This is a genomic window from Aquabacterium sp. CECT 9606, from assembly GCF_918741295.1.
In the GTDB taxonomy this organism is placed as follows: Bacteria; Pseudomonadota; Gammaproteobacteria; order Burkholderiales; family Burkholderiaceae_C; genus Aquabacterium.
In genome coordinates this window covers 284,349-397,405 of record NZ_CAKKNB010000004.1, presented here as the reverse complement: position 1 = coordinate 397,405, position 113,057 = coordinate 284,349, and the positions used below count along the sequence as shown (strand labels likewise).

Annotated in this window: 105 protein-coding genes and 1 tRNA gene (2 of these 106 cut by a window edge); 36 read left to right on the top strand and 70 right to left on the bottom strand. The window is 63.0% G+C overall.

Going from position 1 to position 113,057, the window contains the following annotated elements; genetic code table 11:
- The 3 genes in view from lolA to LQ232_RS19095 are tightly spaced (at most 50 nt apart) and all read right to left on the bottom strand, a layout consistent with a single transcriptional unit that may run on beyond the window.
- On the bottom strand, nt 1–151 hold the 5' end (the start) of the coding sequence (lolA, locus tag LQ232_RS19105; RefSeq protein ID WP_230181979.1) for an outer membrane lipoprotein chaperone LolA. Its footprint begins 500 nt before the window's first position; 151 of the gene's 651 nt are visible here — the first part of the coding sequence; the start codon lies at nt 149–151; its stop codon lies beyond the left edge, outside the window.
- A gap of 25 nt (nt 152–176) precedes the next feature.
- Nucleotides 177–2,657, bottom strand: a complete 2,481-nt coding sequence (locus LQ232_RS19100) for a DNA translocase FtsK (RefSeq protein WP_230181978.1) — start codon at nt 2,655–2,657, stop codon at nt 177–179.
- Between the two features lie 50 nt (nt 2,658–2,707).
- On the bottom strand, nt 2,708–3,379 hold the full coding sequence (locus tag LQ232_RS19095; RefSeq protein WP_230181977.1) for a Crp/Fnr family transcriptional regulator: 672 nt from the start codon (nt 3,377–3,379) through the stop codon (nt 2,708–2,710).
- Between the two features lie 188 nt (nt 3,380–3,567).
- Between LQ232_RS19095 and trxB the strand changes: the two genes are divergently transcribed.
- The 3 genes from trxB to rpmG all read left to right on the top strand — a co-directional run bounded on the left by trxB (nt 3,568) and on the right by rpmG (nt 5,177).
- The gene (trxB, locus tag LQ232_RS19090) at nt 3,568–4,524 is read left to right on the top strand and encodes a thioredoxin-disulfide reductase (RefSeq protein WP_230181976.1); all 957 of its coding nucleotides are present in this window, start codon (nt 3,568–3,570) and stop codon (nt 4,522–4,524) included.
- Between the two features lie 233 nt (nt 4,525–4,757).
- The gene (gene rpmB / locus LQ232_RS19085; RefSeq protein WP_230181975.1) at nt 4,758–4,991 is read left to right on the top strand and encodes a 50S ribosomal protein L28; all 234 of its coding nucleotides are present in this window, start codon (nt 4,758–4,760) and stop codon (nt 4,989–4,991) included.
- Between the two features lie 15 nt (nt 4,992–5,006).
- On the top strand, nt 5,007–5,177 hold the full coding sequence (gene rpmG / locus LQ232_RS19080; RefSeq protein WP_230181974.1) for a 50S ribosomal protein L33: 171 nt from the start codon (nt 5,007–5,009) through the stop codon (nt 5,175–5,177).
- Nucleotides 5,178–5,353: 176 nt separating this feature from the next.
- Here rpmG and LQ232_RS19075 read toward each other — a convergent pair whose 3' ends face one another.
- The 7 genes from LQ232_RS19075 to LQ232_RS19045 form a co-directional block, all read right to left on the bottom strand.
- Entirely contained in the window at nt 5,354–6,580 is a 1,227-nt protein-coding gene (locus tag LQ232_RS19075) for a fatty acid desaturase (protein ID WP_230181973.1), read from the bottom strand.
- A 209-nt stretch (nt 6,581–6,789) separates the two neighbouring features.
- On the bottom strand, nt 6,790–7,533 hold the full coding sequence (locus tag LQ232_RS19070; RefSeq protein ID WP_230181972.1) for a 1-acyl-sn-glycerol-3-phosphate acyltransferase: 744 nt from the start codon (nt 7,531–7,533) through the stop codon (nt 6,790–6,792).
- A gap of 43 nt (nt 7,534–7,576) precedes the next feature.
- Complete coding sequence (locus tag LQ232_RS19065; protein ID WP_230181971.1) at nt 7,577–8,905, bottom strand: dihydroorotase; 1,329 nt, start codon at nt 8,903–8,905, stop codon at nt 7,577–7,579.
- 7 nt (nt 8,906–8,912) lie between these two features.
- Nucleotides 8,913–9,884: an aspartate carbamoyltransferase catalytic subunit gene (locus LQ232_RS19060; RefSeq protein ID WP_230181970.1), complete on the bottom strand. Its 972-nt coding sequence runs from the start codon at nt 9,882–9,884 to the stop codon at nt 8,913–8,915.
- Nucleotides 9,881–10,396, bottom strand: a complete 516-nt coding sequence (gene pyrR / locus LQ232_RS19055) for a bifunctional pyr operon transcriptional regulator/uracil phosphoribosyltransferase PyrR (RefSeq protein ID WP_230181969.1) — start codon at nt 10,394–10,396, stop codon at nt 9,881–9,883. The genes LQ232_RS19060 and pyrR overlap by 4 nt, the downstream gene beginning before the upstream one ends.
- Nucleotides 10,397–10,807, bottom strand: a complete 411-nt coding sequence (ruvX, locus tag LQ232_RS19050) for a Holliday junction resolvase RuvX (RefSeq protein WP_230181968.1) — start codon at nt 10,805–10,807, stop codon at nt 10,397–10,399.
- Nucleotides 10,804–11,388, bottom strand: coding sequence for a YqgE/AlgH family protein (locus LQ232_RS19045; RefSeq protein ID WP_230181967.1), 585 nt, complete (start codon nt 11,386–11,388; stop codon nt 10,804–10,806). The genes ruvX and LQ232_RS19045 overlap by 4 nt, the downstream gene beginning before the upstream one ends.
- A gap of 20 nt (nt 11,389–11,408) precedes the next feature.
- On the opposite strand from LQ232_RS19045, the gene LQ232_RS19040 reads away from it, so the two are divergent.
- The gene (locus LQ232_RS19040) at nt 11,409–12,896 is read left to right on the top strand and encodes a deoxyribodipyrimidine photo-lyase (protein WP_230181966.1); all 1,488 of its coding nucleotides are present in this window, start codon (nt 11,409–11,411) and stop codon (nt 12,894–12,896) included.
- Nucleotides 12,897–12,917: 21 nt separating this feature from the next.
- On the opposite strand, the gene LQ232_RS19035 is transcribed toward LQ232_RS19040, so the two are convergent.
- The 7 genes from LQ232_RS19035 to LQ232_RS19005 all read right to left on the bottom strand — a co-directional run bounded on the left by LQ232_RS19035 (nt 12,918) and on the right by LQ232_RS19005 (nt 24,268).
- The gene (locus tag LQ232_RS19035; protein ID WP_230181965.1) at nt 12,918–13,994 is read right to left on the bottom strand and encodes a GGDEF domain-containing protein; all 1,077 of its coding nucleotides are present in this window, start codon (nt 13,992–13,994) and stop codon (nt 12,918–12,920) included.
- 4 nt (nt 13,995–13,998) lie between these two features.
- Nucleotides 13,999–20,280, bottom strand: a complete 6,282-nt coding sequence (locus LQ232_RS19030) for an Hpt domain-containing protein (protein ID WP_230181964.1) — start codon at nt 20,278–20,280, stop codon at nt 13,999–14,001.
- Nucleotides 20,281–20,322: 42 nt separating this feature from the next.
- Complete coding sequence (locus tag LQ232_RS19025) at nt 20,323–22,656, bottom strand: methyl-accepting chemotaxis protein (protein WP_230181963.1); 2,334 nt, start codon at nt 22,654–22,656, stop codon at nt 20,323–20,325.
- Between the two features lie 18 nt (nt 22,657–22,674).
- The gene (locus tag LQ232_RS19020; protein ID WP_230181962.1) at nt 22,675–23,214 is read right to left on the bottom strand and encodes a chemotaxis protein CheW; all 540 of its coding nucleotides are present in this window, start codon (nt 23,212–23,214) and stop codon (nt 22,675–22,677) included.
- Nucleotides 23,215–23,217: 3 nt separating this feature from the next.
- Nucleotides 23,218–23,583 carry a PleD family two-component system response regulator gene (locus LQ232_RS19015; protein WP_300545117.1) on the bottom strand — a complete coding sequence of 122 codons (366 nt, stop codon included), beginning with the start codon at nt 23,581–23,583 and terminating at the stop codon, nt 23,218–23,220.
- 73 nt (nt 23,584–23,656) lie between these two features.
- Entirely contained in the window at nt 23,657–24,070 is a 414-nt protein-coding gene (locus LQ232_RS19010; RefSeq protein ID WP_300545118.1) for a PleD family two-component system response regulator, read from the bottom strand.
- Between the two features lie 45 nt (nt 24,071–24,115).
- Nucleotides 24,116–24,268 (bottom strand): rubredoxin, encoded by a 153-nt coding sequence (locus LQ232_RS19005; protein ID WP_230182384.1) that lies wholly within the window; start codon nt 24,266–24,268, stop codon nt 24,116–24,118.
- 187 nt (nt 24,269–24,455) lie between these two features.
- Here LQ232_RS19005 and LQ232_RS19000 point away from each other — a divergent pair, with 187 nt between their 5' ends.
- From LQ232_RS19000 to LQ232_RS18965, 8 genes are read left to right on the top strand one after another with little or no spacing between them, the layout of a single operon-like run.
- Entirely contained in the window at nt 24,456–25,409 is a 954-nt protein-coding gene (locus LQ232_RS19000) for a hydroxymethylpyrimidine/phosphomethylpyrimidine kinase (protein ID WP_371820317.1), read from the top strand.
- Nucleotides 25,399–26,685, top strand: a complete 1,287-nt coding sequence (gene hemL, locus LQ232_RS18995) for a glutamate-1-semialdehyde 2,1-aminomutase (RefSeq protein ID WP_230181961.1) — start codon at nt 25,399–25,401, stop codon at nt 26,683–26,685. The genes LQ232_RS19000 and hemL overlap by 11 nt, the downstream gene beginning before the upstream one ends.
- A 2-nt stretch (nt 26,686–26,687) precedes the next feature.
- Entirely contained in the window at nt 26,688–28,070 is a 1,383-nt protein-coding gene (mpl, locus tag LQ232_RS18990) for a UDP-N-acetylmuramate:L-alanyl-gamma-D-glutamyl-meso-diaminopimelate ligase (protein ID WP_230181960.1), read from the top strand.
- Nucleotides 28,067–29,407 carry an NAD(P)/FAD-dependent oxidoreductase gene (locus LQ232_RS18985; RefSeq protein ID WP_230181959.1) on the top strand — a complete coding sequence of 447 codons (1,341 nt, stop codon included), beginning with the start codon at nt 28,067–28,069 and terminating at the stop codon, nt 29,405–29,407. Before mpl ends, LQ232_RS18985 begins: the two co-directional genes overlap by 4 nt.
- A gap of 23 nt (nt 29,408–29,430) precedes the next feature.
- Nucleotides 29,431–30,489, top strand: a complete 1,059-nt coding sequence (locus LQ232_RS18980) for a hypothetical protein (RefSeq protein WP_230181958.1) — start codon at nt 29,431–29,433, stop codon at nt 30,487–30,489.
- Nucleotides 30,486–31,376: a MipA/OmpV family protein gene (locus LQ232_RS18975; RefSeq protein ID WP_230181957.1), complete on the top strand. Its 891-nt coding sequence runs from the start codon at nt 30,486–30,488 to the stop codon at nt 31,374–31,376. Before LQ232_RS18980 ends, LQ232_RS18975 begins: the two co-directional genes overlap by 4 nt.
- A gap of 11 nt (nt 31,377–31,387) precedes the next feature.
- On the top strand, nt 31,388–32,176 hold the full coding sequence (locus LQ232_RS18970) for a 1-acyl-sn-glycerol-3-phosphate acyltransferase (protein ID WP_230181956.1): 789 nt from the start codon (nt 31,388–31,390) through the stop codon (nt 32,174–32,176).
- Nucleotides 32,169–32,966, top strand: coding sequence for a glycosyltransferase family 2 protein (locus LQ232_RS18965; RefSeq protein ID WP_230181955.1), 798 nt, complete (start codon nt 32,169–32,171; stop codon nt 32,964–32,966). Before LQ232_RS18970 ends, LQ232_RS18965 begins: the two co-directional genes overlap by 8 nt.
- A gap of 13 nt (nt 32,967–32,979) precedes the next feature.
- On the opposite strand, the gene LQ232_RS18960 is transcribed toward LQ232_RS18965, so the two are convergent.
- The 20 genes from LQ232_RS18960 to ugpQ all read right to left on the bottom strand — a co-directional run bounded on the left by LQ232_RS18960 (nt 32,980) and on the right by ugpQ (nt 51,820).
- Nucleotides 32,980–33,558 (bottom strand): outer membrane protein assembly factor BamE, encoded by a 579-nt coding sequence (locus LQ232_RS18960; RefSeq protein WP_230181954.1) that lies wholly within the window; start codon nt 33,556–33,558, stop codon nt 32,980–32,982.
- A gap of 58 nt (nt 33,559–33,616) precedes the next feature.
- Entirely contained in the window at nt 33,617–34,951 is a 1,335-nt protein-coding gene (locus tag LQ232_RS18955; RefSeq protein WP_230181953.1) for a cation:proton antiporter, read from the bottom strand.
- On the bottom strand, nt 34,948–35,682 hold the full coding sequence (fabG, locus tag LQ232_RS18950; RefSeq protein WP_230181952.1) for a 3-oxoacyl-ACP reductase FabG: 735 nt from the start codon (nt 35,680–35,682) through the stop codon (nt 34,948–34,950). The genes LQ232_RS18955 and fabG overlap by 4 nt, the downstream gene beginning before the upstream one ends.
- Nucleotides 35,679–36,158: a hotdog family protein gene (locus LQ232_RS18945; RefSeq protein WP_230181951.1), complete on the bottom strand. Its 480-nt coding sequence runs from the start codon at nt 36,156–36,158 to the stop codon at nt 35,679–35,681. Before LQ232_RS18945 ends, fabG begins: the two co-directional genes overlap by 4 nt.
- Nucleotides 36,149–36,961 (bottom strand): beta-ketoacyl synthase chain length factor, encoded by an 813-nt coding sequence (locus LQ232_RS18940; RefSeq protein ID WP_230181950.1) that lies wholly within the window; start codon nt 36,959–36,961, stop codon nt 36,149–36,151. The genes LQ232_RS18945 and LQ232_RS18940 overlap by 10 nt, the downstream gene beginning before the upstream one ends.
- A gap of 2 nt (nt 36,962–36,963) precedes the next feature.
- Entirely contained in the window at nt 36,964–38,151 is a 1,188-nt protein-coding gene (locus LQ232_RS18935) for a beta-ketoacyl-[acyl-carrier-protein] synthase family protein (RefSeq protein ID WP_230181949.1), read from the bottom strand.
- A 35-nt stretch (nt 38,152–38,186) separates the two neighbouring features.
- Complete coding sequence (locus tag LQ232_RS18930) at nt 38,187–38,969, bottom strand: bifunctional 2-polyprenyl-6-hydroxyphenol methylase/3-demethylubiquinol 3-O-methyltransferase UbiG (RefSeq protein ID WP_230181948.1); 783 nt, start codon at nt 38,967–38,969, stop codon at nt 38,187–38,189.
- The gene (locus LQ232_RS18925; RefSeq protein WP_230181947.1) at nt 38,966–39,772 is read right to left on the bottom strand and encodes a polysaccharide deacetylase family protein; all 807 of its coding nucleotides are present in this window, start codon (nt 39,770–39,772) and stop codon (nt 38,966–38,968) included. The genes LQ232_RS18930 and LQ232_RS18925 overlap by 4 nt, the downstream gene beginning before the upstream one ends.
- Nucleotides 39,772–41,412 carry an NAD(P)/FAD-dependent oxidoreductase gene (locus LQ232_RS18920; protein WP_230181946.1) on the bottom strand — a complete coding sequence of 547 codons (1,641 nt, stop codon included), beginning with the start codon at nt 41,410–41,412 and terminating at the stop codon, nt 39,772–39,774. The genes LQ232_RS18925 and LQ232_RS18920 overlap by 1 nt, the downstream gene beginning before the upstream one ends.
- Before the next feature lie 49 nt (nt 41,413–41,461).
- Nucleotides 41,462–42,259, bottom strand: coding sequence for a beta-ketoacyl synthase chain length factor (locus tag LQ232_RS18915; RefSeq protein ID WP_230181945.1), 798 nt, complete (start codon nt 42,257–42,259; stop codon nt 41,462–41,464).
- Nucleotides 42,259–43,512, bottom strand: coding sequence for a beta-ketoacyl-ACP synthase (locus tag LQ232_RS18910; RefSeq protein ID WP_230181944.1), 1,254 nt, complete (start codon nt 43,510–43,512; stop codon nt 42,259–42,261). Before LQ232_RS18910 ends, LQ232_RS18915 begins: the two co-directional genes overlap by 1 nt.
- 4 nt (nt 43,513–43,516) lie before the next feature.
- A complete protein-coding gene (locus LQ232_RS18905; RefSeq protein ID WP_230181943.1) occupies nt 43,517–44,206 on the bottom strand; it encodes an alpha/beta hydrolase-fold protein in 690 nt (229 codons plus the stop codon).
- A 14-nt stretch (nt 44,207–44,220) separates the two neighbouring features.
- Nucleotides 44,221–46,599, bottom strand: a complete 2,379-nt coding sequence (locus tag LQ232_RS18900) for an MMPL family transporter (protein WP_230181942.1) — start codon at nt 46,597–46,599, stop codon at nt 44,221–44,223.
- Between the two features lie 2 nt (nt 46,600–46,601).
- Nucleotides 46,602–47,210 (bottom strand): LolA-related protein, encoded by a 609-nt coding sequence (locus LQ232_RS18895; RefSeq protein ID WP_230181941.1) that lies wholly within the window; start codon nt 47,208–47,210, stop codon nt 46,602–46,604.
- A complete protein-coding gene (locus tag LQ232_RS18890) occupies nt 47,200–48,090 on the bottom strand; it encodes an acyl-CoA synthetase (protein ID WP_230181940.1) in 891 nt (296 codons plus the stop codon). Before LQ232_RS18890 ends, LQ232_RS18895 begins: the two co-directional genes overlap by 11 nt.
- A 1-nt stretch (nt 48,091) precedes the next feature.
- Nucleotides 48,092–48,448, bottom strand: a complete 357-nt coding sequence (locus LQ232_RS18885) for a hypothetical protein (protein ID WP_230181939.1) — start codon at nt 48,446–48,448, stop codon at nt 48,092–48,094.
- Nucleotides 48,445–49,893 carry an AMP-binding protein gene (locus tag LQ232_RS18880; RefSeq protein ID WP_230181938.1) on the bottom strand — a complete coding sequence of 483 codons (1,449 nt, stop codon included), beginning with the start codon at nt 49,891–49,893 and terminating at the stop codon, nt 48,445–48,447. Before LQ232_RS18880 ends, LQ232_RS18885 begins: the two co-directional genes overlap by 4 nt.
- Entirely contained in the window at nt 49,880–50,572 is a 693-nt protein-coding gene (locus LQ232_RS18875; RefSeq protein WP_230181937.1) for a hypothetical protein, read from the bottom strand. The genes LQ232_RS18880 and LQ232_RS18875 overlap by 14 nt, the downstream gene beginning before the upstream one ends.
- Before the next feature lie 54 nt (nt 50,573–50,626).
- Nucleotides 50,627–50,959 (bottom strand): phosphopantetheine-binding protein, encoded by a 333-nt coding sequence (locus tag LQ232_RS18870; RefSeq protein WP_230181936.1) that lies wholly within the window; start codon nt 50,957–50,959, stop codon nt 50,627–50,629.
- 81 nt (nt 50,960–51,040) lie between these two features.
- Entirely contained in the window at nt 51,041–51,820 is a 780-nt protein-coding gene (gene ugpQ / locus LQ232_RS18865; RefSeq protein ID WP_230181935.1) for a glycerophosphodiester phosphodiesterase, read from the bottom strand.
- 152 nt (nt 51,821–51,972) lie between these two features.
- Here ugpQ and LQ232_RS18860 point away from each other — a divergent pair, with 152 nt between their 5' ends.
- A complete protein-coding gene (locus LQ232_RS18860; protein WP_230181934.1) occupies nt 51,973–55,962 on the top strand; it encodes a DUF3683 domain-containing protein in 3,990 nt (1,329 codons plus the stop codon).
- Nucleotide 55,963: 1 nt separating this feature from the next.
- Complete coding sequence (locus LQ232_RS18855) at nt 55,964–56,407, top strand: HIT family protein (RefSeq protein WP_230181933.1); 444 nt, start codon at nt 55,964–55,966, stop codon at nt 56,405–56,407.
- An 86-nt stretch (nt 56,408–56,493) separates the two neighbouring features.
- On the opposite strand, the gene LQ232_RS18850 is transcribed toward LQ232_RS18855, so the two are convergent.
- The 5 genes from LQ232_RS18850 to LQ232_RS18830 form a co-directional block, all read right to left on the bottom strand.
- Entirely contained in the window at nt 56,494–58,026 is a 1,533-nt protein-coding gene (locus tag LQ232_RS18850; protein WP_305878740.1) for a methyl-accepting chemotaxis protein, read from the bottom strand.
- Between the two features lie 45 nt (nt 58,027–58,071).
- Nucleotides 58,072–58,533, bottom strand: coding sequence for a cache domain-containing protein (locus LQ232_RS18845; RefSeq protein ID WP_230181932.1), 462 nt, complete (start codon nt 58,531–58,533; stop codon nt 58,072–58,074).
- A gap of 38 nt (nt 58,534–58,571) precedes the next feature.
- Nucleotides 58,572–59,051 carry a chemotaxis protein CheW gene (locus LQ232_RS18840; protein ID WP_230181931.1) on the bottom strand — a complete coding sequence of 160 codons (480 nt, stop codon included), beginning with the start codon at nt 59,049–59,051 and terminating at the stop codon, nt 58,572–58,574.
- A gap of 42 nt (nt 59,052–59,093) precedes the next feature.
- A complete protein-coding gene (locus tag LQ232_RS18835) occupies nt 59,094–61,208 on the bottom strand; it encodes a chemotaxis protein CheW (protein WP_230181930.1) in 2,115 nt (704 codons plus the stop codon).
- Between the two features lie 61 nt (nt 61,209–61,269).
- Nucleotides 61,270–61,632, bottom strand: coding sequence for a response regulator (locus LQ232_RS18830; RefSeq protein ID WP_230181929.1), 363 nt, complete (start codon nt 61,630–61,632; stop codon nt 61,270–61,272).
- A 196-nt stretch (nt 61,633–61,828) separates the two neighbouring features.
- Here LQ232_RS18830 and LQ232_RS23700 point away from each other — a divergent pair, with 196 nt between their 5' ends.
- The 5 genes from LQ232_RS23700 to LQ232_RS18810 all read left to right on the top strand — a co-directional run bounded on the left by LQ232_RS23700 (nt 61,829) and on the right by LQ232_RS18810 (nt 65,102).
- Nucleotides 61,829–61,882, top strand: a complete 54-nt coding sequence (locus LQ232_RS23700; RefSeq protein WP_366526639.1) for a hypothetical protein — start codon at nt 61,829–61,831, stop codon at nt 61,880–61,882.
- Entirely contained in the window at nt 61,879–62,187 is a 309-nt protein-coding gene (locus LQ232_RS23695) for a hypothetical protein (protein WP_371820315.1), read from the top strand. The genes LQ232_RS23700 and LQ232_RS23695 overlap by 4 nt, the downstream gene beginning before the upstream one ends.
- Nucleotides 62,188–62,512: 325 nt before the next feature.
- Nucleotides 62,513–63,610, top strand: a complete 1,098-nt coding sequence (locus LQ232_RS18820; RefSeq protein WP_230181927.1) for a response regulator — start codon at nt 62,513–62,515, stop codon at nt 63,608–63,610.
- Nucleotides 63,607–64,236, top strand: coding sequence for a response regulator transcription factor (locus LQ232_RS18815; RefSeq protein ID WP_230181926.1), 630 nt, complete (start codon nt 63,607–63,609; stop codon nt 64,234–64,236). Before LQ232_RS18820 ends, LQ232_RS18815 begins: the two co-directional genes overlap by 4 nt.
- Before the next feature lie 125 nt (nt 64,237–64,361).
- On the top strand, nt 64,362–65,102 hold the full coding sequence (locus tag LQ232_RS18810) for a hypothetical protein (RefSeq protein ID WP_230181925.1): 741 nt from the start codon (nt 64,362–64,364) through the stop codon (nt 65,100–65,102).
- Here the strand turns inward: LQ232_RS18810 and LQ232_RS18805 are convergent.
- Nucleotides 65,035–67,476 (bottom strand): UvrD-helicase domain-containing protein, encoded by a 2,442-nt coding sequence (locus tag LQ232_RS18805; RefSeq protein WP_230181924.1) that lies wholly within the window; start codon nt 67,474–67,476, stop codon nt 65,035–65,037. The genes LQ232_RS18810 and LQ232_RS18805 overlap by 68 nt on opposite strands.
- A 123-nt stretch (nt 67,477–67,599) precedes the next feature.
- On the opposite strand from LQ232_RS18805, the gene LQ232_RS18800 reads away from it, so the two are divergent.
- Nucleotides 67,600–67,986: a hypothetical protein gene (locus tag LQ232_RS18800; RefSeq protein ID WP_230181923.1), complete on the top strand. Its 387-nt coding sequence runs from the start codon at nt 67,600–67,602 to the stop codon at nt 67,984–67,986.
- Here the strand turns inward: LQ232_RS18800 and LQ232_RS23690 are convergent.
- Genes LQ232_RS23690 through LQ232_RS18785 form a run of 4 tightly spaced genes read right to left on the bottom strand, consistent with a single transcriptional unit; the run spans nt 67,953 to nt 69,476 of the window.
- Nucleotides 67,953–68,258, bottom strand: a complete 306-nt coding sequence (locus LQ232_RS23690) for a YqjK family protein (RefSeq protein ID WP_371820313.1) — start codon at nt 68,256–68,258, stop codon at nt 67,953–67,955. The genes LQ232_RS18800 and LQ232_RS23690 overlap by 34 nt on opposite strands.
- A complete protein-coding gene (locus LQ232_RS18795; protein ID WP_230181922.1) occupies nt 68,255–68,674 on the bottom strand; it encodes a phage holin family protein in 420 nt (139 codons plus the stop codon). Before LQ232_RS18795 ends, LQ232_RS23690 begins: the two co-directional genes overlap by 4 nt.
- Nucleotides 68,675–68,695: 21 nt before the next feature.
- Entirely contained in the window at nt 68,696–68,998 is a 303-nt protein-coding gene (locus tag LQ232_RS18790; protein ID WP_230182382.1) for a YqjD family protein, read from the bottom strand.
- Between the two features lie 31 nt (nt 68,999–69,029).
- A complete protein-coding gene (locus LQ232_RS18785; protein ID WP_230181921.1) occupies nt 69,030–69,476 on the bottom strand; it encodes a universal stress protein in 447 nt (148 codons plus the stop codon).
- 221 nt (nt 69,477–69,697) lie between these two features.
- On the opposite strand from LQ232_RS18785, the gene LQ232_RS18780 reads away from it, so the two are divergent.
- Nucleotides 69,698–72,571, top strand: coding sequence for a valine--tRNA ligase (locus LQ232_RS18780; RefSeq protein WP_230181920.1), 2,874 nt, complete (start codon nt 69,698–69,700; stop codon nt 72,569–72,571).
- Between the two features lie 82 nt (nt 72,572–72,653).
- Nucleotides 72,654–73,523 (top strand): UTP--glucose-1-phosphate uridylyltransferase GalU, encoded by an 870-nt coding sequence (galU, locus tag LQ232_RS18775; RefSeq protein WP_230181919.1) that lies wholly within the window; start codon nt 72,654–72,656, stop codon nt 73,521–73,523.
- 3 nt (nt 73,524–73,526) lie between these two features.
- On the opposite strand, the gene LQ232_RS18770 is transcribed toward galU, so the two are convergent.
- From LQ232_RS18770 to LQ232_RS18745, 6 genes are read right to left on the bottom strand one after another with little or no spacing between them, the layout of a single operon-like run.
- Nucleotides 73,527–74,072, bottom strand: a complete 546-nt coding sequence (locus LQ232_RS18770) for a shikimate kinase (protein WP_230181918.1) — start codon at nt 74,070–74,072, stop codon at nt 73,527–73,529.
- Between the two features lie 11 nt (nt 74,073–74,083).
- Nucleotides 74,084–76,234 (bottom strand): type IV pilus secretin PilQ, encoded by a 2,151-nt coding sequence (gene pilQ, locus LQ232_RS18765; RefSeq protein WP_371820312.1) that lies wholly within the window; start codon nt 76,232–76,234, stop codon nt 74,084–74,086.
- Nucleotides 76,235–76,257: 23 nt separating this feature from the next.
- A complete protein-coding gene (locus LQ232_RS18760; protein ID WP_230181916.1) occupies nt 76,258–76,794 on the bottom strand; it encodes a pilus assembly protein PilP in 537 nt (178 codons plus the stop codon).
- Nucleotides 76,791–77,486, bottom strand: a complete 696-nt coding sequence (locus LQ232_RS18755) for a type 4a pilus biogenesis protein PilO (RefSeq protein WP_230181915.1) — start codon at nt 77,484–77,486, stop codon at nt 76,791–76,793. Before LQ232_RS18755 ends, LQ232_RS18760 begins: the two co-directional genes overlap by 4 nt.
- A gap of 12 nt (nt 77,487–77,498) precedes the next feature.
- Nucleotides 77,499–78,131, bottom strand: coding sequence for a PilN domain-containing protein (locus tag LQ232_RS18750; RefSeq protein ID WP_230181914.1), 633 nt, complete (start codon nt 78,129–78,131; stop codon nt 77,499–77,501).
- Nucleotides 78,128–79,165: a pilus assembly protein PilM gene (locus tag LQ232_RS18745; protein ID WP_371820311.1), complete on the bottom strand. Its 1,038-nt coding sequence runs from the start codon at nt 79,163–79,165 to the stop codon at nt 78,128–78,130. The genes LQ232_RS18750 and LQ232_RS18745 overlap by 4 nt, the downstream gene beginning before the upstream one ends.
- A 289-nt stretch (nt 79,166–79,454) precedes the next feature.
- Between LQ232_RS18745 and LQ232_RS18740 the strand changes: the two genes are divergently transcribed.
- A complete protein-coding gene (locus LQ232_RS18740; protein WP_230181912.1) occupies nt 79,455–81,833 on the top strand; it encodes a penicillin-binding protein 1A in 2,379 nt (792 codons plus the stop codon).
- An 8-nt stretch (nt 81,834–81,841) separates the two neighbouring features.
- Here the strand turns inward: LQ232_RS18740 and cyaY are convergent, their stop codons facing one another.
- Nucleotides 81,842–82,195 (bottom strand): iron donor protein CyaY, encoded by a 354-nt coding sequence (cyaY, locus tag LQ232_RS18735; protein WP_230181911.1) that lies wholly within the window; start codon nt 82,193–82,195, stop codon nt 81,842–81,844.
- 23 nt (nt 82,196–82,218) lie between these two features.
- Here cyaY and LQ232_RS18730 point away from each other — a divergent pair, with 23 nt between their 5' ends.
- The gene (locus tag LQ232_RS18730) at nt 82,219–82,404 is read left to right on the top strand and encodes a lipoprotein (RefSeq protein WP_230181910.1); all 186 of its coding nucleotides are present in this window, start codon (nt 82,219–82,221) and stop codon (nt 82,402–82,404) included.
- Nucleotides 82,401–83,669: a diaminopimelate decarboxylase gene (gene lysA, locus LQ232_RS18725; protein WP_230181909.1), complete on the top strand. Its 1,269-nt coding sequence runs from the start codon at nt 82,401–82,403 to the stop codon at nt 83,667–83,669. The genes LQ232_RS18730 and lysA overlap by 4 nt, the downstream gene beginning before the upstream one ends.
- Nucleotides 83,670–83,734: 65 nt before the next feature.
- Here the strand turns inward: lysA and LQ232_RS18720 are convergent, their stop codons facing one another.
- The 3 genes from LQ232_RS18720 to LQ232_RS18710 form a co-directional block, all read right to left on the bottom strand.
- Nucleotides 83,735–84,988, bottom strand: a complete 1,254-nt coding sequence (locus LQ232_RS18720; RefSeq protein ID WP_230181908.1) for a porin — start codon at nt 84,986–84,988, stop codon at nt 83,735–83,737.
- Nucleotides 84,989–85,167: 179 nt separating this feature from the next.
- Nucleotides 85,168–86,355, bottom strand: a complete 1,188-nt coding sequence (locus LQ232_RS18715) for a porin (RefSeq protein ID WP_230181907.1) — start codon at nt 86,353–86,355, stop codon at nt 85,168–85,170.
- A gap of 170 nt (nt 86,356–86,525) precedes the next feature.
- A complete protein-coding gene (locus tag LQ232_RS18710; RefSeq protein ID WP_230181906.1) occupies nt 86,526–87,611 on the bottom strand; it encodes a porin in 1,086 nt (361 codons plus the stop codon).
- 181 nt (nt 87,612–87,792) lie between these two features.
- Between LQ232_RS18710 and ruvB the strand changes: the two genes are divergently transcribed.
- Nucleotides 87,793–88,878: a Holliday junction branch migration DNA helicase RuvB gene (gene ruvB, locus LQ232_RS18705; protein WP_230181905.1), complete on the top strand. Its 1,086-nt coding sequence runs from the start codon at nt 87,793–87,795 to the stop codon at nt 88,876–88,878.
- Nucleotides 88,879–88,886: 8 nt separating this feature from the next.
- On the opposite strand, the gene LQ232_RS18700 is transcribed toward ruvB, so the two are convergent.
- The 8 genes from LQ232_RS18700 to LQ232_RS18665 all read right to left on the bottom strand — a co-directional run bounded on the left by LQ232_RS18700 (nt 88,887) and on the right by LQ232_RS18665 (nt 95,821).
- Nucleotides 88,887–89,126, bottom strand: a complete 240-nt coding sequence (locus LQ232_RS18700) for a sulfurtransferase TusA family protein (protein WP_230181904.1) — start codon at nt 89,124–89,126, stop codon at nt 88,887–88,889.
- 41 nt (nt 89,127–89,167) lie between these two features.
- The gene (cysM, locus tag LQ232_RS18695) at nt 89,168–90,070 is read right to left on the bottom strand and encodes a cysteine synthase CysM (protein ID WP_230181903.1); all 903 of its coding nucleotides are present in this window, start codon (nt 90,068–90,070) and stop codon (nt 89,168–89,170) included.
- An 89-nt stretch (nt 90,071–90,159) separates the two neighbouring features.
- Nucleotides 90,160–91,176: a tetratricopeptide repeat protein gene (locus LQ232_RS18690; protein ID WP_230181902.1), complete on the bottom strand. Its 1,017-nt coding sequence runs from the start codon at nt 91,174–91,176 to the stop codon at nt 90,160–90,162.
- Between the two features lie 86 nt (nt 91,177–91,262).
- Nucleotides 91,263–91,347, bottom strand: a tRNA-Leu gene (locus LQ232_RS18685).
- 21 nt (nt 91,348–91,368) lie between these two features.
- Complete coding sequence (locus LQ232_RS18680) at nt 91,369–92,640, bottom strand: amidohydrolase family protein (protein ID WP_230181901.1); 1,272 nt, start codon at nt 92,638–92,640, stop codon at nt 91,369–91,371.
- On the bottom strand, nt 92,640–93,281 hold the full coding sequence (gene upp / locus LQ232_RS18675) for a uracil phosphoribosyltransferase (RefSeq protein WP_230181900.1): 642 nt from the start codon (nt 93,279–93,281) through the stop codon (nt 92,640–92,642). The genes LQ232_RS18680 and upp overlap by 1 nt, the downstream gene beginning before the upstream one ends.
- 9 nt (nt 93,282–93,290) lie before the next feature.
- The gene (locus LQ232_RS18670) at nt 93,291–94,568 is read right to left on the bottom strand and encodes a DUF1688 family protein (protein ID WP_230181899.1); all 1,278 of its coding nucleotides are present in this window, start codon (nt 94,566–94,568) and stop codon (nt 93,291–93,293) included.
- A gap of 5 nt (nt 94,569–94,573) precedes the next feature.
- On the bottom strand, nt 94,574–95,821 hold the full coding sequence (locus LQ232_RS18665) for a GTP cyclohydrolase II (RefSeq protein WP_230181898.1): 1,248 nt from the start codon (nt 95,819–95,821) through the stop codon (nt 94,574–94,576).
- A 200-nt stretch (nt 95,822–96,021) separates the two neighbouring features.
- On the opposite strand from LQ232_RS18665, the gene LQ232_RS18660 reads away from it, so the two are divergent.
- Complete coding sequence (locus tag LQ232_RS18660; protein WP_230181897.1) at nt 96,022–96,651, top strand: rhomboid family intramembrane serine protease; 630 nt, start codon at nt 96,022–96,024, stop codon at nt 96,649–96,651.
- On the opposite strand, the gene LQ232_RS18655 is transcribed toward LQ232_RS18660, so the two are convergent.
- From LQ232_RS18655 to LQ232_RS18635, 5 genes are all read right to left on the bottom strand, one after another.
- A complete protein-coding gene (locus LQ232_RS18655; protein WP_256450105.1) occupies nt 96,645–97,610 on the bottom strand; it encodes a DMT family transporter in 966 nt (321 codons plus the stop codon). The two genes, LQ232_RS18660 and LQ232_RS18655, sit on opposite strands and share 7 nt — an antisense overlap.
- An 83-nt stretch (nt 97,611–97,693) precedes the next feature.
- Nucleotides 97,694–98,209, bottom strand: a complete 516-nt coding sequence (lspA, locus tag LQ232_RS18650; protein WP_230181896.1) for a signal peptidase II — start codon at nt 98,207–98,209, stop codon at nt 97,694–97,696.
- A 2-nt stretch (nt 98,210–98,211) separates the two neighbouring features.
- A complete protein-coding gene (ileS, locus tag LQ232_RS18645) occupies nt 98,212–101,076 on the bottom strand; it encodes an isoleucine--tRNA ligase (RefSeq protein ID WP_230181895.1) in 2,865 nt (954 codons plus the stop codon).
- A gap of 127 nt (nt 101,077–101,203) precedes the next feature.
- The gene (locus LQ232_RS18640) at nt 101,204–102,190 is read right to left on the bottom strand and encodes a bifunctional riboflavin kinase/FAD synthetase (RefSeq protein ID WP_230181894.1); all 987 of its coding nucleotides are present in this window, start codon (nt 102,188–102,190) and stop codon (nt 101,204–101,206) included.
- Nucleotides 102,191–102,213: 23 nt separating this feature from the next.
- Complete coding sequence (locus LQ232_RS18635; protein ID WP_230181893.1) at nt 102,214–102,942, bottom strand: pseudouridine synthase; 729 nt, start codon at nt 102,940–102,942, stop codon at nt 102,214–102,216.
- 298 nt (nt 102,943–103,240) lie between these two features.
- Here LQ232_RS18635 and LQ232_RS18630 point away from each other — a divergent pair, with 298 nt between their 5' ends.
- From LQ232_RS18630 to LQ232_RS18590, 9 genes are all read left to right on the top strand, one after another.
- Nucleotides 103,241–104,140 (top strand): glutamate/aspartate ABC transporter substrate-binding protein, encoded by a 900-nt coding sequence (locus LQ232_RS18630; RefSeq protein ID WP_256450104.1) that lies wholly within the window; start codon nt 103,241–103,243, stop codon nt 104,138–104,140.
- Between the two features lie 108 nt (nt 104,141–104,248).
- Complete coding sequence (locus tag LQ232_RS18625; RefSeq protein WP_230181892.1) at nt 104,249–105,331, top strand: type II asparaginase; 1,083 nt, start codon at nt 104,249–104,251, stop codon at nt 105,329–105,331.
- Nucleotide 105,332: 1 nt separating this feature from the next.
- Nucleotides 105,333–106,373 carry a porin gene (locus LQ232_RS18620; protein ID WP_230181891.1) on the top strand — a complete coding sequence of 347 codons (1,041 nt, stop codon included), beginning with the start codon at nt 105,333–105,335 and terminating at the stop codon, nt 106,371–106,373.
- A gap of 40 nt (nt 106,374–106,413) precedes the next feature.
- Nucleotides 106,414–107,151: an amino acid ABC transporter permease gene (locus LQ232_RS18615; RefSeq protein WP_230181890.1), complete on the top strand. Its 738-nt coding sequence runs from the start codon at nt 106,414–106,416 to the stop codon at nt 107,149–107,151.
- A gap of 11 nt (nt 107,152–107,162) precedes the next feature.
- Nucleotides 107,163–107,846: a glutamate/aspartate ABC transporter permease GltK gene (gene gltK, locus LQ232_RS18610; RefSeq protein ID WP_230181889.1), complete on the top strand. Its 684-nt coding sequence runs from the start codon at nt 107,163–107,165 to the stop codon at nt 107,844–107,846.
- Nucleotides 107,847–107,887: 41 nt separating this feature from the next.
- Nucleotides 107,888–108,616: an amino acid ABC transporter ATP-binding protein gene (locus tag LQ232_RS18605; protein WP_230181888.1), complete on the top strand. Its 729-nt coding sequence runs from the start codon at nt 107,888–107,890 to the stop codon at nt 108,614–108,616.
- A gap of 14 nt (nt 108,617–108,630) precedes the next feature.
- Nucleotides 108,631–109,923, top strand: coding sequence for a Glu/Leu/Phe/Val dehydrogenase (locus tag LQ232_RS18600; RefSeq protein WP_230181887.1), 1,293 nt, complete (start codon nt 108,631–108,633; stop codon nt 109,921–109,923).
- Between the two features lie 4 nt (nt 109,924–109,927).
- On the top strand, nt 109,928–111,847 hold the full coding sequence (locus LQ232_RS18595; protein ID WP_230181886.1) for an ATP-binding protein: 1,920 nt from the start codon (nt 109,928–109,930) through the stop codon (nt 111,845–111,847).
- A protein-coding gene (locus tag LQ232_RS18590; protein WP_230181885.1) for a sigma-54 dependent transcriptional regulator crosses the window boundary here: on the top strand, nt 111,844–113,057 show its 5' portion. It continues 112 nt past the right edge of the window; 1,214 of the gene's 1,326 nt are visible here — the first part of the coding sequence; it begins with the start codon at nt 111,844–111,846; the stop codon falls past the right edge of the window. The genes LQ232_RS18595 and LQ232_RS18590 overlap by 4 nt, the downstream gene beginning before the upstream one ends.

Sequence of the window (113,057 nt, the reverse complement as noted above, 5' to 3'; positions counted from 1 at the left end):
TCACCAGCTGGGTGAAGTTGCCACGGCCGGTGTTCACGTCCTTGACGAAAGCGCGCAAGGTGCTCACGCCATCGGCATGGGCCGTGTTCGCCAAAGAGGCGCTCAATGCCAAGGCCAGCGCGCCGGGCTTCCAAGTGAATCGGTTGTTCATGCAGGTGTGATCGCTTTCATCGCCATCAGGCGTCCCAGGGCGCAGCAGTCGCGCCACCGTCGCCCGTGCGGTTGGGCACCAGCAACTCGCGGTTGCCGTTGGTGGCCATGTTCGATACGAGTCCAGATTTCTCCATTTGTTCCAGCAACCGTGCTGCGCGGTTGTAGCCGATGCGCAGGTGACGCTGCACGAGCGAGATCGAGGCCTTGCGGTGTTGCAGCACGATGGCCACGGCCTGGTCGTACATGGGGTCGGATTCGGAATCGCCACTGCCCCCGGGCACGCCATCGCTGCCAGCATCGCCGTCCAGCACGCCGCCTTCGAGGATGCCTTCGATGTAGTTGGGCTCGCCTTGTGATTTCAAATATTCGACCACGCGGTGGACTTCGTCATCACTGACAAAGGCGCCGTGCACACGCATCGGCAAGCCGCTGCCCGAAGGCAGATACAGCATGTCGCCCTGCCCCAGCAAGGCTTCGGCGCCCATTTGGTCAAGGATGGTGCGGCTGTCAATCTTGCTGCTGACCTGGAAAGAGATCCGCGTGGGAATGTTGGCCTTGATCAGCCCCGTGATCACGTCGACACTGGGGCGCTGGGTGGCCAAAATCAAGTGCACACCCGAAGCCCGCGCCTTTTGCGCCAACCGTGCGATCAGCTCTTCGATCTTCTTGCCCACCACCATCATCAGGTCGGCCAACTCGTCGATGATGATGACGATGAAGGGCATGCGCTCTTGAGGCTCGGGCGATTCCGGCGTCAGGCTGAAAGGGTTGGGCAGGAACTCGCCCCTCGCCGTGGCTTCATCGATCTTCTTGTTGTAGCCGGCCAGGTTGCGCACGCCCATCTTGCTCATGAGCTTGTAGCGGCGCTCCATCTCGCCCACAGCCCAGTTCAGCGCGTTGGACGCCTGCTTCATGTCGGTCACGACCGGACACAGCAGGTGCGGGATGCCTTCGTAGACGCTCATTTCCAGCATCTTCGGATCGATCAGGATCAGGCGCACATCGCGCGCCTCGGCCTTGTAGAGCAGGCTCAGGATGGTGGCGTTGATGCCCACCGATTTGCCCGAGCCGGTCGTGCCAGCCACCAGGCAGTGCGGCATCTTGGTCAGGTCGGCCACTACTGGCGCGCCGATGATGTCCTTGCCCAGGCCGATGGTCAGCATGGACTGCGCATCGTTGTAAACCTGCGAGCCGAGGATCTCCGTCAGGCGGATCATCTGGCGCTTGGCGTTGGGCAACTCCAGCGCCATCAGGTTCTTGCCCGGAATGGTTTCGACCACGCGGATCGACACCAGCGACAACGAGCGCGCCAGGTCCTTGGCCAGGTTCACGATCTGCGAGCCCTTCACACCCGTGGCTGGTTCGATCTCGTAGCGCGTGATGACCGGACCGGGAGAAGCCGCGACCACGCGCACTTCCACGCCGAAGTCCTTGAGCTTCTTCTCGATCATCCGTGACGTCATCTCCAAGGTCTCGGGTGTCACGGTTTCCATGCGGCCCTGGGCGGCATCCAGCAGCGCGATCTGCGGCAGCTTGGTGTCGGCCATGTCAGAGAACAAAGGCTTTTGCTGCTCTTTGATGATGCGGTCGGACTTGGGAACCTCGACCATCGGCTTTTCGATCACCAAGGGGATGGGCTCGAACGGCTGCTCGTGGCGGATCTCTTCGGCCACACGTTCGCGTTCGATGGTGGCTTTCTCGCCGATGCGCAAGTCGACCGCTTCTTCGCGCTTGGCTTCTCGGCGCTCGCGGACGCGGTCGAACAAACCGCCAATGCGCTCGGCAATGTCCAGCCACGAAAAATGCAGGGCCAGCGACAAGCCGGCGATCAGCAGGGCGATCCAGACCACGCCCGAGCCGTTGAAGCCCAGCCACTTGTGGCTGAACTGGCCCAAGGTCATGCCCAGGATGCCGCCCGCGTGCTCCCCGGCCAACATGGCTTCATGCCGGTACAGGCGCGACCATTCGAGCGAGCAACTGGCCGACATCAACAGGACCACCCCCAGCCAGAACAGCCAGCGCGGGCGAGTGACCACGTCGGCCGATGTCGCCAATGGCATGGCCCCAGAAGGAAGGAGTGAAACCGCCGTGTCACGCCGCAGCCAGCGGGCAAGACCACTGAGCCAGACCCGCGCGCCCACGATCAACCCCCACCAAGCCGATTGCCCGAAGAGGAACAGTGCGACGTCAGAGGCATAGGCCCCCAGGTGACCACCCCAATTGGCGGCATCCTGGTTCAGCCCAGAGGTGGTGAAGGCCGCGTCCAGCCGGCTGTGGCTGGCCAGGGACAACAAGGCCAGCACCAGCAGCACGCCGCCGACCAGCAAGCCCGCCTGGAAGCGGAAGGTGTTTTCAACCGGAGGGCCAGGTGGCTCGGGCGCCACCACGACGGGACTGCGGTGCAGTCGCCCAGTCACGCGCGGGGACGCGGAGGCGTCCGGGCGGCGGTCGGATTTGGCGTCCGCAGACGCCTCATTGCGGAGTGAACCCAACGGAAAAGTCATGCCCGCATTGTGCGGGCATTTTCAAAGCGATGCCGCTTGGCGGCAGAGCATCAGGCCGTGGCGACCAGGCGTTCTTTCAGCACCACGCTGCCGGTGTCCTGGGTTTCGATCAGGCCACGTTCCTCCAGATCCTTCATGACGCGGCTGACCATTTCGCGCGAAGCGCCCACGTGTTTGGCCAGATCCTGGCGCGACACCTTGCCGCGAATGACCTTGGCGCCATCGTCCTCGTCGGCCATGTCCAGCAGGGCCCGGGCCACACGGCCATAGACATCCAGCAGGGCCAAGGATTCGATCTGGCGGTCGGCATTGCGCAGACGCTGCACCAGACCACGCAAAATTGCGTAGGACAGGCTGGAGTTTTCAGGCAAGCAACGGGCAAAATCCGTGCGTCCCAGCACCAGCACATCGGTCTGCACTTCCGCGCGGACGGTAGCCGAATGGGGTTCGTTGTCGATCAGGCTCATCTCACCGAGGTAGTCGCCGGCTTCGAGCACCGCCAGGATGACTTCACGGCCACGCTCGTCCGAGGCCACCACGCGGGCCCGGCCCGTCAGGAGGATGAACAATGAATTGGTCTTGCGACCGCGCTCGACGATGAGCTCGCCACGGCGATAACGGCGTTTGACCACGCCCTCGGCGATGGCCTCGGCCTGTGCTGCGGTGAGCATCGAGAACAGCGGTACGCGCCGGATCAGGTCGAGATTGGACAGCATGGCCATGGAAAGCTCCTCATTGGATGAATTCGAGGTGAAACATTCACCTTGTCTGGTGTGCGACAAATCACCAGTCCCTACAATTTTCGGCAGGTCACCAGGAATTTGTAGGCACTTTATCGATTGCGAACCCTAATACAAGCCCGAATATGAGCCTGGAAACCCGCACAGTTTGAACACAACAAGGAAACACGATGTCCACCGCCCAACATAGCAACGTCCTGATCCTGGGATCGGGCCCCGCTGGCTACAGCGCCGCCATTTACGCCGCGCGCGCCAACCTCCACCCCACCCTGGTCACGGGCATGGCCCAGGGCGGACAACTGATGACCACCACCGAGGTGGACAACTGGCCGGCCGACGTTCATGGCGTTCAAGGCCCCGAACTGATGCAGCGCTTTCAGGAACACGCTGAACGCTTTCACACCAAGATGCTCTACGACCACATCAACGAGGTCGACCTGTCCAAGCGCCCCTTCACGCTCAAAGGTGACTCCGGCACCTACACCACCAACGCCTTGATCATCGCCACAGGCGCCTCGGCCCAGTACCTGGGGCTGCCCTCTGAAGAAGCCTTCATGGGGCGCGGCGTGAGCGGCTGTGCCACTTGCGATGGGTTTTTCTACCGCGATGCCGTGGTCTGCGTGGTGGGCGGCGGCAACACCGCTGTCGAAGAAGCGCTTTACCTGTCGAACATTGCCAGCAAGGTACACCTGATCCACCGCCGCGACAAGTTTCGCGCCGAGGCCATCCTGATCGACAAGGTCTACGAGAAGGTGGCGGCCGGCAAGATCGAACTGCATTTGTTCAAGACCCTGGACGAAGTGCTGGGCGATCAAAGTGGCGTGACCGGTGTGCGCTTGAAGAGCACGCTGGACGAAAGCACCAATGAACTGGAGCTGAAAGGCTGCTTCATCGCCATCGGCCACAAGCCCAACACCGACATCTTCAAAGGCCAGTTGGAGATGAAGGATGGATACATCCTGACCAAAGGTGGCAGCAATGGCATGGCCACGATGACCAGCATCCCAGGCGTGTTCGCGGCTGGCGATGTGCAGGACCACATCTACCGCCAGGCCATCACCAGCGCTGGAACCGGGTGCATGGCGGCCCTGGATGCCCAGCGTTTCCTGGAGCAGGAAAGCGCTTGATGCTTGCGGAAGTTGGCAGAGCTTGAGTTTTTGGTTATAATCTCAGTCTTTGCAAAATTCGTCCCGGTGTTCGGTGCTTGACTCCATGATTTTTCATGCGTTGGGCGCCGTCACCGGAAGGGTGATGACCCAAGGGTTCAAGTTTTAAAAAACAAGAGTCCTTGTTCTGATCACTGCTTCGTCACACAAAGCGCAGCGGCAACAAGCGCAATCACAGCGAACGGAGAAGCGTCATGGCACGCGTCTGTCAAGTCACGGGTAAGGGCCCGATGGTGGGAAACAATGTTTCTCACGCGAACAACAAAACCAAGCGTCGTTTTCTGCCTAACCTGCAGTACCGTCGTTTCTGGGTCGAGAGCGAAAACCGTTGGGTGCGTCTGCGCATCAGCACATCGGCTTTGCGCTTGATCGACAAAGTGGGCATTGACCAGGTCCTGACGGATCTGCGTGCCCGTGGCCAACTGTGATCCGGGAGCTGAATCATGGCATCTAAAGGCGGACGCGAAAAGATCAAGCTGGAATCCACTGCGGGTACCGGCCACTTTTACACCACGACCAAGAACAAGAAGACCACGCCCAACAAGCTGGAATTCATGAAGTTCGACCCCAAGGCTCGCAAGCATGTGGCCTACAAGGAAATCAAGCTGAAGTAATTCGGACTGGTTTTTCTTGTCGCAAGAACCCGCTCGGCGCAAGCTCAGCGGGTTTTTTCATGACCAAGTCTCTCATTCATTCATCATGGGACATCATGGGCATGAAAAAGCCCCGCACTGCGGGGCTTGGACTTGCTGGCAGCGGCGGAGACGCTACGCCGTATAGATGCGCTATATCAAGCGTGTGCAGCGCGCAGCTTGCGAGAGAAATCTTCCAGGGCCGCCACACCGCTGGCTTCAGCTCGCTGGCACCAGCCTTGAAGATCCACCACCAACTGCTCGGCAGACACATTGGTTCGCGTCCACAGGGCCCGCAACTCTTCACGCATCACGATCAGCTTGTCCAGCTTGGGGTGGGCTTCGCGGGCTTGTGAGATCTCATTGCGCAAGCCCTGCGGCACCTTGTCGTCATCGCGGTGCAACCAATGGCGCACGCGCTGCAGCTTGTGGGCCGCCGCTTCTTGGCGGCTGGCTTTCAGCCGCGCCAGTTCAGCCGAACAAGCGGCACTGACTTCGCGCGCATACCCGGCCATCAGCTCATAACGGTGGGCCACGATGGCCTCCAGCGTCTTGGCATCGGCCACCGGGCGGATGTCACCCAAAGTCAGGCGAGGGGCGGTTTTGCGCACCTTGGCCAAACCCATCACCTCAAGGGCACGGATGTAACCCCAGCCAATGTCGAATTCGTAAGGCTTGACCGACAGCTTGGCCGACGTTGGGTAGGTGTGGTGGTTGTTGTGCAGCTCTTCACCACCAATGATGATGCCCCAGGGCGAAATGTTGGTGGACGCGTCGGGCGCTTCGAAATTGCGGTAGCCCCACCAGTGACCAAGGCCGTTGATGATGCCGGCCGCCGTGACCGGTATCCAGAGCATTTGCACAGCCCAGACGGTGATACCGATGGCGCCGAACAGGAAGAGGTCAAGCAGCAACATGAGGATCACACCCCAGTTGGCCTTGCCGGTGTAGACCACCCGCTCCAACCAGTCGTTGGGGGTGTTGTGGCCGTATTTCTTCAGGGTTTCTTGATTTTCTGCTTCGGCGGCATACAACTCACGGCCACGCAACAGCACGGTTTTGATGCCATGGGCAACCGGGCTGTGGGGGTCTTCTTCGGTTTCACACTTGGCGTGATGCTTGCGGTGAATGGCAACCCACTCTTTGGTGACAATGCTGGTGGTCAGCCACAACCAGAAACGGAAAAAGTGCGACGGGATTGGATGCAAATCCAACGCGCGGTGCGCCTGCGCACGATGCAGGAAGATGGTGACAGAAGCGATGGTGATGTGCGTCAAAGCCAGCGTTGCCAGCAGCACTTGCCACCAGCTTGCGTCCAAGACACCTTGCACCGACCATTGCACGAGTGTGTCGTGGACAGCACCCATGGACAGAAAATCAAACATTCAAAACCTTTCGAGCGGAACCAGCCATTGTAGGTGGCTCACTGTAAATGGTGCGCCCTCGTGTCAAAACAATAGGGGTTGCCGCAATCACGAAGCAGGGTGACAACCCTTTGTGCAAACGCGTGCCTTGCGGCTTTTTCCACACCATCTTGAGTTTGCCTGTGCTGCCCAAGTTCAACCGCCAGAAAAAAGGCGGCAGAACACCTATTTCAGTAGAGGCAATCGGCGATCCGGGTGCTGAGCAGTTCAGCCAGGGCGCGGCGGTCTGCGTGGTCGACGGCCTGCAACGGCAAGACGTTGACGTGCACGGTCAGCCCTTGAGCGGTGATCACGCCCCAGAGAGACTGCCAGAGCGTGGTGTCGCCGACGAAAGCCGCGGCTGGGCTGATGTCATGGGTGGCATCGCTGTAACGCAGGGCCACCGGCTGAACGGGTTCCTTGGCGTCGATCGCGGCCTGCAGCATGTTGGCGTGGAAGTGCATCAAGGCCCGCCCGTCGCCTGTGGTGCCTTCGGGGAAAACGGCGACCGTGTAACCGTCGCGCAGCGCGTCGGACATCAGCCCCAGCACCCGCATCGCGTCGCGGCGGCGCTCGCGTTGGAGGTACAAGGTGCCGGCCGCAGTCACCATGTAGCCCACCACAGGCCAAACCGCCACTTCGGCCTTGGACACAAAGCGCGACGGAACGACCGAATTGATGGCCACGATGTCCAGCCACGAAACATGGTTGGACACCACCAGCTTGGCGCCGGGGCGGGCATGCCCCTCCACGACCAGCGTGACGCCCAAGACCTTGAGCAATTGCTGGGACCAGCGGCGCACCACTTCATCACGCTCTCCGGGGGGCCGGTCAACGTAGGCGATGCGGGCGAGCCACAAGCCGCGCACGATGTGCACGACGATGCCCAGCAGCCGCCAGGGGCCAAGCACCCAGGTGGACCACGCGCGGCTCATGGGCGATGCCATGACGAGGACTTTGTCGGACGGCACGCTTTGGTCAGGCGGTGACTTCGTGGGCGACTTGGCCGGCCACCAAGGTCAGGCGGACGCGCCCCGGCAGATCGGTGCCCGACACCTCGAAAGCGAAAGGCGTGTGCTTGCCTTGGCTGGTCAAGGCCGCGGGGTTGGCCTGCCAGCGCACGCTGGGGTCAAAAATGCAGACATCCGCCACGCCGCCTTGCACAAGACGGCCTGCGCTGGACGACAACGAACCCAAAGCATCGCCCAAGACCTTGACGGGCCCCGCCGTGACAACCGACAGCGCTTGGCGCAGGCGCGCAGGGTTGGCAGGCTGGTCTTGATCAGCACCGGCCCATTTCAGGGCCAGGCTCAACAACAGCTCCAGGCCGGTCGCGCCGGGCTCGGCTTCGCCAAAGGGCAAGGTCTTTTCGTCCTCGCTGACGGGTGTGTGGTCGGACACCAGGGCATCCAGCGTGCCGTCGGCCAAGCCGGCCTGCAGGGCATCGCGGTCACGGCCCTGGCGAAGCGGCGGGTTCACGCGCATGGCGGGGTTGAAGTAGCCGATGTCGATGTCCGTCAGTAGCAGGGAGTTGATGCTGACGTCGGCGGTGATCGGCAGGCCCTGCGCTTTGGCTTGGCGGACCAGGTCGACGCCGGCGGCGCTGGAAATGCGACACAGGTGCACACGCGCGCCAGTGGCCCGCACCAGTTCGATGATGGTGTGCAGAGCGATGGTTTCGGCGCTGACCGGCACGCCAGACAAACCCAGGCGCGTGGCCACCGGACCGCTGGCGGCCACGCCCTTGCCCAGCCAGGCATCTTGCGGACGCAGCCAGACGGTGTAGCCGAAGGTGCCGGCGTATTGCAGGGCGCGTTGCAACACCTGGGTGTCACGGATGGGCACTTCGGCCTGGGAGAAACCGATGCAGCCCGCTTCGTGAAGCTCGGCCATTTCCGTCAGCGTCTCGCCTTTCAGTCCACGCGTCAGCGCCCCCAGCGGGAAGAGGCGGCAGCGGCTGAGCTTGCGCGCGCGGAACTTGAGCATCTCGACCAAGCCGGGCTCATCCAGCGTGGGGTCGGTGTCGGGCAGACAGACCACGCTGGTAACCCCTCCGGCGGCCGCGGCAGCGAGTTCGGATTCGAGCATGCCTTCGTGCTCGTGGCCGGGTTCGCGCAGGCGCGCGGCGAGGTCGACCAGGCCAGGGGCCACGATCAAGCCCGTGGCGTCGATCGTGCGGTCGGGCGTGAAGTCAGCCTTGGCGTCGCCGATGGCGGTGATGCGACCACCGGTGATGGCCAGGTCGCCGATTTGATCCAGGCCGGAAGCGGGGTCGACCAGGCGGCCGTTCTTGATGAGGATTTTCATGTCGGGTTCAAGCCTCGTTGCCGGCGATGATGGACATCACGGCCATGCGCACGGCGATGCCGAAGGTGACCTGGGGCAGGATGACGCTTTGCTTGCCATCGGCCACGGCGGAGTCAATCTCGACGCCTCGGTTGATGGGGCCGGGGTGCATGACGATGGCGTCGGGCTTGGCATGGGCCAGTTTTTCTTCGGTCAGGCCGAATTCTTTGAAGAACTCGCCCGCGCTGGGCAGCATGCCGCCCGACATGCGCTCGTTCTGCAGGCGCAGCATGATGATGACGTCGGCGCCCCTGATGCCTTCAACCATGTCGTGGCAGACGCGCACGCCCATCTCGCGCAGGTCGCCGGGTACCAGGGTGCGGGGGCCGACCACGCGCACTTCGGGCACGCCCAGCGTGGTCAGCGCGTGGATGTTGGAGCGAGCCACGCGCGAGTGCACGATGTCGCCCACGATGGCCACAGTCAGGTTGCTGAAGTCTTTCTTGTAGTGCCGGATGGTGAACATGTCCAGCAAGGCCTGCGTGGGGTGCGCATGGCGGCCATCCCCAGCGTTGACCACGTGCACGTGCGGGGCCACGTGCTGGGCGATCAGGTAGGGCGCGCCGGATTCGGCATGGCGCACCACGAACATGTCGGCGTGCATCGCGCTGAGGTTGGCGATGGTGTCGAGCAGGCTTTCGCCTTTGGAGGCCGAAGAGCGCGCGATGTCCAGGTTGATCACGTCGGCAGACAGGCGCTTGGCCGCGATCTCGAAGGTGGTGCGCGTACGCGTGCTGTTCTCGAAGAACAGGTTGAACACGCTCTTGCCGCGCAGCAGGGGCACCTTCTTGACCTCCCGGTCATTGACGCTCAAAAACGTCTCGGCGGTGTCCAGGATCTTGTGGATCACCGCCTTGGGCAAGCCTTCGGTGGACAGCAGGTGGATCAGCTCGCCGTGGCCATTGAGCTGGGGATTGCGCTGGAACTTGGCGGTCGTCATTCGACCCTCTCGAAATGGAACTGGAAACGGCCGTCGTCGGCGCGGGCCAGCGACACGCGCTGGTCGGCCGGCAGGGTGATGCGGGCGGCCGACAGGGCCGGCTCCACAGGGAGTTCGCGCCCGCCGCGGTCGACCAGCACCGCCAGGGTGACGCTGGCCGGGCGGCCAAAATCGAACAGCTCATTGATGACGGCGCGGATGGTGCGGCCGGTGTAGAGCACGTCGTCGATCAGCAGGATGTGCCGGCCTTCGACAGAAAACGGCAAGTGGGTGGCGTCGGTGGTGGCGGCCATGCCGCGCGAGCCAAAGTCGTCCCGGTGCAAGGCCGACGAGATGACGCCGTGGGCTTCGGTGCGGCCCAGGTCCTGGCTGAGGCGCTCGGCCAGCCAGGCGCCGCCCGACCAGATGCCGACCAGGGCGGTGTCCGCCGTGACGATGCGCCGCACGCCAGACAGCAAGTTGGCATAAAGCGCCTCGGCATTCAGGTGCAGGGTGTTTTGCTGATCGCTCACTCAGGCCCCTTTGAAAGGTTCGGGATGTTCGTTGAAAAACTGCTGCAACAGGATGGCGGCGGAGGTGGCGTCCAGGTCACGGGCGCCGCCGGCGATGGCCTCGGTGGTGGAGTAACGTTCGTCCACCTCATGTACCGGGAGCTTGAAACGGCCTTGCAATTGGCGGGCAAAGCGGCGCGCGCGCAGGGTGTTCTCGTGCTCGGCACCATCGGGGTGGAATGGCACGCCCACCACCAGGGCATTCGGGCGCCACTCGTCGATCAGGCTGCCAATTTGCGCAAAGCGGGCGTCGCCGTCGGCGGCGATGGTGCGCAAAGGCTGGGCCTGGCGCAGCAAGGTGTTGCCGCTGGCCACGCCCACCCGCTTGAGGCCGTAGTCGAAGGCCAGGTAGCTTTGAACGGCCAGGCTCATCCGTGCCCGGCCTCGGACGTCAACATGCTTCGGTCGATGCCCAGCAGGGACAAGGCCCGGTCGTAACGCTCTTCCACCGGGGTGTCGAATATCACAGCCGGCTCGGCATTCACATTCAGCCAGCCGTTGCGGCTCAGCTCGTCTTCCAGCTGCCCGGCGCCCCAGCCGGCATAACCCAGGGTGATGAACACCCGGCTGGGTCCGGCGCCGTTGGACAGGGCTTCCAGCACATCGCGCGACGTGGTCATTTCCAGGCCACCGGGGATTTTCAGGGTCGAGCTGTAATGCCCCCCTTCGTCGCCCAGGCTGTCGTGCAAAACGAAGCCGCGCTCGGTCTGCACCGGGCCGCCGAAGTAGACTGGCCGGGACGCCAGATCCTCCCGCTCCAGGTTGAGGTCCACTTTTTCGAAGAGATTTCTCAGATTGATGTCGATCGGACGGTTGATGACAAGGCCCAAAGCCCCGTTTTCAGTGTGTTCACACAGGTACACAACCGCGCCCGCAAAGTTGCCGTCGGTGATACCGGGCATGGCAATGAGGAACTGGTTGCTCAGATCGATGGAGGTTGCGCCTTCAGACATGCCATGATTTTAGACCCCACATGACAACCCCGTTCGATTCCGCCCTTGTCTGGTTTCGCCGCGATCTGCGCAGCACCGACCACGCCGCCCTGCACTACGCCCTGAAACAGGCCCGGCGCGTGTGGTGCGTTTTTGTGTTCGACACCGACATCCTGGACCCCCTGCCCCGTGCGGATCGCCGCGTGGTGTTCATCCGCGACAGCCTGTTGGAGCTGGACGAGGCCCTGCGCCAGCTCGCCGCCGCCCGCGAAGTGCCCAACGCGCAGGGTGCCGGGCTGATCGTGGTGCACGGCAGCGCACTCACCGAAATCCCTCGACTGGCCCAGCAACTGGGTGTTCAGGCCGTGTTCGCCAACCACGATGACGAGCCCCATGCGCTGGTGCGCGACGCCCAGGTGCGCGGCAAGCTGAGCGATGTGGGTGCAGCCCTGTTCACATCCAAAGACCACGTGATCTTCGAGCGCAACGAGATCCTGACCGGCAACGACACGCCCTACGGCGTCTTCACGCCCTACAAGAACAACTGGCTGAAGAAGGTCGACGAGTTCTACGTCAAGGCCTACCCCGTGGCGCCCCATGCGCAACACCTGGCAGCCATCCCCGCCGACGTCGGGATGAAAGCGCCGGATGGATCGCGGATCCCCGGTTTGGGCGAGCTGGGCTTTGAGCCCACGGACGCGCTCAAGGTGCCCGCGGGCATGAGCGGGGCCCAGGCTTTGCTGGATGATTTTCTGGAGCGGATGGACCACTACCGCGACACCCGCGATTTCCCGGGCGTGAAAGGCCCAAGCTACCTGTCCACCCACCTGCGGTTTGGCACGGTGTCGATCCGCTTGCTGGCCAAACTGGCCTGGGATCGGGCCAAGGCCGGGTCCACCGGCGCGCAAACCTGGCTCTCGGAGCTGATCTGGCGCGATTTCTACCACCAGGTCATGCACCACCACCCCCACGTGATCGGCCACAGCTTCAAACGCGAATACGACAAGATCAAGTGGATGAGCGGCGCCAAGGCCGAGGCACGTTTCGCGGCCTGGTGTGGTGGGCGCACCGGTTACCCGCTGGTGGATGCCGCCATGCGCCAGATCAACCAGACCGGCTACATGCACAACCGCCTGCGCATGGTCGTGGCCAGCTTCTTGATCAAGGACCTGGGCATTGACTGGCGCTGGGGCGAGCGTTACTTTGCCGAGAAGCTGCTGGATTTCGACCTGGCCGCCAACAATGGGGGCTGGCAATGGGCGGCCTCCAGCGGCTGCGATGCCCAGCCCTACTTCCGCATCTTCAACCCCATCAGCCAGAGCCAGAAGTTCGATGCCGCCGGCAAGTTCATCCGCCGCTACGTGCCCGAACTGGCCCACCTGAGTGACAAGGCCATCCATGCCCCTTGGCTGCTGGGCGATCTGGGGGATGCGGTTGACTATCCCGCGCCCATCGTGCAGCACGAGGCTGCGCGGGCCGAAACCCTGGAGCGCTACGCGGTGGTCAAGACCGGCGAAAAGCCGCGCTGAGGCAAGCGGCCGTTCAAGCAGTCAGAACAACTCGATGTTGCCGACCCTGTCGCCTTCGGTGGTGATGACGCCCTGGTTGACCAGATTCTCGAAACACAGGGTTTGATTGCGCCCCTGGTGCTTGGCCTGGTAGACGGCCTGGTCGGCGCGCGAAAAGGCCGCAGTAGGCGTGTCATGCGGATGAACGCCCGTGAAACCCAGGCTGACGGTGACCTGCCCCACTTGTGGAAAGGCATACGCCTGCATGTTTTGGCGAAAACGCTCGAAGACGCGCAAAGCGTGCTTTTCAGTGCCGCCTCGCAGTAGCACCACGAACTCCTCGCCGCCAAAGCGGAACAGGCGGTCGTAGTGGCGGAAGGTCTGGCGCATGATGCGCGCCACCAGCACCAGCACCTCGTCACCGATCAAATGGCCAAAACGGTCGTTGACCAGCTTGAAGTGGTCAATGTCGATGACCCCGAGCCAGAAGGTGTTCATCTGCGAGCCACGGCGCTCGGCCTCGCTCTCGGCCTCCTCGGTGCTCAGCTGAACCGGCATCGAGGCTTTCAGGAAAGTGGCGTCGAAAGTCTGGCGGTTGAGCAAGCCGGTGAGCGAGTCACGTTGGCTGGATTCCAGCAGGTTCTGGAAGTTGCCAAACACGCGCAACAGGGTCTGCATGGAGCGCAGATCGCGCAAGGGCAAGGGCTGGGCCGAACGCACTTCCAGCACGCCCGATTGGCCCAGCTCCGCATGCAAGGTCAACACCGTCAGCCAGGTGGCAGCCTCGTCGGAGGCACCGTCTTCTGTCTCATTCAGGGCGCGCTGCACCAACGTGCGAGAAACCAGGGCTTCTTCACGGGAAGGAAAATCCTCCAGGAAAGGCATGGTGTCCGGGTCCAGCCAGGGCGGATCGCTGACAGTCAATTTGCCGCGCCGCGCCAGCCCCGAACACAACCAATGCTGGTCAGCACCCTCTTGGCCGAGAACGCGGTAAACACCAACGCTGCATGCCCCCAACAACTCCAGAACGCCTTGCGCCAGCGACACATCCAGCAACTCACGATCGCGCTGGGCGGTCAGGTGAGCGAGTTGGTCGATGGCACTCGTGTCGGTGTCCACCAAATCACGCGCCGTCACTCACACCCGCCGCTTCCCGCTGCAAGGCGTATCGGGCCACCAAGGCCAGCAGTTCTTCTTCGCCGTATGGCTTGCCCAGGTAATGATTAGCCCCCAACTGCGTGGCGTAGTCGCGGTGCTTTTGGGCAATGCGCGATGAAATCATCACCACGGGCAGCTGCTTCCAGCGCTCGTTGCCACGGATGTTGCGCACCAGGTCGAACCCGTCCATTCGCGGCATTTCGATGTCGGACAGCACCACCACTGGGACTTCTTCGGCCAGTCGCTCCAGGGCGTCCATGCCGTCCTTGGCCAGCACGACGCGGTAGCCTTCGCGCGCCAGCAAGCGCTGCGTGACACGCCGCACGGTCAAAGAATCATCAACCACCAAAACCAGCGGCGGCAAGGCTTCAATGGCCAGGGCGGCGGCCTGCTCGGCTTCCGTGTCCTGGCCACTGGCCACCGCGTGCAAAGCGGCCTTGGTGTAGGCCTGCGCAGCATCGCCATACACCGTGGCCAAGGCCACCGGGTTGTAAATCAAGGAAACCGCGCCCGAAGCCAGCAAAGTCATGCCCGCCAAGCCCGGCAGACGCGACAGCTGCGGCCCCAGGTTCTTGACCACCACTTCATGGTTGCCCAGCACTTCGTCCACGTGCAGGGCGATGCGTTGCTGCGCCGAGCGCACCACGATCACAGGCAGCGAACGGCCTTCGGTCGAGCCACGCGGGCTGTTCTGCAGCAAGGCGCCCAGCCAGTAGAAAGGCAAGACCAGGTCGGCGAACTGGTAGGTGCCGAACTCATAGGCCTGCTCGACCTCGGCCGGTTTGGCACGGCGCACCATTTCAATCAAGTGGGTCGGCACGGCCACGGTGACCTCACCACAGCGCAGCATCACCACTTTGGTGACCGCGGTGGTCAGGGGCAGCACCAGCTTGAAACTGGTGCCTTGACCGGCCGCCGTGGAGGTCTCGATGCGCCCGCCCATGGCGTTCACTTCAGCGCGCACCACGTCCATGCCGATGCCGCGGCCGGCCAGTTCAGTGACCGTGTCGGCCGTTGAGAAACCGGGCGTGAAAATCATCTGGGCCAGCTCGCCCGGCGGCACGTCCGCGTCAGGCTGGATCAGGCCCATGGCCACGGCCTTTTGGCGGATGCGGTCCAGGTTCAAGCCGGCGCCATCGTCGCGGAATTCCAGCGTGACTTCATTGCCTTCCTGGCGCAGGGACACGATCACCAGCCCGGCAGGATCCTTGCCTGCGGCCTGGCGCACGGCCGGGACTTCGATGCCGTGGGTGATGCAATTGCGCAGCAAGTGCTCGAAAGCACCGGTCATGCGTTCCAGCACCCCGCGGTCGACTTCAGTGGCGCCGCCCACGATGTCCAGCTTGACCTGCTTGCCGGTTTCCTTGGCCGCCTGGCGCACCACGCGGTACAGGCGGTCTGACAGGCCTTCGAACTCGACCATGCGTGTGCGCAGCAGGTCGTCCTGCAGGTCACGCGTCAAGCGCGCCTGGGCGGCCAACTGGTCTTCGGCGACTTCCAGTGTGCGGTTCAGCGAGCGCTGCACGGTGGCCACGTCGTTCACCGACTCGGCCATCATGCGGGTCAGTTCCTGGAAGCGGGTGTAGCGGTCAAACTCAAGCGGATCAAACGTCTGGCTGGCGGCACGGGCGGCTTCCAGGCGGGTGTTGAGCTGTGTGTCGGCTTGCAGCTCGATGTCGCGCAGTTGCTGGCGCAAACGGCCCAAGTTGTCCGTGAGGTCGGTGAGCGAGCCACGGATCTGGCCCACTTGCGAAGCGATCCGGGTGCGGGCAATGCTGACCTCGCCGGCATGGTTGACCAGGCGGTCCAAAAGCTGAGGGCGCACGCGCACCACGGCCTGCACCGCGGCCTGAGCTGCATCGCGTTTTGGCGCGGCGGTCAAGCGGCGGCCGTTGTTGGCCAAAGAGGTCCAGTCGATCACGGCTGGCGCCGAGGCGCTTTCAGGTTGCTCGGAAGCCGAAGGCGACTCAGGCGCAGGCACATTGGTGGGGACGGCGTGGGTCACCACGGCGGTGGGCATGGACTCGACCACGCGCGAGACCGATTCAACCGGTTCGGCGGGTGGCAGTGGCTTGCTCACCTCGGCGTCGTAGTTCTGGGCATCGCGTTGGGACAAGGCCTCGAACTCTTCCACCAACGCATCGACGCGGGCTTCCAGCGGCTCGACCTCATCACGCGTGATCGTCTCCGAGCCAATCAGGTGCTCGATGGTGGTTTCAAGGCGGTGGGCCAACTCGCCCAGGCGCATGGCACCCGCCAAACGCGCGCCGCCCTTGAAGGTGTGCAAGGTGCGCATGCAGGCGGCCGGTGCGGCCGGGTGGGAGGGCTGCTCCAGCCACTGGCGCATTTGGCTGGCCAGTTGGGGCAGCAACTCCTGCGCTTCTTCTTCAAAAATGGGAAAGAGGTCGGGATCGACAGCGTCGTGGGCTTCCAGGTCGTCACGGTCGTCCAGGCCCGTGATGCTGTCGGCCTTGCGCATCACTGGCGCTGCGGCGGCAGGCACCTCGGGCAGCGAGTCCAGCGATTTGATCTCGGCCTGGCCCAGGGGGCTGGGCTGGGTCGGGACCACTTCGTCGTGGGACGATTGGTCAAACGACGAATCAGGCACCGCCGACTCATCGACCGAATGCACCAGGCGCAGGTGCCCGTGGCTGCGGTTTTCGTCCGAGGCGGGCTGGCCGCCTTCATCATCGCCTGCGTCGAGTTCGCCCAGCAGACTCCGTGCTTCCAGGCGGCGCGAGGCGGTGTGGTCGTACACCTCCAGGCGGCGCATCAACTCGTCGTTCGGGGTCTTGAGGAAACCAGCCGCGAATTGGTGCAGCAGGTGCCGGATGTCGTCGGCCGCTTCGTTGAACAAGGCGGCCACTTCGGGCTCGCCACGGCCCAGGGCGTGCGCGCGCATCAGGCTGTGCTCCAGCAAACGCGCCAGCTGCGACAGCTCGGTGTAACCCACAGTGGCCGAATTGCCTGCCAGCGAATGTGCCAGAGCGATCGCGTCTTCAGACACCGGGTGGTGCAGCTCCAGCGCCCATTCGCTGAGCGAGGTGCACAGGCGGCGCGACTGCTCGTCAGCCTCGTTCAGGTAGATGTTGAACAGCGGGATGCTGATGCGCAGCGGGCCGATGACCTTGACCTGCTCGTCGGATTCGGAGGGAAGCTCGTCGGCGGGGGCCGGCTCTTCGAACACGACAGGCTCACCTTCCAGCAGCATGGGCTCATCCACCGTGACCGCGGCCGTCTCTTCGACAAACACGCCGGGCTCGGACTCGAGGTACAGCGGTTGTGAGTTTTCAAAGACCTCGGGCACCTGAACCTGCAAGGCCTCGTCGGACACGATGTCCAGGACGATGGCCGGCTCTGGCTCCAAAGCCAGCTCACCTTCTTCCTGCGGCAATTCGGGCTCGGCCAGGTCGGGCGCTTGCTCGGCGGCCAAGAACGCCGCCTCTTCTTCGGGTGGCAACTCCAAGGTCAGCAAATCGCCATCGATGCTGGGCAGCAACGACTCAGTGAATGCCGATGGCTGGGTGACGGGCTCTTCTTCAGGAGTGTCTGACGACGCCTCCTGCTCGCCCCCCAGGTCGACCAGGGGCAAAGTCAGGTCGGACAGGTCGTCTTCAGCCGGGGCCGATGACTCTTCAGCGGCGAACGACTGGACATCCGTGGCGGCAAAGGTGGAGCCCCCACCGATGGGCACGCGGCGCCCTTCCAGGCGCAAGGTGTCGGCAGCACGAACCAGGTCGGCGCTGTGCCAACCTTGCGCATTGCGCGCCTCGATGGCCTTGGTCCAACCGGCCATGTACTCCAGCGCTTCCGCGGTGAAGCCCAGCAAATCAGGGCTGGCAGGCGCTTGCGAGGCCATCCAGGTGTTGAACAGTTGCTCGCAGGCCCAGCCGGCTTCACCATAGTCATTCAGACCAACCATGCGCGAGCTGCCCTTGAGGGTGTGGAAACCACGGCGCACACTGGTCAGCAAGGTGACATCGTCCGGGTGGCTGACCAAGCCCTCCGTGGCCTCCAAGGCGCTGGCAATGACTTCGTTGGCTTCTTCCAGGAAGATGCCGCGCATCTCGTCGTCTTCTTCCAGGCCGGTGGGCTCGGCGGGCACCACGGGTGTCGGCATCAGGGGCGCATGGCCGCTGTCGGTGAAGGTTTCACCCACGGGCAAATCCAGGCCCACGGGCTCGGACACGGACTGGGCAAAATCGGCCATGACCTGGGCCACTTGCTCGCGCGCCAGCGTCTGCGCATCTTCATCATCAGAAGCCTGCGCCGTGGCCAAAGCGGCCTGGGCGGAAGCCACCGTGTCGGCCAAGGCGGGCTGGTCTTGCACCATGGGGGTGTCGGCCAGCTTTTGCAGCTCGTCGGAGACATCGCTCAGGGACACTTCATCGCGCGTGACGGACTCGACCACCGCCTCGGCCGCGGTCTGCACCTCGTCGCGTTCAGCCTTCTGCGCCGCGGCTTCGACCGGGTCGGGCAAGGCCACCGGGATCGGGGCCGAACGCTCGCGGCCCATCAAAGGCGACAGCACGCCAGTCTCGGGGTCGTACTTGAACAGCGCTTTGACCAAGTTGGGCTGCACATTCAGCATGTCGATCAGGAAGCCCAACGCACCCAGGTTCGTGGCCAGGCGGTCGAACACGCCCGCGTCGCCGGCTTCCTGGACGTTGGTGTCCGGCTGCAGCAAGTGGTCGACGTCTTCGCGCATGCGAACGGTGGCGTGACCCGCCATGTCCAGGCCCAAAACGGCCAGCACACCCCGCATGGCCTGCAATTGCGTAGGCACATTGACCAGCGACGCGGGCTGGGTGGGGTCACGGAAGAACAGATCGATGTTCTTTTCGGCCTCGCTCAGGTTGCTGCGCAACTCTTGCACCACGCTGCCGATGGTCTGGCGGTCGGAGACGCGGCGGTACAGGTCTTCCATCCACGATTCGAGCGGCTGGGCCGGCTGTCCTTGGCGGACCGCGTCAATGCGGCTGGCCAGGCGGTGGATGCGGTCTTTCTGCTCGGGGTGGTCGAACTCGCCGTCTTCCAGCGAGGCCTCCTGGTAGAGCAGGCTGGTGGCCACTTCCATGGCCAGACTGGGCTCAGGCGCCTGGCCCGACTGCACGGTCTGGTTCACAGCCTGCGACAGCGAATCGGCCAGCACTTCCCCATCGGGGTACAAGCGCTTGAGCGACTCGCTCACCAAGGCAAATTGTTCGTTGAGACCGCCCAGGCGCAGCAACTCGCCGGCGGCGACGGCCGACCAGCCGTCCTTGGCGCCGGCCACGCGCTTGACGGCCTGCGCCACCCAGGCGGGGTCATAGCGCCCCAGGCTGGATTCCAGCAAGTTGACCGGCGCGTGCTGGTCCAGGCCAAAAGTGCGGCGCACGTTCGAGAGCACCGAATCGGGTTTGGCATTGGCGCCAGAGGCCTGGGCACAGAAAAACAGCAGCTCTTGCGCCAAACGGTCGGAGGGCGTTTCCTTGCCCTGGACCAGCACGCGCAATTGCTTGAGGAGCGAGGACAGCACCCGCTTGGCGTGGACGGTCAGCGGCACGTGGTCACCCGCCAGGGCTTCCAGGAAACCGCTGGCCAGCATCCAGGTGGCCGATTCGCGGTGCGCGTGGCGCTGCGACGAACCACTGGCCAGCGACGCGCACAAATCGGCCAGGGCGACGGCATCGCGTGGCTGATTGCGGCGCAGCAAGGCGAGCAAGCCGGATTCAAAATCATCCACCGTGGCCTCGTCGGCCGCGCGTGGCGTGGCCGACTCTGGCGGCGCCAAAGGTGCTTCCAGCGCGACCTTGGGCCAATCCTGGCTCCACAGATCGGTGGGCCGTGGCAAGGTGGTGCCGGCCAGGGACATCAAGGCTTCGTATTGCGGGAACAGTGCCAATGCCGGCACGTTCTTGCCGTTCAGCCGGCGCCCGATGTAGTCCATCAAGGCGAAGGAGCCGCGCTCCACCGCCAGCACAGCAGCCTCCGTCAGCGACGCAGGCCGGTTGATGAACTTCTGGACAACGGCTTCACTGGCCCGCAGCAAGGTGGCCCCGGCGGGCAAGCCCGCCAATTCCAGCGCACCCACGCCCTGGTGGATTTGCTGGCGAGCCTGTCGCAGCACGGCGGGGTCGCGCGCGTCCATGTCGGACTCGGACGACGTGGCGTCCTTGAGACCACGGTGCAGCGCCTTGTGCGCGGCATCCAGCGACTTGCGGAGTTCTTCCTGAACCCACGCCAGGGCGCTGAGATCGTCTGACATCGGGGCTGCTTGCATGCTGTCCATGGGGTCGACTCTCGAGTCTTAAACGATCTTGAACCGGGACACCGACTGCTGGAGTTCGTCGGCGGTCTTGGACAGCTCGCGCACGAGCTGGGTCGTTGATCGGGTACCTTCACCGGTCTGCTCGGTCACCGCAAAAATGTGCTGGATGTTCGAGACGACCACGTTCGCAGATTCTGCTTCACGCAAGGCTTGTGAGGAAATCTGCTCAATCAGTTCGGCCAGTCGGCGTGACACGCGGTCAATGTCGCCCAGGGCGGATCCGGCAGCGTCGGACAGACGGGCCCCTTCCACCACGCCCTGTGTGGAGCGTTCCATGGCGGCCACGGCATCCTGGGTGTCGGTCTGAATGGTTCGCACCAGCGCGGCAATCTGCTTGGTCGCGTCGCCCGAGCGTTCGGCCAGACGTTGCACTTCTTCGGCCACCACGGAGAAGCCTCGTCCGGCCTCACCGGCAGACGCGGCCTGGATGGCGGCGTTAAGCGCCAGCACGTTGGTCTGTTCGGTGATGTCCGAGATCAGTTCGGTGATTTCGCCAATCTCTTGTGACGATTCGCCCAGCCGCTTGATGCGTTTGGAGGTGTCCTGGATCTGGTCGCGGATGGTGTTCATACCGCCGATGGCGTTCTGCACCGCGGTCAGGCCGGTGTCGGCGGCGGCCAGCGATTGGCGTGCCACTTCAGCAGACTGCTGGGCCTGGGCGGACACTTCGTTAATCCGGCCCGCCATCTGCAGCACCGATTCACCAGTTTCGCGGATCTCGCGCAGTTGTTCGTCAGAGGCCGCCAACAGCTCGGTCGACGTGGCTTCCACCTGCTGCGTGGTGTCGGTCGCACGTTGGACCGTGCTCTGCACCTGGGCCACCAGGCTGCGCAGTTCTTCCACCGTGAAGTTCACCGAGTCGGCGATGGCGCCGGTGATGTCTTCAGTCACCGTGGCTTGTTGTGTCAAGTCACCTTCAGCGACCATCTGCAGTTCGTTCATCAAACGCAAAATGGCGGCCTGGTTGGCGTCGTTGACGCGCTTGGCTTCGCGCTCCTGGCGTTCGGCCTCCTGGCGCTGGCCTTCGGCCAATTGACGGCGTTGGGTCTGGTCGGTCAGGAACACGCGCAGCAAGCCAAAACCGGCGGCCACGGTGAGGGCCAGGAAGATCACGATCAACACAATGTTGACCAGGCCGATGCCGGCACCACCGGACAAGCGTGTTTGCACTTGCTCCAGGCCTTTGCGCAGAGGCTCGCTGTCGTCAATGATGGCCACTTGCGCATCGCGTGCGGCCACCAGGCCTTGCAGCGTGCCCAGGATGAAGGTCGATTGCGTGCGTGTCTGTTCGAACAGCTTTTGCAAGGCTTCGAGCGGCTCGCGCGTTTCGGCATCCTTGACGCCGTTCAGGCCCAGGTCCTTGTTACCGTTCAACAGGCCGTCGACGATTTCCTTGAAGGCGTTCAGATCCTTGCCCAGCAAGAACACGGCTTCGGTCGACACGCCTTCCACCGTCAGGAACTCGTTGGCTGATTTGCCGATACGCTGCGTCAGCATGACCATCTGGTTCATGGCGGTCAGCTCGGCAGGCGTGGCGCCACCTTTTTCGATCTTGGCGGTGGCGATGCCCTCGGCCAGGTCCAGCAGTTCAGAGGACTGGCCGTTCACTTCGCGCAAGGCCTGACTCACCTGGGTCAGCGTCTGCTTCTGCGCCAACACGAACTTGGCGTTCTTTTCGGCACGGTCCACCAAGGGCAGCAAAGGCAGCAAGGGCTCTTTGGCCGTGGCAGGCACTTCGGTCAAGCCGAGGGAACTGTCGCCCTGCGCCAGACCGCGCACATTGCTGGCCAGCACCTTGGCGGAATCGGCCACTTCCTGGAAGGCCTGCGCGCGGCCGATCAAGGCCTGCGACACCGACTTGGCCAAGCGTTGCGACTGCATCAGCGCCTGACCGGTGGCACCGGCTTGCGCCGCGCGGCGATCTGCAGAATTGACCGACAGGAAGGCACTGAGCATCAGGCCCAGGCCCCCGAGGATGAAGGCACCGAACAGCACACGCTGCTGGCGCTCGAGCGACCAGTTGCCAATCACGGGCAAGCCCGTGCGCGACTCCGCATTGGCCGCTTCCGCCGCATCGGCCTTGACGCGGGCATCGTGGTAGTCGGGCGGGAACTCGGAAGGCGCCGCCTCGGAAATGATCGAGTCGGACGACGTTCCAGCGCCAGGCTGGAGCGTGGACGATACCGCGTTGTGGGTGTCAACGGCGTTGGCACCTGACGAGGTCACTGGCGCTTCGGATGCCAGGGCCTCCGGCTGGACTTCGTCTTCGTCCTGCGACTTGCCCAGGTCCTTGATTCGACTCAGGAAACTCATGCCTTGTACTCCAAACGGTCAAGCGTCGATCTTGAGGAAAGCCTCGTCTGCGGTCAGCGCAGCAAGGTCGAGTTCGTACCAGGCCCGACCCTTGTCATCGACCACTTGCTGGCCAATGAAATGGGGGGTGTCTGGTGAAGGGGTGGCGCCGGCAACCATGTCTGCCGGGTTTCTCAAACCCAGCAGCCTGTCCACGACCAAGGCCGCGTTGAGCTGCAAAGAACTGTTCATCGCCACGAGCCGACCAGCCTCCCGGGCCCCCTGCTCTTGCGACCAACGCGCCACGGGCCGGGACAGGCCCAGGAAGACTGGCAAATCAACCACGCCATGCAACTGCCCGCGCAGGTTGGCCACGCCCAGGAACCAGGGCTGGCTGTGCGGCACGGACTGCAAGGCAGACAGGGGGAATATCTCGCCCGCTTGATCCAGGGGCAGCAAAAAACCATGCCCAGCGATTTCCACCGCCAACCAGTTTCGGGTTGGCGCTTGCTCACGCGCTGCCTGCAACCGCGTGGCCAGGCGTTTTTGCAGGTCCCGCAGGGCTTCTTTATTCGCCATGAATCAACCAAACGCCTTGATCTTGGCCAGCAATTCTTCAGGATCCACCGGCTTGACGACATAGTCGCGCGCGCCTTGGCGCATGCCCCAGACGCGGTCGGTTTCCTGGTTCTTGCTGGTGCAGATGATCACCGGGACGTCGGCAAAGGCCGGGTCGCGGGTGATGGCACGCGTGAGCTGGAAGCCGTTCTGGCCTGGCATGACCACGTCCATCAGGATCAGGTCAGGTTTTTCTTCTTGAAGGCGGCGCAAGGCTTCTTCACCGTTTTCGGCGGTGCGCACCTTGAAACCTTTTTTGGTCAACAGGTCTGACAGCACATGCAGTTCTGTCTTGGAATCATCAACCAGCAGGATTTTTTGAATGGACATGATCGATCAACCTCTTGGCGAACTCTGTGGGCAGCGCATGCGCGCCCTAGACGCAGAACCAGAAATGGTTCAATCAAGCACTGTACTGTGCCACCGCTTGGAGCAACTGATCCTTGGTGAAAGGCTTGGTCAAATAATCCTGAGACCCCACCATTCGTCCACGGGCTTTGTCAAAAAGACCGTCTTTGGACGACAACATGATCACCGGCGTGGCCGCGAAACGCGGATTGCGTTTGATGATGGCGCAGGTTTGATACCCATCCAGACGCGGCATGAGGATGTCGCAAAAGATGATGCTGGGTTCATGGTCATTGACCTTGGCCAGGGCGTCAAAACCGTCCTCGGCCAACAACACTTCATAACCACCCTGCTTCAGGAAAATCTCGGCGCTGCGCCGAATGGTGTTGCTGTCGTCAATCACCAGGATTTTCTTGGGGGCGGTGATTTCAGGGACATCGCTTAATACGGGCAAGCCAGTTTCAGTCACGGACCCATTCCTTTAATCAAGGGTGATGACGGCCAATGCCGCCCATCAAATCTGAACCATTTCGAAATCTTCCTTGCGGGCGCCGCATTCGGGGCACACCCAATTCATGGGAATGTCCTCCCAACGCGTACCGGGTGCAATGCCTTCTTCGGGCAGGCCGACCGCTTCGTCATAAATCCAGCCACAAATCAAACACATCCAGGTGCGGGAAGAGTTCACGTCTGTTCAAACCAGCTTGAATACAATGGGCTGATTGTAGCCATCCCACTCTTGTGAAAAACAAGGGTTTGTGGGCACCACAAGACGCTTGGCGCCGTGTGAGGCTCACAGGGACGACTCCCGCCCACTGGTCCGAACACGGGCCTGAACACGCTAGACGCACTGAATGAACACTCCCACCGACGGCCCCCAGGTTGATCCCACCACCGAAGCCGAAGACTCCGGAACACCGGCGTGCGTGATGAGCTTCAATGCCAGCGACCCCAGCGGCGCCAGTGGCATTGCGGCCGACATCGCCACGATGGCGTCCATGGGCGCGCACACCTTGCCAGTGATCACCAGCTTACTGATTCGAGACACGGCCGAGGTGTTTGAAATTCACGAAATCGACGCCGATGCGATCTCGGAACAGGCGCGCACCATTCTGGAAGACGCCACCATCTCGGCCTGGAAGGTGGGCTTCCTGGGCAGCGCCGAAGGCGTGAGCGTGGTCGCCGAAATCCTGTCCGACTACACCGACATTCCGCTGGTGTCTTATTTACCCAACGTCTCATGGATGGAAGAAGACGCCCAGATGTCCTATCTGGAGGCTTTTCGCGAGCTGATCCTCCCTGCTTCGCTGGTGTTGGTGGGAAACCACAAGACCCTGACGGACTTCCTGCTGCCCGAGTGGGAATCCGAGCGTCCACCTTCCGCGCGCGAACTGGCCGTGGCGGCCAGCGAAAGCGGTTGCGGCTATGTGCTGGTGACCGGCATCCAGTTGCCCGACCAGTTCATCGACAATGTGCTGGCCTCGTCGCAGGGGGCGATCGCGGGCGAACGCTTTGAGCGCTTCGAGGCCAGCTTCGTGGGCGCGGGCGACACGCTGTCGGCCGCCCTGGCCGCCATCCTGGCCACCGAAACCTCGGTCGACATGGCTGTGTCAGAGGCCTTGAGCTTCCTGGATCAGGCGCTGGACTCGGGTTTCCGCCCCGGCATGGGTGGCGTCATCCCCGACCGCTTCTTCTGGGCCCTGCCGCCGGGCGAAGCTGGTGAGGAGGCCGAAGGCGAAGCAGCCGCCGCTGGCGAATCTGGCCTGACCGACAACGACATTTCCCCGTCCTCACGCAATGTCCACTAATGCAGCTTTGTTCGAGCGTGCTCAGCGCTCCATCCCCGGCGGTGTGAACTCGCCCGTGCGGGCTTTCAAGGCCGTGGGCGGCACTCCCCGTTTCATCGCCAAGGCACAAGGCGCCTACATGTGGGATGCGGAAGGCCGACGCTACATCGACTACATCGGCTCCTGGGGCCCGATGATCCTGGGCCATGGCCACCCCGAGGTGCTCGAAGCGGTGCAGAAGGCGGCGCTCGATGGCTTCTCTTTTGGCGCCCCCACCGAGCGCGAGGTTGAGCTGGCCGAGGAGATCTTGAAACTGGTGCCCAGTGTCGAGCAGGTGCGCCTGGTCAGCTCGGGCACCGAGGCGGCCATGAGCGCGATCCGCCTGGCACGTGGATTCACGGGCCGCAGCAAGCTGATCAAGTTCGAGGGCTGCTACCACGGCCATGCCGATGCCCTGCTGGTCAAGGCAGGCTCCGGTTTGGCCACGTTTGGCCACCCCACCAGCGCCGGCGTGCCGCCTGAAGTGGTGCAACACACCCTGGTCCTGGAATACAACAACGTCGAGCAAATCGAACAGGCCTTTGCCGAAGTGGGCAGCGACATCGCCTGCGTGATGATCGAGCCCATCGCCGGCAACATGAACTTCGTGCGGGCTTCCGTGCCTTTCATGAAGCGCTTGCGCGAGCTGTGCACGCAGCATGGCGCCCTGCTGGTGTTCGATGAAGTGATGTCAGGCTTTCGCGTGGCCTTGGGTGGAGCGCAAAGCCTGTATGCCGAGCAGATCAGCGGCTTCACGCCTGACCTGAGCGTGTTTGGCAAAGTCATTGGGGGAGGAATGCCGCTGGCGGCCTTCGCGGGGCCGGCCAAGGTCATGGCGCAACTGGCGCCTCTCGGCCCGGTCTACCAGGCCGGCACCTTGTCGGGCAACCCGGTGGCCACGGCTTGCGGCTTGGCCACCTTGAAAGTCATCCAGCGTCCGGGCTTTTTCGAATCGCTGGCTCAGCGCACGCAAAGCCTGGTGCAAGGCCTGGTGGGCGCCGCCCAGCGAGCGGGCGTGCCTTTGGTGGGCGACAGCCAGGGCGGGATGTTCGGCTTCTTCTTTGCCGATGCCCTGCCGCAGCACTACCAGGCGGTCATGGCCCACGGGTCAGACAAGTTCAACCGCTTCTTTCATGCCATGCTCGACCGTGGCGTTTACCTTGCGCCAGCCATGTACGAAGCTGGGTTCGTGAGCGACGCACACACCGAGCAAGACATCGCCGACACAGTGGCCGCCGCCGCACAAGCATTGGGTTGAGCATGCACATTCACATTCTTGGCATTTGCGGCACCTTCATGGGTGGCGTGGCCGCGTTGGCCCGCGAGGCCGGTCACCGCGTGACGGGTTGCGACGCGGGGGTCTACCCGCCAATGAGCGACCAGTTGCGCGCCTTGGGCATTGAGCTGATCGAGGGCTACACCCCAGATCAGCTTGAACTCAAGCCCGACCTCTTCGTCATTGGCAACGTGGTCTCGCGTGGCAACCCGCTGATGGAAGCCATCCTGAACGCCGGGCTGCCCTACACCAGCGGCCCACAGTGGTTGAGCGAAAACGTGTTGCGCGGACGGCATGTGCTGGCCGTGGCCGGCACGCATGGCAAGACCACCACCACGTCCATGCTGACGTGGATCCTGGAGCATGCCGGCTTGCAGCCTGGCTTCCTGGTCGGTGGCGTGCCGCAGAATTTTGGCGTGTCCGCCCGCCTGGGTGATCTGGACGAAGCCCGGCGCCCTGCCTCGGGTCACCCTTTCGTGATCGAGGCTGACGAATACGACACCGCGTTTTTCGACAAGCGCAGCAAGTTCGTCCACTACCAGGCGCGCACTGCCGTGCTGAACAACCTGGAGTTCGACCACGCCGACATCTTTGCCGACCTGGCCGCCATCGAGACCCAGTTCCACCACTTGGTGCGCACCGTGCCCGGCCAAGGCCGCCTGGTGGTCAATGCCCGTGAAGACAGCTTGCAGCACGTGCTGGACCGCGGCTGCTGGAGCGATGTGGTTCGTTTTGGCGTGCGGGGCGATGTGCCGGGTTTCCGCGCCCGCGGCGAGCCCCACGCATTTGACGTGCTCAAGGCCGCTGTGCTGGTGGGCCGCGTCGAATGGAGCCTGATGGGCGAGCACAACCAGATGAACGCACTGGCCGCCATTGCCGCTGCCGAGCACGTGGGTGTATCACCATTGGTGGCTTGCGAGGCCCTGAGCCAGTTCGCCAACGTCAAGCGCCGCCTGGAGTTGCTCGGCGAGGTGAAGGGCATCACCGTCTACGACGACTTCGCCCACCACCCCACCGCCATCCGCACAACCGTGGACGGCTTGCGCCGGCGCATCAGCCCCGACCAGCGCATCATCGCGGTGTTCGAGCCACGCTCCAACACCATGAAGCTGGGCACCATGAAGGCGCTGTTGCCCTGGTCGCTCGAAGAAGCCGACCTGTCCTTCTGCCACAGTGGCGGGCTGGGTTGGGATGCGGCTGAAGCGCTGGCGCCCATGGGTGACCGCGCTGTCGTGGTCGACAACATCGACACGCTGGTGGCTAAACTGGTCAAGGTGGTCAAGCCTGGCGACCAGATCTTGTGCATGAGCAATGGCGGCTTTGGCGGGATCCACGGCAAGCTGCTCAAGGCCTTGGCAGACGCATGACTGCTGAGAAGGAAACATTGCCCGTGACTGCCACCCCACCTACCTTGTCTTGCGACGTGCTGATCATTGGCGGTGGCCCTGCGGGGTCCACCGCCGCGGCCCTGCTGGCCCAGCGCGGCATGAACGTCGTGCTGCTCGAGAAAGCGCAGCACCCGCGCTTTCACATCGGTGAATCCCTGCTGCCGGCCAATGTGCCACTGCTGGACCAATTGGGCGTGCGCGAAGAAGTCGAAGCCATGGCGATGCCCAAATACGGCATCGAGTTTGTTTCGCCTTGGCACCAGGACCGCACCTTCCTGGAGTTTCGCGAAGCCTGGAACAAGTCCATGGACAAGGCCTACCAGGTGCGCCGGTCCGACTTCGACCACATCCTGATCAAGAATGCCGCGCGCAAAGGCGCCCAAGTGATCGAAAACTGCCGTGTCAAGTCGGTGGATTTTCTACCCGACGAAACCGGTGCCGTTGTGCACGCCCAGCACGCCGACGGACAGGCCGCGACATGGCAAGCCCGCATGGTGATTGATGCCTCGGGCCGCGACACCTTCCTGGCCAACAAGCTGGACACCAAGGTCAAGAACAAGAAGCACAACAGTGCCGCCCTGTTCGGCCACTTCACCAACGCCCAGCGCCTGGAAGGCAAGTTGGAAGGCAACATCAGCCTGTTCTGGTTCGAGCATGGCTGGTTCTGGTTCATCCCGCTGGCCGATGGCACCACCAGCATTGGCGCAGTGTGCTGGCCCACCTACCTCAAGACACGCAAGAACAGCGTGCAAGAGTTTTTCATGGACACCATTGCGCTGTGCCCGCCGCTGCAAGCGCGGCTCAAGGATGCACAGTTGGTGTCCGAGGTCGAGGCCACGGGCAATTACTCCTACAGCTGCAAGCAGGCGCGTGGCCCCAACCATCTGCTGCTGGGCGATGCCTTCGCCTTCATCGATCCGGTGTTTTCCTCCGGCGTGTTTCTGGCCATGAACAGCGCCTTCTACGCGACCGAGGTGGTGCATGCGGCACTGCGCGCGCCGCATCAACTGGCGGCCGCGACCAAGCAGTTTGACCGCGTGATGCAAAAGGGTCCGCGCGAGTTCTCCTGGTTCATCTACCGCGTGACCAACCCCACCATGCGCGACCTGTTCATGGGGCCGCGCAACATGTTCCGCGTCAAAGAAGCGGTCATGTCCATGTTTGCCGGAGACATCTTTGGCAAGACGCCCATCTGGCCCTCGCTGTATGTTTTCAAAGGCATCTACTACATCGGTTCGCTGCTCACGCTGAGGCGCACGCTGGAAGCAGCGCGGCGCCGCAAGATCAACATCAGTGACACGGCCCAGGTCCGTTGACGCGCGACGAGGTTAATGCAGGCATGAGTCAGCTGCAGCTTGATTACATCCCGGTTGAAGACCTGGCCTCGTGGACCGAGGCTTTGGAGGGCCGCGGTGGCCACCGCCAGGTCCTGGGCATGGCGCTGTTTGGCCGCCCCGACACAGCGGAACAGGCCGAGTTTCAGCAGGTGTCGAAGCGGGACTGGCCTCGTCTGGCCTTGCCGGTGCTGGGCCATGCCACATCGGCGTGGGCCGAGGTATGGTCGGTGCCCAAAAATGCCGCGCCCATCGAGCATGGCGAGCTTGATGGCGTGGGCTATGTTCGGTGCCAGGACCTGGTCTTTGCATGGGTGAACACGCCATTGCCTGGCACGGACGTCGCCTTGGCGCCTTTGACCCGTGCGACCTACGATGCCTTGTTCAAAACACTGAACCAACTGGGCTGCGCTCACCCTTGGCGGTTCTGGAACTACCTGCCCGACATCCTGGGCACGCTCCAGGGCGAAGAGCGTTACCGCATTTTCAATGTGGGGCGCCACGAGTCGTTCTTGCGGCATTCGAGCATGATCGATCCTCACCCGCCAGCCGCTTGCGCGCTTGGGCAGCCCGCTGGATTCGAAGGGCCTTTGACGGTTTACGCCCTGGCTTCCACGGCGCCAGCGCATCCGATCGAGAACCCTCGCCAGATCAGCGCCTACCGGTATCCGCCACAGTATGGGGTGCGCAGCCCGACCTTCTCGCGGGCGACCGTGGCCCAGATTGACACCGAAGCCACGGTGTTCATCTCGGGCACGGCCAGCATCGTGGGACACGAGACCGTGCACCTGAATGACGTGAGCGCACAGACCGAAGAGACGCTGAACAACATCGAGGCCTTGCTGCAGCAGTTCAAAGTTGAACGCCCTGGCTTGACCTGGACAGCGGCCGACCTGAAGTTCAAGGTGTATGTGCGCCATGCCGAAGACCTGCCGCTGGTTCGCGCGGTGGTCGAGCGGCGTTTGGGCACACAGGCGTCCTGCTGCTACCTGCATGCGGTGGTCTGTCGCCCTGACCTCTTGGTCGAGATTGAAGCGTCTGCCACCCGGAGCCAAGCAGCATGACCATTTCCCCTTTGGCCCGCTGGATGGTGGCCCCCCTGATCGCCGGACTGCTCGGCTTGGCGCATGCCCAGCCCGAAGGCCCTCTGCTGATTGAGCCCTCGCCCCCAGAGCAAGGCAAGCTGAAACCCCTCTGGGAGCTGGGCTTGGGCGTGGCCGGTGCCAGCCTGCCCGACTACCGTGGCTCGGACGAAAGCCGTGCCTACGTGCTGCCCCTGCCCTACGTCGTCTACCGCGGTGAGGTGCTCAAAGCCAACCGTGACGGCGCAAGCGCAGAGCTGTTCCATGGCCGCCGCGTCAAGCTCGGGCTGAATGCCAACGCCAGCATCCCGGTGTCGAGCAAACGGAATCGGGCGCGCGAAGGCATGCCCAATCTGGCCGGATCGGTGGAGATCGGGCCGGCGCTGGACGTGCGCCTCTTTGAGTCGGCCAGCGGCTTGGTCCGGGTGAACTTCAGGCTGCCCGTGAGCGCCGGAGTCACGATTGGCCAGGGCAGTCCATCGTCAACCGGCTGGCAAACGGCGCCCCATGTGAACGTCGACATGGCCAATGTGGGCGGCTGGTCAGGCTGGAACCTGGGGGCCTTGGTTGGGCCGATCTACGCCAGCCAGCGGCGCAACGCCTACTTCTATGATGTGGCGCCCCAGTATGTGCGGGCCGACCGCCCGGCCTATGAAAGCCGCGCCGGCTATGCAGGCAGTCAGTTCACCGCCGCCTTGAGCAAACGATTTGACAGCTTCTGGGTAGGCGCTTTTGTTCGCCACGACAACCTGCACGGCGCCGTGTTTGAAGACAGCCCCCTGGTCAAGAAAAAGAGCTATCTGGCGGCGGGCGTGGGGGTGTCCTGGATCTTGGGGCAGTCGTCCACGCTGGTGGCGGTGGACGACTGACGGTCGGAGCCATGAAGACGCTGCGTGCCCTGGCCCAATACCCGCTGTTCTACGCGGGGTTGCTGCTGCTCGGCCTGATGTGCCTGGGCTGGTGCTTCCTGGCCTGGACGGTCAGGCCGTTCATGTCGCCCGACAAAGCGCGTGTACTGGGCCGGTCAGGCATCAGTGGCGGCTTTCGCCTGTACTTTGCCTTCACCAGTTGGCTGGGCCTGACCCGCTTTGAACTGGACGAACTCGATGCGCTCAATGGCCAGCCATCGCTGATCCTGGCGGCCAATCACCCCACTTTCCTGGACGCGGTTTTCCTGATCTCGCGGCTGAAGAACGCCGGCTGCATCATGAAATCCGACGTGGTGGACAACCCATTTCTAGGGGCGGGCGCACGGCTGGCCGGATTCATCCGCAACGACAGCCCGCGCAACATGGTCAGGCAGTCCATTGGCGATCTGCGCCAAGGCAGCCACTTGCTGGTGTTTCCCGAAGGCACGCGCACCATCGACCGACCTGTCAACGATTTCAAGTCGGGTTTTGCGCTGATAGCCAAGGGTGCCCAAGTGACCGTGCAGACCGTGTTCATCGAAAACAGTTCGCCCTTCCTGACCAAAGGCTGGCCCATCCACCACAAGCCGCCCAGCTTCCCCATGGTCTACCGCGTGCGGCTCGGGCAGCGCTTCATGGTCGGAGACGACGCCAAGCTGTTCACCCGCGACTTGCAACGTTATTTTGAACAAGAGCTCGCCAAAGCCGAATTGGCGCTCAACGTCCCCCCCCACCATTCCGAGCTTCAAGTCCATGACTGAGTCGAGTCAGACCTCCGTGCCGCCATCGCGCACGCACCTTGTGCTGATTCCCAGCTACAACGCGGGCCAGCAGGTCTACGACACCGTCAAAGCCGCGCGGCGGCAATGGAATCCCGTCTGGGTCGTCGTGGATGGCAGCACCGATGGCACCGACCGAGGCCTTCAAGCCATGGCCAGCCAGGATGAAGGCCTGAAGGTGTTCGTGCTGCCCGCAAACCAGGGCAAGGGGGCCGCGGTGCTGCGCGGTTTGCGCGAAGCCCAGGCGGCTGGATTCACGCATGCGCTGACCATGGATTCAGACGGCCAGCACCCCGCTGCGCTGATCCCTGATTTCATGCGCGCCTCGATGCAGCGCCTTGACACGATGGTGCTTGGGCGCCCAGTGTTCGACAGCAGCGCGCCCTTGTTGCGCGTGCGCGGACGGCGGGTGTCCAACTGGTGGACCAACCTGGAGACCCTGGGGGCCGGCATCGCCGACTCGCTGTATGGCTTTCGGGTGTACCCCGTGGCTGACCTCGTCAAGGCCATGGCCCGCCAGCCGTGGATGCGCCGTTTCGATTTCGACACCGAGGCCGTGGTGCGGTTGGCGTGGAGTGGGGTCAAGCCGGTGAACCTGGACGCGCCGGTGAAATACCTGCGGCCCGACGAAGGCGGCGTGTCGCACTTTCGCTATGGCCGCGACAACGTGCTGCTGACCTGGATGCACCTGCGCCTCATGCTGGAGTTTGCGCTGAGACTGCCCGTGCTGGTGGTGCGCCGGTTGATGCGCAAGCCACCATTTCAGCGTTGACGACGCCTCTGGCTTAGTCCATCTCGACGAGGTTGCTGGTTTGCTGGTCAGTGACGATCTGCTTGACCAGGTCCTGGTCATCGAACAGCACCTGGAACTCGGCGAAACTGGACAGCCAAAAGCGCCAGGTTTTGGCATCCAATTTTGGGTTCTCACTGCTGACCGGGTAACCCACTGACATCAGCACCTGCTCCCGCGTCATGCCAGGCATGAGCTTGGAACGCTCAATCGCGCGGCGGATGCGCGGCGGGTAGTCCTTGAGCTTGGCCGTGGGATCGCTGGCCACCACGTAGCGCTTGGCAAAGGTGGTCAGGTCCAGATCGCGGCTGTAGTCGTTGCCAATGCGCTGCTTATCGCCACGGATCTCCACGTTCACACGGTGCCGCCCGTAACCCGTCACCTTGACTGGCGTGCCAGCCGGGATGATGGTCTTGCCATCTTCAGCGTAGTTGATGTCGCTGATCCAGGAGCCATCGGTGCGCATGTTGCAGCACAGATAGCCTTGTGCCGGCTCTGGCAGCGCTTGTGCCAATGCAGGGCCGGACAACACCGCGCCCAAGGTGGCGCACAAGGCAAGACGAACAGCAATCATGGCGAGCTCCCTCAATCGATGAAATGACCCGCCGAATTCTACCGACGGGCCACGCTGGTCAAGCCGCGAACCTGGAGTCCTGCCCCTGCGCCTTTTTCTTGGCCGGCCACAAACCCACCGCGGGCAACCAGGCGTTCAAGCCCGGTGCGGTGATGACGGTGCTGACGATGGCCATCAAGACCAGCATGGTGAACATCTGCTGCGAAATCACGCCCAAATCAAAGCCCACGTTCAGCACGATCAGCTCCATCAAGGCCCGTGTGTTCATCATGATGCCGATGACTTTGCCTTCGGCATGGTTCAAGCCGGCCCAGCGTGCGGCCAGGTAGCAGCCGCCAAACTTGCCACCGGTGGCCAGGGCGATCAACAGGGCGGTCCAACCCCAGGCAGCGGCCGTGTCCAGGCCGCCGATGTTGGTGCGCAAGCCGGTGTAGGTGAAGAAGATGGGCAGGAAGAACACCAGCACGAAGGCGCCCACCCTTTGTTTCCAGGCCGTCACCAACTCGGTCTCGTCATGCAGGATCACGCCCGCCATGAAGCCGCCAAAAATGGCAAAGATGCCCAACTGGTAAGTGGCGATCGCGGCCAGGAACATCACTGCCAGCAACAGGCCCATGAGCATGGGCGGCAAGGCGTCGTTCCCCTCTTTGAGTTGGCGGACCAAGCGCTTGAGCAAGGGTCGCGCCACAAACCAGCTCAGCACGAAGAACGCGATCACCATGAGCACTTTCACACCAAAGGCCACGGGCTCGAAATGCGACACCGTGATGGTGGTGATCAAGGCCAGCAGCAACCAGCCCACCACGTCGTTGATGGCGGCCGACGAAATGGCGATGACCCCCAACGACGAGCGCGTGATGTTGAACTCCATCATGATGCGGCCCAGGATGGGCAACGCGGTGATGGAGAACGCCGTGGCCACGAACAGGGCCGAGGCCAGTGGGTCTGCCTGCGGCGACAAGATCGGCGCGGCCAGGTAGCCAAAGCCCAAGCCCAGCCCGAACGGCGCCACCAGGCCGGCCAGCGCGACCCCCCACACCGCCTTGCGATTGCGCTTCTCGGTCAGGTGAGAAAAATCGAACTCCATGCCGATCTGGAACATCAACAGGATCAGGCCGATCTGCGACAGGATGTTCAAAGGCGCTGCAGGCACCGAGCGGAAAACGTAGTGGAAGACATCGGGCATCAGCAGGCCAAACAGCGACGGGCCCAACAGGATGCCCACCACGATTTCGCCCACCGCCGGCGATTGGTTCATGCGCTTGGCCACCACGCCGCCCAGGCGCGCCGCGATCACGATGACGATCAATTGCAGCAAGACGAAATACAGCATCATTTCGGTTTGATGCACGCCACTGGCCGCAACACCCGTGGCAGCTTGTGTTGAACTCATGATGGCATTCCCCCATTGATTGAGATGACTTGTCCGCTGATGTAGGCGGCGGCGTCCGAGGCCAGGAAGGCCACCAGATCAGCCACTTCGCGCGGCTGACCCGCGCGCTTCATGGGCACCATTTGCGCGATGGCTGCGGCATCGAAAGCGCCCTCGGCCATGCTGCCCTGGATGATGCCCGGGGCCACCACGTTGACCGTGATGCCCCGACTGGCCAGCTCCAGTGACAAGGACTTTGACGCCCCATGCAGCGCGGCCTTGGCCGCAGCATAGTTGACCTGCCCGCGGTTGCCCACCACCGCGGCGATGGACGACACGCTGATGATGCGCCCCCAGCGGGTGCGAATCATGGGCATGCTCAAAGGCTGCGTGACGTTGAAGAAGCCGTGCAGCGAGACATCGATCACCCGGTGCCACTGCTCAGGGCGCATGCCCGGAAAAACCGCATCGTCGTGGATGCCAGCATTGTTGACCAGCACCTGGATGGGCCCCTCGCTCAGCAAGGCTTCCAGGCTGGTCGAACAAGCCTGGGCATCGCTCACATCAAAGGCGACCGCACTGGCCTGGCCCCCGGCTGTCACGATCTCGTCCACGACCTCCTGGGCCCGTTCCAGGCGCGAGTTGGCGTGAACGATGACATGGTATTGGGCGGCCAGGCGTTTGCAGATGGCCGAGCCGATGTCTCCGCTCCCCCCGGTGACCAGGGCGCGTTTGAGGACTGGGTTGTTCATGCCATGGGCTCCGTGGGCAAAAGCGCGCTGGCATCCATCACCACCGCGGCCCGACCTTCAATCAAGAGGCGATCCGCATCGCGGACCGAGAATTCGTACATCACCAGGTTGTCATCGCCCGACATGCGCCGCGCCTCGATGCACAAATCAGAAGCGCAGTCGTCAAGCCGGGCCACGTGGGCGGTGACACCACGCACGCTGGCCAGGAAGCCGGCTTGGGGGCGCCGCCCGGCTTGTTCGCCCTCGGTGCCCATGCGCAGGCCACCGTGCGTGGCCATGGCCTGGGCCGCGTATTCAATGCCGCACAGCACGCCCAGGCGGCCACCGGACCGCAGCGGGTTGGCCGGATCACGGTGGCTGCTCGCCACGCACACAATGTGATCGGGACTCCAGTCGGTCACCCCGTCCAGCAGGCACATCGTGCCCGCATGCGGAATGCGCGCGGCGATCTCGTCACGTGTCGCTGTTAAACGCATGGAGACAACTCCACCGCCAACTGCCGCTGGTTCAAGTAATCCAGCACGACGCGCGATGCCAAAGGCGTGCTGGCCAGCGCCTGCAGCAGGGGCAGAGCGCGCCCTGCAGGTATGGCCCGGCGCAGCGTTTCAAGATCGGGCCAGGGCAAGGTGTGGGGGGCCTCGTCGCACAAAGCGACATCGATGCTGGCCAGCGAGTGCGCACTGGCTTGCGGCGACAACACCAGGGCAATGCCCAAGGTGTGTGTGACCGGCCGGGCTTGCAGCAAGGGTGAGGGGTAAGGCGCGTCGTAAGACACCAGCAACACCCCTTGACGCGCCACCTTCACCTGGGTCACGGCTTCCAGCAAGCCCGCACCAAAGCTGGCGTCATAGGCGCACAAGGTGGTTGATGGCGCCACCGCCCGCGACACGATGCCCCAGTAGCCCGAAGGCGCGTTGTGAACGGAATTGGTGAAGCGCGTGGGCGAGATCAAACGGTCGTCCGCCAAGGCCTCGCACAGCGCGTGGCAGTTGTCGCCATCGCCACTGGACGAGGCGAACACGGTGGCCAGGGCTTCGGCATCGGCGTGAGCAGCGGCCACGGCTTCCATGCCCACCTGCAGCGCCAGCTTGACCAAGGTGCCCACGCGGCGGCGTTCAGCAGCCGGCAAGCCCGCCGGCGCCATCAGGTTGGTGGCTTGGGGCAGGTAAGGCCGCGAACCGGCCATGACCTCCCGGCCTTCAACCCAGTTGGGCAGGCCCGGCCCGAGCAGGCCGATGCCATCGATGAAAACGCGGCTGGAATTGGCTGTGGTTGCCATGTTCAAGCCCCCCGCCCGAAGACCACGCTGGCGTTGGCACCGCCAAAGCCAAAGGAATTGCTCAGCACATGCTGAACAGGCCCATGGCGCACTTGCGTGAGGTAATCAATCTGGATGGCCGGATCGAGCTGTTCCACATTCAAACCCGCTGGCTTGAAACCATCCCGGATGGCCAGCAGGCTGATCACCGCTTCAATGCCCCCCGCCGCGCCCAGCGTGTGGCCGGTGGACGCCTTGGTGGAGCTGCAAGGAACGCGATCGCCAAACACCGCGAAAACCGCTTTCCCTTCGGCCGCGTCGTTGCTGGGCGTGCCCGTGCCATGCAGGTTGACGTAGTCGATCTGATCAGAGGTCAGGCCCGCGGCTTTGAGTGCTCCTTCCATGGCCAACTGTGCGCTGCGCCCTTGCGGATGGGGAGAGGACATGTGGTACGCATCGCTTGATTCGCCCACGCCCAGCAGCTGCAATGCACCGGGCTGGCCTTCGCCGCGCTCGACCAGGGCCAGCCCGACGGCCTCGCCGATGGAAATGCCGTCGCGCTGCGCATCGTAGGGCCGGCAGGGCTGGCTGGAGGTGAGCTCCAGGGAGCGAAAGCCGTAAAGGGTGGTCAGGCACAGGGAGTCGACACCGCCCACGATGGCCGCGTCGATCAGGCCCGCCTGGATCATCCGGGCCGCATTGCCAAAGGCCTTGGCACTGGACGCGCACGCCGCCGACAGGGCCACCGAGGGGCCGCGCAAATCAAAGTAGCGGCACACAAAATCAGCGACAGAATAAGCGTTGTGGGTCTCGGCATAGTGGAAGCTGGCCGGCAAGGCACCGGTGGCCGCATCACGCTCGCGGTAGGCCAGCTCGGTCTGCAAAATGCCCGCGGTGCTGGTGCCCATGAACACGCCAACGCGGTCAGCACCATGGCGCTCGATGGCCTCGCGCACGGCGCGCTCGAATCCATCTTGCTGCAGGCCCAGTTGCGCCAGGCGGTTGTTGCGGCAGTCAAAACGAAGCAGATTCTCTGGCAAGCGCACTTGGTCCACACCGCCCACCTCGCCGATCCAGGTGTCGATGTCCACGGTCTCGAAGTCGCACGGCTTCAAGCCGCTGCGCCCGGCCTGCAAGGCGTGGGTGGTCTCTGCCAAGCCCAGGCCAAGGCAGCTGGTCATCGTGAAATGGGGAATCGCGAGAGGGGTCACGGGAAAGGATCCAGAAAGCGAAATCGCGGGCGACTTTAACCGAGTCGGGCCACGAGCAGGATGTTGGCGAAAGGCGTGCCTTCGCTCATCGGCAGGGTCTGAACCTGGAAACCCAGCTTGCGCAAAGCGGCTTGCCAATCACTCAGGGAACGGCAATACAGCCGGGGCAGGCGGTGGCCCCGTACAAAGGTCACCACGTGGTCCACCCAGTTGCTGATCTTGAAGGGCAAGCCCGCAGAGGCGTCGCCAATGCGCAGCAGCAGCACGCCCTTGGGGGCCAGCGCATCACGCACGCGGGTGAGCACGGCGTCTTGGGCGTCGATGTCGATGTAATGGAGCACATCGAGGATCACCACCACGTCGCAGGGCTCGAAGGGGACATCGCAGATGTCGCCCAGCGTGAACCGAGCTGGCAGGCGCAAAGGGCCCAGGGCGGCATTGGCGCGGGCCACATCACGCGGCATGAGCTCGACACCATGGAAGCTTTGCATTCTGGGCGCGGCGGGCCAATGGGCGGGCCAGCCGGCTGATCGATGGCCATGCTGTCCTTGGCTTTCCTCGTACTGCGCGCGTGCCGCTGCCAGCCAGGATGCCAGCAAGCCCTGCCCGCAACCGAGGTCAAGCACGCGGGCCTGGTCAGGAATCAAACCGTGCCGCAGCAAGCCTTGGAAGGCCGGGTCGCCGCCCAATTTGCCACGGGCAAAGCGCCAGGCAAATTGGCCGGCCGGCCGGTAAGGCGCGCATGCACGGTCCAGCAATGTAGACAACATGGTGGGTGTGGCCAGGGCGTCGGACGACGGGGTCAGTTGGGCACTCATGAAAAGGCGGCATCCAGGGTCACGGGGCGCACATTTTGCACCCGGCACGCGTCCAGCAACCGGGGCAGCACCTCCACCACGACCGGTGTGCCACGGGCTGTGCGCGCGGCGTGGCCGTCGTGCAGCAACAGCAAGTCGCCCGGGGCCAAGCCGTTCGTCAATCGGGACGTGACCTGGTCGGCATCTTGGCGGGCGGTGTCGAAGCCTCGGCGCGTCCAACTGGCCAGGCGCAGGTTCAGCTTGTGCAGCACTGGGTCGAGGAAGACATTGCGAAGCCCGGCGGGTGCTCGGAAAAATGCCGGTGCGCGCCCAACGGTGTCGGCAATGGCATCTTGCCCACGGCGGACTTCCTGCTCGATGCGGCGCAAGCCCGACACCGAAAATGTGTGTCGATGGGTGTGGCTGTGGTTCTCGATGCGGTGCCCGCGCCGAACGATTTCACGCGCCAAGGCGGGGTGCTGCACAACCCGGGTGCCAATGCAAAAAAAGGTGGCTTTGACCTGGTAGGCGTCCAACAGGTCCAGCACCTGAGGCGTGACCTGCGGGTCGGGGCCATCGTCGAAGGTCAGGGTGATTTCTCGGCGGGCGATGGCCGCTGGCGGCAAGTGCAGGATGTTGGGCCCGAGCATCCGGCTCGTGGGCCACAGCCCCAGGGCGGTGACGACCATGTGGTTGGCGGCCACGCTGGCCAGCGCCTGGGGCCACATGCCGGGCAAGGCCACCGCCGTGGCGCCGGCCGCCGCGTGCAGTCCCACCGAGGCTTTGAGGATCAATGGCATGCGCCAGGGAGCCATGTTGGACATCAGGCCGCCATCTTGAAGAGCAACTCCCGGGTCTCGGCCGGCAACAGGCCGTCGGGGAGCTGGGTTCGCAAAGAGGGCACATCGCGCAAGGCCTGCCCCAGGATCTCACCAGCCAGTTGCTCCAGTTTTGCCACGTTGTCGCGAGCGCGCTGGCGGAAGCCCGCGTCGTCAAGCTTGTCCCGCAAGCCGGCATTGAGCTCTGCGAACCAAGGCAAGCTGGCCTGGTCCAGCATGCAAGCAGGGTTGTCATCGCGCAGGCTGGCACCGGTGGCCGCATGGGCGTCCGTGCCCTGCCCCCATTGCCGCAACAAGGTTTGAATGGCGACGTTCAGGGTGCGCGCCCTCATCAAAGGTTCGTGCAGCTCCAGGATGGCGGCCCGGTCGGTCAGGCGGTCCTGGAAGAACAACAGGCACAGCACACCCCAGTAGTAGGTGTAGTCCCACAGCACCTTGATGGGCATGACGCGGGGGCTGCCGAACAAGGGGTACTGTCCCTCGTAGAGCGTCAGGGTGCTTTGGTAGAAAGACTGCAAGACCTCGCCATAAAACAGCGAGGGCATGCGCAGTGATTCACCAGCGCGATCGTGCTGGATCAGTTTGGTGATGTAGGTGTTGGAGATGGCGATGAAGTCCGAACCTGGCGAGTAAAAGGGATCCAGGAACATGCCGGCATCGCCGGTGATGGCCCAACGCTGGGGCGAAAACACTTGCTTGCACCCATGCGAGAAATCGCGGAAGTAGGCGAAGTCCATCAAGGTGTCGCGCTGGCTTTCCAGCACCTCGTGCACGCAGGGCTGGTGCTGGGCGATCCAGGCCATGGCCTTGTCGAAGGTGTCCATGCCTTCCAGCGGGTGCATGTCGGCATCGGCCACGATGCCCACCGAATGCGCCCCCGACGACAAGGGGATGAGCCACAACCAGTAGCCCGCGCCACACAGGTGGTTGGTGGACATCCAACGCGCGGCCGGATCGCAGCGCTGGCGCCATTGCGGGTCATCGGCCCAATTGTCTATATCAAGTCGGGTGTTCAGGCGGAACCAAACGGCATTGGCGTGGTGGCCATTGCCTTGAGCCAGGCCCAATTTGCGTTTGAGCAAGCTGGCGCGGCCGCTGGCGTCCACGATCCATTTGGCGCGGATGGTCTGCCTTTGTGGAGCGCCGCCTTGGGCATCCTGCGCTTCAAACTCCACATGGTGCCCTTGCGACTCGTCCAGGTCGATCCTTTTGACCGCGGCACCCGCCGCCAATTGCACACCCTGGCGCGTGACCTCCTCGGCCAGGTGGTTTTCGAAAATGCCCCGGTCGATCTGCCAGCTCGGCGTCGACAGATAGCGGCTGGCGCCCAGTTCGGTCACGCTGGACAGGTCGCGCTCGCCTTCGCTGAAGAAGAACCGGAAACCGAACTTGCGCAGGTGGGCACTGTCCAGGTGGTCCTTCAAACCCAGGGTTTCTGAAAAATAGTGGGCGCCGATCTCGACACTGGACTCGCCCACTTTGTGCGCCGCCAGGGGCGCTGGCCCGACACGGCGCTCAAGCACCTTGATGTCGAGCTCGGGCATGGCCTGCTTGAGCTGCAAGGCCAGGGTCAGCCCAGACAGCCCGCCACCCAGGATCAACACATCGTGTGAGGAGTCGGACATGTTCTAGTCTCAGCAGAATGGCACCAGGATGGGCGCTGTTGGGCGCATGTTAACGCGGGCCTGATGCTTTTCTGTTCAAGCCAATCACCAGGGCTTGGGCTGGTGATAGCCAAAGGCAACAATCCGCGGGCGCGTGCGGGTGCACCTCGATGGCGGACAAGGACTTGAGCAGCGGCAGGCCAACGGCCATGGGGCTGCGCCGGCCCGCCAACACGGCCGCGCCATCGGCCGTGGCATCAAGCATGGGCGCAGTTTGCAAGCTCAAGGTCATCAAGGTCGAAGGCGCCTCACTGGCCGCCACCAAGGCCTGCGGCGCCAGCACCAGCGCCAGGCCCACCAGCGCGGTGCTGCCGGTGATGGGCACCAAGGGCGCGGGCGCGGGCATGTCATAGGCCACCAGCAACACCGGAGCTTGCTCACACACGGCCTGGGTTGCGGCTTCGAGCAGGCCCTGCGCAAAGCTGTGCCGCCCGGCCGAGATGGCGGTGGACGCCTGCATGTTGCCCACGCCGATCGTCCAGTAACCGGAAGCGGCGTTGTGCACCGAGTGGTGAAACTTGGTGGGGGACAAGTGCTCCGGCGACTCGGCCAAGGTGCGGCACAGGTAGTCGGTGATCTCCAGATCGCCGTGCGCGGAAGCAAAGACCGATCGCAAACACTGGGGAGGGACACCAGCCTGGTGGCAAGCTTGCTCGGCCACCGACAGGGCCAAGGACACCGTGGCCGGAGCGCGGCGCCGCTCGGCAGGCGGCAGCAGGGTCGTTTGAGGCTTGCCGTCGGGCACGAGCACGTCCGGCCCCTCGGCCCAATGGCCCATGCCCAGCACAGCCACGGTCAGGGCCGACATCAGCTTGGCTCCTGCCCGGCTCGGGCAAACAACAAGGCGCAGTTGTTGCCGCCAAAACCGAATGAATTGCTCATGGCCACGCTGAGCTGTGCGTCGGCCGCCTCACGCTGCAACATGCGTTGGAAACGCTCACCAGCCAAGGGATCAGGCCGGCTGCAATTGAGCGTGCCTGGAATCCACTGCCCTTGCAAGGCCAGCAAGGTGATCACGGCCTCAAGGATGCCGGCGGCACCCAAGGCGTGGCCCGTCCACCCCTTGGTGGAGCCGACCCGCGTTGTGCCTGGGAAAACCTCGGCCACCACCGCGGCTTCGACCTCGTCGTTCCTGGGGGTGGCCGTGCCATGCAGGTTGATGTAATCCACCTGGCCGGCGGTGATCCGAGCGCGGGCCAAGGCTTGCAGCATCGCCTGGCGCGCGCCCAGCCCTTGAGGATGGGGCGCGGACATGTGATGCGCGTCCGAGGACTCGCCGTGACCAATCAAGTGCAACTCTGAAGCGGCCCGATCCAGGTGAGCGTGGCCGGGTGAAGTTCGCTCCAGCAAGGCAAAGCCACCTGCTTCCGCCAGATTGATGCCATCCCGGTCGGCATCAAAGGGGCGGCACAGTTGGGGCGACACCAGGCCCAGCGATTTGAAACCGAACAGCACACTCTGGCACAGGCTGTCGACGCCCCCCACGATGGCCGCATCCACCATCCCACACCGGAGGAGGCGCTCAGCTTGCGCGAACACCTTGGCACTGGATGAGCACGCCGTGGCCACGGTCATGCAGGGCCCTTGAGCACCCAGCGCATGGGCCACAAAAGCGCCCAGGGAATGCGGAGAGTGGACTTCGGGGTGGGACAGGTCTGCTGGAAACTGGCCGTCATTGGAAAGCCGGGTGTAGGCTTCCTCGCTGGCACCAATGCTGGAAGTGCTGGTGCCCATCAGCACGGCCACGCGAGCCGGTCCATGCCGCGAGATGGCCGTCTGGGCCGCAGCCAGGAACCCATCCTGGTTCAAGGCCATCCAAGCCAGCCGGTTGTTGCGGCATTCCCAGTGGGCCCAGCCAGGCGGCAAGGCTTGCGCCTCCAGTCCGCTGACGCGCCCAATGAAGGTGGGCAAAGGCAGACCGGTGAAGTTGTTCGGGCGCAGAGCACTGTCAGCGCGGCGCAAGGCGGCACCCAAGGCGGCGCGCCCTGGCCCGGCCGCGCAGGTGGCCGTGAACGCCGACACCCGCACCGGGTTCATCGCTTGAACGGGCGAAAAATCCATGACATCAACGCAAGAGGGAGGGCAACGGCAGCTTGTCCAGCATCTGCCGCCAAAGGGCAATCCAGGCAGGCCATTCATGCCCACCCTCCACCGTGAAGACCCGATCAGGCGGCAGCGCCTCGGCCACAACGCGGTGGCCCATGGCGAACCGGTCACTCAGGCCATAGCCCCAGAACAGCGGGGGCAAAGACTGGGCCGATGCGGGATCGGCCTGCGCCTTGAGCCAAAGCCACAAGCGACGATCGACATCGTCTTCCGGCAAGTTCTGGCCTGGGGCTGGCCACGGGACCAAACCGCCAGCACGCACCACGTCAACGCTGATGTTGCGGGGCCCAAGGTAAGGCGCCAGGGCAACCACGCCACTGATGCCCTCGGGGTGAGTGGCCGCGCACATGAGCGATCCCATGCCACCAATGGAAATGCCTGCCAGCCAGATCTGCTCATAGCCCTGCGCTCGCGCTGGCTCGATCACGTCCTGTTGCAACCGCTCAAGGATGGTCTGCTGGGTGTAGTAGCCGACATGGGCATTGACCAGTTGCACATCCACAGCCAGATGCCGCTCCCGCACCGCCGCCACGAACCCTTCGCGGACAAAATCTTCCGGGGTGTCGTAGGCACCGGGCAGCATCACCAACAGCACCTTGGCACATTGAGTGCCCGCACTTGGGTGCGCCAGGTCCAGCAATGACTCCATGGGGGCACCTGGATTCATGGCTGAGGCCGGTGCAGCACCGCCGCCAGCACCAGGGCCAGGATCGCCCCAGGGCCCACGGTGGCACCAATGGCATGCAACACCGGCACCTGCGACCACGCCAACATGCCAAAGCCCGCCACGGTGGTCAGGTTGGCGAACACCATGGACGACAGAATGGCCGCACTGGGCACGGCCGCATGGGCACGCTGGTCAAAAAACAAGGCGTAGTTTGAACCGATGGCCACGATCAACAAGAGGCCAACCAGGTGGAACAAGGTCAAGGGTGGCCCCGTGGCCACCAAGCCCGCCGTCACGATCAACACGGTCAGCAGCAAAGGCGCCACCACGCGCAGCAAGCGCACGGGTGAACGCAGCACGGCACCCAACAAGATCAGGATGGCCAGCCCACCGAGCAGGGACAGGTGAATGACCTCGCTCAGGTAATCTGAATAAAGCTTCTCGGACTCGGCTTTGAGGTCGATGAAATACACCTGCCCACCCTTCACCGACGCTGTCAGCAGTTGGCGGATGCGCGCCGCATCCAGCGCAGGCGCGTCCTTGGCTTGATCGGTGGGCAAGCGCAGGCCGACCAGCGCGGTCCATTGGCCCGATTGCCGCATCAGCAACGAATCAACCCCCAAGGCCAAGGAGCTGCCAGTCAAATCGGCACGCGTGAGCAACGGCAAGCGCTTGGCCTCGGCCGCATCGGTGAAGAAAGCTTCAAACTTGCCTGCCTTGAGGGGCAAGCCCTGAGCGGCCTGGGTGAACCGGCTCCGCAAGGTGTCGGCATCGGGCAAGGCGGCCTGGCGCTGGCTTTGCATGGCTTGGCTGGGCAGGTAGCGGGCCGCGCTGTCCACGCCCAGCAGCATGCCGCTGTCCACCAAGGGTGCCAACGCCTGCGTGGCTTGCTCGGCCCCTTGAAGCGCGGCTTCCATGCTGGCAGCCCGGATCACGCCCAGATAACGCACATCAGGGGCGCCCAGGTCGGCGCGAAGCTTCATGTCCAGGGTTTGCGCTTCGGCGGTGATCGGGCTGAGGGAGGACAACTCCCGGCTCCACAGGCGATCGCGGTGCATGAACAGCACCACCACGGCGCCCGCGAACAGAACCATGGCCAACCAGCGCAGGCGCGGGGCATGGGCCGCGATCCAGGTGAGCCGCGCGTCCAGGCCGGGCGTTGGTGTGATGCTGAACCCTCGGGGAATCAGGTGGGGCAAGACCCAGCGCGTCACCATCGCCGCTGACAAGATGCCCACGATGGAGAACAGCCCCAATTGCGCCAGGCCAGGGAAGCCGGAAGCCAGCATGGACGCAAAGCCCATGACCGAGGTCAGCACGCCCAGGCTGACGGTGGGCCAGAAATTGGAGGCTCGCCCCTCACCTTGCTGGCTGCCCCCGCCCTGCACAAACAGGTAGATCGCGTAGTCGACCGCCTCACCGATCAAAGTGATGCCAAAGCCCAGGGTGATGCCATGCACCACGCCAAATCCCCACGAGACCGCGGCGATGCCTGCCAGGGCACCCGTGGCCATGGGCAGCAAGCCCAGCACCAGTGCCCGCGGTGATCGGTAGATGCTCAAGAGCAAGGTGACGATGATGCCGGCACCGATCATGGACAGGCGGGTGGCCTCCGACTCGATGGTGTGGCGCGACTGGGTGGCGAAAACCCCGGGGCCCGACACGACCATACGAGCTTGTGCCAGGCCCGCCTGCTGCCTGGCCTGTTCAAACTGTTGATGGATGGCATCGATGGCGCGCTGCTGCGCGTCGAGGTCGGAGCCGTCCGCCTGGGTTTGCGCCACCAGCACCGCACGCCGGTGATCGGCCGACATCCAGACGCCATCGACCATGGTGCGCTCGCCACCGGTGTCCATGTCCTCGACCAGGTGCACCAACTCGGCGGTGGGGTCCCGCGTCAACAAGGGCTGCAACATCAAGCCCGCCGACGAGCCCAACAGTTCCAGGCTGTCTTGCAGTGCAGCGCGCAATCCTTCGGGCTGAAAGCGCGCTGGCGTCACGTCCGGGCTGAGCAGGTAGCGGTAGCGGAAGAGCACGCTCTGGTCACGCTGCGACGACACCAGCTCACCATTGTTCACCGAGGCAAACGCCGGCAGTTGCCGCAGGCGCTGGGCCAAAGCCTTGGACAAGCGCGCCAACTCGATCGCCGGCAGCGAGCCTGTGCCCTCGGCTTGCAGCCCCACCAGGATGAGGCGAGAGGCGGGCCCCTCCTTCAACTGGTCGATCAGCACCGACTGCTCTGGCGTGGGGTGGCTGGGCAGGAAGGCCGACAGGTCGGCGGTGTAGCGTGCCCTGACCACGGCGACCAGGCAAACCGCCAAAATGACCAACCATAGCAAGATGGCCGGCAGGCCCTTGTCACGACGCTCGCTCATCGTCAGCGCGGCGAGGAGCTCGTGGAGACAGGCGTGATCGTCATGACGGAGCGGTCCCCATTGCCCTGAAGGATTTCAATGGTGTCCACGCGCTCGCGCTCGCCACTGAGCTTGACTTGGCTGACCATCGCCGCGGCCTTGGCTTGCAGAGGACGCAGCAACAGGTGCCAGCGGTCACGCTTGCCTTCCAGCGCGACCTGGTAGTTTTGGTCCAGGGCGTTGCGGTCACCGGCCAGCGTGGCACGGATGCTTTCGACGAAGGCGCCGACTTCGGGGTAGGACTGCAGGGGAATGCTGCGCTTGCGCCCCTTGCGCTCCAGCAGCAGCACGTCCTTGTCCAGCACCAGCGACTCCAGGCTGGGTTTGAGCGTGCGTTTTTCAAGGCGGTCAGGGGCCTCGTACACCAACTCACCCGAGGACTCCAGAGGCGCCTCCACGGCGCTGAGGTACTTTTGCTCCACGAAGGTTGCCCGGCTGGACTTGTTCTGTGCGAGCAGTTGCATCAGCGCATCGATGCCCCAGTCTTGCGCCTGCGCTGTGCCACCCAACAACACACCGAAGGCCACCAACACGGTGGCCAGGGCCCGCCGACGCAGGTGGTCAATGTTCACCAAGTTCGTCCCAGAAATCATAAAAATTGAACCAGTTGTAGGGGGCCAGGCGGCAGTAATGGTCCAAGCGACTGACATACAGATCGATGACCTGATCAACCGAGGGCGCACCCGGTTGGGAGAAATCGGCCAAGTGCTCAAAATGTATCTCATAGCGGTTGCTGCCCAGGTAGAGGCCGACGATCAGCACCACCGGACGCTTGAGCATCGCGGCCAGCCTGAATGGCCCCACTGGAAAGCCTGCGGGCGTGCCCAACAAATCGACCTGCCGACCAGGCTCGCCACTCAGGGTGCGGTCGCACAACATGCCCACCATCTCACCGCGCTCCAGGCAATGCTTGACGCGCAGCATGGAATCAACGTTGCCCAAAGGGATGATGTTGTGCTTGATGGCCGGGTTGATGGCCGAGAGCACCTGGTTGAGTTTGACCGCGTTGTCTTCGTACATGACCATCGAGACGGCGAGATCGCCGACATCCTGGCTGCTGGCGCGCACCGCCTCGAAGCTGCCCAGGTGGGCCCCCACCATGATGGCACCCCGCCCCTGCGCCAGAATGTCGTGGACCGCCACCTGGCCGACCAAGGTGGTGTCGAACAAGTCAAAGCGATTGTTGAGCAGGTAGAACCGGTCCAGGATGGTGGACGCGAAACAGAACACATGGCGAAAGCCGTCGATCCAGCCAGGCTCTCGGCCCAGCACACGGCGCAGATAGGCGATCGAGGCCCGGCGCGCCTTGGGCACCGCCAGCACGAAATACCAGCTGATGGGGTACAGCAGCAGGCGCGCCACGGGCCGCCCCAGGCGCTGCGCCACCCACACGATGACACGCAAAGCCAGCATGTTGCTGCGCTCGGCATGTTGCATCCACGCGGCGGCCATGTCAGCTCCGCGCCTCATCCGCACTGGCCGGCCCTTGCACCGACACCGTGGCGGTGGCCGCCAGGCGAGGCCCCGCCATGGGGTCGGCAGTGCTGGCCCAGACCTCCAGCGCATAACGACCGGGCACCAACCGCTTGAAGGCCAGGCCGACCGACACCCCTGGGGTCACCGGAAGCAGGAACTTGGCCACGCCGACATTCAGCGAGACAACCTCCAGGCCCTCGGCCGTGGCCAGGCATTGCAAGGCCTCGTCCAGCAACACCACGCCGGGCACGATGGGGTGCCCCGGGAAATGCCCCGCGAAGGCCGGGTGATCCGGGGCGATGGACAAGGGCAACAACGCAAGGTGGCTGGTCATGGAGATGAGGAAGGTGGCTGAGCACCGGATTCAAGGCGTCGGGCCAATTCGAGGATGGCCGCGTGGGGCAACTTGCCGGTGGCATTGCGCGGCAGCTGGTCGACAAAATACAGGGGACGCGGCATGAAAGCGGGGTCGATGCGCTGGCGCAAGGCCGTTGTCAATTGAGCGGCGCTGAGCATCGGCGCCACCACCACGGCGGCCAGGCGCTTGACGCCATCCTGGGGGCCATCGCCAGCACGCGCATCGGTCTCGGGCCAGATGAAAGCACCGTCCACCACGCCCGCGATGGCATTGAGCTGCAGGTTCAGGTAACCCAGCGAGGTTCGCTTACCCGCCACGTTCACCATGTCGGCCGAGCGGCCATGCAGGATGAAACGCGCCGCCACGCCATCGCGGGAGATCAAGGGCTCGCACATCTCGAGCACGTCGTTCAAGGCCATGGGCTCTTCCAGGTGCCCGCCATGGACCCAGACCTGTCCATCTTCTTGCTGCGACATCTGCAAGCCCTCGAACGCCAGCCACTGCACCGCTTGGGCGCTGCGGCGCGTGGCCAACTGCCCGGTCTCGGTGCTGCCATACACCTCGAGCAAAGGGCCACCGCAACGTTGCTCGGCCTCCTTGGCCAATTGGGACGACAGGGGCGCGGTGGCGGACACGATCAAGTCTGCATGAGGCACCTGCTCAGACTCGGCCAACCAGGTGCGCAGGTGGAACGGCGTGGTGACCAACACCTTGGGCGAAGGCAGGGCGGCCAAGGTGGCAGAGACATCGGCGGGATAAAAAGGACGCTCAGCCACCATGGCGGCGCCGCTTTGCCAGGCCACCAGCACCGTCGACTCCAGGCCATACATGTGCTGCGGCGGCACCGTGCCCACGAGGCTGTGGCCCGACTGGGCCGACAAGCCCAGACGCCGGGCCTCCGCGCGTACATTGCGCACCAAGGAACCCCAGCGCTTGACATGCTCTGTGGGACGGCCCGTGGACCCCGAGGTGAATACGCAGGCAATGACTTGCTGCGCCTGGATCTGGGGGACGGCCAAGGGCTCTTGCCCGGCAGGGCCCCAATCACTGGCGCGCTGCGGATAAACGGACTGAGGCAAATCCAAGGTCGCCGAGACCTGCTCGCTCAGACCATAGACCTGCGGGTAGGCCTCCCGCATTTGCCGCACCATCTCAGGGTTGTGCGACGGCGGCAACAAGCTGACTTGCCCACGGGTGATGGCGGCGGCCAGCCCCACGGCAAAGTGGTAGCGGTCGGTACAGGCATTCAGCACGTGGGACCGGTTGGGCAGGCTGGAGGCCACCCGCGCCACGTCGTCCAGAAACTCGCCCACCGAGATGGCCCGGCCTTGCCGGTATGAAAAGACCGAGTCCATCGACGCATGAACCAGCAGAGGAAACAGCGGCGGCACGGTGCCGTCCGGCAGATCAGCGTGGTTCATGGGGCGTTTGAACGGTCTTGGCCTCAGGCCAGCCCTGGCGAAACATCTGCAAACTGCCCAGGATGGAGCTGTGCCGGATGTTGCGCAGCTTGTAGCGGCGGACCGCGTATTCCCCGGCGAACATCAGGCCCACCAGGGGGCTGTTGACCAGGTTGGAGAAGGTGGACCAGGTTTCAATCGAGGCCAGCCCATACAAACCTGCCGACACCGAAGCCATGGCGGCAAAAAACAGCGCCCAGGCCGCGGTGGCGCCACGGGTGAAGGTCAACACCTCAGGCGGCATGTCGCCTCGGCGCATGACGCGGGCAAACCGGGTTATCAGTGGTTCGCGCCCACCCAGCAGGGTGTGGCCAAACATCCAGCACAGCGCCAGGTTCGTGCAGATGTGCTGAATGGCGTACAGCAGGTTCAAATCGCCCTGCCAATTGGGCAGCCCCCAGGCCAGCAAGCCCAGCCATGGCGCCACCACGCCCGCGGCCACCGCAGAGCCCCAGCGGGTGGCCACGGCTGAAAACAGCATGGCGAGAACCGGCACGAAGTAAAGCCAGGGCGCCCAAGGTGAGCGGTGCACAGTGGCAAAGTGGCAGGCAATCAGGTAGGCCGCCAAAAGCGCCAAAGCACCCGCGGCGCCAGACAAGGCCAGCCAAACAGAGGGCACGCCAGGCAAGGTGGACTTCATGGCCGTGAGCGTTTGAACTGCAAAAATCAGAACCGGTTGAAGGGCCGGGCTTGATTATTTGGTACGGTGCGCGCCGACGTGCTGGGCCAGGCTGCGCAGCGAACTGAAGATCTGCACATTGCGCTCATCGTCGGAACGCAGCTGAAAGCCGTATTTTTTGGACACCACCAGCGCAATTTCCAGGATGTCGATGGAATCCAGGCCAAGGCCGTCGCCATAGATGGGGCCCTGAGGGTCGACCTCGGCCGCCGTCAGGTCGAGGTTCAGCGACTGGATGATCAACTCGGTCAGCTCCAACTCCAGCACTGGATCAACGGGGGCTGCCCCCAAGGTCGACGGGGTGGAAACTGCGCCTTCGGTGGCCGGGTTTTGCGCTGAAATCTGCATGGACGTGTCTGGAATCAAGGAAAAGGCGCCGCCCCGGCCGCGTGGGACGGGTGCTCCCTGGATGATAAGCCAGATCAGGTTTCAGCAGGTGCCCCCGCTTGGGTGGTCTGGCGCCAACTTGTCCACGGCATCGGTGATCAATCCATCCAGCCCATCGGCCCACAAGGCTTGGGCGCGCGCAGCGTCATTGACGGTGTACGTCAGCATTTTCAGGCCTGCCGCGTGGGCCTGGGCCATGTTCTCGCTGTTCAGATGGGGGTGGTGCAACACGACTGCCACACAGCCCAGCTCGAGGGCCTCGCTCAGCCAGGTTGGCCGGAGTTCTTCCAGCAACAGCGCCTTGGGAAGGCCCAAGTTCGCTTGCTGGGCCGCGCGCAGCGCCTCGACGCTGAAGGAACTCAGCAAGGGCGGCACCGCCTGGCCAGCCCACCAGCGGGCCGCTTCGCGCGCCACCACCGCCCCGGTCAATGCCTCTTGCCCAGGTGAAGGCTTGATTTCAAGATTGACCATCAGGTCGTTGGCTTGAAGCCACCGGGCCAGGGCTTCCAGCCTGAGCAAGGGCTCGCCGGCGTAAGGCGGGCTGTGCCAGCTGCCGGCGTCCAGCCTGGACAATTCGTCCCAGCGCAGCCGGCCCGCGGCGCCCAAACCGGACGTGGTCCGGTTCAAATCCGAGTCGTGCAGCAAAAAGGGCTCGCCATCCGCGCTGAGCTTGACATCGCACTCGAACATGCGAAACCCGTGCTTGGCGCCCAGGCGAAACGCCGCCAGGGTGTTCTCAGGGGCCAATTTGCCAGCGCCCCGGTGAGCGATCCAGCGTGGGTAAGGCCAGGGCGTCAAAAGCGCTTTGGGGGTCGGATTCATAACACCACAGCATACCGGCCCCGCGAGCCCACCCGGTCCGGGAGATCACCTGCTGCGGTAACATCCCCCCTCAGGCGCGAAAACCGTCCGCACCCTGCTTTTCGCACTCCTTGCCGCCGTTTTTTCACCCCGGCCGCGCCTGGCGCCTCGACATGAACGCACCGCTCCCGCTGACCCAAATACCCGACAATGCAGCCGAGGCCCACGCCGACGGCGCGCCGCGCTTGCGCGAAATCCCCTACAACTACACCTCGTTTTCCGACCGCGAAATCGTGCAGCGCCTGCTCGGCCTGCGCGCCTGGGAACTGCTGAGCCAGTTGCGCACCGAGCGCCAGACCGGCCGCTCCGCCCGCATGCTGTATGAAGTGCTGGGCGACATCTGGGTCGTGCAGCGCAACCCCTACCTGCAAGATGATTTGCTGGACAACCCCAAGCGCCGCGCACAGCTGATCGATGCCCTGCACCACCGCCTGAGCGAGATCGACAAGCGCCGCACGCCGTCCAGCAACCCGGCTGATGCCAACCGCGACACCCTGGTGGGCGAGTTGCTGGTGGCCGCCCGCGCCTGTATCGACCGCTTCGCGCTCAACTTCAAGCACGTGTACGACCTGCGCCAGCGCGCCCGCAAGACGCTGGGCAAGGTCACCGCTGGCGACAACATCAAGTTCGATGGTCTGAGCCGCGTCTCGCACGTGACCGACGCCACCGACTGGCGCGTCGAGTACCCCTTCGTCGTGCTCACGCCCGACACCGAAGAAGAAATGGCCGCCCTGGTCAAGGGCTGCGTCGAGCTGGAACTCACCATCATCCCGCGCGGAGGTGGCACGGGCTATACCGGCGGCGCCGTGCCCTTGACGTGGCGCAGCGCGGTCATCAACACCGAAAAGCTGGAGCAGATGACCGAGGTCGAGATGGTCAGCCTGCCAGGCGTCGACCACCCGGTGGCCACCGTCTGGACTGGCGCGGGCGTGGTCACGCAACGCGTGGCCGATGCGGCCGAGCGCTCAGGCTTTGTGTTCGCGGTGGACCCCACCTCGGCCGAAGCTTCGTGCGTGGGCGGCAACATCGCCATGAACGCCGGTGGCAAGAAAGCTGTGCTGTGGGGCACCGCCCTGGACAACCTGGCCAGCTGGCGCATGGTCACGCCCGACGCCCAATGGCTGGAAGTCGTGCGCCTTAACCACAACCTGGGCAAGATCCACGACGCGCCCATGGCCAGCTTCGAGCTGAAGTATTTCCAGGCCGATGGCAAGACGCCGATCCGCACCGAGCGCCTGGACATCCCCGGCCGCACTTTCCGCAAGGAAGGCCTGGGGAAGGACGTCACCGACAAGTTCCTGGCCGGCTTGCCCGGCATCCAGAAGGAAGGCTGCGACGGCCTGATCACCAGCGCGCGCTGGGTCGTGCACCGCATGCCCGATCACGTGCGCACCGTGTGCCTGGAGTTCTTCGGCAACCCCAAGGACGCCGTGCCCTCGATCGTCGAGATCAAGGACTTCATGTTCAAGGAGATGGCCCAGCCCGGCGGCGCCATCCTGGCTGGCCTGGAACACCTGGACGACCGTTACCTGCGCGCTGTGGGCTATGCCACCAAGAGCAAGCGCGGCGTGCTGCCCAAGATGGTCCTGATCGGCGACATCGTGGGCGACGACGAGAACCGCGTGGCCTTGGCCACCAGCGAGGTCATCCGCTTTGCCAATGGCCGCAGCGGCGAAGGCTTCGTGGCCGTGAGCGCCGACGCCCGCAAGAAGTTTTGGGCCGACCGCAAGCGCACCGCCGCCATCGCCAAGCACACCAACGCCTTCAAGGTCAACGAAGACGTCGTGATCCCGCTGCCACGCATGGGCGAGTACACCCTGGGCATCGAGCGCATCAACATCGAGTTGAGCCTGCGCAACAAGCTGCAATTGCTGGATCGCCTCAAAGCCTTCATGTCCAACGGCCACCTGCCCTTGGGCAAGGTCGAGGACACGAGCGAGCTGCCCAGCCCCGAGCAATTGGAAGAGCGCGTGCAACGCGCCCTGGTTCTGCTGGACGAGACCAAGGCCAAGTGGCAGTTCCTGCACGAGCGCATCGACGCGCCCTTGGCGCAAGTGGGCGATGAACTGGCCGCGCTAGGGTATGAGCAGCACCGCAACGGCACTTACGCCCCGCAAGACGGCGACACGGTGTTCAACCTGCTGCAGACCTGGTCGATCCGCGTGAGCTGGAAGCGCGAGTTGCGCGACGAGTTCGCCAAGATCTTCAGCGGTTCGGCCATGGAACCCATCCTGGCCGAGGCCAAGCGCATCCACAAGGAAGTGCTGCGCGGTCGCGTGTGGGCGGCCCTGCACATGCATGCCGGCGATGGCAATGTGCACACCAACCTGCCGGTCAACAGCGACAACTACGAGATGTTGCAGACGGCGCACGAAGCCGTGGCCCGCATCATGAAGCTGGCGCGTTCGCTGGACGGCGTGATCTCGGGCGAACATGGCATCGGCATCACCAAACTCGAATTTTTGAGCGATGCCGAGATGGCCGACTTCACGGCCTACAAGGCCAGGGTCGACCCCGAAGGCCGCTTCAACAAGGGCAAGCTGCTGCGCGGCGCGGCCCTGAAGGGCCTGGGCGACGACGTTCACAACGCCGACCTGAGCGAGGCCTACACACCCAGCTTTGGCCTGATGGGGCACGAGTCCCTGATCATGCAGCAGTCGGACATCGGCGAGATCGCCACGTCTGTGAAAGACTGCCTGCGCTGCGGCAAGTGCAAGCCAGTGTGCGCCACCCACGTGCCACGCGCCAACCTGCTCTACAGCCCGCGCAACAAGATCCTGGCCACTTCGCTGCTGGTCGAGGCCTTTTTGTACGAAGAGCAGACGCGCCGTGGCGTGTCCATCAAGCACTGGGAAGAGTTCGAAGACGTGGCCGACCACTGCACGGTCTGCCACAAGTGCCTGTCGCCCTGCCCCGTCAACATCGACTTCGGCGACGTGTCGATGAACATGCGCAACCTGCTGCGCAAGATGGGCAAGAAGAGCTTCAGGCCCGGCAATGCCGCGGCCATGTTCATGCTCAACGCCACCAACCCCGAGACCATCAAGCTGGCCCGCTCGGCCATGGTGGGCGTGGGCATGAAGGCGCAGCGCGTGGCCCACGACGTGATGAAGGTGGTGGCCCGCAAGCAGACCAGCGCACCGCCGGCGTCGGTCGGTTCTGCGCCGATCAAAGAGCAGATCATCCACTTCATCAACAAGAAGTTGCCGGGCGGCCTGCCCAAGAAGACCGCGCGCGCGCTGCTCGACATCGAGGACAAGGACTACGTCCCCATCATCCGCAACCCCAAGCAGGCGGCGGACACGGAGGCGGTCTTCTACTTCCCGGGCTGTGGCTCCGAGCGCTTGTTCTCGCAAGTCGGTCTGGCCACGCAAGCCATGCTGTGGCATGCCGGCGTGCAGACCGTGCTGCCACCGGGTTACCTGTGCTGCGGCTACCCGCAACGCGGATCCGGCCAGTTCGACAAGGCCGAGAAGATGATCACCGACAACCGGGTGCTGTTCCACCGCGTGGCCAACACGCTGAACTACCTGGACATCAAGACGGTGGTCGTGAGTTGCGGCACCTGCTACGACCAGCTGCAGGGCTACCAGTTCGACAAGATCTTCCCCGGCTGCCGCATCATCGACATCCACGAGTACCTGCTGGAAAAGGGCATCACCCTGGCCGGCAAGGACGCCTACCTGTACCACGACCCCTGCCACAGCCCCATGAAGCTGCAAGAGCCCATGAAGACGGTGAAGGCGCTGGTGGGCAACAACGTGCTCGAATCCAAACGCTGCTGCGGCGAATCAGGCACCCTGGGCGTGACACGGCCCGACATCTCCACGCAGATCCGCTTCCGCAAGGAAGAAGAGATCCTCAAGGGTGAAGCGCAGTTGCGCGCTGAGGGCAAGGTTGGCGCCAAGGAAAACGTCAAGATCCTGACCTCCTGCCCGAGCTGCCTGCAAGGCCTGAGCCGCTACGAAGATGACCTGCAGAACGGCCTGCTCGAGGCCGACTACATCGTGGTCGAAATGGCGCGCCAGATCCTGGGCGAGAACTGGATGCCCGACTACGTCAAGCGCGCCAACGATGGTGGCATCGAGCGCGTGCTGGTCTGACATGGGGCAACTGGACACCACCCGTCAGGCCAGTTGCGAATTGTGCGTGACCGACGGGGGCCGCCTCGTCGTGCGCACGCCCAAGCTGCGCGTGATCCGTGTTCTGGATGCCGACTATCCCGGCTTTTACCGCGTGATCTGGAACGACCACGCGGCCGAGTTCACCGACCTGCCGACGGCGGACCGCGTCTACCTGATGGAAGCATTGGCCAAAGTGGAATCGTTGGTGCGCGAGCACCTGCACCCCACCAAGGTGAATCTGGCCAGCCTGGGCAATGTGGTGCCGCACCTGCATTGGCACGTCATCGCGCGCTACGCGGATGACAAGCACTTTCCCCAGCCCATCTGGGGTGCGGCGCAACGTGACGTGCCGGATGAGCGCTGGGGCAGTGTCAAAGCCGAATTGCCACTGCTCGACACCGCCATCCAGGCCGCCCTGAGCTGAGGCCCGCATCACTTGCGGATGTGGTCCAGCGCCGTGGGCAAGGGATGGTTCAACAAGGCCACGGTGAGGGCCTGACGGCAGCTCGCTCAGTTTGGCACCAGGCGAAACTGGCTGACCACTTCGGTCAGCGTGTGCGACTGGGACTTCAGGCTTTCCGCCGCCGCGGCCGATTGCTCGACCAAGGCCGCGTTCTGCTGGGTCATCTGGTCGAGCTGCGTCACGGCGGTGCTGACCTGCATGATGCCTTGCGACTCCTGTTCGGCCGCCAGTGTGATCTCGCCAATGATTTGCGTGACCCGCTGCACGCCTTCCACGATGTCGTGCATGGACTTGCCCGCTTCGTTCACCAGGCGCGCACCGGTTTCAACGCGTTCTGACGACGCACTGATCAGCGTTTTGATCTCGCGCGCCGCACTGGCGCTGCGTTGCGCCAATGAGCGCACTTCGCTGGCCACGACCGCGAAGCCACGGCCCTGCTCGCCAGCCCGCGCGGCTTCCACCGCCGCGTTCAAGGCCAGGATGTTGGTCTGGAAGGCAATGCCATCGATCACGCTGATGATCTCGTTGATCTTGCGCGAGGCGGTGTCAATCTCGGCCATGTTGGACACGACCTGCGACATCACCTCACCACCACGGCGTGCGGAATCCGCGGCCGCGTTGGCCAATGAATCCGCCGACCGGGCCGATTCCGCCGTGTGGCGCACGGTGCCCGTCAACTGCGCCATCGAAGAGGCGGTCTCTTGCAAACTCGACGCGGTGTTCTCGGTGCGTTGGCTCAGATCCTGGTTGCCCGCCGCGATTTCACTGGACGCCGTGCCAATCGAATTGGCGGCCAGGCGCACGGTGTTGATGGAACTAGACAGCTGAGTCACCATGCGGCCCAAGGCCTTGAGCAACTGGCCGATCTCGTCGTCGTTGCGGCTTTCCAGCACCAGGTCGAAGCGCCCTTCGGCCACTTCATCGGCGGCTTTCACCGCCATTTGCAGGTCATGGACCACGCGGCCCTGGCTGGTCCAGGCCACCAGCAAGGAGCACAGGCCCGCCAGCCCGGCGATGGCCGCGATGGCGATTTGCGTGGCGCGCGACTTGGACTCCAGGGCTTCGACTTCACCTTCGGCGTGCTTTTGAACCTGCGAGACCAAGGCTGACATCTGCTCAGCCGATTTCTTGAAATAACCATCGGCCGTCTGCAAAGCGGCCACGCCGGTGTTGGGGTCCATGGTGGACAGGTCGATGGCGTTGTCCGCGGCCCTGACATAGTCGTTGAGTGACTGCTCGAATGACTTGGTCGCCTCGGCGCTCAGGTCTCCCACTTTGAAGCTGGTGGCGACCGCCTTCTGGATGCCCGCCACCGCCATCGGCAAGGCTTGCCTGCGCTGCTTGACCTCGTCCTCGCTGAGCGAGGCGATCAATGCGATGGTGCGGTAGAGCGAAACATGGATGTCGGACAGCTTGCCCGCCACACCCACGATGGCCAATTGCTGCTGAAGGCTGTTGTCGTGGGTGCGCTGACCATTTTCACGGTCGTTGGCCAGCACCCAGACAAAGCCGAGCAAGGCCAGGAAAAGGACGACGCTCGCCAGGATGGGCGACGCCATGAGTTTGGTACGCAGTTTCATGTGCAAATTCCTGCGCCCAACTCAGACGCCGAGATGGGGAAACACTTATTTGTAGATACCGCCGCAAACCACGGTGTCTTCGAGCTTCTCGCAATACATGCTCTTGGGCTCGATCTTCTTGGTTTCGGGGTTGGTGAACTTGTAGTCCTGCCAGAACGTGGCGTTGGTCTTGGCCATGTCCACACGTTCTTTCACGAAGGCCTTGCCGTCGATGTCTTTCAACTCGATCAGGTTCTTGCCGATCATCTTGGCATTGGAGCCATGGGCCTTCACCGTGCCATCCAGGGAATAGACCGTGAGGTACAGGTCCTGATGGTGGAACTCGGCGTTGGCCTTGTCGCTGATGTCGGCATAGGCCTTGTCCTTGCCAGCCGACTTGACGTGGGCCACGCCCTTCTTGACCATGGCCACGGCTTCATCCTTGGTGGCGCCACCTTCGGCCGCGTGGACGCTGAACGCCCCCGCCGAGAGAGCCAGAGACAACATCACAGCAAGTTTCGTGTTCATGTCGATTTCCAATCAGCGTTTGGTTAAAAGAGAAGGCCTTAGTCAGCCAGGCCCATGTCCGGGCTCATCAACAGGCCTTCGATGTCCAGCAGGATCACCATGCGCTCGCCCACCTGGGCCAGCCCACGGATGAAGCCGGCGTCGATGGCCGAATGCATTTCAGGCGCGGGCCGCACGGACTCGGCCGGGATCTCCATCACGTCGCTCACCGAATCCACCACCGTGCCGATGGTGCGGTGACCGATGTGCAGCACGATGGACACCGTGAAGGCGTTGTACTCCGCCGAGGCGCAGCCAAAGCGCAAACGCAGGTCAACGATAGGGACAATCGTGCCGCGCAGGTTGACAACACCCTTGAGGAAGTGCGATGCATTGGCAATGCGCGTGGGGTTTTCATAGCCGCGGATTTCCTGCACCTTCAAGATGTCGATGCCGTACTCTTCATCGCCCAGTCGAAAGGTCAGGTACTCGCGTGCCAAAGTGTTGGTCTGCAGGTCCAGTTTTTCCATCATGCCCATGGCTTGTTCTCCAAGGTGTCTAGTGCTTGCGGGTTGTTCAGGTCAATGGCGCGAACGACGCACCAAGCTGCCAACGTCCAGAATCAACGCCACGCGGCCATCACCCATGATGGTGGCCCCCGAGACATCATTGACTTTGCGGTAGTTGCTTTCCAGGTTCTTGACGACCACCTGCTGTTGGCCCAGCAGTTCGTCCACCAGCAGCGCTACGCGCCCGCCGTCGGCTTCCACCACCACCATGATCCCGCTGGTGTGCTCCCAATCGAAGCGCGGCACGCCAAAGACCTTTTCCAGCTCGATCACCGGCATGTACTCTTCGCGCACTTCCACGACGCGGCCCGAGCCACCGATGGTCTTGACCATCTCTTCATTGACCTGGAAGCTCTCGACCACCGAGGACAGCGGCAGGATGTAGACCTCTTCGCCCACGCCCACACTCATGCCGTCCATGATGGCCAGGGTCAGCGGCAGGCGCACCGAGACGCGCATGCCATAGCCTTCGGCCGAATCGATCTCGACCGTGCCGCCCAGCGAGGTGATGTTGCGTTTGACCACGTCCATGCCCACGCCGCGTCCCGACACGTCGGTGACCTCGTCGGCAGTCGAAAAGCCCGGCGCAAAGATAAGGTTCCAGCAGTCGGTGTCCGACATCGTGTCCGGTGCATCGATGCCTTTCTCGCGCGCCTTGCTGATCAGTTTTTCTCGGTTCAGGCCGCGTCCGTCATCGCGCACTTCAATGACGATCGAGCCGCCTTGGTGCGAGGCCGCCAGGGTGATGGTGCCCACCTCGGGCTTGCCCTTGGCCAAGCGGTCGGCGGGCATTTCCACGCCGTGGTCGCAAGAATTGCGCACCAAGTGGGTCAGCGGGTCGGTGATCTTCTCGACCAGGCCCTTGTCCAGTTCGGTGGATTCACCTTGCATGACCAGCTCGACCTTCTTGCCCAGCTTGTTGGCCAGGTCGCGCAGCATGCGCGGAAAGCGGCTGAACACCGTCGACATCGGAATCATCCGGATCGACATCACGGCTTCTTGCAGATCGCGGGTGTTGCGGTCCAGGTCGGTCAGGCCGCTCATCAGTTGCTGGTACAGCACCGGGTCCAGACCACGGCTGTTTTGCGCCAGCATGGCTTGTGTGATCACCAGTTCGCCCACCAGGTTGATGAGCTGGTCGACCTTCTCGACCGACACGCGGATGGTGGACGACTCCAGGCCACCGGCGGCAGGCTTGTCCGCCTTGACCGCAGGCTTGGCCGCCGCAGAGGATGCGGACGAGCCTTCTGCAGAAGCCGAAGAGGCCGTTACAGCCCCGGCTGTGGGTGCGCCAGGGGCGTTGTCAAAAAATCCGTAGCCGGGCTCTTCATGAGCGGCAGCGGAGCCTGCCTCGAACAGGCCCTTGTCAGGATCGACCTCCACACCACCTTCGGTCCAGGGCATGAAGACCACTTCTTCACGCGACACGTGGAAGGTGAACAGGTCCAGCAAGTCGGATTCGGCCGAGGCTGTTTCCAGCTTGAAGCGGCGGGTGTTGGGCTGTTCAGGCAAGCTGGGCAGATCCTCGATCGTGCCCAGGCCTTCGATTTCCTTGAACAGGTCACGCAGTTCGTCGGCCTGAGACAGGTTGCTCAAAGGTCCGACACGCAGTTCGACCAGACGCTTGCCCTTGGCAGGCGTGGCGGCCACAGGCGCTGCAACTTGAACGGCCGGCGCCACTGGCGCGGCGGCGATCGCCACAGGGGCTTCGCCCGCCACCAGGGCACGCACATTGAACAGCAATTCGGTGGTGTCGATCGCATCGCCGCCATTGCCTTGATGTCGCGCCAGCTGGGCCTTGAGCGCATCGCCCGAAGCCAGCAGCACATCGACCATGCTCGCATTGGGGGCCAACTCGTGGCGGCGCAGCTTGTCCAGCAGCGTCTCCATCTGGTGGGTCAACTCGGCCACATCGCTGAAACCAAAGGTGGCCGCGCCACCTTTGATCGAGTGCGCGCAGCGGAAGATGGCGTTCAACTCTTCGTCATCTGCCTGGGTGATGTCCAGACCGAGCAGGAGCTGCTCCATGTTGTCCAGATTCTCACCGGCTTCTTCAAAGAAGACTTGGTAAAACTGGCTAAGGTCAATCCCTGCGGATTGGCTGTTGTCGGTGTTCATCTCTGCCATGTCCGGCTCCTGAATATCTTGTGTGTGATCACTGCGTCAATCAATGCCTGGCCGACTCGCGTCAGCGAATCACCTTCTTGATGACTTCCAGCAGCTTGTTGGGGTCGAAGGGTTTAACCAGCCAGCCCGTGGCGCCCGCCGAGCGGCCCGCCATCTTCATCTGGTCGCTGGATTCGGTGGTCAGGATCAGGATCGGCGTGGCCTTGAACTGCGGGTTCTCGCGCAGCTTCTTGGTCAGGCTGATGCCGTCCATGCGGGGCATGTTCTGGTCGGTGAGCACGAGGTCAAAACTGCGGCCCCCCGCTTTTTCCCAGGCGTCCTGGCCGTCAACGGCTTCGATGACGTTGTAGCCGGCGCTTTTCAGCGTGAAAGAAACCATCTGCCGCATTGAGGCTGAATCGTCGACGGCAAGGATTGAATGCATGTCGCTCTCCGGGGGCTTAAAAAAACAAAACAGGTCAGGGCCAAAAACAGCCAATCAACGACGATCGGTATTTCGGCAGATGAGACAAAATCTTTAAAACAACTCCACAGACCCAGCGTCCATTTCGTCCTGGGTCACGGGATTGGGCTGGAGGGGTCCTTCGTCCACCACCGCCTCGCCATCGGGGTCATCGCCCATGGCATCCCTGGCAATCTGGTCGGCGCAACTGCGAAGACGCCGGTTGGTGTGAACGATCAATTGGGTGGCCATGTCCTGGAATTGCAGCGCCGTCACCGTTCGGTACAGCGTCTGCAGGGTTTCCTGCAAGGCGGGGGGCAACTCCTTGCCGCCCTGGTCGATCACCGCGCCCAGCTGGTTGGCCGCCCCGTGAAAACCTTCGATCAGCGCGCCACAGGCGTCGTCCAGCAAACGCTGAAGCCGCTCCAGGTCATTGGCCGCCGTCATCAGGTGGTCTTGCAAAGCCGCCGCCGCCAGCAGGGACATCTCCGTGGGTGGCGCGCTCGCTTCGCTCTCTTCATTGGTCAGCATCCGTGACTCCACTGAACCTGGTTTCGGGGCCCCAACTGCGGGGCTCTCATATCGGTGCGCATGTCACACCGAGGTCATTCCCTATATCGGCAGGAAATGCGCGGGACTTGCGCGATTGTTAGAATTTTTCACGCATTCGCCCCCCGAGTAGTCACAATGACGCGGGAAAACTTGGCGCAAATCGAAGGATCGAAGGCCTCCTGTGTCCGACCATTTCACGCCCCCCTCCGTACCGCGGCCGCCTTCGGCACCCGCCCACGCGACTAACGACTCGCCCGTTCGCCTCAGGGTCCTCCACCTGGAAGACAGCGAACCCGACCATGACCTGGTGATGATTCACCTGCGCCGCGGCGGCATCCTGGCCGAGGTCTTGCGAGTCGAAAGCGAGACCGGCCTGGCCGAAGCCCTTGAACAGGAATGGGACCTGATCCTGTCCGACTACAACCTGCCCGGCTACTCTGGCCTGGCCGCCCTGGACAAGGTGCGTTCGCTGGGCAAGCTGGTGCCCTTCATATTGGTCTCTGGGGAAATCGGCGAAGACATCGCCGTGCAGGCCATGCGCAACGGCGCCAACGACTACCTGCTCAAAAGCAACCTGGCGCGCCTGGCCCCGGCCGCGCTGCTGGCCATCGAGGCCAACCGCACCCGCATCGCGAAACAGTACGCCGACCTGGCCCTGACCCGCTCACGCCAGCAAATCCGCGAACTCGCCCAGCATTTGCAGACCACCATCGAGCAAGAGCGCGCGGCCATCGCCCGCGAGATCCACGATGACGTGGGCGGGGCGCTCACCGCCGTCAAGTTCGATCTGGCCTGGATCGCGCGACACGCCACCACGCCCGACATCGCCGAGCACGCCCAGCAGGCCATGGAAGCCGTCACCATGGCCCACGAGGCCACGCAGCGCATCATGCACAACCTGCGGCCCGCCATCCTGGAGCAAGGGCTGGTGGCCGCCCTGCAATGGATGAGCGACCGTTTCGCCAAACGCACAGGCATCGCCACCGAGTTCCGCACCAGCCACGAACAGATGGTGCTGTCGGCCGGCGTGCCGCTGGTGGCCTACCGCTTTGCGCAAGAGTCGCTCACCAATGTGTCCAAGCACGCCCTAGCCACGCGTGTCAGTGTCGACCTGGCGCAAGCTGGTGGCGTGCTGTCGCTCGAAGTGAGCGACAACGGCCGGGGCCTCAGCCCGGATGACCTCGCCAAGGCCAAGTCCTTCGGCATCCGAGGCCTGCACGAGCGCGCCGAAACCGTCGGCGGCTGGGTTGACATCAGCAGTGGCGCCAATGGCACAACCTTGATTCTGTCGGTGCCCCTGTCTGGCCCCGAAAACGGTTTCCTGGATGCAATTGCGCCAGAATTGAGCATCGATACCGTCGGTACCGAAGGCGACCCTGACGACCCCACCGCATGGGGTACCCAATGATCAAAGTGATTCTGTGTGACGACCACGCCTTGATCCGTCGCGGCATCCGCGACACGCTGGCCGACGCCGATGACATCGACGTCGTCGGCGAGGCTGGTGACTATGGCGAGTTGCGCGGCTTGCTGCGCGAAAAATCCTGCGATGTCCTGGTGCTGGACATCAACCTGCCCGGCCGCAGCGGCCTCGACGTGCTGCACGTGCTGAAGGAAGAAGGCACCACCTTGAAGGTGCTGGTGGTATCCATGTACCCTGAAGACCAATATGCCATGCGCGCCTTGAAGGCCGGCGCTGCGGGCTACCTCAACAAAGGCAGCGATGCCGCCCAGATCGTGGCCGCCGTGCGGACGGTGTCACAAGGCAAAAAATACGTGACGCCCGAGATGGCGCAGATGCTGGTCGACAACCTGACCACGCCCGCGCCGGAAGACGCGCACCAGAAGCTGTCCGACCGCGAGTTGCAGACGCTGGTGATGATCGCCTCGGGCAAGAAGCTGTCGGACATCGCAGAGCAGTTGCTGCTCAGCCCGAAAACCGTCAGCGTCTATCGCGCCCGCGTGCTTGAAAAACTTGGCCTGGCCAATAACTCCGAGCTGACGGTCTACGCTATTCGCAATGGCCTGGTTTGATTTGGCGCAATATTTTGCTTAAATTATCGATGCAATTCACCCCCAAATTTAGGGGTTGATTCAAAACCGCACCCGCCATAAATTGATTTCTCTGGTATCGCTATTTTCAACGCCCGGAGAACATCATGAGTTCATATCATGCCTTGAAATCGGCCGCCTCCATTTTTCTATGGGCAGTCACGTTTCCAACTCTCGCGGCCCCCTTGCAGTTTGTCTACCATGGCTTCATGTTTCCCATTTCAGATGGATTCTTCGGAGTCAACGTTGATCCGACTGATCCCCCACAGAAAACCATCAGCGAAGAACTCTCGGACGGCACAAAACACACCCGCTTCCAAGTGTCTGCCAACTTGGCGGAAATCAATTACGGAAACAGCAGGTATGAAATTGCATTTTCAGAATATTTATACCGGGGATTCGTGGACACTTATCTCACGACGACCAATTCCAGTTACCTGACGTTCGATTGGGACACCACGCAGTCTTGCCATGGCATCTGCACGGATAAAGATGTTCGCTTCAAACTCGAAAACAGCGGACCTGAACTATTCACAGACATTTTCCCAGATGATTTCTTATTCAAATACACCAGTGGCGCTGGCTCCATCAAAACGACTCAGTATTATTTATATGATCCATCTAACGTGCTCGGAAGTTCCACGACCAACTTCACGATCGTGGTCCCCGAACCCCAAACAGCCCTGCTGAGCCTCAGCGGCGTTCTGGTCATTGGACTGCTGGCCTTCATGACCAAGCAGAAGCAGTCGATTGGCCAAGGCATGCACAAACCACGCAATCTCATTCAATTGGCGTCAGCTTGGCCACGCTCAGCATCAACCACTTGGTGCCATGGCGGCCAAAGTTGACCTGAACGCGGGCATCGGCGCCGTTGCCTTCCAAGGTCAGCACCACACCTTCGCCAAACTTGTTATGGAACACGCTTTGGCCTGACCTCAAACCGCCGGCCGTCTTGGCCTGGGCCATGGCCGAGGGCAAAGGCGCGGTCAGGTCCTTGAAGTTGTCTTCCTTCTTGGCGCCGTAATAGCTGCCGCCTGAGCGGTAAGGCTGCGCGCCTGCGCCCACCATCGACCCCATGCCCTTGCCGCTGCTCCAGGCCTCCTGGTATTGCTTGGCATAGCCCGAACCAAAGCCCTGGTTGCGAGGCGTCAACCACTTCAAGGCTTCTTCCGGCAGCTCGTCCAGGAAGCGGCTCTTGATGTTGTATCGGGTCTGGCCGTGCAGCATGCGGGTCTGGCTGAAGCTGATGTGCAAACGCCTGCGCGCCCGCGTGATGGCCACGTACATCAGGCGGCGCTCTTCTTCCAGGCCATCGGTGTCGGTCATCGAGTTCTCGTGCGGGAACAAGCCCTCCTCCAGGCCCGTGATGAACACGCTGTCAAACTCCAGGCCCTTGGCCGCGTGAATGCTCATCAATTGCACCGCATCCTGCCCTGCTTGCGCCTGATTGTCGCCCGCCTCCAAAGCCGCGTGCGTCAGGAAGGCGACCAAGGGCGAAATGATCTCACCGGTCTCGGCGTCGGGCAGAGTCTCTGCCAAGGCCACGGCGCGGGGCAGGCCTTCGGCGATGGTGCCGGGCAACTCGTCCACCGGCAGGCCCACAGCGTCTTTGCCAAAGCCTTCCAGCGTCACGAAGGCTTCAGCGGCATTCACCAGTTCTGCCAGATTCTCCAGCCGCTCCTGGCCTTCCTTTTCAAGACGGTAAAAATCTGCCAGACCACTGGCCTCCACCACGTGTTCGATGATCTCGCGCAAGGTCAGGCCCTGGGTCGCGGCGCGCATGGCATCGATCAAGGCATTGAACGCCTGCAAATTGCCCCCCGCCTTGCCCGGCACCGCCGTCACGCTTTGCCACAGGCTGCGGGCGCTGCCACGGGCGGCATCCTGCAATTGCTCCAACGTGCGCGCGCCAATGCCCCGCGCCGGGAAGTTGACTACACGCAGGTAGCTGGTGTCGTCGTTCGGGTTCTCCAACAAGCGCAGGTAAGCCAGTGCGTGCTTGACTTCGGCACGTTCAAAAAAGCGCAGGCCGCCATACACCTTGTAAGGCACGCTGGCGTTGAACAGCGCCGACTCGATCACCCGCGATTGCGCATTACTGCGGTACAGCACGGCCAGCTCTTTCAAGGCATGGCCTTCGCGCACCATCAGGCGGGCTTCGTCCACCAGCCATTGGGCTTCCGCGTAATCACTGCTGGCCTCGTAGACGCGGATGGGCTCACCCAGTCCTGCATCGGTCCGCAGGTTCTTGCCCAGGCGACGCGAGTTGGTCGAAATCAACTTGTTGGCCGCATCCAGGATGTGCCCAAAGCTGCGGTAGTTTTGCTCCAGCTTGATGACCCGAGGCACGCGGAACTCGCGCTCGAAGTCCGCCATGTTGCCGACTTGAGCGCCACGGAAAGCGTAGATGCTTTGGTCGTCATCGCCTACGGCGAACACGCTGTTGCCGGTCTCCTCGGGGCGCCCTGCGAACATCTTCAACCAAGCGTATTGCAGTCGGTTGGTGTCCTGGAACTCGTCCACCAGAATGTGCTTGAAGCGGCGCTGGTAGTGGTCGCGCAACTCGGCATGGTCGCGCATCAGCTCATACGTGCGCAGCATCAGCTCGGCAAAGTCAACCACGCCCTCGCGCTGGCATTGGTCTTCATAGGCCTGGTAGACCTCCAACTGCATGCGCCCCACTTCATCGCGCGGCGTGATGTCCTTGGGGCGCTTGCCATCGTCCTTGGCATTGGCAATGAAATAACTCGTCTGCTTGGGAATGCATTTTTCTTCATCGAACTTCAACCCCTTGATGATGCGTTTGACGGCCGACAACTGGTCTTGCGTGTCCAGGATCTGGAAGGACTGAGGCAATCCCGCCAACTTGTGGTGCGCCCGCAGAAAGCGATTGCACAGACCGTGGAAAGTACCAATCCACAAACCACGCGTGTTGATCGGCAGCATGGCCGACAAACGCGTCAACATCTCCTTGGCCGCCTTGTTGGTGAACGTGACCGCCATGACGCCAGCAGGAGAGACCTGGCCGGTCTGCATCAGCCAGGCGATGCGCGTGGTTAGCACGCGGGTTTTTCCCGACCCGGCCCCGGCCAGGATGAGCAGCGGCCCAGGCGGTGCGGTCACCGCCGCCAGTTGTTCGGCGTTGAGACCCACCAACAAGGGGGAATTGCCCTGCGGGCCGGTTTGGGGAAAGAATCCTGGGTCAGACGAATTTGAAATCATCTAAAAATTGTAGGCGGCATCCGCCAACGCTCAGGGAAATAACATGTCGGCCACCTTCTCGCCTGAGGCATCACTGCTTTCGGGCTCGTCTGCATTCATGGCCCAAGCCTGGGTTGACCACCCATGAACACGCCCAACACCGACCCAACCCGACTGACCGTGGACTACCACGACGGCCGCAGCGACCAGGCACAAGCCGTGAGCATCTGGGTATCCCAAGGCATGCTTGAGCTGGCGGGCCACGGCATCCTGCGGCAGATTCCCATCCACCAGGTGCAATGGCCAGACCTGTCAGAGCCAGGGGTTTGCATCGTCAAATTACCAGGCGGGGGCACCCTGCGCACCATGGACCACCTCGCCTGGGCGGCGTGGCAGCAACAACAGAACCTGATCCCAGCCAAAGCCCTCAAAACCCGCCAAAGCTGGCGCTGGAGCCTGACCGCAACACTGTTGCTGCTGGCCATCTGCGCCGCCAGCTATGTGTTTGCCTTGCCTGCCAACAAGGGCTGAAGCTGGCGCCAGGTGCGCCAAAGCCACCAGACGCGGCTCCCCCAAGTCAGCAATCTTTTAGGGCGACGCCGGAACAACCATGCTGCCACCCCCACCACCAGGACGGGGTGTGCCGCTAACCAACGCCCCCCTCGGTAGACACGATCCACCACCCCCAAGACAGGCGCCAGGGTCGTTGCGGATTGACGAGCCAAGCTGTGGCGCAGCACCGCACTTCGTTGCTGCAAAAGCTGCTTCTTGAGCACAAGCTCCTGCGAACGCCGGGCGGTCATGGTGCGTCAGCCTCCTGTTGCTTGGGGTGCCCAAGTGACATCAAGGCTCGACGATCCTGGTCCAGCTCGGCCAAAGTGGCGCTGAGCAACCCAGTGGCAACCTGCCAATGGGTATTCGCACGCCACACCGCCGCCAGGCAGGTCGCGACAAAAAAAACTGCCATCAAGCCCAGCGCCAACAAGCGGTGCTCATCCCAAAACAACACGGTGATGAAAGCCGCCACAAACAACATGCCCATGCCGCCCAGCAAAAGGGCCACAGCCCCCCACGCCAGCACCTTGAGCAAACGCAGCTTTTCTTCTTCCAACTCGGTGACCAGCAACTCAAGCCGAGTTTGAAAAATGGCCAACAATGTGACCAGCAGACCTTGCAAGGACGCCAGCAAACCGCCCCGTGTTGTGGTCGATTCAGACATCAGGCCCGCCCCCACACCATGTCAACGCCGACCAATCAGCATGCCCAGCAGCAAACCCACGCCTGCCGCCACACCCACCGATTTCCAGGGGTTCTCGTGGACATAGCCGTCCGTGGCTTTGGCGGCCGCCTTGGCCTTGTCGATGACGGCACCTTGTGCGTCCAGCAACCCATCTTTGGCCCGAGCCAAAGTGGCCTGAGCCTTGGCGCGCAACTCCACCACGCTGGCGCTGGCATCGTGCGCTGTGGCAGCCAGCAAGGCTTCGGCGTCAACCAGCACCGCTTTCAGATCGGCCATCAATTTGTCTTTTTGGGCAGCACTCAGTTCAGACATCGCTTTCTCCTGGGGTTGGTGATCAATGGATGATCAGCAAGGGCAACTTGCTGTGAGACAAAACACTCTTGGTCAGTGACCCGTGGATGAGCGCGTCGAAACCATGTCGACCATGGGACGCCATCACGATCAGATCGCACTTCTGGCGCTCGGCCATGTCCACAATGGCCTGCTGAATGCCTTCGGTCACCATGAACTGGCCATCGAAATGCACACCCGCTTCAACGGCGCGGTCGGCGAAACGCTTCAGCACCTTGCGGGCGTGGGCCTCGCAACTGACCTGGTGATCCTGGATGGTGGCCGCGGTGTAGGCGATGGCCACCTGCTCCATCACCATGGGCGGCAAGGGCGGCTCCACGGTGAAGCCTGTGATGGACGCCCCTAGCAACTTGGCCAAGCCCACGCTGGTTTCGATCGCCTTGTCGGACAACTCACTGTCATCGACCGGTACCAATAAGTGCTCGTACATTTGAACCCCTTCAGAGTCTCAGCCACACAGCCGTTGAATCCATCGTAGGACCATTGCGCGCGCCTTACAAGCCAATGAGCCGCCGGGACGGGCTGTAACCTTGATCCAGCGCAGGATTTACCAGCAATTGGCTTGCCCGCTGAAAAAGCCGATCGCCCGCCTAAAATCGGGGCAACGCCGAGACGCGGGGCATTTCCGCCCCACCGCACCCGATTGCCACCATGACCGAACTTGCCAAATCCTTCGACCCCGCTCCGATTGAAGCCCACTGGGGCCCGCTGTGGGAGCAACGCGGCCTGTACACGCCCACCCTGGACCCGAGCAAGCCCTCGTTCTCGATCCAGCTGCCGCCCCCCAACGTGACCGGCACGCTGCACATGGGGCACGCCTTCAACCAGACCATCATGGACTCGTTGACGCGCTACCACCGCATGCTGGGCCACAACACCCTGTGGGTGCCCGGCACCGACCACGCCGGCATCGCCACCCAGATCGTGGTGGAGCGCCAGCTGCAAGAGCAAAAGCTGACGCGCCACCTGTTGGGCCGCAAGAACTTCGTCGCCCGCATCTGGGAGTGGAAGGAAGAAAGCGGCACCACCATCACACGCCAGATGCGCCGCATGGGCGCCAGCGTCAGCTGGGAGCACGAATACTTCACCATGGACGAAAAACTGTCCAAGGTGGTCACGCAAACCTTCGTCACCCTGCACGAGCAAGGCCTGATCTACCGCGGCAAGCGCCTGGTCAACTGGGACCCGGTGCTCAAGTCCGCGGTGTCCGACCTGGAAGTCGAAAGCGAGGAAGAAGATGGCTCGATGTGGCACATCCGCTACCCCGTGGATGGCAGCGACGAAACCCTGGTGGTGGCCACCACACGCCCCGAGACCATGCTGGGCGACACCGCGGTCATGGTCCACCCCGAGGACGAGCGCTACACCGCGTTGATCGGCAAGAACGTCAAGCTGCCACTGACAGGCCGCCTGGTGCCCATCATCGCCGATGAGTACGTCGACAAGGAATTCGGCACCGGCGTGGTCAAGGTCACGCCCGCGCACGACAACAACGACTACGCGGTCGGCCAGCGTCATGGCCTGCCCATGATCACCATCTTCACACTGGACGCGAAGGTGAACGACGAAGCCCCCGCCGCCTACCGCGGCATGGACCGCTTCGTGGCCCGCAAGGAGATCGTCGCCGACCTGGAAGCCCAAGGCCTGCTGGTTGAGGTCAAGAAGCACAAGCTGATGGTGCCGCGCTGCACGCGCACCGGCCAGGTCATCGAGCCCATGCTGACCAACCAATGGTTCGTCGCCATGAACAAGGCCGACCCCTCGGTCGATGGCCAGCCGGGCCAGAGCATCGCGCAGAAGGCCATCGATGTGGTCCAGAGCGGCGAGGTCAAGTTCGTGCCCGAGCAATGGGTCAACACCTACAACCAGTGGATGAACAATATCCAGGACTGGTGCATCAGCCGCCAGTTGTGGTGGGGCCACCAGATTCCCGCCTGGTATGGCCACGATGGCGAGATCTTCGTCGCCCACAACGAGGCCGAGGCCAAGGCCAAGGCCGCCGCAGCGGGCTACACCGGCAGCCTGCAGCGCGACGAAGACGTGCTCGACACCTGGTACTCGGCCGCGCTCATCCCCTTCTCGACCTTGGGCTGGCCCGAGAAGACCATCGAGCAGGACCTCTTCCTGCCCTCCAGCGTGCTGGTCACCGGCTACGACATCATCTTCTTCTGGGTCGCCCGGATGATCATGATGACCAAGCATTTCACCGGCAAGGTGCCCTTCAAGCACGTCTACATCCACGGCTTGGTGCGCGACGCGCAGGGCCAGAAGATGTCCAAATCCGAAGGCAATGTGCTGGACCCGGTCGACCTGATCGACGGCATCGAACTCGCCCCGCTGCTGGACAAGCGCACCACCGGCCTGCGCAGGCCTGAAACCGCGCCCAAGGTCCGCAAGAACACCGAAAAGGAGTTCCCCGACGGCATCCCCGGCTACGGCGCCGACGCCTTGCGTTTCACCTTTGCCGCGCTGGCCAGCCTGGGCCGCAGCATCAACTTTGACAGCAAGCGGTGTGAGGGTTACCGCAATTTTTGCAACAAACTCTGGAATGCCACCAAGTTCGTGCTGATGAATTGCGAAGGCCAGGACTGCGGGCTCCAGACCCACGAACCAGGCGCCTGCGCATCAGGTGGCTACCTGGAGTTCAGCCCGGCCGACCGCTGGATCGTCAGCGAACTGCAGCGCCTGGAAGCCACTGTCGAACAAGCCTTCGCCGATTTCCGCCTGGACAACGTCGCCACCGCGCTCTACCAGTTCGTCTGGGACGAATACTGCGACTGGTACATCGAGATCGCCAAGGCACAACTGAACGCCGCCAAGGACTTGGGCAACGACCAGCAACAACGCGGGAAAGCCGAGGCTGCCCAGAGGGCTACGCGCCGCACCTTGATCCGCGTGCTGGAAACCATCCTGCGCCTGATGCACCCCATCACGCCCTTCATCACCGAAGAGTTGTGGCAAACCGTGGCACCCGTGGCGGGCCGCAAGACGGCCGGCTCCGATGAATCCATCGTGCGGGCCCCCTACCCCACGCCGGACCTGAGCCGCATCGACCCCGAGTCCGACGCCTGGGTGGCCAAGCTCAAGGCCCTGGTGGGCGCATGCCGCAATCTGCGCAGCGAAATGAGCTTGTCGCCGGCCGAACGCGTGCCCCTGCTGACCGTGGGCGACACCGCGTTCGTCACGCAGGCCGCCCCCGTGATCAAGGCCCTGGCCAAACTCAGCGAGGTCAAGGTGCTGGATGAAGCGGCCTTCACGCAGGCCACCAGCATGGCCCCGGTGGCCGTTCAAGGCGAAACCCGCCTCGCACTCCATGTCGAGATCGATGTGGAAGCCGAGCGCAAGCGGCTGGACAAGGAAATCCAGCGCCTGGCGGGCGAAATCGCCAAGGTTCACGGCAAATTGGGCAACGAAAGCTTCGTGGCCCGCGCGCCCGCCGCCGTGGTGGACCAGGAAAAACAACGCCTGGCTGACTTCACCGCCACGCTGGCCAGGGTGCGCGAGCAATTCCAGCGGCTAGGGTGATCCCTGGGATGAGGGAACTATCCGTGTGCGAAGGGCTCAATGGCTGACACCATTGAGCGCTGCCGCACCGAGGAATCTGAAAATGCAAATCACCAAGGCCATCTTCCCAGTCGCCGGCCTGGGCACCCGATTCCTGCCGGCCACCAAGGCGCAGCCCAAAGAGATGCTGCCCGTCGTCGACAAACCGCTGATCCAATACGCGGTAGAGGAAGCTTACGACGCCGGTATCCGAGAGATGATTTTCGTGACTGGCCGCCACAAGCGGCCCATCGAAGATCACTTCGACACCGCGTTTGAACTGGAATACGAGCTGGAGCAAGCAGGCAAGCGGGAACTGCTGAACGTCGTGCAATCCATCAAGCCGGCGGACATGGAATGTGTGTTCGTGCGCCAGCCCAAAAGTCTGGGGCTGGGGCACGCCGTGTTGTGCGGTGAGCGGCTGGTCCGGGGCGAGCCCTTTGCGGTCCTGCTGGCCGACGACCTGATGGTGGGCGACACGCCCGTGCTGCGCCAGATGGTTGAGCAGTTCGAACAATGGGGTGCGTCCATCCTGGCCGTGCAGGAGGTCCCCCAGGAGCAGACCAAACGGTACGGCATCGTGGCCGGCACCCAGGTCAACTCTCACTTGATGGACGTGTCGCGCATCGTCGAAAAACCAAGTCCGGAGCAAGCACCTTCACGCCTGGGCGTGGCCGGCCGCTATATCCTGACGCCCGGGATCTTTGAGCAAATTCGCTCTCAGCCTCGGGGCGTGGGCAATGAAATCCAGCTGACTGACGGCATTGCAGGTTTATTGCGCCAGGAAAAGGTCTTTGCATTTCAGTACCAGGGCAAACGCTACGACTGTGGCAGCAAGGAAGGCTTTCTGGAGGCCAACATTGAGCTGGGCCTGCAGCACCCTCAGGTCGGCCCCTGGCTCAAGCAATACCTGAAGCAAATGCAACTGGGCTGATGATCAGGCCTCTGGCGGACTCTGCTCTGCCAAGCCCAATTGCGACACGATCATGTTGACCAAAGCTCCGACCGAGGGGCGGCCGGTGTCGATGCAGTGATGGGCAGTTTCCTCGTAAAGAGGATGGCGCTGCTCATAAAGCTCTCGCAATTTGGCCATCGGGTCCTTGACCTGCAAAAGAGGTCTCTGCGTGTCATGCCTCAAGCGCCGAAATAACTCCTCAGGCGTTGAACGCAGGTAAATCACCGTCGCCCGCTCCCTGAGGTGTCGGCGGTTGGCTGGGCGCAGCACAACGCCGCCACCGGTGGCAATCACCAAGGGTGATCCCACCTCAGCCTGGCGCGTCAGCTCATCAATGACCGCTTCTTCATGGTCGCGGAAAAGCGCCTCGCCATGCTGCTCAAAAAACAAGCGGATGGGCATGCCAATCCGCTCTTCAAGCACAGCGTCTGAATCGACGAAACGAGCCTTGATTCGCTTGGCCAGTTGCCGCCCGACGGTCGATTTACCACCGCCAGGCAACCCCACGAGTGCGATCACTGCATCCAACAAAGCTCCGCTCAGCGCAAAGCGCCCTTCTCGGAGACCACCTTGGGGGTCAGGAAAATCAGCAGCTCGGAACGCTTGGACTGCCTGGAGGTGTTCCTGAACAACACACCCAGGTAGGGAATGTCGCCCAACACCGGCACCTTCTGGTCATTGTTGGTCTCTTGCTGCAAGAAGATGCCGCCAATCACGACCGTGCCACCGTTCTCGACCAAGACTTGCGTTTGCACGTGCTTGGTGTCGATCGCATAGCCTGCGGTCGTCACTTGGCCCACGCTGTCCTTGTTGACATCCACGTCAAGGATGATGCTGCCTTCAGGCGTGATCTGAGGCGTCACTTCCAGCTTCAGGTTCGCCTTGCGGAAGGAGATGGCGGTTGCCCCGCTGGAGGTTGCCGTCTGGTAAGGCAACTCGGTCCCTTGCTCAATCAACGCCTTCACCTGGTCAGCCGTGATCACACGAGGGCTGGACACGATCTTGCCGCGGCCATCGGCTTCAAGCGCCGACAACTCCAGGTTCAAGAAACGCGTGCCGCCCGAGTTGAACAAGGAAATGCCCAAGGTGGCCGGGTTGTAGCCATTGAGCGCAGTGGCGGGCAAGCTCAAGAACTGCGAGTTGGGGATGTAGTCCACCTCATCAGAGACTTGCCCACTCAAACGACCTGCGCCCAAATAGCTGCCCGTGACCACAGAGCCAACTTTGCCCGTGCCGTAAGAACCAGCACGGGTATTGGAGGCGCCCAACTTGACGCCGAGGGAGCGACCAAAGCTGTCATCGGCTTCCACGATCCGGGCCTCGATCAACACCTGACGAACAGGAATGTCGATCTTGCTGATCAACTGCTGGATTTCTTCCAGCTTGGATGGAATGTCATTGACGAAGATCTGGTTGGTGCGGGTTTCGTAAATAACACTGCCGCGAGGAGACAAGATCTTGGTGGCCGTGCTGCTACCGCCGCCGCCCGAGCTGCTGCCCGACTGCGTCCCCGTCAAACCCTTGGCAATTTCTTCTGCCTTCGTGTAGTTGAGCTGGAAAGACTGGGTGCGCAGAGGCTCGAGCGCCGCGACTTGGGCCTTGGCTTCCAGATCCAACTTCTCCTTGGCGTTGATTTCATCCTTGGGCGCAATCCACAGCACGTTGCCGCTCTTGCGCACGCCCAAACCCTTGGCTTGCAGGATGATGTCCAGAGCTTGATCCCAAGGCACATCTTTCAGTCGCAAGGTCACGTTGCCGGTGACGGTGTCGCTGGTCACCACGTTGAAGTTGGTGAAGTCGGCAATGACCTGCAGCAAAGCGCGCACTTCGATGTTCTGGAAGTTCAGCGACAGCTTCTCGCCCGAATAGCCGGGCCCTTGGGTCAGTTTGTTCGGGTCAACCTTGCGCCGACGAACTTCCAGGACGAACTGGTTGTCGCTCTGGTAGGCCGAGTGTTCCCAATCACCACGGGCATCCACCAGCAGCTTGACCCGGTCACCGGTTTGCGTGGCGCTGACGGTCTGCACCGGCGTGCCAAAGTCGGCCACGTCAAAGCGGCGCTTCAAGCGATCCGGCAAGGTGGCACGCACAAACTCGACCACCAGGTTCTGGCCTTGCTGCTTGATGTCCACGCCCACTTGGTTGTTGGGCAGATCAACGACCACCCGACCAGCGCCATCCTGGCCACGGCGGAAGTCGATGTCCTTGAGCGCCAAAGGCGCTGCGTTCTTGGCTTCAGCAAAATGGACGGTCTCTGGCGAGGTGGCCGTGCCAGTCTTGGCTTCGGTCACCGGGGCGGGCGACGAAGCGGGCGAAGGGTCCAGCACCAGAATCAAGGTCTTGCCTTGCAACTGTGCCTTGTAGGTGGTGGGCTGGCGCAGGTTCAAGACCAAGCGGGTGCGCTCGCCGGCCTGGGCCACATTCACCGTGCGCAGATTGCCTTGGTTGAGATCGACCATGTTGCGACCCAACGCGCTGGTTACACCAGGCAAATCGATCGCGATGCGAGGTGGCGCCTGAACGACGAATCCGGCCGGCACCAAGGCCAATGGTTCGGACAACTCGATGCGGACCACGTCAGAGCCAGCCTGTTGGCTGCTGGTGATCGACTGAATGGCCGCTGCCGCCCAAGTCAGGGGAGATGCCAGGGCCAAGGACAGCCCAGCCAGCACGACGCGCCACGGTTTCATAGTCAATTTCTCCTGCAGGTGTTTCATCGCGCGGTCTCCTGGAGTTGCAGCGTGGTCGGGCGTTCAGTCCATTCGCCTGCGGCGTCCTGAACGATTTCGCGCAACTCGATTTCGGTCTCGGTGATCTTCATGATCTTTCCGTAGTTCTGGCCGAGGTAGTCCCCGGTCTTGACTTGGTAAAGCAAGTTATCGACTCTGAGCAGCGCATAAGGAGCACCTTTACGATTCACGCTGCCCACCATGCTCATGGAATCCAGGGGATAGGCTTCCAAAGGCTCCTTGCGGCGATTCAGCTCGGCCGCGATGGCCGAGTTGGGCTGCCGCGCCTCTTGCTTGAGGGCCACCGTCAGCTTTTGCGTGCTGAAAGGCTCCACCCCATCGGCGCCCACATAGGCACGAGGGTTGAACTTTTGCGGCGGTTTGAGTGGCGGCACGCTGGGCTGCACCTCATGACGCTGCTGGTCCATCCAGGCTTTCAGTTCATCCTGTTCGGACGCGCAGCCGGCCAGCAAGGTCATCGTCGTCAGGGCCACCAAGGCCAGATAAGGGCGACAGATCATTTCTTGTCCCCTTTGTTGGCCTTGGCCTTGTCGACACGCTGAGCTTCGACCTCGGCGGGATCAAGGTAGCGGTAAGTGCGGGCTGTGGCTTCCATGAACAAGGATCCGCTGGGACCGTTGGTGGCGGTGGTTGGCGCACCGATCGTCAGGTTGTGCAATGTCACGATCCGCGACAGGTTGGCGATGTCAGCGGTGAAGGCACCAATGTCATGGTACCGCCCCGTCACGCGGATCGAAATCGGCAGTTCGGCGTAGTAGTCCTTGACTGATACCTGACCAGGACGGAACAACTCGAACTCCAGGCCGCGGCCCAGACCTGCCTGGTTGATGTCGGACAACAAGGCATCCATTTCGGCTTTGCCAGGCAGTTGCTTTTCAAGCTGGGTCACGTATTCCTGCACCTGCGTGCGCTGCTTGCGCAATTCGTTCAGATTGATGGCCTGCGCCAGCTTGCTGCGGAACTCCTGCTTGAGCGCCGGCTCCTTGTCCCGCTCGGCGGTCAAGGCCTCGTCCTGGCTTTGCAGCAAGCCGAACCAACCGAGCACCAGCACCACCACACCGGCTAGCAGGAACGCAGCCAGCTTTGGCAGGATGGGCCACTGCCCAGGCTCATTGGGGTTAAGCCCCCGGAACTGATCTTGCGCATCCGCAAACCAGGCGTTGAAATCAATGTTGAAATTTGGATTCGCCATGATGTGCCCGCCTCAAGACTTCGGGGCCGCAGATGCAGCCGGACTCGGCGCTGACGCACCTGATGCTGCCGGCGAGACATCCTGGGGACGCTTCAAACTCAGGCGAATGGAGAAGTCGAACAAGCGCTTGGGCTCTCTCACGTCCTTCGTCTGTTGTGCGGAGGCCTTGATCTCTTGCAACTCGGGCTTTTCAAGCCACTCGGACTTGTAGGCGGTGTTGCGCAGGAACTCGGAGACCCGCTCATTGGTCTGGGCAATGCCGGACACCATCACCGTTTGACCATCTTGCTTGATGCTCTTGAGGTAGATGCCTTCCGGCGTTTGCTGGACCAGCTCGTTGAGCAAGTGAACCGGCATGTTCCGGTCGATCTGCAGGTCTTCCACGGCCTTTTGACGGGCTTTCAAAGATTCGATCTCAGCCTTCAAACCGGAGACGTCCTTGATGTCCTCTTCAAGCTTGTGGATCTCAGCACTGAGGAACTCGTTGCGAGCCTGCTGCGCGGAAATCATCTGCTGCTGAACCGCGTAAGCCAAAGCGACCAAGACGGCACCGGCAACCACGGACAGCCCCAGGCCCACGAAGAAAGCCTGCTTGCGCAGCTTTCGCTTCTCTTCGCGGTGAGGTAATAGGTTGATCAAAATCATGCGAGGAACCTCCGCATGGCCAGTCCGCACGCCGTGAGGTAGGAAGGTGCTTCACGGCGAAGTTTGCTTTCGCGGATTGCCGAGCCCAACTTCATGCCGTCAAAGGGGTTGACCACCATCGAGGCAAAGCCTGTCAATTCGGTCACCCGGTCTTTCAGGCCAGGCAAGGAAGCCGTGCCGCCAGCCAGCATCACGTAGTGCACCTTGTGGTGCGGTGTGCTGGTGAAGAAATATTGCAAAGCACGGCCGATCTCTTGCGAGAGGCTGTCCACGAATGGGCCCAAGATGGTGTTCTGAAAATCTTCAGGCAGATCGCCTGCCAGCTTCTTGGTCTCGGCCTCTTCAAACGAAAAACCGTATTGGCGCGAGATCAGCTGCGTCAACTGCGCGCCACCAAAAGCCTGGTCGCGGTCGTACAGCAGTTCGTTGTCACGCAGCACCTTGAGGCTGGTGTTTTCTGCCCCGATTTCGAACAGTGCCACCAAGGCATCCTTGCCTTCGCCTGGCAGGTTTTCAACCAGGCGTTGCACGGCCAGGCGCGATGCATACGACTCGATGTCCAGGATGGCCGGCTTCAAGCCAGCCGATTCAGCGAGCCCTTGGCGGTCCTGCACGCGGTCTTTGCGCGACGCGGCGATCATCACCTCGACATCGCCCGCCGACGTGGGGCTGGGGCCGACCACGCAGAAATCCAGGCTGACTTCGTCCAGGGAAAAGGGGATGTACTGGTTGGCCTCGGCCTCCACCTGCATTTCCATTTCTTCTTCGCGCAGGCCTGCCGGGAGCATGATCTTTTTCGTGATGACGGCCGACTGCGGCATCGCCATGGCCACGTGCTTGGTACGGGTGCCGCTTTTGACGACGACCTTGCGCACGGCTTCCGCGACTTCATCGAATTTTTCGATTTGACCGTCGGCGATCCAACCCTTTTCAAAAGGCTCGGACGCAAATCGTTCCAGAATGTATTCGCCAGACTGTGTCTGGCTTAGCTCGACCAGCTTCACGCTTGATGAACTGATGTCCAGTCCAATCATTGGCGGATGCTTGCGGCCCAAGAGCGTGTCAAGAAAGCTCACACCGTCCCCCACGCACCAACTACGGCGCTGGAAAGTTAATAAAAACCACTTCAATGCTATCAGTAAAGGTTTTGTGTTTGAACGAAGTTAAAGCAGGGCAAATCCCAACCACGTTGCGATATGCACACGCCTTACAGACAGTTGCAAATCCGACCAAGATGTGAAGGAGCGCAAAGTGCCCCATGGTGTACAGGTGTTCGGCCCTCGCGAGTTCCTATAATCCGGGCAGTGTCACAGGCCAGCCCTCATGAGCGATTCCGTTTCTTCCAAAACCTCGTCCCGATCGAGCCCCTGGTGGGCAACCTGGCTTGTCAAACCTCTGCTTGCGCTGACTGGATTGGGCCTGGCGGCGGCTTTGGGCGGTGCAATGCTGGCGGGAATTGGCCTGGCGGTGGCATACCCCCAATTACCTGAAGTCGGCGGATTATCCGACTACCAGCCCAAAATGCCGATGCGCGTTTATTCGGCAGATAACGTGCTAATTGGAGAATTTGGCGAAGAAAAGCGTGATTTTCTGCCCATTAGGCAAATTCCCAAAGTCATGCGGGATGCCGTTTTGGCGATTGAAGATGCGCGGTTCTACAAACATGGCGGCGTGGACTACATCGGCGTGTTGCGCGCAGGCCTGGCCAATTTCGGCGAGGCCCGCAGCCAAGGCGCGTCAACCATCACCATGCAGGTGGCTCGCAATTTCTACCTTCCTACCGAGAAAACCTTCACCCGCAAAATCTACGAGATGTTGCTGGCCCTGAAGATTGAAAGCCTGTTGAGCAAGGACCAGATCCTGGAGCTCTACATGAATCAGATCTACCTTGGCCAACGCGCTTACGGCTTTTCAGCGGCCTGCGACACCTATTTTGGCAAGCCCATCAAGGACATCACGGTGGCAGAAGCCGCCATGCTGGCGGGCCTGCCCAAGGCGCCCTCCGCCTACAACCCAGTTCGCAACCCCAAGCGCGCGACGATTCGCCAGCAATACATCATCGACCGCATGTTCGACAATGGCTTCATCACGCAGGCGCAACGCGACGAGGCCAAGGACGAGGAACTGGCCTACCGCACCAAGGCTCCAGTTTCGGCCCACGCCGAGTACGCCGCCGAGGCCGCACGCGCACTGATGCACGATCAGTACGGCCCCGACGCCTACACACGGGGATTGAACGTGTACACCTCCGTGCGCATGCCGGAGCAAACAGCGGCCTACAAGGCCTTGCGCAAGGGTTTGCTGGATTTTGACCGCCGCCAGGCCTGGCGCGGCCCGGAGGCCTACATCGATTTGCCGGCCGACCCCAAGCAAGTGGATGTCCGCGTGGCGGAAGCGCTTGAAGAGCACCCGGACAGCGAGGCCATTCACGCCGGCGTCGTGATGTCGGCCGATCCCAAGAAGTTGGTCGTGGCCCTGCAATCAGGCGAGCAGATCACCATCGGCCCCGAGGGCTTGCGCGCGGTGGGCAATGCCTTGAGCGACAAGGCCAACCCCAAGGTGCAAATTCGTCGCGGCGCCGTGGTACGCCTGATGCAAAATGCCTCGGAACTGTGGACCGTGGTGCAACTGCCCGAGGTGGAGGGCGCTTTCGTTTCCATGGACCCCACCACCGGACTGATCAAGGCCATGGTGGGCGGCTTTGATTTTGGCCGCAACAAGTTCAACCATGTCACACAAGCATGGCGCCAGCCGGGCTCCAGCTTCAAGCCATTCATCTACTCGGCCGCCTTGGAAAAGGGCTTCACGCCCGCCACCACGGTCAACGATGCCCCCTTGTTCTTCAACGCGGGCGTCACGGGTGGGCAGCCTTGGGAACCCAAGAACTACGACGGCAAGTTTGAAGGCCCTATGACCTTGCGGCGCGGTCTGGCCAAATCAAAGAACATGATCTCGATCCGGGTGTTGCGCTCGATCGGCACCAAGTACGCGCAGGACTGGATCACCCGCTTCGGTTTTGAAGCCGACAAGCACCCCGCTTACCTGACCATGGCCTTGGGCGCCGGCTCGGTCACGCCGATGCAGATGGCCGATGGCTACGCGGTATTCGCCAATGGGGGCTACCGTGTTAACCCCTTGCTGGTGCTGAAAGTGACCGACTCGCGCGGCCATGCTCTGGCGCAGTACAGGCCCGCCGTGTTGAATGAATCCATGCGGGCGATTGATGCGCGCAACGCTTTCATGATGAGCAGCCTGCTTCAGGAAGTGACCCGGTCGGGCACCGCGGCCAAGGCCCAGGCCACATTGAAACGCCCTGACTTGTATGGCAAAACCGGCACCACCAACGACTCGATGGACGCCTGGTTCGCAGGCTACACGGCCCACACGGTGTCCGTGGTCTGGATTGGCCACGACCAGCCTCGCAAACTCGGCGACAAGGAAACAGGCGGCGGCCTGGCCTTGCCCATCTGGATCGACTACATGAGCACCGCCTTGCGGGGCGTGCCGGTGGAAGAGCCGCCGCAGCCCGACGGTTTGGTCAACATCGGCGGTGAATGGTTCTACGAGGAATACACCTCGGGCACTGGCGTCCGCGAATTGGCCCCGGAGCCGGAAGACCAGGCGCCACCGACACCTGAGCCGACCTCGCCCGACGAGAAAAAGAACATTCTGGACATGTTTGGCAACGGCAAGGGTCAGTGAGCCACCTGTTAGAAGCTCAGCGGCGCACCGGCTTGCTCGCTGGCGCAAGCCGACAACAGGGCAAAGAATTCATCGCCTGAGCGGGTGTCCAGCCAGCGGCCATCTGGCGCGTGCCGGAAGTGAAAGCCGCCGCGACGGGCAGCCAGCCACAACTCTTGCAAAGGAGGCTGGGCGTTGATGATGAGTTGCGTGCGGTTGGGCAAAGTCAGGGTCAGCATGCCGCCAGAGCGCGCGGAATCGATGTCTGTGACGTCGGATTCCAGCCAGCGGTCGACCGTGGTTTCGATGCGAGTCAGCACCGCCTGAACAGCATCGCTGTATTGCGCATCAGTCAGGCCGGAAGACGTGTTGGGGGCGCTCATTGGGGAATCCTTAGAATGTCGGCATGAAGAAACAGTCACCGATTTTAGGCAGCATCGCAAAGCCCCTGCCCGTGCTCGCTCTGCTGGGCACATTGCTACTCAGCGCCTGCGGTCAAAAAGGCCCCTTGTACCTGCCCTCGCCACCCGACCAAGGCGCCGCCGCCTCTGCACCGTCTGGCAATGGCCCGACCAAGGACACAACACCATGACCCTGCCCGGCTCCCCCTTCCTGGCCTACCGAGGCACCGATTTGTTTTTGGACGATGTCCGACTGAGCGACTTGGTTCGCCAACATGGCAGCCCACTGTACGTGTATTCCCGCCGCGCCATGCTGGCCGCGCTGGCCCCTTATCAGAAGGCGCTGAAAGGCCGGCCTCATTTGGTGTGTTACGCCATCAAGGCCAACTCCAACCTGGCGGTGCTGCAAACTTTTGCCCAAGCGGGATGCGGATTTGACATCGTGTCCGCCGGCGAGTTGGCCAGGGTGCAGGCCGCAGGGGGTGATCCTGGCAAGGTCGTGTTTTCGGGCGTGGGCAAGACCCGGGCCGAAATGCAGCTGGGCATCGAAGCTGGCGTGCGCTGCTTCAACGTTGAAAGCACGGCCGAACTGGAAGTGCTGTCGGAAGTGGCCAGCCGCCTGGGCCGGCAAGCGCGAGTCAGCCTGCGCGTGAATCCTGATGTGGATGCAGGCACGCATCCCTACATCTCGACCGGCTTGAAAGGCAACAAGTTTGGCATTGCCCATGAGGAAGCCCTGGCCACCTACAAGCGGGCGGCTACGTTGCCTGGACTGGAAGTGGTGGGCATTGATTGCCACATCGGCTCGCAAATCACCGACATCGCACCGTATCTGGACGCGCTGGACCGCGTGCTGGATCTGGTCGAGGCCATTGAAGCGGCAGGCATGCCCATTCACCACATGGACCTGGGTGGTGGGCTAGGCATCACCTACACGGACGAGACCCCACCAGCAGCGGACGTGCTGATCGGCCAGTTGCTACAACGAATTGATGCGCGCGGCCACGGACACCGCGAGGTGCTGTTTGAACCAGGCCGCTCCCTGGTAGGCAACGCTGGCGTGCTGCTGACCGAGGTTTTGTTCCTCAAGCCGGGTGAGCAGAAGAATTTTTGCGTGGTGGACGCCGCCATGAACGATCTGATGCGCCCCGCGTTGTACGAGGCTTACATGGGCATCGTCAATGTGAATCAACGCGCCGAGCCAGGACAGGTCTGGGATGTGGTCGGGCCGGTTTGCGAATCAGGAGACTGGCTGGGCCGGGACCGGACCTTGACGGTGAAAGCCGGTGACGTGCTGGCGGTGTTGTCCGCTGGGGCTTATGGCATGACCATGGCCAGCAACTACAACACCCGCGGACGGGCGGCTGAGTTGATGGTGGATGGGGCGCAGGTGTGGGTGATTCGGGAGCGAGAGGCGGTGAAAAGCTTGTTTGAAGAAGAGCGATTGATCAAGTAACTTCATTCACACAAGAACAAAAAAACCGCCCCTCGGAGCGGTTTTTGACGTTCTGCCGAAACCTGTCAGAAGGTGTGGCGAACACCAAGACCAACGTAGGTGGTTTTGCCATTTGGATTGATGCCGGCGCCAGCAAAAACTGGCGTTTCCCGGAAACCAGTGGCCACCCCGATCACGTCAGGCCCACCAGTAACGGAGCCAGCGGTACCGCCTGTGGCAAACGCATCACCTTGCGTATCCTTGATCTGACCAACACGGGTGAACAAAGACGTGCGCTTGGACAAAGCGTAATCAGCGCCCAGCATGACGCCGGTATCCTTGCCTTTGGTGAAGTTGCGGAACTTGGTTTGGGACAGCTGAGCAACCAACGACCATTCGCCAATTGGAATGCGGGTGCCAATGGCCACGAAGTCAAGCTTCAGATCTCGGCCATCCGTCAGGTCATATTGACCTTGGCCAAAAACACCATTGAACGAAATACCCGAGCTTGGCAAGGTGAACTTTGCACCCAAATTAAAGGCAGAGTACTTGTCCAGCAGGAAGTCAGTGGTTCCAACGACCGCAACTCGAACTGCGGCTCCACCAAATTTGTTGTGGTGATAGCCACCCGTCAAGACAAGGCTGTCTGTTGAGTAGGCAGCCAACAACCCGTATGTGCGGCCGACTTCGGTACCTGTTTCTGTACCGGCCGTGGCGCCGCCGACGATCTGGCCAGTAGTTGAAGAAGCAGGCGTCGTGGAGCGAGCCGCACTGATGATCGGTGTAGTACCGGCGTTCGGTGAATATGAAAGTTCACCAGTGAAGCCGCCTGCCTTGATCCAGTAGCTGACTTGGTTGTCATGACGGACGTGCAAGTTATTGCTGGCACCACCTTCAATGAACAGGTCAGTGGCACCGAAGCGCTCCGTCGTGACCAAGGCTGTTGAATAGAAGATAGGAGCGTATTGACGACCCAGACGGAATTCACCGAAGTTTGTGGTCAAGCCAACGTAGCTTTGCCGACCGAAGATACGACCGTCTTGGCTCAAGCCGCCGGTGTCATGGTTCAGCTGGCCCTCCAGGACGAAACTGGCCTTCATACCGCCGCCGAGGTCTTCCACGCCTTTAAAGCCAAAGGAGGTTTGAGACGTGGCACTGGGGGACACTCGTGTAGCACTGTACTTGGCAGACGCGGCAGCTGCGCCTTGGGATTTGCTGACGTGATCAACACTCACATCGACATTGCCATAGAGAGTCACACTGGATTGGGCCATGGCCCCACCGGCACCCAGGGTTGCCAGAGCTACCGCAACAGCTTTGGTCAGAACGTTCTTTTGCATGGAATATCTCCTTGATACCCCCTGAATCGGGGGGCGCATCAGATTGTTGCGCAATCGTTCAGGGGTGTTCTCCACGTTTCCCATGATGTCGCAAAAGCGCAACAAATATGAAAAATGGAGCCCAAAGGCTCCATCCAATGCGCTCGCAAAAGCGAGCTATTCAAGCAGGTTTGCTTCGTTCAGAAGCTGTGACGCAAGCCAAGCGCAACGGTGTTTGCCTTCGTGTCGAAGAGGGCAATCTGGCCGGCCAATGGACCCGAAGGAATCGGAGCCTTGTAGTCATTCTTGTCGCTGGAATAAACCGCATACACATTCGTGCGCTTGGACAGGTCATACGTGCCGCCCACGGTGAAGATCTTCACGTCACGGGTTTTCAGGCCATCAACGCTGGGCACGACCGAATCCAACTTCAAAATGCCATTGGCGTAAGAGGCCAGGAACTTGAATTGGTTGCCAACGGGCACCGACACGCCCAATTGGTAGCCTGAGGACTTGACATCAGGGGTGGCCGCGCCGACAGCCGCGCGATCCAGCTTGCCGTAACCGTACTGTCCAAAGAGTTTGACCACGCCAAAGTCGTAGAAGCTGTTCAGGAACAAGGATTCGTTCGTGGCGGGCAAGGTGGCGCCCACGCTCGACTTGTTGTTTTCATAACCCAACGACGCCGAGAACTTGTCATCGAAGTATCCAACGGTAGCGGCCCACTTGGCGCCCAAGCCGGGATTGGTAGCGTTCGTGGTTTCCTTGGCACTGTACATGGCAGCACCGCCAAAGTTACCCACCTTGGCGAAGTACGCCACAGCGTTGCTCCAACCCTGGGTGTAGTAATCGGTGGAGTAGAAAATGCGAGAGGGTGCCAACTTGGATGCCCCAAAAGGACTGAAGCGTTCTGCGGACAGATAGCCCAACGAGTCCATTTGACCCAGACGGAACAAGCCGAAGTTGGTCTTCAGGCCCACGTAGGCATTGCGCGCCCAGAAGCCGCCTTTGTCACGCGCGTTGTAGGTCGTTGAACCAGACAAGGGCGAGTTCAGCAGGTCGGTGCTGGAAGTGGCCCCCGTGTCCAGGTCAAGGTAGGACTCCAGCTTGAAGGAGACCTCCATGCCACCACCAATGTCTTCAACACCGCGAAAGCCAATATAGCTTTGCGTCATGATCCCGTTAGAAACACCGGTGACGGAGGAACTGCTGCCCGGCGCAAAGTTGGGCACCGCAGCAGTTGATCTTGGCGAATTCTTGGTATCGACATTGGTCAAGGATGCGTCCAACGTGCCGTAAAAGGTCACGCCGGATTCAGCCAGGGCAGCATTCGCGCCGAAAGTAGCCAAAGCCACCACTACGGCCTTGGTCAGCATATTTTTTTGCATAGAAGTGTCCTAAACATCACTCAGAAATCGAGTGCCACCAGATTGTTGCCCAGCCAAAGCCAGGCGTTTTAAACGTTTGCCCCGCTGTAGCCAAGGAACAACAGCCACAAGTGGACAGGCGTGAAAAAAGGGGCCGAAGCCCCTTTTAAATTCAACCGGTCAAGCCTTGATCAGAAGGCGTGAGCAACACCGAAGGCGATGCCGCGCGAGCTCTTGCCCAGCGTAGTCAGCGCCACACCAGACACGTTCAGGTTGGCCAGCGATTCGTTGTTCACGTTGGTCGCCAGACCATACACCGAAGTGCGCTTGGACAGGTTGTACACCGCCTTGATAGAGGCAATAGTGGCATCGTCATGGTCAGAATTAGACGGGGCAAAACCGACGTTGCTGGCCTGAGACAAGCTCGCTTGCAAGCTGAAGTTCTCGGTGATTGGCACGCCGACACGGATACCAGCCAAGCTCAAACGATCAGCACCAGTCACTTGGCTTTCTGTGTCGTAATAACCAGTCAACTTCAGAACGCCAAAGTCATAGCCGACATATGCCAGAGTTGCGTTGCCCTTGCTACCGACGTTACCAACCGCAGTCGCAGTGGCAGGAATGCTTGCAGTTTCATCCTTGGCCGACAAATAACCAACACCAGCAAAGAAAGGACCAGCCGCATACTTGATGTTCAGACCATATGCCTTGCCAGCATCAACGCCAGACAACTCTGTACCAGTGGCCGCAGCAGTGCCGACTGCGGTCGAGTACTGCAATTGAGCCGTCAGGCCTGGCAAGAATGTGGGCAGCAGGTAGGTGATGGCGTTATCAACGCGGCGATAGCTGTCACCAGCGCGGGTCTTGGCGATCTTGAAGTCGTCATAGGCTTGAGCGCCCAAAATCTTGGTGTCGCCAGCCAGAGCGCCGATCGACGAATCAATACGACCCAGGCGCAGTTCGCCGAAGCCGCCTTGCAGACCAACCCAGGCAGCACGATCGAAGAAGCGAGCGGTGCCGCCGCCGTTTGCGCCCGTGTCAGATTTGACAGCGGTTTCCAGAGCGAAGTTGGCACGCAGGCCGCCACCCAGGTCTTCGGAACCCTTGAAACCCAGACGTGAGGTGGCCAGGTTGTCGGACGAAACACGGGTCACGCCCTTGTCACCCTTGACGTTTTCGATCGAAGCATCGACCACGCCGTACAGGGTGACGGAAGATTGGGCGAAAGCGCCCGAAGTAGCAGCCAGAGCAGCGATCGCCAGCAAAGTCTTTTTCATTGAATTCTCCAAAGTTGAACCAGAGGCCTCAGCGACGGTGCAAACAGCAGCCCGCCGAAACTCATTGAATTGCAACAGACTTTAGCGATCGATGTGATGACAGGGTTGTCATAAACCCCAATCCAAACGGCCTATCGTTGCTCAAAGGCAACACCACCAAGAAGCCGGATAATCGACGCCCATGAGCATTCAAACCGATGACTTTGGAAGTTCGGCGCGGCCCAAGGCTGCCACGATCCCTGCGTTCGATGCCCCGCGGGTGGTCGCTGCAGGGGTGACTTCCCCGCATGAGGACGCTCTGGAACGGGCATTGAGGCCCAAGGATCTGCACGAGTACGTGGGCCAGACCAAGGCACGCGAGCAACTCGAGATCTTCATTGGGGCGGCACGCAAGCGGGGTGAAGCGCTTGACCACGTGCTGCTGTTCGGCCCCCCAGGCTTGGGCAAGACCACGCTCAGCCACATCATCGCCACCGAGCTGGGCGTGAACCTGCGCCAGACCTCGGGGCCCGTGCTGGAAAAGCCGAAGGATCTGGCCGCGATCCTGACCAATCTGGAACGGCACGACGTGCTGTTCATTGATGAAATCCACCGCCTGAGCCCCGTGGTCGAGGAAATCCTGTACCCCGCGCTGGAGGACTATCAGATCGACATCATGATCGGCGACGGGCCGGCGGCGCGCTCGATCAAGCTGGACCTGCAGCCCTTCACGCTGGTGGGGGCCACGACGCGTGCCGGCATGCTGACCAATCCGCTGCGCGATCGCTTCGGGATCGTGGCGCGGCTGGAGTTTTACACCGCCGAAGAGTTGCAGCGCATCGTGACGCGCTCGGCCAAGTTGTTGAATGCGCCCATTGACGAGCAGGGGGCGCTGGAACTGGCACGCCGGTCGCGTGGCACGCCGCGCATTGCCAACCGCCTGCTGCGACGAGTGCGTGACTATGCTGAGGTGAAAGGCGATGGCCGCATCACTCGCCAGATGGCCGACCTGGCCTTGGCCATGCTGGATGTAGACCCTTTGGGCCTGGACGTGATGGACCGCAAGCTGCTGGAGGCGATCATTCACCGCTTTGATGGCGGGCCAGTGGGCCTGGACAACCTGGCGGCGGCCATTGGCGAAGAGCGCGAGACGATCGAGGATGTGATCGAGCCTTACCTGATTCAGCAGGGTTTTTTGCAGCGCACGCCACGGGGGCGCATGGCCACGGCCTCGGCGTTCAGGCACCTGGGCCTGAATCCACCATCGGGGCCTGAGTTGCTGCTTTAGCGCCGGATTCAGCGCCGGCGCAGGAAGTGGGTGTATTCCTCTTGGTCGCCGTTGCGCTTGGTCTGTTGATCAACCAGGTCGTTGCCGGTCTGGCGGGCAAAGGCCTGGAAGTCACGCACCGAACCGGGGTCGGTGGCCCAGACCTTCAGCACCTCGCCACTGTGCATGTCCGACAAGGCCTTTTTGGCCTTGAGGATGGGCAACGGGCAGGTCAGGCCTCGGGCGTCAAGTTCCTTGTTGATGTCCATGAATGGTCCTCGTGATGTGGGTGATTCTAGACACTCGGGCTTCAGGCAGGGAACACGCCCGTGGACAGATACCGGTCCCCGCGGTCACAAACCACGAACACGATGGTGGCGTTGCTCACCGCTTGGGCCAGTTGCAAGGCCACCCAGCAGGCGCCGGCCGCCGAGATGCCGCCAAACAAACCTTCTTCGCGGGCCAGGCGGCGGGCCATGTCTTCGGCATCAGATTGGCTCACATTGACGGTTTCGTCCACGCGGGTGGGGTCGAAAATCTTGGGCAGGTAGGCCTCGGGCCATTTGCGGATGCCTGGGATGCGCGAGCCTTCGCTGGGCTGGGCACCGACGATGCGCACGGCCGGGTTCTTTTCCTTGAGGAAGTGCGAAACGCCGGTGATCGTGCCGGTGGTCCCCATGGCGCTGACGAAGTGGGTGACTTGGCCTTGCGTGTCGGCCCAGATTTCGGGGCCGGTGGTTTCGTAGTGGATGCGCGGGTTGTCTTCGTTGGCGAACTGGTCGAGCACCAAGCCTTTGCCGTCGCGCACCATCTGGTCGGCCAGGTCGCGGGCGTATTCCATGCCGCCGCTTTTGGGCGTGAGGATGAGTTCGGCGCCGAAGGCCTTCATGGTCTGGGCGCGCTCGACGCTGAGGTCTTCCGGCATGATCAACACCATGCGGTAGCCGCGGATGGCGGCAGCCATGGCCAGGGCAATGCCGGTATTACCCGAGGTGGCCTCGATGAGCGTGTCGCCAGGTTTGATCTGGCCGCGCTCTTCGGCGCGGCGGATCATGCTGATGGCGGGACGATCCTTGACAGAGCCAGCGGGGTTGTTGCCTTCCAGCTTGGCCAGGATGACGTTGCCGCGTGCGTCGTTCTCGGCGCCGGGAATGCGTTGCAGGCGCACCAAGGGCGTTTTGCCAATGACGTCTTCGAGCGTGGGGTAGTTCATCGTGTCAAACAGGGTCAGCGGTGTGCATTGAACCTGCATTGTCGCAGGCGCGGGATAGTCGCTGTGCGGACTCGGCCTTGTGGTCGCAGTCAGTGTGCGGGCGGCTGCCAGTTGTCGGCTTCGGCTTGTGCGGCAGCGCGCTGATCACTGCTCAGAAAAGACTCCAAGTGAGCCCGAAATGGGACAACCCTGGGATCAGCGCCGGTTTTCACAGGCAAGAGAAGCCAGAAATAGGCCTTTTGATGATCTTGTGGCACGCCACGGCCTATCGCATAGGCGAGTGCCAGATTGGTTCGCGCACTGGCAAGCCCCTGATCGGCCGCCAGGCGAAGCCAATAGAGGGCTTGCGGTTCATCAATGGCAATGCCGCTTTGCCCCGTGAGCAACATGGTCCCCAGCATGTCTTGCGCATCGGCAAGCCCCTGCGCCGCTGCCTTGCGAATCCAAAACAGGGCGGATTCAGAATTTTGTGGAACCCCCTGTCCCGACAAGTACAGCCCGCCTAAATTGCGCTGCGCGTTGGCAAGCCCCTGGTTGGCTGCTTGCAGATACAGCGCATAAGCCAGACGGTCATCCCGTGGAACACCCCGCCCTGTCGCGTAGCTGACCCCCAGATTGTCTTGCGCATTCGCCAGCCCCTGCTCGGCACTTTTGCGAAACCAGATGACCGCCTGCTCATCGTCCTTGGGTACGCCTTTGCCATCGCGGTAAAACACGCCAATGTCGTGTTGTGCAATGGCATTGCCTTGATCTGCGGCCCGCCGAACCCAGAAAAATGCTTGCTGATCATCCTGCTGAACACCTTGACCTGCAAGATACATGGCACCCAGGTTTCGCTGTGCATCCACGAGCCCCTGCTCCGCCGCCTTGCGAAGCCATGAAGCCGCCAAGCGATCGTCTTTCTGAACATCCGTGCCCAAAATGTATTTGAGAGCCAATGCGGACTGCGCATTGGCATCGCCACGTTCAGCCTGTAACTGCAAGGACGTGAGTTCTGGATTTTCAGCCAACTCATGGCTCGAAGGACCTGGGCCGACTTCCGAATTGGCCCAGGCTGATGCAGCCAGCCAAAGCAGCAAACCAATCCCAATTTTCAAGCGGCTCATGGCCGTCCCCCTGCTAATTCGTCTTAACTACCAAAAGGCAACAAAAAACCCGCCACGCTTGGTCAAGCATGCGGGTTTTGATTGTGTGGTGCCCCGGGCCGGAATCGAACCGGCACCCCTTTCGGGACCGGATTTTGAATCCGGCGCGTCTACCAATTTCACCACCAGGGCGCTGATGTGAGGGGTAGGAGTTTAGCACAGAAAGTCGACGCTTCCCGGGCGACCAGGCAGGGTCAAGGCGGCCACGCTGGGGGGTGTCTGGGCCACGATCCGGCCCTGTCGAATGACGTGCAAACGGGTGGCGCGCAAGCGGATGGCTTCCACTGGATTGCGGGCTTGCAGAACGAGCAGGTCGGCATTGCAACCCACGTCCAGCCCGTAGCCTGTCAGGCCCAGGATTTTGGCCGGCGTGGTGGTGACGGCCGCGAAGCATTGGCGCATGGCGGCCTGGCTGGTCATCTGCGCCACGTGCAAGCCCATGTGCGCCACTTCCAGCATGTCGCCGCTGCCCATGCCGTACCAGGGGTCCATCACGCAATCGTGCCCAAAGGCGACGTCGATGCCTTGGGCGAGCAACTCGGGCACGCGCGTCATGCCTCGGCGTTTGGGGTAGGTGTCGTGCCGGCCTTGCAGGGTGATGTTGATGAGGGGGTTGGCGATGGCCGCCACGCCGGCTTCCTTGATCAGGGGCAACAGCTTGCTGACGTAGTAGTTGTCCATGCTGTGCATGGAGGTGAGGTGCGAGCCAGCCACCCTGCCCTGCATGCCCAGGCGTTGCGCGTGATAGGCCAGGGTTTCGATGTGGCGGGACATTGGGTCATCGGTTTCGTCGCAATGCATGTCGACGCGCAGGCCGCGTTCGGCGGCGAGCTCGCAGAGGATGCGGACGGACTCGGCGCCGTCTTGCATGGTGCGCTCAAAGTGGGGAATGCCACCGACCACGTCCACGCCCATGTCCAGGGCGCGCTTCAACTGGACCAGGGCGTTGTGGCCGCGCAAGACGCCATCTTGCGGGAAGGCCACCAATTGCAGGTCCAGGTAGGGTTTGACGCGTTCGCGCACGTGCAGCAAGGCCTCCACCGCCAGCAGCTTGGGGTCGCACACATCAACGTGGGAACGGATGGCGAGCAGGCCCTTGGCCACAGCCCAATCGCAATAGGCCATGGCGCGGTCCACCAAAGCGTCTTGCGTCAGTGTCGGTTTGAGTTCGCCCCACAGCGCGATGCCTTCCAGCAAGGTGCCCGATTGATTGATGCGGGGCTGCCCATAGCTGAGGGTCGAGTCCATGTGGAAATGGGCATCGACGAAAGGTGGGCTGACGAGTTGCCCGGCCACGTTGATCTCTTGCGCGGCGGGTGTGGACAGGGCCGGCTGCACGGCGACGATCCGCCCACCGAGGATGCCGATGTCCTGGTCTGACTGGCCATCAGGCAGGGTGCAATGTCGAAGGATGAGGTCCAGCATCAGACGGTGCCAAAGATCCGATCCCCTGCGTCGCCCAGGCCAGGCACGATGTAGCCGTGGTCGTTGAGGTGGCTGTCCAGCGAGGCGGTGATGATGGGCACATCAGGGTGGTGTTTGAGCATGTTGGCCACGCCCTCTGGCGCGGTCAGCAGGCACAGCAGCTTGATGCTGGCGCAGCCGCATTCCTTGATGCGATCGATGGCCGCGACGGCCGAGTTGCCGGTGGCCAGCATGGGATCGACGACGATGACCTGGCGCTCGGCGATGTCATTGGGCACCTTGAAGTAGTACTCGACCGGCTCCAGTGTGCCAGGATCACGGTACAGGCCAATGTGGCCAACACGGGCCAGCGGCAGCAAGGACAACAGGCCATCAACCATGCCGTTACCAGCCCGCAGGATGGAGACCAGGCACAGCTTTTTGCCACTGATCACCGGGGAATCAAACGTGGTGATCGGGGTGGGGGTGGCTTGCAGCTCGGTGGGCAGATCACGCGTGGCCTCGTAGGCCAGCATCTGGCTGACTTCGCGCAGGAGGCTGCGAAAGCTCTCGGTGTTGGTGTCCTTGTTGCGCAGCCAGGTGAGCTTGTGCTGCACCAGGGGGTGGTCGATGACCATGAGGTTGGGGAAATCGTGGGCCATGTCTCGTCCTTAAAAAACGGTGCCGTCGCTTTCGATGTGCACTGGTGGCACGCCGCCCGGGCGCTTGGCTTGGGCGATTTTGCGCCCAGCCGCCCAGGTGCCGCCTTCCAGCACGCGGGCCAGGGGAAATTGCTCCATGCTCAGGCCCAGCTCGCCACGCACCGCTTCGGCCAGGTGATCGAGCACGGCCACGGTCAGGGCCCGCCATTCCACGATGGGCTCGGCATCCACCGTCCAGCGCTGGGTGTGGAAGGACCGGTCGCGGGCCTGCAAAACGCCAAGATCGAGCAGCAAGCCGCCATTGCGGTATTCGGGCAGGCCGGTCAGCTCGTCCAGGTCGGTGATGGTCAGGCCGGCGTCTTCCAGGGGCTCCAGCAAGGAGTAGGTCAACCACTGGCTGAGCTTGTGGAAAGGCACCCAACCGTCCGGGGCTTGCGGGTGATGCCAGCAGTCGCCCAGATTGACGCCCGCGAGTTGGTGGCGCCCGGACCAGATGTCACCCAGGGTGTTGAGCAACACGGCCAGCACGGCCGCCGCCTTGATCTTGCCGGTGGGTGCATGGCGAAAAAAAGTGTCGACCAAATGGCCCGGACGCAGCAGGCCCGGCGCATCAGGGCGGCCATAGACATCGGGGTGCTGCTCCAGTGCCAGCGAGAGCCGGTGCAGCAAATCGGCTCGGCCTTCCAGGCCGACCAGGGGGTTGTCGGCGCGAACCTGCAAGGCGCGCCCCACCGCCTGCGCGTCCACCTGGGCCAAGGCCTGGGCATCGGACCGGGTCGGGTGCAGCGGATTGCTGGACAAGGCGCCCTTGGCCCACCAACGCAAACTGGCCACGCCCAGGCCTTCGGATCGGGTCAAGGTCTGCCCCGTCTCCATGTCGGCATAGCTCCAGGCGGCACCGGCACCGGCATCCAGCAAGACGCTGATGACGACCAGGTCGACCCTGGCCCTGGCACGCTCCAGGCGCGCCGTGTGGCCGTCCAGGCCGTGCTGGTGGGCGACCATGGCCCAGCGGTCCAGGCCGCCGGCCTCGAAGTGGCGCCATCGGCTGTGGTACGGCACCTGCAAATCCGGGTAGCGCTCGCGGATCACACCGGCCACGTAGGCAGCGGCCACGGCCATGCGCTCGGGGTGCCATGTGAAATGGGCGGACTGCCCGGCTTGGGCGGCTGCCATCAAGGCTGAGGCGCTGCGCCGAACCGCTTGCGCGGTCAACAATGATTCGGGCGTGGGCAAAGGTGAGGTGCCACCCTGCCCTGCCCTGCGAACTGGTGCGTGCATGTTCATGACGGTCATTCCATCAACCCGCGCCCCTTGGGCAGGGCCAGTTCGGTCGCATCCGGGGTGTAGTGCGAGAAATAGCCGGCGGCTTTCTTGGCGTCCATCTCGACTTGCGCATCGGCGGGGATCAGCTCTTCGGGGATGGGCACGCGCTCGATCACCTCGATGCCTTGCTCGACCAGGGCGCCATGCTTCATGTCGCTCATCGAGGCCCAGCGGTCGATGCGCTTGATGCCCAACCAATGGAACACGTCGGGCATCAGTTGCTGGAAGCGCATGTCCTGCACGCCGGCCACGCACTCGGTGCGCGCGAAGTAGGTCTCGGCGCGGTCGCCGCCCACCTGGCGCTTGCGCGCGTTGTAGACCAGGAACTTGGTGACCTCGCCCAGGGCCCGACCTTCCTTGCGGTTGTAGATGACCAGGCCGACGCCGCCTTGCTGCGCCATCTCGATGCACACCTCGATGCCATGGGCAAGGTAAGGCCGACAGGTGCAGATGTCGGAGCCAAACACGTCAGAGCCATTGCATTCATCGTGAACCCGGCAGGCCACCTTGGTGGACGACTGGCCCAGCTTGGCCACATCACCGAAGAAGTACAGCGTCATGCCGCCGATGGGTGGCAGGAAGACCTTGAGATCAGGCCGCGTGACCAGTTCAGGGAACATGCCGGCGGTCTGCTCAAACAGGTTGCGTCGCAAGGCGCTTTCCTTGATGCCGAAGCGCTCGGCCAGGCCGGGCAAGTGCCAGACCGGGTCGATGGCCGCCTTGGTGACTTTCACATCCCCATTGGCTGCCAGGATGTCGCCATCGGGCTTGAGCCTCCCGGCCGAGATCGAGGCCACCAACTCGGGCATGTTGATGTGGGCCTTGGTGATGGCGATGGTGGGCCGCACGTCCATGCCGGCCGAGATCTGCTCGGCGAAGGCCACCGAGACCATGTGGCCCCAAGGATCCAGCGAGACGATTTTTTGCGGATCCGCCCACTGTGGGTGCGGCCCGATGGTTTCGACCGGCGCCGTGTTGGTGAAATCGGGCTTGTGGTCGCGCTGCAAGGCACCCGAGGCCACGGCCAAGGCGCGGTAAACGGAATACGCGCCGGAATGGGTGCCGATGACATTGCGCTGTGCCGGGCTGCCCACACTGGCCACCAAGGGCCCTCGCTCCGCCGCAGTCGGCGCCCCCCAATGGACTGCGGTGGGGCTGCCGGGCCCGCCGCCGTGGCGGGTGGGGTGCGACGTGAGCACGATGTGGGCGGACATGGTCGTGGTCTCCAGCGGTGATGGCGCCGTCGATGTGCGGTGCCTGGTTCAAACCATAGCGAGTTACGTGCCAGCATGCTGTGACCGATTGCCGACACAAGCCCGAAATTGAAGCTTCAGCCACGATCAATCGCGGCGAACGAGGTTGTTCAAGGGGCTCTATGATGCGGATCTGTTCAGCCCCCACCTTTCGTGACCGCATGCCTCCATTGCCACCGATCACCCAGGCGCTGTTGCTCATCAACGTTGCCCTGTTTTGCATAGACGAAGCCCTCGGACATGTTTTGTCTTACTGGCTGGCCTTGTGGCCCCTGGAGTCAACCCAGTTCTACCCCTGGCAGTTGGTGACCTATGGCTTCATGCATGGTTCGCTGACGCACCTGTTCTTCAACATGATGGGCATCTGGATGTTCGGTGCCGAACTGGAGCGAGTCTGGGGACCCAAGCGCTACAGCCAGTTCATGCTGGCCAGCATCTTCACGGCGGCTTTGACGCAATTGCTGATGTCGCAACTGAATGGCTCGATGAACCCCACGGTGGGCATCTCGGGCGGCCTGTTCGGCTTGCTGCTGGCTTTCGGAATGATGTTCCCCAACCGCATCATCGTGCCGTTGATCCCCCCCATCCCCATGAAAGCCAAGATCTTCGTGGCGATTTTCGGCGGGCTTGAATTGATCCTGGGCGTGACGGGCACACAAGCCGGGGTGGCCCACTTTGCCCACCTGGGCGGCATGCTCGGGGGGTGGTTGATGATCCGCTACTGGCGTGGGCAACCGCCCTTCCCGCCCAAGCGCCGGGGTGGCCCGCCGCCCGGCCGACGCACTCATTGAGTTTGCGTGCCGCGTTTGGAGGATGACAGCGCGATGCCCGCCACGATGAGCAGCAGAGCACAGGGGTGGTACCAGCGAGGGAGTTGCCCCAGCAGGATCGCCGCCCACACGGCCGCGAAGATCGGGGTGAGGTTGATGAAGAAAGCCGCCAGGGTCGGGCCCACGGCCTGCACGCCCAAACCCCAGCAGCGGTAAGCCACGATTGAGGGGCCCAAGGCCACGAACACCAGGCCCACGGCCAGCCTCAGCAGTGGCGGCCAGGCATTGATCGCACCGATGGCCGAGGGCACCGGTGTAGCTTGAGTCCCCATTGGAGCGGCCCATTCCAGGCCGCTGCACAACACCGCCCACACCAGCCCGAACAAGATCTGCAGCCACAGGAACTCTGCCCAATCCCAGGCTGGCCTTCGGTCACCCCTCATGGACTGCGGTGGTTTGGCCAGCAACCAGCTGTAGAAGGCCCAGGCCAGGCTGGCCAGCAACATCAACAAATCGCCAGGCACCAATTGCACCTGCAGCAAGGTGCGCCATTGCCCTTGCGCGATGACCAGTAGCACCCCAACCGTGGACAAGGCCGCGCCGCCCCACTGACGGCGGCTAACGGGCTGGCCAAAACACACCGCGCCCACCACCATCATCCACACCGGGATGCTGGCGCCAATGAGCGTGACATTCAAGGGTGTGGAGGTTTGCAGCGCCAGGTACTGCAATGAGTTGTAGGTGCCCACACCCAGGGCGCCGATCACGGCCAGGTAAGGCCAGCGGGCCCACACTTCGCCTGGCCTGCGCCAAACCCGCCAGGCCATGGGCGCCAGCAGCACGGCCACCAGGGACCAGCGCACAGCGTTCATCTGGACAGGGGGCATGAGCCCGACCAGCAGCCGGCCAACCACGGCATTGCCCGCCCACATCATGGGTGGCAAAGTCAAAAGCAGCAGGGTGCGGGCATCGAGTTTCAAGGCGGACCACCAAGGGGTAGCCCGTCATTAGATCAGAGCGCGATCAGGCTTGACGACGGCGGCGCATGACCCTCAGGGGCCGTTCAGCTTTTGCGCACCCGGCGCAATTCATCCAGGATCAACAGGCCCGCACCGATGGTGATGCCGCAGTCGGCCACGTTGAAGGCCGGGAAATGGCCGCCGGGGAACAGCGGCGACATCCAGGACCAATGGAAGTCCAGGAAGTCGACCACATAGCCGTGGATGAGGCGGTCGACCACATTGCCCACCGCGCCCGCCAGGATCAGCGTCAAGGCCCAGGCGAACAGTTTCTGGTGCCCGTGTTGGCGCAGCATGTAGACGATGAAGCCCGCCGCCAGCGCGCCCAGCCCGACGAAGAACCAGCGCTGCCACCCGCCCGCACCGGCCAGGAAGGAAAAGGCCGCGCCCGTGTTATGCGCCCGCACGATGTTGAAAAAGCCCGTGACGTGGCGGCTGTCGCCATGCTGAAAGAAGCCGACGATCAAGGTCTTGGTGAACTGGTCCACCAAGAAGATGACGAGGGCGATGCCCAGCCAGGGCCAGAGGCCCGAGCCGCCGCTTGATTTGCGCGTCGCCATGGTCAAGCCACCTGGCGAGTTTCACCCTCGCCGAACAGGTTGCTGACGCAGCGGCCACACAGGGTCGCGTACTGCGGATCGCTGCCGACGTCGTCGCGGTAGTGCCAGCAACGCTCGCACTTGGTCTGCGTCGAAGGCGTGACCTGCACGGTCAGCGCATCGCCCGTGGCCAGATTGGCCTTGGACGTGATCAGCACGAACTTCAGGTCTTCGCCCAGCGAGGTCAGCAAAGCGTGGTCGGCCGGGCCAGCGGTCACCGTGACCTCGGCCTGCAGAGAGGCACCGACCTGGCCCTGCGTGCGCACGGCTTCGATGTCCTTGTTGACCTGCTCGCGGATTTCCTTGACGCGCGCCCACTTGGGCAGCAGCGCGGCATCCGTTTCGCCGAAGTCCCAATAGGTTTCGGTGAAGATGGTCTCGCCTTGCTTGAGCACTTGCCAGGCTTCTTCGGCGGTGAAGCTGAGGAAGGGCGCCATCCAGCGCAGCATGGCTTGCGTGATCTGGTACAGCGCCGTTTGCGCGCTGCGGCGGGCCAGGCTTTTGGCACCCGTGGTGTAGAGGCGGTCCTTCAGCACGTCGAGGTAGAAGGCGCCGAGGTCTTCGGAGCAATACACCTGCAGCTTGCCGACCACGGGGTGGAACTCGTAGCGCTCGTAGTGGGACAGGATGTCGGCCTGCAATTCGGCGGCGCGCGCCAGGGCGTAACGGTCGATCTCCAGCAGATCGCTGGCGGGCACGGCATCCCTGGCAAAATCGAAGTCAGACGTGTTGGCCAGCAGGAAGCGCAGGGTGTTGCGGATGCGGCGGTAGCCGTCGACCACGCGGGCCAGGATCTTCTCGTCGCCCGCGATGTCGCCAGAGTAGTCGCTCGACGCGACCCACAAGCGGATGATCTCGGCGCCCAGCTTCTTGCTGGTCTCTTGAGGATCAACGCCGTTGCCCAGCGACTTGCTCATCTTGCGGCCTTGGCTGTCCACCGTGAAGCCGTGGGTCAGCAGGCCCTTGTAAGGCGCGCGGCCGTACAGGGCACTGGCCACCAGCAGCGAGCTGTGGAACCAGCCGCGGTGCTGGTCATGGCCTTCGAGGTACAGGTCGGCTTCGGGGCCTTGGGCGTGGCCGGCGTTGGGGTGGCTGCCGAACTCGGGGTTCAGCACGTGGAAGAAGGACGAGCCCGAGTCGAACCAGACGTCGAGGATGTCGGTGCTCTTGCTGTAGTTTTCAGCGTCGGCCCCCAGCCATTCGGCCGGGTCCAGCTTGGACCAGGCTTCGACGCCGCCGGCTTGCACCAGCTCCACCGCCCGGTCGATGAAGGCCATGGTGTCCGGGTGCAATTCGCCCGTCACCTTGTGCAGGAAGAAAGGCAGCGGCACGCCCCAGTTGCGCTGGCGGCTGATGCACCAGTCGGGCCGGTTGGCGATCATGTCGCGCAGACGCACGCGGCCGTTCTCGGGGTAGAAGGCGGTTTGGTCGATGGCGTCCAGCGCGATCTGGCGCAGGGTCTTGTCGGCCTTGTGGGTGGTGAACACGCCCTCGCCTTCGTCCATGCGCACGAACCACTGCGCGGCGGCGCGGAAGATCACCGGCTTCTTGTGGCGCCAGCAGTGCGGGTAGCTGTGGGTGATCTCGCTGGAGGCCAGCAGGCGGCCATGTTCGCGCAGCGTCTCGATGATGACGGGCGCGGCCTTCCAGATGTGCTGGCCGCCGAACAGGGGCAGCTCGGCCTCATACACGCCGTGGCCCTGCACGGGATTCAGGATGTCGTCGAAAGACAGGCCGTGGGCCAGGCAGGACTGGAAGTCGTCCACGCCATAGGCGGGCGCGGCGTGCACGATGCCGGTGCCGTCTTCGGCGCTGACGTAGTCGGCCAGGTAGATCGGGGCTTCGCGGTCGTAGCCCTGGTCCACGTGGGCCAGCGGGTGCTTGAACTTGAGGTTCTCAAGCTTGGCGCCCGTGGTGGTGGCGATCACCTTGACTTGGTCCGGCTCGAAGCCGAAGCGGGTCGAGGCTTTTTCGACCAGCGATTCGGCCAGGATCAGCAGGCCGCGCGGCGTGTCGACCAGGGCGTAGCTCAGTTCGGGGTGCACGTTCAGCGCCTGGTTGGCGGGGATGGTCCAGGCGGTGGTCGTCCAGATGACGGCGAAGGCGTCCTTGCCGTTCAGCGAAGGCAGGCCAAAGGCAGCGGCCAGCTTCTCGGGCTCGGCACTCAGGAACTGCACGTCCAGCGTCTGAGACTTCTTGTCGGCGTATTCGATCTCGAACTCGGCCAGCGACGAGCCGCAGTCGAAGCACCAGTACACCGGCTTCAAACCACGGTAAACAAACCCACGCTCGATCAGCTTCTTGAGCGCGCGGATTTCACCGGCCTCGTTGCCGAAGTCCATCGTGCGGTAGGGATGGTCCCAGTCGGCCAGCACGCCCAGGCGCTTGAAATCGGTGCGCTGCAGGTCGACCTGCTCGCCTGCATAGGCGCGCGCCTTGGCCTGCACGTCGTCGCGGCTCAGGTTGCGGCCGAAGGTCTTCTCGATCTGGTTCTCGATGGGCAGGCCATGGCAATCCCAGCCGGGCACGTACATGGCGTCCATGCCCTTGAGCTGGCGCGCCTTCACGATCATGTCCTTCAGGATCTTGTTGACGGCGTGGCCCATGTGGATCTGGCCATTGGCGTAGGGCGGGCCGTCGTGCAGCACGAACTTGGGCGCGCCGCAACGGGCGTCGCGCAGCTTCTTGTAGATGCCCTGGTCTTCCCACTGTTTGGCCCAGCCCGGCTCGCGCTTGGGGAGGTCGCCTCGCATCGGGAAGGGGGTGTCGGGCATGTTCAGCGTGGCGCGGTAGGCGCTGCCGGCTTGGCTTTTGTCGTCTTGGCTCATGTCGATCTCGGTCCGTGTGGTGGACCTGTGGGCATCTGGGGGGCATCGCCGACCGACTCGGCGTGTGCTGGGGCGACGGAGTGCGGGCTGTCCGCTGGCGCAAGGCCGGCGGATCGGTCAGCCCGCGTCAAATTCGGTCGCGGGTGGTCTGGCGGCCCTGGGCCTGGAAAAAGGCCTTGGCGTCGGAAATGTCCTGCTGAATGGCCGCCTGCAAGGCCTCCAGCCCGTCATAGCGGGCTTCGTCTCGGAGTTTGTGCAGCAGTTCCACCCGGACGATTTTACCGTAGCCGCCTTCAAGGCCCAGATTGGAGGGCCAATCGAAGCAATGGACCTCGAGCAGCACACGGCCGGCGTCTTCCACCGTGGGGCGCACGCCCAGGCTGGCCACGCCGTCCAGCGGCTGCGCGCCCAGGCCGTGCGTGCGCACGACGAAAATGCCTTTGGTGGCCGGTTTCTGGTGGCCGAAGCGCACGTTCATCGTCCGGCAACCCAGGTTGCGGCCCAGTTTCTGGCCGTGGATGACGTGGCCGCTGATGCTGTAGGGACGGCCCAGCAGGGCAGCGGCCTTCGTCATGTCACCCGCCTCCAGCGCCTCGCGCACGACCGAGCTGGAGACGCGCGTGCCATGGACTTCGTAGCTGAGCATGCGGGCCACGTCAAAACCGCGCTGGCTGCCGGCGGTGTCCAGGAAATCGTAATCGCCGGCCCGCTTGGCGCCGAAACGGAAGTCATCGCCGACCAGCACATACCGCGCGTGCAAGCCATTCACCAGTACCTGGTCGATGAATTCATCGGGCGTGAGGCTGGCCAGGCGGCGGTCGAAGGGCAGCACCACGACCTGGTCGATGCCGCAGCGCTGCAGCTCGGACAGCTTGTCGCGCAGGGTGGCGATGCGGGCGGGCGCCAGTTCGGGCTTGCCGGCCTGGGCGGCAAAAAAATCGCGGGGGTGCGGCTCGAAAGTCATCACCGCGCTGGGCAGGCCGCGGTGCTGGGCCTCGTTGCGCAGCAGGGCCAGCATGGCCTGGTGGCCCCGGTGCACGCCATCGAAGTTGCCGATGGTCAGGGCACAGGCCGGCGCCAGGGCCGCATGGTGGAATCCGCGAAAGACTTGCATAAGCGCTTGATTATCCCGCGTCGTCAGGGCAAGACAACGGCCGGGTCTTCGATCCAGCGCCATTGACCAGGCGCCAGGTCGTCGGGGATGGTCAACTGGCCGATCTGGCTGCGGTGCAGGGCCTCGACCCGGTTGCCCACGGCGGCCACCATGCGCTTGACCTGGTGGTACTTGCCCTGGGTGAGCGACAGACGCAGGTGCAGTTCGGACACCATCTCGGCGTGTTCCGCCAGCACGGGCGTCGGGTCGTCGTCCAGCACCACACCCGACATCAATGATTGCACCTGCTGGTCGGTCATGGGGTGCTTGAGCGTGACCTCATACACCTTGGGCACGTTGTGCTTGGGCGAGGTCAGCTTGTGCAACAGCGCCCCATCGTCCGTCATCAGCAGCAGGCCAGTGGTGTCCTGGTCCAGGCGCCCCACGGGCTGCAGGCCGCGGCGGCGCAACGGCAAGGCCAGCAGGTTGTGCACGCCGGGCCAGGCGCCAGGCTTGAGCGAACATTCATAGCCGGCCGGCTTGTTCAGCATCACCAGCGCCTTGACGTGCGTGACCCAGGGCTGGCCGTCGACCACCATCTCCAGCCGGTCTTCCGGGAAGGCCGCGTCCGGATCGTTCACCAACTGGCCCTGCACGCTGACCAGGTCATTGAGGATCAGGCCTTCGCACTCGCGGCGGGCGCCGAAGCCCTGGGCGAACAGGATCTGGTCAAGGGGCTGGTGGCCGGCGGGCAAACGGGGACGTGGGGGCATGGGTCAGGTTCTGGGCAGGGAAAACGAGCTGTTTTCGGCCCGCCATGATGCCACCGAGTCGGGTCAATGGCCCCACGGCGCGCTCCGTTCGGCCGGACGGACAAGTCGGGGGCGCCGAATCCGGAAATCCGTACCCCTGCCGCCAATGTGTGATTTTTTTCACTTTAAATTCAAGCACTTGGCTGAAACGGCCCGTTCGGATGTTGTTGGCACGCGATCTGCGATCACAGAAAGTACTTTCCTGACGAAGGCGCCTGCCTCACGATGGCGCCATCACCAACCAACAAGGGCTCCCACCATGACGAACAAGCTTCTTCGCGCCACGGTCTTGAACCTGTGTCTGGCCTCGGTGGCCATGACCGCGATGGCGCAGTCTTCGCCCACCCTGAAGAAGATCGCGGACAACGGCACCATCGGCCTGGGGCACCGCGAGTCGTCGATCCCCTTTTCTTATTACGACGACAAGCAGCAGGTGGTGGGTTACTCGCATGAGCTGATGCTCAAGGTGGTGGACGCCATCAAGGCCGAGTTGAAGAAACCATCGCTGGCCATCAAGCTGGTGCCGGTGACCTCGCAGAACCGCATCCCCCTGGTGCTCAACGGCACGGTGGACCTGGAATGCGGCTCGACCACCAACAACAAGGAACGCGCCAAACAGGTCGATTTCTCGACCACGATCTTCATCGTGGGCACGCGCCTGATGACACGCAAGGATTCGGGCATCAAGGACTTCGCCGACCTGAAGGGCAAGAACGTGGTCGTCACCGCCGGCACCACCTCCGAGCGCCTGCTGCGCAAGTTCAACGAAGAGTCCAAATCGGGCATGAGCATCATCTCGGCCAAGGACCATGGCGAATCCTTCCTGACGCTGGAAACCGGCCGCGCGGCCGCCTTCATGCTGGACGATGCCCTGCTGTATGGCGAGAAGGCCAAGGCCAAGAAGCCGGACGACTGGGTGGTGGTGGGCAAGCCCATGTCCTTCGAGCCCTACGGCTGCATGATGCGCAAGGGCGACCCGGTCTTCGAGAAGCTGGTCGATGGCGCCCTGACCAAGGCCATGACCTCGGGCGAGGCTGCCAAGATCTACGCCAAGTGGTTCCAGCAGCCCATCCCGCCCAAGGGCCTGAACCTGAACTGGCCTTTGTCCGAGACGAATGCCGCGCTGTTCAAGGCGCCCAACGACAAGACGATGGACTGAGCGCGCCACGCGCCACCGATTCCGCTGTACCGGAACTGAGCTGAAGCCGCGCCCTTCGAGGGCACGGTCTGGGCCGCTGCATTGCCTCATCAACCTGGAGAAACGTCAATGAACCACCGATCCTTCATCCGATGGCTGTCGGCCCTGGGCACCGCCCTGGCCCTTGGCTTCACCCCCCTGGCGCAGGCGCAAGCCGTGAAGAAGGCCCAGGTGGTGATCCTGGCCACGGGCGGCACCATCGCCGGCGCGGGGGCCTCGGCCGCCAACAGCGCCACCTACCAGGCCGCCAAGGTGCCGGTCGACAAGCTGCTGGCCAGCGTGCCCGAGCTGTCGACCCTGGCCGATGTGCGTGGCGAGCAGGTCTTCCAGATCGCTTCGGAAAGCCTCAACAATGAACACCTGGTGACCTTGGCCAAGCGCGTCTCGGCCTTGTCCAAGCAGGCCGATGTCGATGGCATCGTGATCACGCACGGCACCGACACGCTGGAAGAGACCGCCTACTTCCTGACGCTGACGGTGCACACCAACAAGCCCATCGTGGTGGTGGGCTCGATGCGGCCCGGCACGGCCTTGTCGGCCGATGGCGCCTTGAACCTGTACAACGCCGTGGCCACCGCGGCCTCGCCTACCAGCGCTGGCAAGGGCGCCTTGGTGGTGATGAACGACGAGATCAACTCGGGCCGCGACGTGGCCAAGTCGATCAACATCCGCACCGAAGCCTTCAAGAGCCCCTGGGGCGCGCTGGGCATGGTGGTGGAAGGCAAGACCTACTGGTTCCGCGCGCCGGTCAAGCGCCACACGGTGCAGTCGGAATTCGACATCGACAGCATCCCGGTGCTGCCCAAGGTCGAGATCGCCTATGGCTACGGCAGCGCGAACGACATCGCCTACAGGGCCTTCGCGGCCGCGGGCGCCAAGGCGCTGATCCACGCTGGCACGGGCAATGGCTCGGTGGCCGCCCCCGTGGTGCCCGCCCTGCGCGAACTGCGCGCCAAGGGCATCCAGATCATCCGATCGGCTCGCGTGGTCGGTGGTGGCTTCGTGCTGCGCAATGCCGAGCAGCCCGACGACCAGTACGACTGGGTGGTCGCGCACGACCTGAATCCGCAGAAGGCCCGCATCCTGGCTTCGCTGGCGCTGACCCGCACCACCGACAGCAAGGACATCCAACGCATGTTCATGGAATATTGAGATGAAAAACCAGCTTCACACCACCAGCGTCCTGGCCCTGGCCGCCTTGCTGGGCACCACCGCCTTCAGCGCTTCGGCCCAATCGACCGTCACCCTCTACGGCATCCTGGACATGTACGTCCAGTACGGCAAAGGCGACCGCACGGAGACCTCGGTCCAGTCGGGCGGCATCAGCAGCTCACGCCTGGGCTTCAAGGGTTCGGAAGACCTGGGCAATGGCAACAAGGCCATCTTCACGCTCGAATCCGGCATCCTGGCCGACACGGGCTCTTACGCGCAGGGCGGGCTGGCCTTCGGCCGCCAGGCCTGGGTCGGGCTGTCGTCATCGACCTATGGCGCGCTGACCTTGGGCCGCCAATACGTGCCCCAGTACAACACCCTGGACGCGGCCGACCCCTTTGGCACGGGCGCGGGCAGCGCGGCCGAAAGCGGCGTGGTCTCGACCATCAGCCGGGCCAACAACTCGGTGGTCTACACCTCGCCCAAGTGGGGTGACTTCAGCGGCACCGCCATGGTGGCCATGGGCGAAACCACCACGGGCTCGACCAGCAACGGCAACATCTACGCGGGCAGCGTGAAGTACGCGCCTGGTGCCCTGACGCTGGAAGCGGCCGTGAGCCAGTTCAAGCGCGCCACCAACACCGCCCCGGATGTGTACTTCGGCCTGCTGACCGCAGGCTACGACTTCGGCAGCTTCAAACTGACGGGCGGCTACCAGCAGGTCTACAACCTGGGCGGCAACCCCGCACAGGATCGCCAGGAAGCCTTTGCTGGCGTGCTGGTGCCCGTGGGCAAGGACACCTTCAGTGCCGGTGTGGGCGCAGGCAAGGCCAAGGATGTGGATGGCAGCAGCGCCACGCAATGGACCCTGGGCTATACCCACCCCTTGAGCAAGCGCACCAAGCTGTATGGTTTCCTCAGCCACATCAACAATGGCAGCGGCACGGCCTACACCACGACCGCGGCCACGGGCCTGGGCCCGACCACGTCTCTGGGCCGGGACGTGAGTGCCCTGTTGCTCGGCATCAGGCACGCGTTTTGAATAAGCTGTTGTCCACCACACACCCTTGACCGGAGTCGACATGGCCTACCAATGGAACTGGGCGGTTTTTTCACAAGAGACCGCCATGGGCGATGGCAGCACCTACTGGCAATGGATGCTGTCCGGCCTGCAGGTCACCATCACCTTGTCCTTGAGTGCCTGGGTATTGGCCCTGGTGCTGGGCTCATTGATGGGGGTGCTTCGAACGTCTCCGGTCAAGTGGCTGTCGCGGCTGGCCACCGCGTACGTCGAGTTGCTGCGCAACATCCCGCTGCTGGTGCAGTTGTTCATCTGGTACTTCATCGTGCCCGAGTTGCTGCCCGTGACCTGGGGCAATGCGATCAAGCAGTTGCCGCCCAGCGCGCAGCAGTTCGGCGCGGCATTCATCTGCCTGGGCCTGTTCACCAGCGCGCGGGTGAGCGAGCAGGTGCGCTCGGGCATCCTGAGCCTGCCGGTGGGCCAGACCCGCGCCGGCCTGGCCTTGGGTTTGACCCTGCCGCAAACCTACCGCCATGTGCTGCTGCCCATGGCCTTCAGGCTGGTGGTGCCGCCGCTCACATCCGAGTTCCTGAACATCTTCAAGAACTCGGCCGTGTGCTCGACCATCGGCCTGCTGGAGCTGGCCGCGCAAGGCCGGCAACTGGTGGACTACACCGCGCAGCCGTATGAATCCTTCATCGCCGTGACCTTGATGTACGTGCTCATCAACATCATCGTGATGGCCTTGATGCACCAACTGGAACGCAAGGTCAAAGTGCCTGGCTACCTCGGCTCCTGAAAGGCAGCACCATGGCTTACGAATTCGATTGGTCTTCCATCCCCAACGCCCTGCCATTTCTGGCGCAAGGCTTGGCGGTGTCGCTGGAAATCACCGCCACCGCGCTGGTGGTGGGCATGGTCTGGGGGACCGTGCTGGCGATGATGCGCCTGTCATCGTCCGCCCCGCTGCGCTGGTTCGCGGCCGGCTATGTGAACCTGTTCCGTGCCGTGCCGCTGGTGATGGTGCTGCTGTGGTTCTTCCTGGTGGTGCCGCAGTTGCTGACCGGCTTCTTCAGGCTGGATCCAGGCACCGATGTGCGCATGACATCGGCGCTGGTGGGCTTCGCGCTGTTCGAGTCCGCTTACTACGCCGAGATCATCCGTGCGGGCATCCAAAGCGTGTCCAAGGGGCAGATGGCCGCGGCCTCGGCCTTGGGCCTCAGCTATGGCCAGACCATGCGCCTGGTCATCCTGCCGCAGGCCTTGCGCAACATGGTGCCCCTGCTGCTGACGCAGGCCATCGTGCTCTTCCAGGACACCTCGCTGGTCTACGTGTCCTCGCTGGCCGACTTCTTCGGCACGGCCTACAAGGTGGGCGACCGCGATGGGCGCCTGGTCGAGTTGCTGCTCTTCGCGGGCGCCGTGTACTTCGTGCTGTGCTTCAGCCTGTCGCGGCTGGTGCAGTACCTGCAACGCCGCATGGCCCACGCCTGAACAAGCACCTGGTCTGACAACTTCATCGAAAGCCATCTCCCATGATCCAGATCGACAACATCTCCAAGCACTACGGTGCCTTCCAGGTCCTGACCGACTGCAGCACCAACGTGGCCAAGGGCGAAGTGGTGGTGGTGTGCGGCCCTTCGGGGTCGGGCAAGTCCACCCTCATCAAGTGCGTCAACGGGCTGGAGCCATTCCAGTCCGGCCGCATCCTCGTCGATGGCACCTCGGTGGGGGACCCGAAGACCAACCTGTCCAAGCTGCGCAGCCGCGTGGGCATGGTGTTCCAGCACTTCGAGCTGTTCCCGCACCTGAGCATCATCGACAACCTCACGCTGGCGCAGACCAAGGTGCTGGGCCGCGGCAAGGACGATGCCGTGGACAAGGGCATGAAGCTGCTCGATCGCGTCGGCCTGAAGGCGCACGCGGCCAAGTCGCCCGGCCAACTGTCTGGCGGCCAGCAGCAGCGCGTGGCCATTGCCCGCGCCTTGAGCATGGACCCCATCGTGATGCTGTTCGACGAACCGACCTCGGCCCTCGACCCCGAGATGGTGGGCGAAGTGCTGGACGTGATGGTTGAACTGGCACACGAAGGCATGACCATGATGTGCGTGACCCACGAGATGGGCTTTGCGCGCAAGGTCGCCAACCGCGTCGTCTTCATGGACGCTGGCAAGGTCGTGGAAGACCGTGCCAAGGACGCTTTCTTTGACCACCCCGAATCACCCCGAGCCCAGCAGTTTTTGGCCAAGATCCTCAACCATTGAATGACAGGCTTTCCATGACGACGCCCACCGCACACGCGCTCCCTTCCTACATCGATCCTTCCCACCCCGGCCCTTGGGGCATGTTCATGGAACAGCTCGACCGCGTCGAGCCGCACCTGGGCCCACTGGCCCAATGGGTCGAGACTTTGCGCCGACCCAAGCGCATGCTGATCGTGGACGTGCCCGTGCGCATGGACGATGGCCGCATCGAGCACTTCGAGGGCTACCGCGTGCAGCACAACCTGTCGCGCGGGCCAGGCAAAGGCGGTGTGCGGTTTCACCCGCAGGTGCACATCTCGGAAGTGATGGCGCTGGCCGGTTGGATGACGGTGAAGAACGCGGCGGTGAACCTGCCGTATGGTGGCGCCAAGGGCGGCATCCGCGTCGACCCCAGCCGCCTGTCACTGGCCGAACTGGAGCGCATGACGCGCCGCTACACCAGCGAGATCGGCCTGCTGATCGGCCCCGACCGCGACATCCCCGCGCCCGACGTGAACACCAACGAGCAGGTCATGGCCTGGATGATGGACACCTATTCCATCAACCAGGGCGGGACGCAGACCGGCGTGGTCACTGGCAAGCCGCTGAGCATGGGCGGCAGCCTGGGCCGGCGCGATGCCACCGGGCGCGGCTGCTTCGTGGTGGCCCGCGAGGCCATGAAGCGCCTGAACCGCCCGATGGAAGGCGCGCGCGTGGCCATCCAGGGCTTCGGCAACGTGGGCAACGCGGCGGCCCGCGTGTTCCACGAACATGGCGCCAAGATCGTCGCGGTGCAGGACGTGGGCGGCACGATCTACAACGAGGCGGGCATCGATCCGCACGCCTTGCAGCATCACCTGAAGGTGGCCGAAGGCGCCTTGCGCGAGTTCCCGGGAGGCACGGTCATCGACGACGCGTCGTTCTGGGGCGTCGACTGCGACATCCTGCTGCCCGCCGCGCTGGAGCGCCAGATCACCGAAGCCAACGCCTACCAGATCAAGGCCAAGCTGGTCGTGGAAGGCGCCAACGGCCCGACCACGCCGCAGGCCGAAGACATCCTGTGGGACATGGGCTGCACCGTGTTGCCCGACGTGCTGGCCAACGCGGGTGGCGTGACGGTGAGCTACTTCGAATGGGTGCAGAACGCCTCCAGCTTTTTCTGGACCGAGCAGGACATCAACATGCGGCTTGACCGCGTGCTGTCCGAGGCCTTTGAGCCAATCTGGAACGTGGCGCAGGAAAAGCGTGTCCACCTGCGCACAGCCGCCTTCATCGCGGCCTGCACGCGGGTGCTGGAGGCGCGGGCCTTGCGCGGCCTGTATCCATGACTTCATGACACCGCCGCTGTCACTCCCGGACATCCTCAAGCGCGCACGCACGCTGTTGCAGATGGGTCTGGCGCTGGGGCTGCTGATCCTGTCGGGCGCGCTGGGCTTCGAGCTGAGCCAGCGCCAAGGCATGGCCGCCGTGCAGGTCAATGCAGGGCACCGGCTGGAGCTGTTTGCCTCGACAGTCGACAGCCTGCTGAACCGCCTGGAGCACGTGCCCGCCACCATACAACTCAACAAGGACGTGCTGGCCATGTTGCGGGCCCCCGGCGAGCCCGGCCGCGCCAAGGTGGTCAACGGCTACCTGAAGGAACTCAACAGCCACCTGGGCAGCATGGTGGTCTACATCCTCAACGAGCGTGGCATCGTGGTGGCCGCCAGCAATGGCGAAGAGCCCAGCGGTTTCATGGGCGAGGACCTGGCCTTCCGGCCGTATTTCCTGGACGGCTTGTCGGGCAAGGTGGGTCGGCACTTCGCCATCGGCAACACGCAAGGCATACCGGGCTACTACCTCTCCAACCCTATCCACGATGGCCAGCGGGTGGTCGGCGTGGCGGTCATCAAGATCTCGCTGGAGCCCATCGAACAAGCCTGGTCGATGCTGGGGGTGCCCGCCTTGATCGCCGATGAAAACCGTGTGGTCATCCTGTCATCTCAGGCTGATTGGCGCTACACCACCTTGGCCGAGCAGACCATCGAGCAGCGGGTGGATTGGCAAGTGACCCAGCGCTACAACCTCAAGACCCTGCCGCGTTTTCCGCTCAGTGCAAGGCTGTCCGATCTGGACAGCGCCCAGCTGAGCCAGGGCGTGGTCCTGAACGGCGCGGGCTTGGCGCCGCACCTCAATGCCGACGTGCTGGTGCAGTCCATGGCCATCGACAAGATGCATTGGCAACTGCTGATCTTCACGGACCTGGCGGCGGTGCGCAAGCAAGCCGTGCTGGTCAGCCTGCTGTCCTGCGTGGCGGCGGGCTTCGTGCTGCTGCTGGGCGTGGTGGTCAACCAGCGGCGCCGCATCCTGGCGCAAAAGCTCGAATCCAAGCGCGTGCTGGAGCAAGCCAATGCCGAGCTGGAGAACAAGGTCACACGCCGCACCAAGGCCCTCACCGACACCAACCTGCGGCTGCGCCAGGAAGTGACGGAACGGGTGCAGGCTGAACGCACCCTGCGCGCCGCGCAAGACGAGTTGGTGCAGGCCGCCAAGATGGCCGTGCTGGGCCAACTGGCCACCGGCATCACGCACGAACTCGCCCAACCTCTGAGCGCCATCCGCACCCTGTCGGGCAACACCTCCCAGTTCCTCAAGCGGGGCATCTTGGGCACGGTCGAGAGCAACCTCGGCATCATCAGCCGCCTGGCCGACCAGATGGGCGGCATCATCCACCCGCTGAAGGGCTTTGCCCGCAAGGCACCGGCCTCGCCCGCCGTCACCGACGTCGGCCAGGCGGTGAACAACGCGCTGCTGCTGTTCAACTCGCGGATCCAATCCGAACAGGTGACGCTGATCAACCAGTGCCCCGAAGGCCACACGCTGGCCTGGTGCGACCCCAACCGCCTGGAGCAGGTCATCGTCAACCTCATCGGCAATGCGCTGGACGCCATGCGCGAAGCCCCGCTCAAAACCTTGAGCCTCAGCGCCCTGCCCACCGGCGATGGCTGGATCCGCCTGACCGTGAGCGACACGGGCAGTGGCATCCCGGAGCACCTGTTGCCCCGCTTGTTCGAGCCCTTTTTCACCACCAAGCCGGTCGGCATCGGCCTGGGGCTGGGCTTGTCGATTTCGCAAGACATCGTCCGCGAGTTTCATGGTCAACTGAGCGCCGAGAACCCGCCCGAAGGCGGCGCCCGCTTCGTGCTGCTGTTGCCCGAAAAAGGCCCCCACGACACCCCGCCCGACCCGGCCCACAAGCCACCCACCGCATGAGCACCGAATTCACCATCCTCATCGTTGAAGACGACCCCAACGTGCGCCTGGGTTGCGTGCAGGCCATGCAACTGGCCGGCCTGGCGGTCGAAGCCGTGGCCTCGGCCGAAGAAGCCCTGCCGCACGTCACCGCCGGGCAGGTCGGCGTGGTCGTCACCGACATGCGCCTGCCCAAGGCCGATGGCCTGTCGCTGATCCGCCTGTGCCAGCAATTCGACCCCTCGCTGCCGGCCATCATGATCACCGGCCATGGCGATGTGACGCTGGCCGTGGATGCCATGCGCAGCGGCGCCTACGATTTCATCACCAAACCCTTCTCGCCCGAGGTGCTGGTCGACGTGGTGCGGCGCGCCCTTGAAAAGCGCCTGCTGACCAGCGAGGTCGCCAAGCTGCGCCAGCAACTGGCCCACCGCACCGGCATCGAAGGCAAGCTGATCGGCCAGTCTGATGCCATGAAGCGCGTGCGCCAACTGGTGCTGGACGTGGCCGAATCGCCCGTCGACATTTTGATCCGTGGCGAGACCGGTTGCGGCAAGGAACTCGTCGCCCAAGCCCTGCACGATTTCTCGCACCGCCGCGACGCACCCTACGTGGCCCTGAACTGCGGCGGCATGCCCGACAACCTGCTCGACAGCGAGCTCTTCGGCCACGAAGCCGGCGCCTTCACGGGCGCGCAAAAGCGCCGCATCGGCAAGATCGAGCACGCCCAGGGCGGCACCTTGTTTTTGGACGAAGTCGAGTCCATGCCCATGAACATGCAGATCAAGCTGCTGCGCGTGCTGCAGGAACGCAAGCTGGAGCGCCTCGGCTCCAACCAATCGATCGATGTGGACTGCCGCGTGGTGGCCGCCAGCAAGGACGACCTGCTGGCCCGCGCGCAGGACAAGACCTTCCGCCTTGACCTGTACTACCGGCTCAACGTGGTGTGCATCGAACTGCCGCCGCTGCGCGAGCGCCGCGAAGACATCCCCATGCTGATGACGCACTTCACGCTGCTGGCCGCGCAGCGCTTCAACCGCCCGCAACCCGAGTTGAGCGCCGCCCTGATGTCCAAGCTCATGGCCTACGCCTGGCCCGGCAATGTGCGCGAACTGCGCAATGTGGCCGACTGCCTGGTGCTGGGCGTGCGCAATGGCGTGGTCGACGTGGCCGACACGGCGGGCGCCGCGAGCCAGTCGCTGTCAGAAGCCGTTGACCAGTTCGAGAGGGC

What these genes read in the sequence shown, in the direction of transcription:
- LQ232_RS19100 (WP_230181978.1), bottom strand. Translation starts at nt 2,657, where the DNA reads ATGACTTTTCCGTTGGGTTCACTCCGCAATGAGGCGTCTGCGGACGCC.
- LQ232_RS19095 (WP_230181977.1), bottom strand. Translation starts at nt 3,379, where the DNA reads ATGGCCATGCTGTCCAATCTCGACCTGATCCGGCGCGTACCGCTGTTC.
- trxB (WP_230181976.1), top strand. Translation starts at nt 3,568, where the DNA reads ATGTCCACCGCCCAACATAGCAACGTCCTGATCCTGGGATCGGGCCCC.
- rpmB (WP_230181975.1), top strand. Translation starts at nt 4,758, where the DNA reads ATGGCACGCGTCTGTCAAGTCACGGGTAAGGGCCCGATGGTGGGAAAC.
- rpmG (WP_230181974.1), top strand. Translation starts at nt 5,007, where the DNA reads ATGGCATCTAAAGGCGGACGCGAAAAGATCAAGCTGGAATCCACTGCG.
- LQ232_RS19075 (WP_230181973.1), bottom strand. Translation starts at nt 6,580, where the DNA reads ATGTTTGATTTTCTGTCCATGGGTGCTGTCCACGACACACTCGTGCAA.
- LQ232_RS19070 (WP_230181972.1), bottom strand. Translation starts at nt 7,533, where the DNA reads ATGAGCCGCGCGTGGTCCACCTGGGTGCTTGGCCCCTGGCGGCTGCTG.
- LQ232_RS19065 (WP_230181971.1), bottom strand. Translation starts at nt 8,905, where the DNA reads ATGAAAATCCTCATCAAGAACGGCCGCCTGGTCGACCCCGCTTCCGGC.
- LQ232_RS19060 (WP_230181970.1), bottom strand. Translation starts at nt 9,884, where the DNA reads ATGACGACCGCCAAGTTCCAGCGCAATCCCCAGCTCAATGGCCACGGC.
- ruvX (WP_230181968.1), bottom strand. Translation starts at nt 10,807, where the DNA reads ATGAGCCTGGCCGTTCAAAGCTACCTGGCCTTCGACTACGGCCTCAAG.
- LQ232_RS19045 (WP_230181967.1), bottom strand. Translation starts at nt 11,388, where the DNA reads ATGTCTGAAGGCGCAACCTCCATCGATCTGAGCAACCAGTTCCTCATT.
- LQ232_RS19040 (WP_230181966.1), top strand. Translation starts at nt 11,409, where the DNA reads ATGACAACCCCGTTCGATTCCGCCCTTGTCTGGTTTCGCCGCGATCTG.
- LQ232_RS19030 (WP_230181964.1), bottom strand. Translation starts at nt 20,280, where the DNA reads ATGTCAGACGATCTCAGCGCCCTGGCGTGGGTTCAGGAAGAACTCCGC.
- LQ232_RS19025 (WP_230181963.1), bottom strand. Translation starts at nt 22,656, where the DNA reads ATGAGTTTCCTGAGTCGAATCAAGGACCTGGGCAAGTCGCAGGACGAA.
- LQ232_RS19020 (WP_230181962.1), bottom strand. Translation starts at nt 23,214, where the DNA reads ATGGCGAATAAAGAAGCCCTGCGGGACCTGCAAAAACGCCTGGCCACG.
- LQ232_RS19015 (WP_300545117.1), bottom strand. Translation starts at nt 23,583, where the DNA reads ATGTCCATTCAAAAAATCCTGCTGGTTGATGATTCCAAGACAGAACTG.
- LQ232_RS19005 (WP_230182384.1), bottom strand. Translation starts at nt 24,268, where the DNA reads ATGTGTTTGATTTGTGGCTGGATTTATGACGAAGCGGTCGGCCTGCCC.
- LQ232_RS19000 (WP_371820317.1), top strand. Translation starts at nt 24,456, where the DNA reads ATGAACACTCCCACCGACGGCCCCCAGGTTGATCCCACCACCGAAGCC.
- hemL (WP_230181961.1), top strand. Translation starts at nt 25,399, where the DNA reads ATGTCCACTAATGCAGCTTTGTTCGAGCGTGCTCAGCGCTCCATCCCC.
- mpl (WP_230181960.1), top strand. Translation starts at nt 26,688, where the DNA reads ATGCACATTCACATTCTTGGCATTTGCGGCACCTTCATGGGTGGCGTG.
- LQ232_RS18985 (WP_230181959.1), top strand. Translation starts at nt 28,067, where the DNA reads ATGACTGCTGAGAAGGAAACATTGCCCGTGACTGCCACCCCACCTACC.
- LQ232_RS18980 (WP_230181958.1), top strand. Translation starts at nt 29,431, where the DNA reads ATGAGTCAGCTGCAGCTTGATTACATCCCGGTTGAAGACCTGGCCTCG.
- LQ232_RS18975 (WP_230181957.1), top strand. Translation starts at nt 30,486, where the DNA reads ATGACCATTTCCCCTTTGGCCCGCTGGATGGTGGCCCCCCTGATCGCC.
- LQ232_RS18970 (WP_230181956.1), top strand. Translation starts at nt 31,388, where the DNA reads ATGAAGACGCTGCGTGCCCTGGCCCAATACCCGCTGTTCTACGCGGGG.
- LQ232_RS18965 (WP_230181955.1), top strand. Translation starts at nt 32,169, where the DNA reads ATGACTGAGTCGAGTCAGACCTCCGTGCCGCCATCGCGCACGCACCTT.
- LQ232_RS18960 (WP_230181954.1), bottom strand. Translation starts at nt 33,558, where the DNA reads ATGATTGCTGTTCGTCTTGCCTTGTGCGCCACCTTGGGCGCGGTGTTG.
- LQ232_RS18955 (WP_230181953.1), bottom strand. Translation starts at nt 34,951, where the DNA reads ATGAGTTCAACACAAGCTGCCACGGGTGTTGCGGCCAGTGGCGTGCAT.
- fabG (WP_230181952.1), bottom strand. Translation starts at nt 35,682, where the DNA reads ATGAACAACCCAGTCCTCAAACGCGCCCTGGTCACCGGGGGGAGCGGA.
- LQ232_RS18945 (WP_230181951.1), bottom strand. Translation starts at nt 36,158, where the DNA reads ATGCGTTTAACAGCGACACGTGACGAGATCGCCGCGCGCATTCCGCAT.
- LQ232_RS18940 (WP_230181950.1), bottom strand. Translation starts at nt 36,961, where the DNA reads ATGGCAACCACAGCCAATTCCAGCCGCGTTTTCATCGATGGCATCGGC.
- LQ232_RS18930 (WP_230181948.1), bottom strand. Translation starts at nt 38,969, where the DNA reads ATGAGTGCCCAACTGACCCCGTCGTCCGACGCCCTGGCCACACCCACC.
- LQ232_RS18925 (WP_230181947.1), bottom strand. Translation starts at nt 39,772, where the DNA reads ATGTCCAACATGGCTCCCTGGCGCATGCCATTGATCCTCAAAGCCTCG.
- LQ232_RS18920 (WP_230181946.1), bottom strand. Translation starts at nt 41,412, where the DNA reads ATGTCCGACTCCTCACACGATGTGTTGATCCTGGGTGGCGGGCTGTCT.
- LQ232_RS18915 (WP_230181945.1), bottom strand. Translation starts at nt 42,259, where the DNA reads ATGTCGGCCCTGACCGTGGCTGTGCTGGGCATGGGCCATTGGGCCGAG.
- LQ232_RS18910 (WP_230181944.1), bottom strand. Translation starts at nt 43,512, where the DNA reads ATGGATTTTTCGCCCGTTCAAGCGATGAACCCGGTGCGGGTGTCGGCG.
- LQ232_RS18905 (WP_230181943.1), bottom strand. Translation starts at nt 44,206, where the DNA reads ATGGAGTCATTGCTGGACCTGGCGCACCCAAGTGCGGGCACTCAATGT.
- LQ232_RS18900 (WP_230181942.1), bottom strand. Translation starts at nt 46,599, where the DNA reads ATGAGCGAGCGTCGTGACAAGGGCCTGCCGGCCATCTTGCTATGGTTG.
- LQ232_RS18890 (WP_230181940.1), bottom strand. Translation starts at nt 48,090, where the DNA reads ATGGCCGCCGCGTGGATGCAACATGCCGAGCGCAGCAACATGCTGGCT.
- LQ232_RS18885 (WP_230181939.1), bottom strand. Translation starts at nt 48,448, where the DNA reads ATGACCAGCCACCTTGCGTTGTTGCCCTTGTCCATCGCCCCGGATCAC.
- LQ232_RS18880 (WP_230181938.1), bottom strand. Translation starts at nt 49,893, where the DNA reads ATGAACCACGCTGATCTGCCGGACGGCACCGTGCCGCCGCTGTTTCCT.
- LQ232_RS18875 (WP_230181937.1), bottom strand. Translation starts at nt 50,572, where the DNA reads ATGAAGTCCACCTTGCCTGGCGTGCCCTCTGTTTGGCTGGCCTTGTCT.
- LQ232_RS18870 (WP_230181936.1), bottom strand. Translation starts at nt 50,959, where the DNA reads ATGCAGATTTCAGCGCAAAACCCGGCCACCGAAGGCGCAGTTTCCACC.
- ugpQ (WP_230181935.1), bottom strand. Translation starts at nt 51,820, where the DNA reads ATGAATCCGACCCCCAAAGCGCTTTTGACGCCCTGGCCTTACCCACGC.
- LQ232_RS18860 (WP_230181934.1), top strand. Translation starts at nt 51,973, where the DNA reads ATGAACGCACCGCTCCCGCTGACCCAAATACCCGACAATGCAGCCGAG.
- LQ232_RS18855 (WP_230181933.1), top strand. Translation starts at nt 55,964, where the DNA reads ATGGGGCAACTGGACACCACCCGTCAGGCCAGTTGCGAATTGTGCGTG.
- LQ232_RS18850 (WP_305878740.1), bottom strand. Translation starts at nt 58,026, where the DNA reads ATGAAACTGCGTACCAAACTCATGGCGTCGCCCATCCTGGCGAGCGTC.
- LQ232_RS18845 (WP_230181932.1), bottom strand. Translation starts at nt 58,533, where the DNA reads ATGAACACGAAACTTGCTGTGATGTTGTCTCTGGCTCTCTCGGCGGGG.
- LQ232_RS18840 (WP_230181931.1), bottom strand. Translation starts at nt 59,051, where the DNA reads ATGGGCATGATGGAAAAACTGGACCTGCAGACCAACACTTTGGCACGC.
- LQ232_RS18835 (WP_230181930.1), bottom strand. Translation starts at nt 61,208, where the DNA reads ATGGCAGAGATGAACACCGACAACAGCCAATCCGCAGGGATTGACCTT.
- LQ232_RS18830 (WP_230181929.1), bottom strand. Translation starts at nt 61,632, where the DNA reads ATGCATTCAATCCTTGCCGTCGACGATTCAGCCTCAATGCGGCAGATG.
- LQ232_RS18820 (WP_230181927.1), top strand. Translation starts at nt 62,513, where the DNA reads ATGATTCACCTGCGCCGCGGCGGCATCCTGGCCGAGGTCTTGCGAGTC.
- LQ232_RS18815 (WP_230181926.1), top strand. Translation starts at nt 63,607, where the DNA reads ATGATCAAAGTGATTCTGTGTGACGACCACGCCTTGATCCGTCGCGGC.
- LQ232_RS18810 (WP_230181925.1), top strand. Translation starts at nt 64,362, where the DNA reads ATGAGTTCATATCATGCCTTGAAATCGGCCGCCTCCATTTTTCTATGG.
- LQ232_RS18805 (WP_230181924.1), bottom strand. Translation starts at nt 67,476, where the DNA reads ATGATTTCAAATTCGTCTGACCCAGGATTCTTTCCCCAAACCGGCCCG.
- LQ232_RS18800 (WP_230181923.1), top strand. Translation starts at nt 67,600, where the DNA reads ATGAACACGCCCAACACCGACCCAACCCGACTGACCGTGGACTACCAC.
- LQ232_RS23690 (WP_371820313.1), bottom strand. Translation starts at nt 68,258, where the DNA reads ATGACCGCCCGGCGTTCGCAGGAGCTTGTGCTCAAGAAGCAGCTTTTG.
- LQ232_RS18795 (WP_230181922.1), bottom strand. Translation starts at nt 68,674, where the DNA reads ATGTCTGAATCGACCACAACACGGGGCGGTTTGCTGGCGTCCTTGCAA.
- LQ232_RS18785 (WP_230181921.1), bottom strand. Translation starts at nt 69,476, where the DNA reads ATGTACGAGCACTTATTGGTACCGGTCGATGACAGTGAGTTGTCCGAC.
- LQ232_RS18780 (WP_230181920.1), top strand. Translation starts at nt 69,698, where the DNA reads ATGACCGAACTTGCCAAATCCTTCGACCCCGCTCCGATTGAAGCCCAC.
- galU (WP_230181919.1), top strand. Translation starts at nt 72,654, where the DNA reads ATGCAAATCACCAAGGCCATCTTCCCAGTCGCCGGCCTGGGCACCCGA.
- pilQ (WP_371820312.1), bottom strand. Translation starts at nt 76,234, where the DNA reads ATGAAACCGTGGCGCGTCGTGCTGGCTGGGCTGTCCTTGGCCCTGGCA.
- LQ232_RS18760 (WP_230181916.1), bottom strand. Translation starts at nt 76,794, where the DNA reads ATGATCTGTCGCCCTTATCTGGCCTTGGTGGCCCTGACGACGATGACC.
- LQ232_RS18755 (WP_230181915.1), bottom strand. Translation starts at nt 77,486, where the DNA reads ATGGCGAATCCAAATTTCAACATTGATTTCAACGCCTGGTTTGCGGAT.
- LQ232_RS18750 (WP_230181914.1), bottom strand. Translation starts at nt 78,131, where the DNA reads ATGATTTTGATCAACCTATTACCTCACCGCGAAGAGAAGCGAAAGCTG.
- LQ232_RS18745 (WP_371820311.1), bottom strand. Translation starts at nt 79,165, where the DNA reads ATGATTGGACTGGACATCAGTTCATCAAGCGTGAAGCTGGTCGAGCTA.
- LQ232_RS18740 (WP_230181912.1), top strand. Translation starts at nt 79,455, where the DNA reads ATGAGCGATTCCGTTTCTTCCAAAACCTCGTCCCGATCGAGCCCCTGG.
- cyaY (WP_230181911.1), bottom strand. Translation starts at nt 82,195, where the DNA reads ATGAGCGCCCCCAACACGTCTTCCGGCCTGACTGATGCGCAATACAGC.
- LQ232_RS18730 (WP_230181910.1), top strand. Translation starts at nt 82,219, where the DNA reads ATGAAGAAACAGTCACCGATTTTAGGCAGCATCGCAAAGCCCCTGCCC.
- lysA (WP_230181909.1), top strand. Translation starts at nt 82,401, where the DNA reads ATGACCCTGCCCGGCTCCCCCTTCCTGGCCTACCGAGGCACCGATTTG.
- LQ232_RS18720 (WP_230181908.1), bottom strand. Translation starts at nt 84,988, where the DNA reads ATGCAAAAGAACGTTCTGACCAAAGCTGTTGCGGTAGCTCTGGCAACC.
- LQ232_RS18715 (WP_230181907.1), bottom strand. Translation starts at nt 86,355, where the DNA reads ATGCAAAAAAATATGCTGACCAAGGCCGTAGTGGTGGCTTTGGCTACT.
- LQ232_RS18710 (WP_230181906.1), bottom strand. Translation starts at nt 87,611, where the DNA reads ATGAAAAAGACTTTGCTGGCGATCGCTGCTCTGGCTGCTACTTCGGGC.
- ruvB (WP_230181905.1), top strand. Translation starts at nt 87,793, where the DNA reads ATGAGCATTCAAACCGATGACTTTGGAAGTTCGGCGCGGCCCAAGGCT.
- LQ232_RS18700 (WP_230181904.1), bottom strand. Translation starts at nt 89,126, where the DNA reads ATGGACATCAACAAGGAACTTGACGCCCGAGGCCTGACCTGCCCGTTG.
- cysM (WP_230181903.1), bottom strand. Translation starts at nt 90,070, where the DNA reads ATGAACTACCCCACGCTCGAAGACGTCATTGGCAAAACGCCCTTGGTG.
- LQ232_RS18690 (WP_230181902.1), bottom strand. Translation starts at nt 91,176, where the DNA reads ATGAGCCGCTTGAAAATTGGGATTGGTTTGCTGCTTTGGCTGGCTGCA.
- LQ232_RS18680 (WP_230181901.1), bottom strand. Translation starts at nt 92,640, where the DNA reads ATGCTGGACCTCATCCTTCGACATTGCACCCTGCCTGATGGCCAGTCA.
- upp (WP_230181900.1), bottom strand. Translation starts at nt 93,281, where the DNA reads ATGGCCCACGATTTCCCCAACCTCATGGTCATCGACCACCCCCTGGTG.
- LQ232_RS18670 (WP_230181899.1), bottom strand. Translation starts at nt 94,568, where the DNA reads ATGAACATGCACGCACCAGTTCGCAGGGCAGGGCAGGGTGGCACCTCA.
- LQ232_RS18665 (WP_230181898.1), bottom strand. Translation starts at nt 95,821, where the DNA reads ATGTCCGCCCACATCGTGCTCACGTCGCACCCCACCCGCCACGGCGGC.
- LQ232_RS18660 (WP_230181897.1), top strand. Translation starts at nt 96,022, where the DNA reads ATGCCTCCATTGCCACCGATCACCCAGGCGCTGTTGCTCATCAACGTT.
- lspA (WP_230181896.1), bottom strand. Translation starts at nt 98,209, where the DNA reads ATGGCGACGCGCAAATCAAGCGGCGGCTCGGGCCTCTGGCCCTGGCTG.
- ileS (WP_230181895.1), bottom strand. Translation starts at nt 101,076, where the DNA reads ATGAGCCAAGACGACAAAAGCCAAGCCGGCAGCGCCTACCGCGCCACG.
- LQ232_RS18640 (WP_230181894.1), bottom strand. Translation starts at nt 102,190, where the DNA reads ATGCAAGTCTTTCGCGGATTCCACCATGCGGCCCTGGCGCCGGCCTGT.
- LQ232_RS18635 (WP_230181893.1), bottom strand. Translation starts at nt 102,942, where the DNA reads ATGCCCCCACGTCCCCGTTTGCCCGCCGGCCACCAGCCCCTTGACCAG.
- LQ232_RS18630 (WP_256450104.1), top strand. Translation starts at nt 103,241, where the DNA reads ATGACGAACAAGCTTCTTCGCGCCACGGTCTTGAACCTGTGTCTGGCC.
- LQ232_RS18625 (WP_230181892.1), top strand. Translation starts at nt 104,249, where the DNA reads ATGAACCACCGATCCTTCATCCGATGGCTGTCGGCCCTGGGCACCGCC.
- LQ232_RS18620 (WP_230181891.1), top strand. Translation starts at nt 105,333, where the DNA reads ATGAAAAACCAGCTTCACACCACCAGCGTCCTGGCCCTGGCCGCCTTG.
- LQ232_RS18615 (WP_230181890.1), top strand. Translation starts at nt 106,414, where the DNA reads ATGGCCTACCAATGGAACTGGGCGGTTTTTTCACAAGAGACCGCCATG.
- gltK (WP_230181889.1), top strand. Translation starts at nt 107,163, where the DNA reads ATGGCTTACGAATTCGATTGGTCTTCCATCCCCAACGCCCTGCCATTT.
- LQ232_RS18605 (WP_230181888.1), top strand. Translation starts at nt 107,888, where the DNA reads ATGATCCAGATCGACAACATCTCCAAGCACTACGGTGCCTTCCAGGTC.
- LQ232_RS18600 (WP_230181887.1), top strand. Translation starts at nt 108,631, where the DNA reads ATGACGACGCCCACCGCACACGCGCTCCCTTCCTACATCGATCCTTCC.
- LQ232_RS18595 (WP_230181886.1), top strand. Translation starts at nt 109,928, where the DNA reads ATGACACCGCCGCTGTCACTCCCGGACATCCTCAAGCGCGCACGCACG.